This window comes from Enterobacter cloacae complex sp. S2, from assembly GCF_015159675.1.
Taxonomy (GTDB): Bacteria; Pseudomonadota; Gammaproteobacteria; order Enterobacterales; family Enterobacteriaceae; genus Enterobacter; species Enterobacter intestinihominis.
The window spans coordinates 1-92,173 of sequence record NZ_JADDTS010000026.1; the positions used below are offsets into that span (position 1 = coordinate 1).

Here is a 92,173-nt window from a genome sequence, read left to right on the forward strand (position 1 = left end):
GTGATCACATATTAAAATAATGTTAATTTTTACCGGGCATGATTCGTGCCCGGTAAAATTAAAATACTATTTGCGGGTGGCATACCAGCAAAGTAATGATCCGGCGCAAACCATTAATGCCCCTTGCCAGAATGAGAATGAAAGCGGAGAGCTCAGCATAATAGCCGCCAGCGCGGCAGAGAGTACCGGGGTGAAGTAGGAGACGGCCGCAAGCACCGTGACGTTACCGTGGAGGATCCCAATGTTCCAGGCGGCGTAGCCAAAGCCAAGGGCAACACCACACATCAACAGTTTCACGACTACCGGCACGCTGAATACCATTTCGGGCTGATCGCTGACGGCATATTTGACCCACAGGCTCAGGGCGGTCAGCAGGACGAAAAGAGTAATGCCATTTTGCCCTCTGGCATACCTGCTGGTGACGGTGCAGTAGGCGGCCCAGATAAAGGCACCGGCAAATGCCAGCCCGTAGCTCAGCGGGCTGGAAACGATGTTTTGCATGATGTCGTGAACGTGCAGCCCGTTTTCGCCGCCTAAGACCCAGCCCACGCCCAACAGGGAGATCGCTAAGCCGGGGATCACCCACAGGGTGGATTTTTGTCCGTTGAACAAAATGGCGAACACAATCGTCAGGCTTGGCCAGAGATAATTGACCATGCCCACCTCAATTGCCTGCGAGCGCGTCGCGGCAAAGCCAAGCGACAGGGCAAGGCACATTTCATAGCTGACAAACAGGACGCTGCCCGCAATGAGATAGCCTTTCGAAAACCGTTTAATATCAGGGAAACCTACCGTCGCCAGACACAATAATCCGCTGACGGTGTAGATCATCGCTGCGCCCCCCACCGGGCCAAGTCCCTCACTGACGCTGCGGATGAGACCCACCATGGTGCTCCACAGCAGTATGGCCACCAGGCCAATCAGCGTTGCTCTTTTTCTGTCCATTACCCTGCCAGTCTCATAAAAATCAAAGGGTAAACTTATAGCATCTAACCCATTCACCAGGCGAATTTTCTGTTTCGCGGTTAACCCGAAAGGAGTAATAAATCATACCGGCGGTGACTATTAAGGGGGCGAAGTTCGGCGACCTTGATTTGACGCAAAAAAAACAGGGGCTTTGCTGTTAGTTTGCGGCGCGAAGTCTTATCAGATAACGAGGACAGCAATGGACGTCAGCCGCAGACAATTTTTTAAAATCTGCGCGGGCGGTATGGCCGGAACAACAGCCGCAATGCTGGGATTCGCTCCCAAAATGGCGCTGGCTCAGGCACGCAACTATAAACTGCTGCGCGCGAAAGAGATCCGTAACACCTGCACATACTGCTCCGTGGGTTGTGGGCTATTAATGTATAGCCTGGGTGATGGCGCGAAGAACGCCAAAGAAGCGATTTATCATATTGAAGGGGACCCGGACCATCCGGTGAGCCGCGGGGCGCTTTGCCCGAAAGGGGCGGGGCTGCTGGACTACGTCCACAGTGAAAACCGTCTGCGCTATCCGGAATATCGTGCGCCGGGCTCTGATAAATGGCAGCGCATCTCCTGGGACGAGGCCTTCTCACGTATTGCAAAACTGATGAAAGCGGATCGCGACGCCAACTTTATTGAAAAGAACGAGCAGGGCGTTACGGTAAACCGCTGGACCTCCACCGGGATGCTGTGTGCGTCTGCGGCAAGTAATGAGACCGGCATGCTGACGCAAAAATTTGTGCGCTCCCTCGGCATGCTGGCGGTTGATAACCAGGCGCGCGTCTGACACGGACCAACGGTAGCAAGTCTTGCTCCAACATTTGGTCGCGGTGCGATGACCAACCACTGGGTTGATATCAAAAACGCAAACGTCGTGGTGGTGATGGGCGGTAACGCCGCTGAAGCCCATCCGGTGGGATTCCGCTGGGCGATGGAAGCGAAAAACAACAACGATGCGACGCTGATTGTCGTCGATCCACGCTTTACGCGTACGGCATCGGCGGCTGATATTTATGCGCCGATCCGCTCCGGTACGGATATTACGTTCCTTTCCGGCGTGCTGTTGTACCTGATCGAAAACAATAAGATTAACGCGGAATACGTTAAGCATTACACCAATGCCGGCCTGCTGGTGCGGGAAGATTTCGCCTTCGAAGATGGCCTGTTCAGCGGCTATGACGCAGAGAAACGTCAGTACGATAAATCGTCCTGGAACTATCAATTCGACGAAAACGGCTACGCGAAACGCGATGAGACCCTGACCGATCCGCGCTGCGTGTGGAACTTGCTGAAACAGCATGTTTCCCGTTATACGCCAGACGTGGTGGAAAACATCTGCGGTACGCCGAAAGCAGACTTCCTGAAAGTATGTGAAGTGCTGGCCTCCACCAGTGCCGCCGACAGAACAACCACCTTCCTGTACGCGCTGGGCTGGACGCAGCATACCGTGGGCGCGCAGAACATCCGTACCATGGCGATGATCCAGCTGCTGCTCGGCAACATGGGGATGGCCGGTGGCGGCGTGAACGCCCTGCGCGGACACTCCAACATTCAGGGCTTAACCGATCTCGGCCTGCTGTCGACCAGCCTGCCGGGTTACCTGACCCTGCCGTCGGAGAAGCAGACCGACTGGCAAAGCTGGCTTGACGCCAACACGCCAAAAGCGACGCGTCCGGACCAGGTGAACTACTGGAGTAACTATCCGAAGTTTGCCGTCAGTCTGATGAAATCGTTCTACGGCGATGCGGCGCAGAAAGAGAATGACTGGGGCTTTGAGTGGTTGCCGAAATGGGATCAGGCTTACGATGTCATCAAGTATTTCAACATGATGGATAAGGGCGACGTCACGGGGTATATCTGCCAGGGCTTTAACCCGGTGGCGTCATTCCCGGATAAAAACAAAGTCGTTCGCAGCCTGAGCAAGCTGAAGTACATGGTGGTTATCGATCCGCTGGTCACCGAAACGTCTACGTTCTGGCAGAACCACGGCGAGTCTAACGATGTCGATCCGGCATCCATTCAGACCGAGGTGTTCCGACTGCCATCGACCTGCTTTGCGGAAGAGGACGGTTCTATTGCCAACTCTGGCCGCTGGCTACAGTGGCACTGGAAAGGTCAGGATGCGCCGGGTGAAGCGCTTAATGACGGCGAAATTCTGGCCGGGATTTACCATCGTCTGCGCGAAATGTACCGCACCGAAGGCGGCAAAGGCGCTGAGCCGCTGCTGAAGATGAGCTGGAACTACAAGCAGCCGGATCATCCTGAGTCTGAAGAGGTGGCAAAAGAGAACAACGGCGTGGCGCTGGCCGATCTGTACGATGCCAACGGCAATCTGGTGGCGAAGAAAGGCCAGTTGCTCAATAGCTTCGCGCTGTTGCGTGACGACGGCACCACGGCCTCGTCATGCTGGATCTACACCGGCAGCTGGACGGAGCAGGGTAACCAGATGGCCAACCGTGATAACGCCGATCCGTCAGGCCTGGGCAACACGCTGGGCTGGGCATGGGCGTGGCCGTTGAACCGCCGCGTACTGTACAACCGTGCCTCGGCAGACGTGAACGGTAAGCCGTGGGATCCGAAACGCATGCTGATCGAGTGGAACGGCACGAAGTGGACGGGGAACGATATCCCGGACTTCAGCACCGCCGCGCCGGGCAGCAACACCGGGCCGTTTATCATGCAGCCGGAAGGGTTGGGACGTCTGTTTGCCATCGACAAGCTGGCGGAAGGGCCGTTCCCGGAACATTACGAGCCGATGGAAACGCCGCTCGGCACTAACCCGCTGCACCCGAACGTAGTTTCCAGCCCGGTAGTGCGTATCTATGAAGATGACGTGCTGCGTTTAGGTAAAAAGGACAAGTTCCCGTATGTCGGAACTACCTACCGCCTGACTGAGCATTTCCATACCTGGACCAAACATGCGCGGCTTAACGCCATCGCGCAGCCGGAACAGTTTGTGGAGATAAGCGAAACGCTGGCGAAGGCGAAAGGCATTGCCAATGGCGATCGCGTGACGGTGAGCAGCAAGCGCGGCTTTATTCGCGCGGTAGCGGTGGTCACCCGTCGTCTGCAAAGTCTGAACGTACACGGCCAGCAGGTAGAAACCGTCGGCATCCCGCTGCACTGGGGCTTTGAAGGGGTGGCGCAGAAAGGCTACATCGCCAATACCCTGACGCCAAACGTCGGCGATTCCAACTCGCAAACGCCGGAGTATAAAGCGTTTCTGGTCAACATCGAGAAAGCGTAAGGAGCGATTAAATGGCGATGGAAACACAAGACATTATTAAACGCTCCGCGACCAACCCGATAACGCCCGCGCCTCGCGCGCGGGACTACAAGGCAGAAGTCGCCAAGCTGATCGATGTCTCCTCCTGCGTGGGCTGTAAGGCCTGCCAGGTGGCCTGCTCGGAGTGGAACGATATCCGCGACGAGGTGGGGCACTGCGTTGGCGTTTACGATAACCCGGCTGATCTGAGCGCCAAGTCCTGGACGGTGATGCGCTTTAGCGAAACCGACCAGAACGGCAAGCTGGAGTGGCTAATCCGTAAAGACGGCTGTATGCACTGTGAAGATCCGGGCTGCCTGAAGGCATGCCCGTCTGCGGGTGCAATTATTCAGTACGCCAACGGGATCGTCGACTTCCAGCAGGATAACTGTATCGGCTGCGGCTACTGCATCGCAGGCTGTCCGTTTAATATCCCGCGCCTCAATAAAGAAGATAACCGGGTCTATAAATGCACGCTGTGTGTCGATCGCGTCAGCGTCGGACAGGAGCCTGCCTGCGTGAAGACCTGTCCTACCGGGGCTATCCACTTCGGCACCAAAAAAGAGATGCTGGAAGTGGCGCAGCAGCGGGTGGATAAGCTCAAAGCGCGCGGCTATGACAAGGCCGGGATTTATAACCCGCAGGGCGTGGGCGGTACGCACGTCATGTATGTTCTGCACCACAATGACCAGCCGGAGCTGTATCACAATCTGCCGAAGGATCCGGCGATCGATACCTCAATCAACCTCTGGAAAGGGGCGCTTAAGCCGCTCTCAGCGGCGGGCTTTATCGCCACCTTTGCCGGGCTGATTTATCACTACATCGGTATCGGGCCGAATAAAGAGGTGGATGACGACGAGGAGGAGCATCATGAGTAAGTCGAAAATGATAGTGCGCACAAAATTTGTCGATCGCGCCTGTCACTGGACGGTGGTCATCTGCTTCTTCCTGGTGGCGGTATCCGGCATTTCGTTCTTCTTCCCGACGCTACAGTGGCTAACGGAAACCTTCGGGACACCGCAGATGGGGCGCATTCTGCATCCGTTCTTCGGCGTACTGATTTTCGTGGTGCTGATGTTTATGTTTGTACGTTTCGTTCATCACAACATCCCTGACAAGCAGGATATTCCGTGGCTAAAAGGGATTGTTGAGGTTCTGAAAGGCAACGAGCATAAAGTCGCGAAGGTGGGCAAATATAACGCCGGGCAGAAGATGATGTTCTGGACCATCATGAGCATGATTTTTGTGCTGCTGGTGACCGGGGTGATCATCTGGCGTCCGTATTTTGCGCACTATTTCCCGATTCAGGTAGTGCGCTACGCGCTGTTGATCCACGCGACCTCGGCCATTATTCTGATCCACGCCATTCTGATCCATATGTATATGGCATTCTGGGTGAAAGGGTCGATTAAAGGCATGATTGAAGGGAAGGTGAGCCGCCGCTGGGCGCAGAAGCACCATCCGCGCTGGTACCGCGACATTGAGCGTCTTGAAGCGCAAAAAGAGAGTTCGGAAGGGTTGAAGTAAACCTCGCGCCGTCGGCATTGTCCGGCGGCGCTGCGCTTGCGCGGCTTTTAGCTACGTATTGGTAATTAACGCATCAATTCCTGCAAGAACACTGCTTCTTGCACTGCGCAGATTACATACATAATCCTTATTATTAAGTTTTTTTGTCTCCACGTGTGTGATGTTGGCTGTATTAAGAAAATATGTCTGGAATTCAAGGTTCACCAGTGGCGTTGCAGCGTTTGAATATCCTCTTAAATGATTGTGATAGCTTAACGGGACAATAAGTCTCGTTGATAAGTCGTCATAATTATCGTGCTGAATAATCATAAAATAGGGTTGATATTCACACGTTCTGTTTGATGGATTGCGGTAAACGTCAAACTGAAAACACATCAAAGCCCTCCGAAATAAGGGTCATCCGATAATAGCCCAGCTTTGGCCGTTAATTCATTCATTGATTTAATAAATCCTTGATCCTGTTGACGCTGCCGCTTGAGCTCTCCTACTGTAGAGAGTGGGCGAGGTCTATTCCCCGTAGGGCGCTCTGTCGTAGCACATCTTTCTGTGCGGTTCGGTTTCATGTTTTCTCCTTTGTTGGTGCGGTCATTATCAACCGCAGCCAACAAAAAACAATACTGTTTCCCCTGGTAATCTACATTATGCGAGCCGTCTTCCAGTAATATCAAAACCGCTCTGCAATATACCGGAAGGGATATTTTGTTGGCTTCACTTTGCCGATCTTGCGTTTCGGTAAATCCACCTTGTCAACGTGAATTTCTTTATAGGGGATCTGTGAAAGCAGATGCGAAATAATATTCAACCGAACCCGTTTTTTATCTTCTGAGCGCGCCACAAACCACGGCGCCCAGGCGGTGTCGGTCGCTTTAAACATCGCATCACGGGCGAGGGTATATTCATCCCACAGATTGAAAGATTTTATGTCCATTGGAGACAGCTTCCAGATCTTGCGACCATCATTAATGCGATCGCGCAGGCGGCGTTCCTGCTCTTTTGGCGTTACTTCAAGCCAGTATTTCAACAATATGATACCGGCATCGACCATCGCTTTTTCCATTACCGGCGTTCCATCAAGAAATTTTTCGGCCTGCTCTTCGGTACAGAAACCCATTACTCTTTCCACGCCTGCGCGGTTGTACCAGCTCCGGTCAAAAATGACGATTTCACCGGCAGAGGGCAGATGGGGAACGTAACGCTGAAAATAGAGCTGACTTTTCTCTTTATCTGTGGGGGCCGGTAACGCAACAACGCGAAACACCCGGGGGCTGACGCGTTCGGTGATGGCTTTGATGGCGCCGCCTTTACCCGCGCCGTCTCGCCCTTCAAAAACAATACAGACCTTTAACCCTTTGGCGACCACCCATTGCTGGAGCTTAACCAGTTCAACATGGAGGCGGCGAAGCTCTTGCTCGTACGCTTTGGTTTTGAGCGGCGCGTTTTTAACGACATCATCAACAACACGGGTTTTCTTCTTACTGACCATGGCGGGGCTCCCTATGGGTCCGGTCGCGGGATCGAGGCCGTACTAAGCGTGTAATCGGCCTGAATGAATGGATTAATGTGTCAGAAAGCTGATTTGAACTGGTTCACCATACAAGTTTAATCAATAATGCACGCTGCGTATTTTTTAACAGTGGTCGCGGTATGAAAAAAACAATTTTTTCGTTAGCACTGGCTACCTTTGGCCTGGGGATGGCTGAATTTGGCATCATGGGCGTGCTGACAGAACTGGCTCATGATACGGGCATTTCGATTCCCTCCGCCGGAAATATGATTTCGTTTTACGCTTTTGGCGTAGTGATCGGCGCGCCGATTGTGGCGCTGTTTTCCAGTAAATTTTCGCTGAAAACAACGCTGCTGTTTCTGGTGGCGATGTGCGTCGTCGGTAACGCGCTCTTTACCTTCTCTGACACCTACATAGGGCTGGCGACGGGGCGCTTAATCTCTGGTTTCCCGCATGGCGCGATTTTCGGTGTGGGGGCGATAATCCTGTCAAAAATTGCGCCACCGGGTAAGGTGACGGTTGCTGTAGCAGGGATGATTGCCGGGATGACCGTTGCCAATTTGCTTGGCGTCCCGCTCGGGACGTGGCTGGGACATGAATTTAACTGGCGTTACACCTTCTTTTTGATTGCCGTCTTTGATGCGCTGGTGATCCTCTCTGTTCTGCTGTGGGTGCCAGACATTCACGACACGACAACCACCCGGCTGACAGAACAATTCCACTTCCTGAAAAAACCGGAACCGTGGCTAATTTTTGCCGCAACGATGTTTGGCAATGCCGGGGTGTTTGCCTGGTTTAGCTTCGTGAAGCCGTTTATGGTCAACGTGTCAGGCTTTTCCGAGGGCGTCATGACCGCGATCATGATGCTGATGGGGCTGGGCATGGTGCTGGGTAATGTCTTCAGCGGCAAGCTGTCGTCGCGCTTTAGCCCGCTGCGCATTGCTGCCACCACCGACATGGTGATTGTGGCTTCGCTGCTGTTACTGTTCGCGTTTGGCGAGCTTAAAACAGCTTCACTGGTAATGGGGTTCGTCTGCTGCGCCGGGCTGTTTGCGCTCTCTGCGCCGCTGCAAATACTGCTGCTGCAAAATGCGAAAGGCGGCGAGATGCTGGGCGCCGCAGGCGGGCAAATGGCGTTTAACCTCGGCAGCGCAATAGGCGCGTATTTCGGTGGAATGATGATTACGCTCGGCTTTAGCTGGAGCTATGTCACGCTTCCGGCAGCGATCTTATCCTTCTCAGCAATGACCTCTCTGTTGATGTACGGTTTTTTATGTGCCAAAAAGCGTCAGGCCAACGCAGGAGCGCTGGCCTGATTTCACGCTTTGCCCGCTGGTCGCGGGCACAGGAGGGGACTACACGAATTTCGCCAGCGGGTCAGCGGCGGCAAATGCGACTGCTTTGTCTGCTGCTGGCGGGTAAATCAGTTCGTTGGTGATGGCGACTTTGATCTTTTTGCCTTCCTCGCGCACGGATTTAACACGCTGTTCCCAGCCCTCGGTGTACACCGCGCCCCAGCCACCCAGATCCAGACAGGTGACGTAATTCACTTGACGGTAAGGGTACGGCTCCAGATTTAACAGGCTGGCAGCTGCGTTATGTCCGGCGAATTTCCCCAGCTGGATCGCGTGCTGGCAGGTCATCAGTGCCGTGTTGCCCGCATCGTCCGTTTTGGCGTGCGCCATATCACCCGTCGCGTAAACCTCCGGATGCGCAGGGACCTGCAACGTGTCGGTGACGATAAGGCGTCCCTGAGTGTCGCGTTCCCCGTCAATTTGCAGGCTGAGGGGGTTAGCTTCTACCCCTGCCGTCCACACTACAGTCGCGCTGGCAATGCGCTCTCCATTTTTCAGCGTCACGCCGCTGGCATCAATAGCTTCAATTTCACTGTTTAAACGCCATTCAACATCCAGCGCGTTGCTTGCTTCTTCAATGGTGTTACGCAGCGCCTCGCTGTAACGCCCGCCAATAGTTGCACCTCTTTCAACTACGATTACTTTAGTCTTTGTATCGGCGCCGAAGCGGGTGCGAAGACGAGCAGGGAGTTCCGTTGCCAGCTCAATGCCGGTAAAACCGCCTCCACACACGACCACGGTATTGCGTTCTGGGGTGGAGGGGCGCGAAACAAGAGAATCAAGATGTTGCTCGAACAACCTGGCGGAGTCGAATTGGTCGATATCAAATGCGTATTCAGTCAGACCGGCAATCGGCGGACGTTTAGTCTGGCTACCGGTTGCGAGGATCAGACGTTCCCAGTTGACTTCGGCAATGGCGCCGTTTGAATCGCGATACAAAACGGTTTTAGATGAGGTATCAATACGTTGTGCTTCGCCCGAAATAAAGGCAATACCCAGCTCAACAAACAGTTCGGTCAGTGGCGCGACCATCGTCGACACGTTCTCTTCATAAAAACGTGGACGAACGCGCAGTTCCGGCACCGGGGCCAGCACGGCAATGCTGAGGCTATTATTACCTTCCAGAGCAGAAAGACGCGCGGCGCTGACCGCAGCCCACATACCGGAAAACCCACTACCCACAATTAAAATCTGCTTTTTCATACTCGATCCTTTTGTTCGTCAGGCTGTGTGTCTGACATAACTGCCACTATACTTGTCGGAGTTAACTGCGACAACTTCTTTCTGAGTTAAAATTCGTTATAATGCAGCGAACAATAACCCGGAGTGAGCCATGGCGTTTTACAGTTCTGGTGTGGAATATGGCATTCATAGCCTGATGTGTATGGTGGATGCAAAAGGCAATGAGCGTGAGATGAGCGTCCGGGAGATGGCGGCCTTGCAGGGCGTACCGTACGACTATCTTGGGAAGATTTTCACTCGTTTGTCACGCGCGGGGCTGGTTATCAGCACTGAAGGCAAGGGGGGAGGATTCCGGCTGGCGCGTCCGGCAGAGCTGATCAGCGTGCTGGACGTGGCGCACGTCATCGACGGCGATAAGAATATGTTCGAATGTCGGGAAGTGCGTCAGCGCCTGGCGGTATTTGATGAAACGCCACCGGCCTGGGTCTGTGACGGACCGTGCGGGGTGCGATCGGTTATGGACAGCGCGCAGCAGCGGATGGAAGAGGAGTTAGGACGCCATACCATCCTGGATCTGGCGCGGAAGATGTATCGAAAAGCGCCGGACACGTTCCAGATCGAGGTTCAGGAGTGGATTTCCGATCGCCGTTCGTCTACGTGACAGGCCGGGCAGGACAAACCCGCTACCCGGCCACCGCGGTTAAGAACGTAAATCAATCACCATACGGCCACGGATCTGGCCCTGTTCCATCTCTTTAAAGATGGCGTTGATATCTTCCAGTGGGCGCATCGTGACTTTCGGAACCACCTTACCTTCAGCCGCAAACTGGAAGGCTTCGAGCAGATCCTGACGAGTACCCACCAGAGAGCCCACCACCTGAATCCCATCCAGGACCAGACGTGGAATATCCAGGCTCATCGCTTCCGGCGGCAGGCCAACAGCCACCACGCGGCCTCCGGCGCGAACCGCGTCAACGGCAGAGTTGAAGGCCGCTTTCGCCACCGCCGTCACCACTGCCGCATGTGCGCCGCCGGTTTTCTCCTGAATCACTTTTGCCGCATCTTCACTGCGGGAGTTCACGGTTAAGTCTGCGCCCATGCTGGCAGCGAGCTTCAACTGCTCGTCATTCACGTCAATGGCGATAACTTTCGCATTAAAGACATTTTTGGCGTATTGCAGTGCGAGGTTGCCCAGACCGCCCAGGCCATAGATCGCAATCCACTGGCCGGGTTTGATCTCAGAGACTTTTACCGCTTTGTAGGTGGTGACACCGGCGCAGGTGATGCTGCTGGCCGCCGCAGAGTCCAGCCCCTCCGGGACTTTAACCGCGTAATCCGCGGTCACGATGCACTCTTCCGCCATGCCGCCGTCGACGGAGTAACCCGCGTTTTTTACGTCACGGCACAGAGTTTCGTTGCCGGTATTACAATATTCACAGTGGCCACAGCCTTCGAAGAACCACGCCACGCTTGCACGATCGCCAACTTTCAGTGACGTGACGCCCGGACCAATCTCTTTGACAATACCAATCCCTTCATGGCCGAGGATCACCCCGGTCTTGTCGCCAAAATCGCCATTTTTAACATGGAGATCGGTATGGCAAACGCCACAGCACTCCATCTTCAGCAGCGCTTCACCATGTTTGAGCGCGCGTAAGGTTTTCTCTGTAACGTTAACCTGATGATCCTGAGTGACAACAGCAGCCTTCATGTGTTTCTCCTTTTACTAATGAGTATCTGCATAGCAGGTGTAATACCCATTAAGGATTAATACTTTGGCGCTGTAATGCAAGGCAACCGCAACATAATGTCATCAATTAATTCAGTTTCAGATTAAGAATACGGTGATCCTCTAATAATCAGTAGGGGAAAACGCTAACGTAAAAAACCCGGCGTAATGACCGCCGGGTACAGATTTATAGTTGGGCTTCTATCTCCTCAATCTCTCTTCGCCATTGCGCCTGCAACTGCGGTTTTTGGTGTTTTGGCTTGCGCGCCAAATCCTCTTCCAGCAGCATTTCCAGGGCAACCAGGCGTTCGAGCAGATCGTCAGACGCTGAAGGTGGTGCCTTCGATGCGGTCTTCGACGCCTCAGGCACCACCGGACCGGTGCTCGCACGCAGGCGCTCAAACACCGCCTCCGCATCGTGCCATTCGCTAAGCCTGCCGTCCTCAATCAGCCAGTAGCGGTTACAACTCTGGCTAATTAACTGACGATCGTGGCTCACCAGCAGCACTCCGCCTTCAAACTGTTGCAGTGTTTCCGCCAGCGCCTCTTTGCCTTCCATGTCCAGGTGGTTGGTTGGCTCATCCAGCATCAGAAGGCTATAGCGAGCAAGCGTCAGGCCGATGAACAGCAGGCGCGAACGTTCCCCACCGCTCAGCGTACTGACTTTTTGTCCGTGACGCGCCCACGGGAACCCGGCACTGATGAGGGCCATTTTACGGGTCTGCGGATCTGGCGCGAAAGGCTCCAGCGCGTCAAAGATTGTTGCCTCCTCCGAAAGCTGATTCAGCGTCTGATCGTAATAGCCTGGCGACACGCGAGGATGAAGTTTCAGGCCAGTCTCTGAAGGTTCACCTGAGAAATGCCGCCAGATAAGCTTCATCAGTGATGATTTGCCGCAGCCATTACGCCCGACGATAGCCACGCGATCGCCACTTCTAAGCCGCGCAATGTCGACGTGAAACAGCTCAGACAGGCCAGGCTCAGGCGCTACGCTTAGGTTTTCCATCTCCAGTAGCCGGTCTGCCCGCAGGGCGTCACCGCGCAGGGTTAATGTCCACGGACTGCCTGCGGTGAGCTCTGTCTGACTCTCCTTAAGCCGTTCGACCTGCTTTTCCATCTGTTTGGCTTTGCGGGCCAGATCTTCGTTATCGTAGACCTTGCCCCAGGTGGCCAGCCGTCTGGCACTGGCGGTTACGCGATCAATCTCCTTTTGCTCCGCCTTATGCCGCAGCGCATCACTTTCGTCTTTGGCTACCAGCGCCTGACGCGCGGCGGTGCAGGGAAGGGCGAAGTAGTGCAACATCTTATCGCGCAGGATCCAGCTGCCGTTGGTGACGGCATCCAATAGTTGCCTGTCGTGTGAGACCAGCACAAAGCTGCCGGACCAGTTCTGTAAAAACTGTTCCAGCCAGAGCAGGGTCGGCAAATCGAGGTGGTTACTCGGTTCGTCCAGCAGTAACAGATCTGGATCGCCGATCAGCGCCCGCGCCAGCAGGAGACGCGTGTGCTGCCCGCCGCTCAGCGTTGCCGACGTTAAGGCCATGTCCTGCGGTGTAAAGCCCATACCCGCCAGCAGCGTTTCAGCTTTCCAGTGCAGACTCTCGCGTTCAGTCGCGGGCAGTTGCGCCAGCACGGCATCCAGCATGGTCAGGGGATAAATGGCTTCTGGCAGGTGTTGCTCAACGCGCGCCATCAGACAGTATCCGGCCAATGCGACGGTTCCGGCAGCAGGGGAGTCTGTGCCGTCCAACACCTTCAGCAACGTACTTTTGCCGCAGCCGTTGTCGCCCAGCAGGCCAATGCGGTCGCCTTTTTTCAGCGTAAAGGAGAGGGAGTCGAACAGCGTGCCAAACGCCGTATCAACACGTAAAGATTGTGCAGTGAGTAAAGTGCTCATTGTTGCTTACCCAAGAGTTACAGGCATGTTTATGCCTCGTCAAACATCGCTGACGATAACTCAGTAAGCCCGAGAGAAGGGATTTCAGGGGTTGGTGTCTTCGCTCAAGCGGAAGTTATCGCAGCACGATACCGATAACGCTTGAGCTGGTGCGATCACCAAATGTATGTGAAACATTGAAAATTTCACAGTACAGCATAATTGGCCTCCTTATAAGTTAAGTGATTATTAGTAACCATCACTATACAACATTTTCATAGAATGAACATACTACTGCGGCAAAAAGCGATATCTTCGGTTGCGGATACAGAACTAAGCGCGTGATGTGATAAAAGGAAGGGCAGCGTCGCTGCCCAGAATCATCTTTTTCGTATAAGCAAATACAGGGATAGCGTGATTACAGACGCAATGAATATGGCCATGCCGAAGAAAACATACAAAACAAAATCCATTATCCTTTCGTCGCCATATATTCCAAAAAGCTCCACAAAATCGTACTGCGTTTCTGGTGGAACAATCTTGTAGAGTGTAAACATTGATAGAAACACGGCTATACACCACAACAACACAAGGAATGCCGCCTTCATTAATAGACCTGCACAACGCCATGTGCAATCATGTAGTTTCCCAATTGCTGCCCTCCAGTTCGAAGTAAGGCTGATGCCAGAATCTTAAAATCGCTCTGACTATAAAGTGTAATACAACCCTTACTTATGCCAGATGGCCCGATAGGGTGTAACCGGAATTCACCTCGCCTTACGCCTTTCACAAAAGTCTCATCATTTATCAATCCGTCATCGCGATATAATGCAAACCATTCGTTCCGATTCGAACCGGTGAAAAATGCGTTAACACTATCCTTAGTTTGAGTATACCAACCCCCTAATCCACGTAAAAGTATGTAATAGCGACCAGGCGGGAGTGGGCCGATATCAGGTATATTTGCGCTTTCTGCACGGTTCGTCGCGTCACCATTCCCTGAAAATGCAGGAAAAAAGCCAACTCCGGGCACAGACAAAGTAGCGTACGTACCTCCGTTGAGGTGGAAAAAGCACTGTAGGAGATTCATGATCTGTCATTCCAGGAATCAGCAAAGATGATATTACCGTCACAGTGTCGCCATGTGATCTTCTCGTAACGGAGGGAAATATTTTCTAAATGATTATGTTTTTCCATTGCTGGATTTTTTACGTCATGCATCACCGGGCATATTGAGACCACTTTAACGTTCTCAAGGAACATGTTGAAGTATTCGACCTCTTGACCAGCATCATTGATTTTGTACCACTTAAACTCGGCACTTTTTAGCGTTTGGCCTTTTGCTACAGCCTTGTATAAGTAAGGGCTGGAACTGTCGAACTCCTTTTCAAAAACCAGAGCGCTATGCATGCGCGTACCCGTGATTTTTCCTGTCATATTATCTGTCGGTAGATGCAGTCCATGACCGAATCCTAATACTTCAATACTGCCCTCGCGATATTGCACATCAACCGCGCCTTTGATATCTGCGCCGCCGTCATCTTTCAGCCATAGATATGCTGGGATTGCCATTTCAAAACTCCTTTTTCAATAAATGAATTTAGTGATGCAAAACGTTACTAAACTCTTAAGAAAAACTATTTGTTAGGCAAGAAGTGTTATGTAAAATTTATATATTTTAAAAGGATATAGATTTTTGATTAGGTATGCATTTTTCAAATGATCGATCCTGCTGCATTTTTAAAGCCAAATTATCATGAGTGACTTTCAACAAAGCATTTATAGGCAGGATTAAGGGAATTAGAGGAAAAAGGGAGAAGGGACTTCACGTTCCCTCTCCCTTGTGAAGAGAGGGAACGTTCAAAACTCCGATTTAAATCGAAGTACGACGATAGCTACGGTATTCCGGCATCCAGAAGTTATCATCAATCGCCTGCTGCAACGCATCGGCAGAGGTTTTCACCGCGACGCCTTGCTGCTGCGCCATTTTGCCTACCGCGAAGGCAATTGCGCGGGACACTTTGTGAATGTCTTTCAGCTCCGGCAGTACCAGGCCTTCACCGTTATTCACCAGCGGAGAGTGACCTGCCAGCGTTTCGCTCGCGGACATCAGCATTTCGTCGGTGATGCGGGACGCGCCGGAGGCGATAACTCCCAGACCAATACCCGGGAAGATATAGGAGTTATTGCACTGCGCGATGGGGTAGAGTTTGTCCTTCCACACCACCGGATCAAACGGACTGCCGGTTGCGACCAGTGCCTTACCTTCGGTCCAGGCGATGATGTCCTGCGGCGTTGCCTCCACGCGTGAAGTCGGGTTAGACAGCGGCATCACGATAGGGCGTTCGCAGTGCTTGTGCATCTCGCGAATAATCTCTTCCGTGAAGAGGCCGGTCTGCCCGGACACGCCGATCAGAATGTCCGGCTTCACGTTGCGCACCACGTCAAGAAGCGAGAGCACTTCGTTATCCGTATCCCAGTTTTTCAGGTTTTCGCGCTTCTGCACCAGTTTGGTCTGGAACGGGAGTAAGTTTGGCATGCCGTCGGTCAGCAGGCCAAAACGATCCACCATAAAGACGCGGGAGCGGGCCAGCTCTTCGCTTAAGCCTTCGCGCTGGGTCTGGGCAATAATTTGCTCGGCGATGCCGCAGCCCGCGGAGCCTGCACCCAGGAAGACAATTTTCTGATAGCTGAGCTGGCTGCCTGCCGCACGGCTCGCAGCAATCAGCGTACCGACGGTCACTGCCGCAGTGCCCTGAATGTCATCGTTGAACGAGCAGATCTCATCGCGGTAGCGGTTCAGCAGCGGCATGGCGTTTTTCTGTGCGAAGTCTTCGAACTGCAACAGCACGTCAGGCCAGCGGTGCTTCACGGCCTGGATGAAATCATCCACAAACTGATAGTACTCGTCGTCGGTAATGCGCGGGTGACGCCAGCCCATGTACAGCGGATCGTTCAACAGTTGCTGGTTATTGGTCCCCACGTCAAGTACCACCGGCAGGGTGTAGGCCGGGCTGATCCCGCCGCAGGCGGTATACAGCGAGAGCTTACCGATGGGGATCCCCATCCCGCCAATGCCCTGGTCACCGAGGCCCAGAATACGTTCGCCATCGGTCACCACGATCACCTTGATGTTGTGGTTAGGCACGTTTTGCAGAATGTCATCCATGTTGTGACGGTTCTGATAAGAGATGAACACACCGCGGGAACGACGGTAGATCTCTGAGAAGCGTTCACACGCCGCGCCGACGGTGGGGGTATAAATGACGGGCATCATCTCTTCAAGATGGTTCTGCACGAGGCGGTAGAAGAGGGTTTCGTTGGTGTCCTGAATATTACGCAGGTAGATGTGTTTATCGATTTCGGTTTTAAAGCCCTGATACTGGATCCAGGCACGTTCTGCCTGTTCTTCAATGGTCTCAACCACTTCAGGCAGCAGGCCCAGCAGGTTAAAGCTGCTGCGCTCTTCCATGCTAAAGGCGCTGCCTTTGTTCAGAAGGGGGAACTCCAGTAAAACCGGACCGGCGTAAGGAATATAAAGGGAACGATGTTTTTTCAGTTTGTTGTCCATGTCACTCACTCTTTTTAAGAAGATCCGTCCCTGACACTGCTGTTTGTCATCTTTCTGGCCTGTGCTACGGGGTGCGGTCGGGCGGTATTATAAAGGAGCTGAATATTAATTACCGCAACACATAAACAAAAACACCATCGGGATTACCGATGGTGTTGTGAATATCGTGCCGGAACTTACTTGCCGGAAGGGCGTTTTCTGCCGGTAGCGTGGGTAACCTGCGTTTCGCTCCCCTCCTCAATAACCACTTTACGCTGGTTAGAGAGCTTGTAGTTCAGTCCCAGAATATGGCGTGCCTGACGGTTCGATTTCATGTTAACTCCTCAATCCTGTTGATAGTTTTAAGGACAAGCTTGCTTACGCAAACGAAATGTAACCCCTTAGGTTGCAGATCCAGCTTAGCAGGTTTTTACAGAGGTGCGTTTCGCCCACTAACCACATAGTTGATGGTTTGCTGGTAGATGTCACTGAGGATGTCATTGTCCGTGGCTTCCACCCACTTGGTCAGTTCCATCAAAATGTCATCTTCAGTAACAACACCGTGCTCGGCGTGAAGACCTTGTGCGATCGCGTTAACAAGTTCCGGTTGTGCTGCTGTGGTATGTGCCGGGTAATAAGTAAACATGCTGCCTCCGTGTCGTTGTCTGTTTAATGTTACGGCGTGCAAAATCGTAATTCACATTCAGATTGGCAAATATTTTTGCCGTTGTGGTTCAGATTCGTCCTGGAATTAAAAATAACATCTCCCGTAGCACAGAAATAAAACTCAGGGTTTCCAGCGGCGTAAATTCGTGGTTTTTTCATAAGGCATGGGCGTCGGCCAGGAGATCAATTCCACAATGCTGCCCCAGGGGGTTTGACCATAGCAGAAAGCATTGCCTTCACCTTGCTCATCCGGAAAGCTAAGCGGCTTCGGCGCGGTGAACATCTCGCCGCCGGCGGCGGTGAAAGCCGCGATGGCACTATCAAAATCATCAACATAAACAGCAAAATGCTGAAGGCCAAAGTCGCTGGCGCGAGCGGGCATTCCCTGTTCAGGGCCATGCATTTCGAAAAGTTCTATGCCGGGTCCGTGCGGCATAACAAGCATGCGAATGGCATGAATTTTAGTGCCGGGAAATAATTTTAAGGTGTGCTGCTGGGCGGGCTGATCGATATTATCGGTTTCTGCATCGACAGAATGATATAAAACCTGTGCGCCGAAAGCGCGTTCAAAAAATAGGGTGGCTTTTTCAATGTCGGGCACCGTAATACCGATATGGTCAATACCCCTTACTGATGATGTCATAGTAAACTCCTGCTATAAAAAATTTAAATATAGCAGGAGATAATCAGCTTATTACCACTTCATTTCGCCGGTATTCACTTTGGCACTCAGTTCCAGCGAACTTTCTTCCGCAAGGTTCGGCCACTGTTTTTTCATCGCGATGATGACGTCGGTAGACGCTTTATGCGTCCTGAGGGCCTGTTCAAACTGCTGTAGATAGCGACGGGTAAAGTCGATAGCGCCGGTACCCGCTGGCGGTGTCCCAAGGTAGTGGCCCGGAATAACGCGTTCGGGCTTAAGGGCAGCCATGCTATCCAGCGTCTGCTGCCACTGTTTACGGCTTTCCGGCGTTTGGGTATCCGCCGTCCAGACGTGAATGCCCCATGAGACGCCCGTGCCGCCGAGGATGGTTTTGGCGGATGGGATCCAGACGTACGCCGCATAGCTTTCAGGCTCTTCAATGCTTACTCTCTCACCGTCAATCATAAAGGTGGTTGAGGCAAGCACTTGCGGCACGTAGAGCTGCGTCGGCGCGCCATCTTTCATCTGTGGCCCCCAGAAGGCGAGCTTCGCGTCTTTTGTGGCCCTGATATGGTCCACCACCTGTTGCGTGGCGACAACTTTGGCATTAGGGAAGGCTTTCATCAGCGGTTGCAGGCCGAAATAGAAATCCGGATCGCCGGAAGTGATCACGATTTTGTTCAGCGTTTTACCGCTGTGGCGAATTTTTTCTACCAGCGCTTCGCCATCTTTCACGCTGAACTGGGCGTCAAACAGTACCGCCTCTTTCGGGCCAGATACCAGCGTGGAAGAAACGGCAAAAATGCCTTTTTCCTGCGGGTTATACGTATCAACGGTCAACTGCGCGGCAAAGACGGCCGGAGTGAAAAGGGTTGTCAGCAAAGCAAGGCGGGCGATAGTCATGGTCATGTCTCTGTTCTTCAGGAAAGTCTCTATTGTACGGATCTCTTCATTTGCCAGAATTCCTGAAACAGGAGATGCTTAGTTTCGTAGATCGAGCAAATGGAGGTCAAAATGGATCGCGTTATTGCCGCCCAGGTGTACAACCGCATCTGTGAGCTGGGGAGTTTAAGCGCGGCGGCGCGGGCGCTGGGGATCTCCCGTCCAATGGTGAGCCGTTATCTGGAGCAGATGGAGAAGTGGGCCGGGGCGCGGCTGGTTAACCGCTCCACCCGCAAGCTGACGCTGACGGCGGCGGGGGAGAAAGTCCTGCAAAAGACGCGCACGCTATCGCAAATTTCTCAGGAAATTGAAGATCAGTCAGTGAAGGATTTACCCTCAGGAACGCTTCGCGTCGCCTGCGCGCATTTTACCGCGATGCAGATTATCGCTCCGGTGCTGCCCGATCTGTTGCAGCGTTACCCTCAACTGCGCATTGAGCTGGATGTTAACAACCATCCGGTGAGCCTGGTGGGCGAGCGAATTGACGTGGCGATCCGCATTACCGATAACCCCGAACCGGGTATGATCGCTCGCCGGTTGGGAGAGTGTCGGTCCGTGCTTTGCGCCTCGCCGCACTACCTTGCAAGCCGGGGCGTTCCAGAGGAGCTGGAAGACTTAGCCCGGCACAACTGCCTGCATTACAGCTTTTTTGCCGGTCAGTCGTGGCGTTTTTTTACGCCGGCAGGGGAGCCGGTCACGACGGCGGTCAGCGGCAATCTCAGCGCCAGCATCTCATCTCTGCTGATGGAGGCGGCGATAAATCACTGTGGTATTGCCATGCTGCCCGAGCGCGAGGCCGACGCGGCGCTACGGCAGGGAAGCCTGGTGCCGGTGCTCAGCGCCTATACGCCAAAACCGATCGGCATTTTTGGTATTTATCAGTCGCGAGACTATCAGCCTGCGGCGCAGCGTGTGTTCCTCGACGCGCTGGCAAACCACCTTGCCACGCGATCGGACTAGTCTGTCTTCCCTGCAAAATAGATTATGCGTCCTATACTTATCCCTTTGTAAGCCAAAAGGAGAACAAGCATGACGATTCATAAGCACGGTTCAGCACACTGGTCTGGCGACATCAAACGCGGCAAAGGGACGGTATCGACCGAAAGTGGCGTCCTTAACCAGCAACCTTACGGCTTTAACACCCGCTTCGAGGGCGAGAAAGGGACTAACCCGGAAGAGCTGATTGGCGCAGCGCACGCGGCCTGTTTCTCTATGGCCCTGTCGCTAATGCTGGGCGAAGCGGGTTATACCGCCGATTCCATCGATACCACGGCGGATGTCTCGCTGGATAAAACCGACAGCGGTTTTGCCATCAGCAAAGTCGCGCTGCAAAGCAAGGTGACGGTACCGGGTATCGATCCGCAGCAGTTCGACGGCATTATCCAGAAAGCCAAGGCCGGTTGCCCGGTCTCGCAGCTGTTGAAAGCGGAAATCACGCTGGATTACAAACTGAACTGATATCGGGCCGGGCGCATGCCCGGCTCATTTTTAACGGTTACGCCAGCAGCGCACGCTTCGGCTTGCGGAAGAGGGCTGGAGCTGTTGCGGCTGTTCACATCCCTGCGTCGCCAGCGAACAGCGGTCGCGGAAATAGCACCCAACGGGCAGGTGGCGATTACCCGGAAGATCGGTTTTTCGCAACGCCAGATCCTCATCCAGCGGTTCTCCGGTCCGGGGAACGGAGTCAAGCAGCAGCTGCGTATAAGGATGGCGCGGCTGTCCCAGCACCTGGTCCGCCGGACCCAGTTCCACGATTTGCCCCAGATACATTACCGCCACCCGGTCGCTCATGTGCCGGACCACCGAGACGTTGTGCGAGATCAGCACGTAGGTCAGATTTCGCTGCTGTTGCAGGGCAACCAGCAAATTGAGGATCTGTGCCTGGACGGAAATATCCAGCGCGCTGGTGGGTTCATCCAGCACGATGATGTCCGGATCCGAAGAGAGCGCCCGGGCAATAGCGATGCGCTGGCGCTGTCCGCCCGAAAACGCATGCGGCAGGCGGTCAAGATATTCCGCTCGAATCCCAACCTGCTGCGCCAGCGTTTCAGCCAACTGACGACGCTCCCGTTCGCCGCGACGTTGCTGTATCCACACCGGCTCGGTGATGGTGCGCCAGACGGGTAAACGCGGATCGAGGGACGAGAGCGGGTCCTGAAATACCATCTGCATACCACCCGCTGCATTCGCGCGCTGACAGGCACCGGTACTCGGTTTGAGCATGCCCATCAGCAGCTGCGCCAGCGTGCTCTTTCCACAGCCGGATTCCCCCACAACGCCCAGCGTTTCGCCGCGATGGATCCGGAGATCCATGCCGTTAAGGGCGTGTACCTGTTCCGTCACGCGCCCCAGCCAGTTTTTGCGCGCAGGAAAATTCACATGCACGCTATCCAGTTCCAGCAGTACCTCAGACATGGCGTCTCTCCTGTTGTGGGTACCAGCAGGCAGCCTGCTGGCCTTCTGCGCCCGTGGAAATTAAGCGCGGCGTTTCGCTGCATTTCGCCCCGGCAGCAAAACAGCGTTCGCGAAAAGCACATCCGCGCGGGAGGTGGCTGAGGTTAGGTACCGTGCCGGGAATGGCCGGGAGGATCTCGCGCGGTTCACCATTTTCCGGGGCACACCGCAGCAGGCCAATCGAATAGGGGTGCACAGGATGGTGGATCAAGGTCTGCGTGCTGCCGCTTTCGATCACGCTGCCCGCGTACATAACGTACATCCGGTCACAAAGCTGCGACACCACCGCCATATCGTGACTGATAAACAGCACCGACGTTCCGCTGGCGCGCGCTTTATGTTTCAGCAGACGCAGCACCTGAAGCTGGACGGTCACATCCAGCGCGGTAGTGGGTTCATCAGCGATGATCAGCTCCGGCTCGCAGGAGAAGGCAAGGGCGATCATTACCCGCTGGCGCATACCGCCGGAAAGCTCAAACGGATAGCGATCCATTACCTGCGCCGCATCCGGGATTTGCATCTCGCCCAGCAGGGAGATCGCCTTCTGCCGCGCGTCGCGGCGGGAAAGCGACTGATGCTGGCGGATCACCTCCACCATCTGCCTGCCAATCCGGCGCGTGGGGTTAAGCGCCGTCATCGGCTCCTGAAAAATCATCGCCACCCTGGCGCCGCGCCACTGACGAAGCTGTTTTTCCGACGCGTTCAGCACATCTTCCCCGAGCAGCGTGACACGGCCATGGTGAACATGGTAACTGCCTTCCGGCAGCAGGCGCATCGCCAGCATCGCGGTGACCGATTTTCCCGAGCCGGATTCGCCCACCACGCCGACAATTTCACCCCGGCCAATCTCCAGCGAGACGTGGTTGAGCGCGTGGACGTCACCGCGAAAAATGGGGAAGCTCAGGTGCAAATCTTCAATCGATAATACGGAATCACTCATGACTGCTTCCCTCCTGATTTGGGATCCAGCAGGTCGCGAAGACCATCGCCAAACAGATTAAAGCCAACCGCCGTGATCAGAATTGCCGCCCCCGGAAACGCGCAGTACCACCACTGGTCAAGCACGTAGTTACGCCCCACGGCCACCATTGCCCCCCATTCGGCGGTCGGCTGCTGCGCGCCTAATCCAATAAAGCCCAGCGTGGCGGCCATCAGAATGGCGCTGCCGATATCCAGCGACGCTTGTACGATCAGCGGCGGCAGGGCGTTACGCAGGATATGCCAGCTGATCAGGTGCCAGCGCGATGCGCCAAAGGTGCGGGCGGCCAGCACGTAGGTGAACTGGCGCACCACCAGCGTTTGCCCGCGTGCCAGCCGCACGTAAAACGGAATGCGTACAATCGCAATCGCCAGCATCGCGTTAAACAGGCTTGGGCCGAGCGCGGCGGCCAGGGCCATCGTCAGCACCAGCGAGGGGATGGAGAGCATAATGTCCATGATGCGCATAATGATGGCGTCGCCGCGCCCGCCAAGTACGCCGGACAAACAGCCGAGCAGCGAACCGATGCCGCCCGCAATCACCACCACCGCCAGCCCCGCTGTGATGGACTGCTGGCTGCCCACCAGCACGCGGCTGAACAGATCCCGGCCCACCTCATCGGTGCCAAACCAGTGCTGGGCTGACGGTGCCTGCAAGCGCGCGGTCAGATCCAGCGCGTTCGGATCGTGCGGGACTATCCACGGCGAGACCACCATCATCAGCAGCATCACGATCATAATGACCCCGCCGATCAGCGTGAGCGGGCTTTTGCGTAACATCCAGAACAGCTTTGCCCAGTTGATGCGCTGTTTAGCGGTGCTGACAGGGACGGGCGTTTCCTGAGTTAACATCATTCGGCACCTCCGCGCCCGATTCGCGGGTCGATCCACAGGTACAGCAGATCCACCACCAGATTAACGAAGACATAGGCCAGCGATACCACGACCGCGAAGCCCATGACGGAAGGGAAATCCAGCGCCTGAATGGAGGTCACCACCCAGGCCCCCATTCCCGGCCAGGCAAACACGGTTTCGGTAAGCACCGCCCCGTACAGCAGATCGCCCAGCGCCAGCCCGAGCACGGTAATGGAGGGGATCATGGCGTTGGGTAAGGCGTAGCGCAGGACGATGTACCAGCCCGGCAACCCGCTCGCGCGGGCGGTACGAATATAATCCTCGCTCAGTTGCTCCAGCATCGCGGAACGTACCTGACGCGCCACAATACCCAGATGCACAAAGGCCAGGGTCAGGGAGGGTAAAATCAGGTGCTGCAGGGCGTTGAAAAACACCTCGCCGTTGCCTTCCAGCAGAGCGTCCAGCAGATAAAAACCGGTAACGTGGGCGGGAGGATCGAGCCAGTCGTCCAGCCTGCCGCCGCCGGGCAGAATTTGCAGTTGCCCGTAGAACAGAACGATAACTCCCAGTCCCAGCCAGAAGGCAGGCGTCGAGATGCCCGTCATCGCCATCAGTCGCACCAGGTGATCCAGCCAGCGGTTACGGTACACCGCCGATAAAATGCCCAGCGGCACGCCAATCACCAGCGCCAGCAGCAGGGAGCAAAAGGCAAGCTCCAGCGTGGCGGGGAAAAAAGCTTTCAAATCTTCCGCAACGGGGCGACCGGTGCGAATAGACGTGCCCAGATCGCCATGTGCCAGCGCCTCAACGTAGCGGCCAAACTGAATATAGAGTGGTTGATCCAGCCCCAGTTGCTGGCGGATGCCCTGCACGATTTCATCGCTGGCGCGATCACCGGCCAGCAGGCGGGCCGGATCGCCGGGGATCAGGTGTGAAATAATAAAAGTAATAATACAGACACCGGCCACCACCAGGATTAACCCCCAGCAGCGCTGGCGCACAATGCTCCAGAACGTCATACACTTCCCCCCGGCGTGGGCCGTTACTTACTCATGGTGGCGATGTTAAAGACCTGCTCAAGCATCGGATTAAAGGTTAAGCCTTTGACCTCTTTGTTCATCGCCAGCTGGTAGTTCTTCTGGAACAGATAAACGTAAGCCGCCTCGTCAATCACCACTTTCTGCGCCTGCTGGTAATCTTTGGTGCGTTCCGCCTGAACGGTGGTTTTCAGTGCCGCCTGCAACAGCGCATCGACCTCTTTGTTCTCATAGAATGAGCGGTTCCCCGGCAGCCCTTTTTTGTCCGATTCGAACCAGTAGTTCATGAACATGTACGGGTCAGCGAAGTCCGGGCTCCAGTTACCAATCGCAATGTCATAATCACCTTTGCCGACGCGGTCGCGCATGGTGGCGTTCGCCAGTTTCTCGAGCTTGACGTTAATCCCCAGCTTGCCCAGGCTCGCCTGCGTGGAGAGGGCGATAGGCTCCCAGTTCGGGTCGTTATCGGAGTAGAGGAACGTCAGGCTGGCAGGTTTATCTTTGACTTTCTCCAGCGCCGCTTTGGCTTTGGCCTCGTCAAAGCTGTACTGCATGGCGTTCGCATCGAAGCCCCACATGCCCTCCGGGATCGGGCCGCGCATCTGCTTGCCGTTCCCGCTGAGAATGCCTTCCACCATCCCCTGGTAATCGGTCGCCCAGGAGACCGCGCGGCGCAAATCCACCTGATTCATCGGAGGCTTACTGTTGTTCAGATAGAGGTAGGTCACCCGCAGGGACGGGTATTCCGCCACGGCCACTTTGCCTTCCTGCTTCAGAGCAGCAAGCTGATCCACCGGCAGGGCGTCGGCGATATCCAGATCGCCACGGGAAAGTTGCAGGCGACGCGAGGCGCTTTCACCGATAATCTTCACCGAGACGCGCCTGAAGTGCGGCTTTTCACCTGGCCAGTGTGGGTTGGGCACCATCACCAGCTGTTGACCTTTCCGCCAGCTTTTCAGCATAAACGGTCCGGAACCCGCGGTGTTTTGCGCCAGGAAACCGCGTGCGTCGTCGGCGGCATTGGCCTTCAGCACCGCCGGGTTGACGATCGACGCGCCGTCATTGGCCAGCGTGTAGAGGAACGGGGCAAACGGCTGGCTGAGGGTGAATTTCACCGTATGCTCATCCACCGCCTCCACTTTCAAATCTTTCGGGAACGCTTCGGAAGGTCCCTGGTTGATTTTAAGCAGACGTTCAAACGACAGCTTGACCGCTTCGGCGGTCACCGGCGTGCCGTCGGAGAATTTTGCATTATCTGCCAGGGTGAACGTCCACACTTTCTGGTCGTCTGACGCCTTCCAGCCCGTCGACAGATCACCTTCCACCTCCGTGGTGCCAGGCTTGTATTTCACCAGACGCTGGTACGAGGGGTAGGTCACCGTCCAGTCGTTGTTATCGATAGTGACCGCCGGATCCAGCGTTTGCGGATCGGCAGCTTTCCCTATCACCAGCATATCTTTTGGCACCGCCGCCAGCGCGGGAAGGGTGCTCAGGGCGAGCGTAGCGGCAATCAGGGTAGTAAGCAGCGTTGTTTTCATGGCCGGGCTCCAGAATTACAGTGAGTGTGTGGTTGGATAACAGGCGAACTGGTCATCTAACAGCGGATAGCTGGCGGCGTTCGGCAGCTCGAAATGCCACCACTCGCTGCTGATGCCCACAAAACCGCCGCCGTACATAACGGCGTTCAGGAGCAGACGATTTCGCTGCGCCTCGGGCGGAACGGAAGGGTGCCAGGCATGAGAACGGTCGTGCATTTCGTCAAACCCGGCGCCCATATCCAGCACGTTGTCGTGTTCATCCATCAGCGTGACGTCAATGGCAGTGCCCCGGCTGTGGTTCGAGCCAATCGCGACATCCACCACGTATTCCGGATTGGGGCAGGCATCCCAGAGTTGCGCCTGTGCCTGCTGCGGGCGATAGGCGTCGTAGACCACCAGCTTCAGACCGGCCAGCGCGGCGATACTGATCGATTTCGCCAGCGCGGTGGCGGCATCAGTGTGCAGCAGGCACGCGGCGTGCTGATAGATCGGGCGGCCGGTAATGTTATCGGCGGTCGAGTATTTCAGATCGATATGCAGCGTAGGAAAAGTTTTCGCCACATCAATCAGTTGACTCTCTTCAGGCATAGCTCCGCTCCTTTAGCGTTCAAATTGACCAAATTCTTGTTGTAGTTGTCGGTTGATTGCCAGACGTTCCGGCAGCGCTTCCCCCAGCGCCTCCACGACGCCCGACAGCAGCAGGTTGAACAGACAGCTCACCGGCGCCAGCGAGTCCCAGAAATGGCCGGTATCGGTCTTCACCTGGAGTAAATCAATCGGGTAATCCCGCGCCCACGGGCACCAGATATCGGTGATCAGCGCCATCGCCAGGCCTTTTTCGCTCGCCACGCGGCAGTACTGGCGGGCAATGGCGGAGTAGGCGCGGGTATCGGTCAGCACGATATACGGGTTAGCAAAGCCGGAGTTAAGCGACTCCACCCAGCTACCGGAGAGCCCTTCGGAATAGCTTACCCGCGGGCGCAGATACTCCAGATGGCTGAAGAACGCATTGGCGATCCCGCGCGTGGACTGGATCCCAAGCACGAAGACGGCGTCGGCATGGGAAAGTTGCTGGACCACCTGCCTGAACGTTTCACTTTGCGCCAGCTGATAAACATGGGCAATGGCATCCACCTCCAGCGACAGGGAGTGCTGAAGGCGATCCGACAGCGGCTGTTGCTGTTTCCAGGAGTCCAGACGCTCGTTAATGCCCCAGGGCTGATGGGGATCGCGCAGGCTTTTTTTGGCGTCATCAAGGTTGCGATAGCCCAGCTTGCGCAGAAAGCGTCCGACGGTGATCCCGCTGGTGGCCGTGGCCAGCGCCACGCTCTCAGCCGTTTCAAAGGGGATCTGCCCGACGTGCGCCAGCATCCAGCTTGCCACCCGCTTTTCGCTCGGGGTGAGCTGGCTAAAGGTCGCTTCGATACGGCTCAACACCTCTGGTTTGGTCGTCATACCGCCTCGCTGTTAACTGGCTGTCAAATGCCGGGTTTCTGTTATCAGATTAACAATGCAGGACGCGTGCCATGTTCACATTGCGGCGAAAACGCGCTGTGCAGCAAAGTTAATGCAATATTTGTTTAACAGATGCTCAACATTTGTGCAGCGTAGTTCACTTTTGGTGCAGTGTCCGGCCTGAGCGGTATCTATTTGGTGAATACGACAGCCTCTTCACATTTTTTGGTAAGATGAAAGATCTGTGGATAAGAGAGGGAGCCTTACATGGCGAATTTGCCCTGGCGGGTCAGCGTGCGCCTGATGGCTCTCGCAAAAAAAATAGCGATGGTCATCGGGATCATTGTGCTCGTTCTGCTGGCGGTGCGGGTTTATCTTTCGCAGCAGGGGCCGGCCCTGCATCACTGGCATACATGGCGGGCTGACGAAATGTCCGTGCAGGAGATGGATAACGCGACCTTCGTAGCCTATGTCGCGCGGGAAAACGCCATCTTCACCGCTCTTGATGCTGAGGTGACGGCGAAAGTCACCCCCGCAGAGCGCACGCCGCTGAACCGCTATTACCGTCAGAGCCTGGTGTGGCCAGGACACTTTACTCCGGATGCAAACCGGTCGTTTGTGCTGATGCCTGCCGGAAAGCCGCGCGGGGCGGTAGTGTTGTTGCACGGTCTGACGGATTCGCCCTACAGCGTCAGGCGTCTGGCTGTGAATTATCAAAAGCACGGCTTTGTGGCCGTAGTGCCTCGTTTGCCCGGACATGGCACGGCGCCGGGCGCGTTGACAGACGTTGACTGGGAGGCGTGGCTGGCAGCTACGCGCCTTGCGGTTCGTGAAGCAACACGCCTGACGGGGAACGATCTCCCCCTGCACCTGGTGGGCTATTCCAACGGCGGTGCGCTGGCGATGAAATACGCCCTCGATGCCCTTGATGCGCCTGAACTGCGTAAACCTCAGCAGATCGTGTTGCTCTCACCGATGATTGGCGTCACGGCGTTTGCGCGCTTTGCCGGATTCGCCGGGCTACCGGCTATGTTACCGGCGTTTGCCAAAGCCGCGTGGCTCAACATTTCGCCGGAATATAATCCTTATAAATACAATTCGTTCCCGGTGAATGCGGCACGTCAGTCCTGGCTGCTTACCCGGGCGCTGCATGAGCAGATAAACCGCGATGTTCATGATCACAAACTAACGCAGCTCCCGCCGGTACTGGCGTTTCAGTCGGTCATGGATTCAACGGTCAGTACCCGCGCCGTAGTCAGCGGGCTGTTTGACCAGCTTCCGGCAAATGGCAGCGAACTGGTGGTATTTGACATCAACCAGGCCGGGAGTTTCCGTCCACTGTTCAGGCCATCATCCTGGACGGCGGTGGCTGACCTGCTGCCCGAGGCGAAAAGACGTTACAGTGTCACAATCGTGACCAATGCCAGCCCTGACAGGTTTGATATGGTGGCAAAGACAACGCCTGTGGGCAGCACCCGGGAAACGGTGACGCCGCTGTCGGTCTCGTATCCGCAGGAGGTTTATTCCCTGTCGCATATTGCCATTCCGTTCCCGCCTGAAGACGATCTGTATGGCCGCCATCCTGAGGTGAAAAACCGCTATGGAATCAGTCTCGGGACGATAGCCCTGTGGGGAGAAACATCGGTTCTGAGTGTCGGCAAAGATGCGCTGATGCGCGTGACGTCGAATCCGTTCTACGACTATATGCAGACGCGGATCGACAGCCGTATCGGGGAGAATTAAGCCCGACGTGGAATAGATTAGGTCACACCGGGGAACTGTGTTAAACAATACCGTTCAGGCGTATACCCCATACCGGACCCCGTTTCTGTGCTGACAACTCTCATTTATCGAAGCCAGCTGAGCTTAACCTGCACCTCCGCAGCGTTAAGCGCGCTGGTTGAAAAGGCCAGGATCCGTAATACGGAGCAGGGCATCTCAGGCATTCTTCTCTCCAGTGGACATGACGTTCTGCAAATTCTCGAAGGCACGGAACAGAACGTCGTCGCGCTTTTTAACACCATCCGTGCGGACAACCGGCATACCGGCGTGGTGGAGCTGATGCGCGATTACGGTCCGCGCCGACGTTTCGAAGACGTGGGAATGCTGCTGTTTAACATGGACGTTCAGACCCCGAAAGCGGTTCTGGCATCGGTTCTGCATTACAGCAAGCTGGAAAGCTATCTGACTTCTGAGGATCGGGTCTTCAAATTTATTCAGACCTTTATCACCGGCAAAACCGCTATCCCACCCGCTTCGGACTATGAGCCTGATAAATGGACGCTTTCGCGAGAGCGCGCGCCGTTTGGTAAAGGGTTAGGTCTGCTGGCGGGACAGCCCTGCCAGTTTGCGCTGCAACCCATTGTCGAGCCGTCCGAAGGCAAAATCAGTTCTCTCGAAGCGCTTATACGCGGAAACGACGGCGGCAGCCCGGAGCATTTCTTCCATAGTCTCGATCGTGAACAGATTTACGAAGTCGACCTGCAAACCAAAGCCTGGACCTTTGCGCTGGCGCAAAAGCTCGGCATCGGCAGCCACAAACTGGCGGTGAACCTGCTGCCAATGTCGCTGGTTAACGTGCCGGGCGCGGTAGAGTTCCTGGTAACGCAGATCAAAAAGCACAATCTACAGCCAGAGCAGGTGATCATTGAAGTCACTGAGAACGAGATGATCTCTGGCTTCAACCAGTTTAACAGCGCCATTAAACAGCTGCGCGCGGAAGGGGTTGGGCTGGCGATAGATGATTTTGGTTCCGGCTATGCTGGTCTTTCACTGCTCACGCGGTTCCAGCCGGATAAGCTCAAAATCGACAGAGAGATCGTCAGCGATATCCACCTGAGCGGGCCCAAGCAGGCGATTGTGAAGTCGATAATCAGCTGCTGCACCGATCTGGAGATTACGCTGGTCGCAGAAGGCATTGAGAAGATAGAAGAGTGGTGCTGGCTTGAATCCGCCGGTATTCGCCGCTTCCAGGGCTTTTTGTTCGCCCGCCCGCAGCTCAATGGCGTGGGTGATATTCACTGGCCCCATCGGGTGGGTTAAGCAAATTGTCCCTCGCCATATTTCCCCGACACCCTGCCTGTGCTTAAATAGCTAAACCGGTTTAACATGATTTAGCTAAGAAGGTGATATGGAGACGATCTGGGTACTTGGCGATGCAGTGGTGGATCTGTTGCCCGACGGAGAGGGCAAACTGCTGCAATGTCCGGGCGGCGCACCGGCCAACGTTGCGGTAGGGGTAGCGCGTCTGGGAGGCAGAAGCGCCTTTATAGGCCGGGTGGGCGACGACCCCTTCGGGCGCTTTATGCAAAAAACGCTTGCGGATGAGCAGGTTAATACAGAATGGCTGAGACGGGATCCGCGGCATCGCACCTCCACGGTGGTGGTGGATCTCGATGACGACGGGGAACGTTCATTTACCTTTATGGTTCGCCCGAGTGCTGATCTGTTCCTCGACGCCGCCGATCTCCCGCCATTCCGCGCCGGGGAGTGGCTGCACGTCTGCTCTATCGCGCTTAGCGCCGAACCCAGCCGTTCCGCGACGTTTCAGGCGATGGCCGCTATCAGACAGGCGGGCGGTTTCGTCAGCTTTGACCCCAATATCCGCGCCGATCTCTGGTACGATGAAGTCGAGCTGCGCCAGTGCCTTGAGCGGGCATTAGCCTGTGCAGATGTGGTGAAAATCTCGGTGGAAGAGCTGGCGTTCTTGACCGGAAATTCGCAGGTCCATGAGGGGCTGGCGGAGCTAATGCGCACCTGTCCGGCCAGGCTGGTGCTGGTGACGCAGGGAAAAGAGGGCGTGACCGCCTGGCAGGGAGGCGCGTTGACGCACTATCCTGCATCACCCGTGGAATGCATTGATACCACCGGTGCGGGGGATGCTTTCGTCGCCGGGCTGCTGTTCGGTCTGGCATGTCATGGCCAGGCCCGTCTCTCAGAGGTCATCACGTTAGCACAGCGCTGCGGAGCGCTGGCGACAACCGCAAAAGGGGCAATGACCGCGCTGCCTTATCATCACGAACTGTAATTCACGTCGCCAGGCCTCCGGTCGGGGGCCTGAATTGTAGCCTCGATCACACTTACTAAAACGGTTTAGCAAAAAACGTTGCCGATTCAAAATTTAACGGTTTAGTATCACTCGCCTAAACCGGTTTAGCAATTTAGCACTTTTACCGATAGTTATTAGGGATGCGACAAAATGTATAAAAAACGCAGACTTGCCGTGATGATAGGCATGCTGGCCGGCAGTACCTCTGTTTTTGCCCAGACGGATATGACCCGTATCGAAGCGCGCCTGGCAGCGCTGGAGCAGCGTTTGCAGGAGGCGGAAACCCGTGCGCAGGTTGCTGAAAAACGCGCCACGGCAGCGGAACAGAAAACGCAGCAACTGGTGGCTGCGCAGCAGGAAGCGCAAACCTCCACACAGGCGGTGGCGCAACGTACCACTGCGCTGGAAGAGAAAGCCGATCGGACAGGCGGTTTTGAGTTTCACGGTTACGCCCGTTCCGGGCTGCTGATGAACGACGCGGCCTCCAGCAGCAAAAGCGGTCCTTATCTGACACCCGCCGGGGAAACGGGTGGGGCCATCGGGCGTCTGGGGAACGAAGCGGATACCTACGTTGAGCTGAATGTTGAGCACAAACAGACGCTGGAAAATGGCGCGACGACGCGTTTTAAGGCGATGCTGGCCGACGGTCAGAAAACCTATAACGACTGGTCGGCAGACAGCAGCGACCTGAACATTCGTCAGGCCTTTGCCGAGCTGGGCAATTTGCCGGACGTTACCGGTGCGCTGAAAGGCAGCACCTTCTGGGCGGGTAAGCGTTTTGACCGCGACAACTTCGACATTCACTGGCTGGATTCCGACGTGGTATTTCTCGCCGGGACCGGCGGCGGCGTCTACGACGTGAAGTGGAACGATACGCTGCGCAGTAACTTCTCCCTTTATGGCCGTAATTTCGGCAGCGAAGAGGAGATCGACAACAACGTCCAGAACTACATCTTAAGCATGAACCACTTCGCCGGGCCGGTGCAGTTGATGGTCAGCGGCTTACGGGCAAAAGATAATGACGACCGTAAGGATAGCAACGGCGATCTGATTAAAACCGACGCGGCGAATAACGGGGTGCATGCGTTGGTGGGTCTGCATAACGAGAGCTTCTACGGCCTGCGGGAAGGTTCCGCCAAAACGGCGCTGCTTTACGGCCACGGTCTGGGGGCCGAGGTGAAAAGCATTGGTGCAGACGGCGCATTGCTGTCAGAAGCCGATACCTGGCGTTTTGCAAGTTACGGTGTCACGCCGCTGGGCGGTGGCTGGCACATTGCGCCCGCCGTACTGGCGCAAAGCAGTAAGGACCGCTACGTGAAGGGCGACAGCTATGAGTGGGTCACGCTCAATACGCGTCTGATAAAAGAGGTGACCCAGAATTTCGCCCTCGCGTTCGAGGGCAGCTATCAGTACATGGATTTAAACCCGGAAGGCTGCAAGGATCGCAATGCGGTTAACGGTAGCTTCTACAAGCTGACCTTTGCCCCGACGTTAAAGGCGGGCAAGATTGGCGATTTCTTCAGCCGTCCGGAGCTGCGCCTGTTCGCCACCTGGATGGACTGGAGCAGCAAGCTGGATAACTACGCCAGCGATGACGCCTTTGGCAGCAGCGGCTTCAACGCGGGTGGGGAATGGAACTTTGGGGTGCAGATGGAAACCTGGTTTTAACCCTTCACGCTCCCGCATTGCGGGGGCGTTTCGAACATCATAAAAAGAGGTCAGGAAGAGGTATCTATGGATTTTAATCATATTGCGCGCGAGCTGATTCCGCTGCTCGGTGGCAAAGAGAACATTGCCAGCGCGGCACATTGCGCCACGCGCCTTCGTCTGGTGCTGGTCGATGATGCGCTTGCCGACCAGCAGGCTATCGGCAAGGTTGAAGGCGTGAAAGGCTGTTTTCGAAATGCCGGGCAGATGCAGGTGATCTTCGGCACAGGGGTGGTGAATAAGGTTTACACCGCGTTTATTCAGGCGGCAGGGATTAGCGAGTCCAGTAAATCGGAAGCGGCGGATATTGCAGCCCGCAAGCTTAACCCGTTCCAGCGCATCGCGCGTCTGCTCTCCAACATCTTCGTGCCGATTATTCCGGCGATCGTGGCCTCGGGTCTGCTGATGGGCCTGCTCGGGATGGTTAAAACCTACGGCTGGGTTAATCCGGATAACGCGCTCTATATCATGCTGGATATGTGCAGCTCGGCGGCGTTTATTATTCTGCCGATCCTGATTGGCTTCACCGCCGCGCGGGAGTTTGGCGGCAACCCGTATCTGGGCGCAACGCTCGGCGGCATCCTGACTCATCCGGCGCTGACCAACGCCTGGGGCGTAGCGTCCGGCTTCCACACCATGAACTTATTCGGTCTTGAAATCGCCATGATTGGCTATCAGGGAACCGTCTTCCCGGTACTGCTGGCGGTGTGGTTTATGAGCATTGTGGAAAAACAGCTTCGCCGGGCGATCCCGGATGCGTTAGATCTGATCCTGACGCCGTTCCTGACCGTCATTATCTCCGGCTTTATCGCGCTGTTGATTATTGGCCCGGCGGGACGCGCGCTGGGCGACGGGATCTCCTTTATTCTTAGCACCCTGATTGCCCACGCGGGCTGGCTGGCCGGGCTGTTGTTTGGTGGGCTCTATTCGGTGATTGTCATTACCGGCATTCACCACAGCTTCCACGCTATTGAGGCCGGACTGCTGGGTAACCCGTCGATTGGCGTGAACTTCCTGCTGCCGATCTGGGCGATGGCGAACGTGGCGCAGGGCGGGGCATGTCTGGCGGTGTGGTTCAAAACTCGTGATGCCAAAATCAAAGCCATTACCTTACCGTCGGCGTTTTCCGCGATGCTGGGCATCACCGAAGCGGCAATTTTTGGCATCAACCTGCGTTTCGTGAAGCCGTTTATCGCGGCCCTGATCGGTGGCGCAGCGGGCGGGGCCTGGGTAGTGTCGGTGCATGTCTACATGACCGCCGTTGGGCTGACGGCGCTTCCCGGTATGGCGATCGTTCAGGCCAGCTCGCTGCTCAACTATATTATCGGCATGGTGATTGCCTTTGGCGTGGCGTTCACCGTCTCTCTGCTGCTGAAATATAAGACGGACTCTGAATAATGACCTTACCTTCCCGCTGGCCTGCCGTGTTGCAGGCCGTTATGCAAGGCCAGCCGCGTGCGCTGGCGGACAGCCACTATCCGCAGTGGCATCCTGCGCCGGTGACGGGGCTGATGAACGATCCGAACGGCTTTATCTGGTTTGCCGGACGTTACCATCTGTTTTATCAGTGGAACCCGCTGGGCTGCGATCATCGCTACAAGTGCTGGGGACACTGGAGCTCAGCAGATCTGGTGCACTGGCAGCACGAGCCAATGGCGCTGATGCCTGACGAAGAGTATGACCGCAATGGCTGTTACTCCGGCAGCGCCGTGGATAACAACGGCGTGCTGACCCTGTGCTATACCGGCAACGTTAAGTTTGACGATGGCGGCCGCACCGCCTGGCAGTGTCTGGCGGTGCAAAATGACGACGGCACGTTTGCCAAACTGGGACCGGTGTTGCCCCTGCCGGACGGGTATACCGGGCACGTCCGCGACCCGAAAGTGTGGCGCCATGACGGGCAGTGGTACATGGTGCTCGGGGCGCAGGATCAGCATAAGCGCGGCAAGGTGCTGCTGTTTACGTCAGCCGATTTGCACACCTGGGCGTCCTGCGGCGAAATCGCCGGTCACGGCGTCAATGGACTCACGGACGCGGGCTATATGTGGGAGTGCCCGGATCTGTTTGCGCTTGATGGCACACACGTCTTGATCTGCTGCCCACAGGGGCTGGCGCGCGAACCGCATCGCTATCTCAACACCTATCCGGCCGTCTGGATGAGTGGGGCATTTGATTATCAAACGCCTGCATTTGCGCACGGCGAATTGCATGAGCTTGATGCCGGTTTCGAATTTTACGCGCCGCAAACCACGGTGGCAGAAGACGGCCGCCGCATCCTCATCGGCTGGATGGGCGTGCCGGACGGCGAAGAGATGCTCCAGCCTACACGGGTCCACGGCTGGATCCACCAGATGACCTGTCCGCGCGAGCTGCGCTACCGCGACGGTAAGCTCTGGCAAACGCCGGTCCGTGAGCTGGAAACGCTGCGCGAGGATGAACATCACTGGCAGGGACGCGCCAGCGATGCCCCGGTGCTGGAGGGAACGCGTCTTGAGTTCGAACTGAGCGCATCGTGCGTAAAAGTGGATTTTGCCGGCGCGTTGCGGCTGATTATGGATGATGCGGGGATCCATCTGGAACGCGCCAGCCTGGAAACCGGAGAGACGTTGACCCGCTACTGGCAGGGCTCTGTTCATCATTTACGCGTGCTGTGTGACCGTTCCAGCGTCGAAATTTTCATCAATCACGGTGAAGGCGTCATGAGCAGCCGCTATTTTCCTGACCATCCGGCCCAGGTTCGCTTCGAAGGTGCGTCCGACATCACATTACGCTACTGGTCGCTGCGCAGCTGCATGATAGAATAGGGGTTTTGACAGCCGGATCTAAGTCGTTGTGAGAAAAACAAAACGCGTCACCATTAAAGATATCGCGGAGCTGGCGGGGGTATCAAAAGCCACCGCCAGTCTGGTTCTGAACGGCCGCAGCAAAGAGCTTCGGGTGGCGGAGGAGACACGCGAGCGTGTGCTGGCGATTGCCAAAGAACATCATTATCAGCCCAGTATTCACGCCCGTTCGCTGCGGGACAACCGCAGCCACACCATTGGTCTGGTGGTGCCGGAAATCACCAACTACGGGTTTGCCGTTTTTTCTCATGAGCTGGAGACCCTCTGCCGCGAGGCGGGTGTTCAGCTGCTGATCTCCTGTAGCGATGAAAATCCGGGCCAGGAGACGGTGGTGGTCAATAACATGGTGGCCCGCCAGGTGGACGGGCTGATTGTCGCCTCCAGCATGCTCAACGACGCGGATTATCAAAAGCTGAGCGAGCAGTTGCCCGTTGTGCTCTTTGACCGTCATATGAACGACAGTTCTCTGCCGCTGGTCCTCACCGATTCAATTACCCCGACCGCCACGCTGGTGGCCGACATTGCGCGCCAGCATCCGGATGAGTTCTACTTCCTCGGCGGCCAGCCGCGGCTTTCCCCGACGCGTGACCGTCTGGAAGGGTTTAAGCAGGGGCTGCGTGACGCTGGCGTCGAGCTACGTCCGGAGTGGATTATTCATGGTAATTACCATCCGAGCTCCGGCTACGAAATGTTTGCCGAACTTTGCGCGCGCCTGGGCCGCCCGCCAAAAGCCCTTTTTACCGCCGCCTGCGGTCTGCTGGAAGGGGTGTTGCGCTATATGGGGCAACATAATCTGCTGCAAAGCGATATGCGTCTGGCCAGCTTTGACGATCACTATCTCTATGATTCTCTGACCATTCCTGTCGATACCGTTCGTCAGGATAACCGCCAGCTCGCCTGGCACTGCTTTGATCTGATTGGCAAACTGATTGAAGGGGAAACGCCGGAGCCGATCCAGCGTAAACTGGATGCCACACTGCAACGGCGATACAAGGCCGTGGAGTGACAGGGTAACGTCTGACGGATATATCAATAACTTTAATTAATTAAAGATCGGATTCAGCCGATAACCAAAGGGAAATTAAATCCCTGAGGTGTGTTATGTCGTTGAAAAAATCATCCCTGATTATCCTGTTTTCCCTGCTTTTTTTCTTTGTGGCCAGCACCATCACCAGCGTTGGGCTCATCATTAAAAGTAATACTTCGCTGGATAATGTGAACAAAGAAATTCAGGTGGTCCTGTCCATTATTGATCCCATTAACCATAGCCGAACCCTGCGCGTCAGGGTTATGGAGTATGTAAAAATGGTGGAAGCGGGGGACGCCACCGACTCGTCTGCGAAACTGGCCTCGGTTAAAGAGGCGCTGACCAAAGCCGATAGTGCATTTTCGGCGTTTATGGCCTCGCCGCGTTTGCAGGACGAAGCCCCGCTGGTCACTGCCTACCAGGAGGCGTGGCAAAACTACCGTAACCAGGGACTGGCACCACTGATTGCCGCTGCCGCCGCTCACGATGTGTCGCGGTTCAACGCTCTTATTCCCGTGGTGTCTCAACTCGATCGCCAATATGAAATTGTGCTCGATCAGGTTCTCTCCGTTCACCAGAAGTACGCCAAAACGCTGAACGAGGATGCGAGCCATAATTTTGTGTCGGGTCTGGTTATTATCGCCTGCATTGCGGTGCTGTTCGTGGTGGTGATTTTCGCCGTCAGCCTGCTGATGAAACGCGTGGTCTTTGCGCCAGTGAACCTGGCGCGCGAGCACTGTCGACAGATTGCGGCCGGGAAGCTGGACGTACCGGTACCGATCAAGCGTGATTCCGGGAATGAAATCGATCACCTGATGTCCTCGATGGAGCAGATGCGCCAGGCGCTGCTCTCCACCATTTCTCAGGTGCGCGATGCCAGCCACACCGTAACGCATGCGGCGCAGGAAATTGCCTCCGGCAATATCGACCTGGCCTCCCGTACCGAGCAACAGGCTTCTGCCCTGACCCAGACGGCCGCCAGCATGGAAGAGCTGAGCGCGACGGTGGCGAATAACACCGATAACGTGTTCCAGGCCGGTAAGCTGGTGCAGGATGCCGTGAAAAATGCCCATACCGGTGAAGCGGTAACCCGTGAAGTCATCGAAACGATGAATACTATCGCGTCCAATTCGAAGCGTATTGAGGACATCACCAGCGTCATCAACAGTATTGCTTTCCAGACTAATATTCTGGCGCTGAACGCGGCCGTTGAAGCGGCGCGTGCCGGTACGCAGGGGCGAGGATTTGCCGTGGTGGCAAGTGAAGTGCGCACCCTGGCCCAGAAAAGCGCGGTGGCGGCGAAGGATATCGAAAGCCTTATCGCCCAGTCTGTTTCCAGCGTGAAAAACGGTGCGGAACTTGTGAATCGTTCGGGAGAGGTGATTGATTCTATTATCAGCTCTGTGAATAAAGTGCATACGCTGATGGAACAGATTTCGGTTGCCTCAGAAGAGCAGAGCCGTGGAATTGGTCAGGTTGGGCAGGCCGTAACGGAAATGGACGGTGTGACCCAGCAGAACGCGGCGCTGGTACAGCAATCCGCCGCAGCCGCGGCCTCGCTGGAGGAGCAGGCGCAGCAGCTGTCGCAGAGTATTTCGAGTTTTCGTCTGCCGGCAATTGCGTGATTAAATGAGGAAGGCTCCTGTTGGAGCCTTTTTAATGTCTGCATTCAGCCGCTGCACAATCTCCTTCAGCCATTACTGTTATCCGTACAAAGCCGCTATCACATAAATTTTATCTTTCCCCGGCAATATTTCTGTTCCTCATCCGTCTACCTCATCAGAGACCATAATCATTCAACATAAACGAGGTACACATGAGAAATTTTGATATGCACGGAAAAGGTCACGGGCGTGGTTTGGGCCGCCATCGTATGTACAAGGGCATCGTGATAGGCGCAGTCCTGTTCGTGGTGCTTGGCCTGCTGGTCATGTCCCTGTGGAACGCGTTGCTCCCGGCCATCCTGGGGGTTAAAGCCATTGGCTTCTGGCAGGCGCTGGGGATCCTGCTGCTGAGCCGCATTCTTTTCGGTGGGCTGGGTTTTCGCCCAGGCATGTTCGGTGCACACCGCCGTATGCACGCACAATGGATGAATATGACCCCCGAACAACGTGAAGCCTTCATTCAGCAGCGTCGGGCGGGATTTGGGCGTCATGGTCATTGCCGGTGGCACGATGACCGGGATGAGAAGCGAGATGATAACGCTGCGAAAGCGCCGGAAGCCGAGTGAGCGATATGAAAGCCGGTGAGGCGGGGGAATCATTACTGATCTCGGCACTCAATGCCTGCCGCGCACGGCTAAAAGCCTTCATTCGCGGACGGACTGCGGTTCGTGATGATGTCGATGATATTCTTCAGGAAGTGACCTGGCAGTTGATGAAAGTGGAACAACCGGTGGAGAACGTCGCCGCCTGGCTATTTCGCGCCGCGCGAAATGAGATGATCGACCGGGCGCGAAAAAAGCATGAGGTTTCACTGCCGGGGTACCTGACGGCAGATGACGAGGACTTTCCGGAGCTGGAGATTGCTGAAACGTTATTCGGCGTACCGCAAACCCCGGAGGAGGAGTATCTCAACATCCTGCTGTGGGAAGAGTTAGGGCAAGCCCTGTCGGAACTGCCGCCACCACAGCGCGAGGTGTTTGAAAAAACGGAATTTGAAGGATACACCATGAAGGCGCTGGCGGAGGAAACGGGCGACAGCGTGCAGGCGTTATTATCCCGCAAACACAAAGCTGTGCGATTTTTGCGTAGTCGCCTCAAGGATATTTATGAAGCGTTGACAGGGCAATAAAGTTCGACCACTCTGAAAAACAATATCTTAGAGGGGTCGTTATGCTTCAACTGTTAGCAAAGAAAAAGATGCTGTTACTCTCTGCTCTGCTGTTTTCAGGGCTGGTCAGGGCAGAGGAGTCGCTTCCGGATGTGGTAAAGCACTTCAGTGAGCAGCAGGATATCAAAATCATTAAGAAAATTGATGCCCCCGGCGGCGCGCCAGCGTGGCTGGGGCAGTATCAGGACATGGGCGTGACGCTCTTTCTGACCCCTGACGGAAAGCACGTGGTGTCTGGCTATCTGTATGATGAGAAGGGAACCAACCTCAGCGAGGCCTTTTTCCAGAAAGAGATCTACGCCCCGATGGGCCGCGAGATGTGGAAAAAGCTCAATGCGGCTCATCCGCTGAAAGAGGGCGCGGAGAGCGCCCCGCGCAAAGTCTTTGTTTTTGCCGACCCGTTCTGCCCGTACTGCAAGCAGTTCTGGGCTGAAGCGCAGCCGTGGGTGAAGGCCGGCAAGGTCCAGCTCAATACGCTGCTGGTTGCGTTTCTTAACCCGAACAGCGGGCGTAACGCCTCCGCGATCCTGAATGCCAAAGATCCGGTGTCGGCCTGGAAAGAGTACGAGCTGTCCGGCGGTAAAAAGCTGCCTAAACCTGAAGGGGCGGCTTCACGGGAAACCGTTGAGATCCTGCAAAATCACCAGACGCTTATGGACAGTCTCGGCGCAAATGCCACACCGGCTATTTATTACCTGAATGAGCAAAACGAACTGCAGCAGGTCGTGGGCATGCCAGACGCAAAACAGCTTGAGGCGATGTTCGGGCCGAAGCCGTAAAAAGAAAGGCAGAAACGCCTTGTTTCTGCCTTTTTTCAGTCAACTACCCCAGCGCCCCCGGAGGTAATTTACGGCTTCCTGCGTCTGCGGCTGGTTAAGATAGTCTTCACGGAACAGGATGGTGCCTTTTACGTCTGGCAGTGAATCGTTGAGGTCGAGCTGTTTTTTCAGCTCCGGTACGCCGCCGTTCACCGTCCAGTCCGGTTCGTTTCTGGAAGGCGCGCCCACTTTGTAGAACGCGATCCCGATATACAGGCGGGTATGGGTCGGTTTCACCACGTCAGCCCACCATTTTGTCAGCACATCGTATCGTGCCGCGTCGCGGGCGAAGGGCCAGTAGATCTGCGGCGCAATGTAATCCAGTAAACCCTGCTGTACCCATTTTCGCGTGTCAGCGTAGGATTCATCGTAGGCTGCGGCACCGCGCGTGTCCGATCCTGCCGGGTCGAAGGAGCGGTTGCGCCATACACCCGCCGGGCTGACGCCAAATTCAACCTCAGGCTTTGCCTGCTTGATCGCCCTTGATACCTGCACAATCAGCTGCTGCGTATTGTGCCGACGCCAGTCAGCTTTCGACGCAAATCCCTCGCCGTAGCGCCTGAAGGTCCAGGCATCGTTCAGGGTTGAGCCCGGCGTCTCGGTGTAAAAATAGTCATCGAACTGAACGCCGTCGACAGGGTAGCGATTCACCACTTCCATCACCACTTGGGTTATCCAGTCCCGCACCTCGGGAATGCCCGGGTCGAGAACAAAACGATCCCCCGAGGTGCGGATCCACTCCGGATGCTGGACATAGACGCTGGAGGGATGAAGCGACGAGGTACGGTTAAGCGCGGCGATGGTCGAGGGCTTCGTGTTGGTGGAGACGCGGTAAGGGTTGAACCAGGCGTGAACCTTCATCCCGCGCTTGTGCGCTTCATCCAGCATAAACTGGAGCGGATCGTAACCGGGGTCTTCCCCGATAGTCCCGGTCAGGGTATCTGACCATGGCAGTATTTCAGAGGCCCACAGCGCCGTACTGTCCGGTTTTACCTGAAAGAAGACGGTGTTGATCCCAAGCTTTTTCAGCTTATCGAGCTTGTCCGTCAGCGCCTTCTGTTGCTGGGCGATACGCTGGTCCGCGCTGCGGCCATTCACTGATGACACGGGGGGCCAGTCGAGACGGGAGACGGTCGCCAGCCAGATCCCGCGCATGGGTTCGTTAGTCTGCTGTACAGGTTTCGCCTGCGGCAGCGGGGTAACGAGTGATTTGGGTGGTTTGGAAGTGCAACTTACCAGTAAAAGCGCGCAGCCAAGCAGCGCGCCAGTCCGTTTTACGTGTCGCATCATTTGCGTGTTAGCTCCTGGGTGTCCGGCCATCCGTCCAGGGATTAAACGCCGGTTCGTCCTGTTCCTCGTTACCGTCATCGTGAAGGGAGTCGAGGTAGAGGGCTTCAACTTCCGCCCGCGCCCATGGGGTCCGGCGCAGGAACTTCAGACTCGATTTAACACTCGGGTCCTTGCGAAAACAGTTGATTTTGATTCGGTTGCCCAGTTCATTCCAGCCATATCGTGCAACCAGCGCGTTAACCTGCATTTCAAGCGTTACGCCATGCAAAGGATCGTTGGAAATATGTGCTGTCATAGGCGTCCGGTAGTCTCATTTTTTATGGGGATGTGATAAACGCTCAAAGGTTACAAGAAAGCAGGGGACGCGGCAATTTCAGCGTGAGGTTCTTCACCCGTAAAGGGTGAAGAGGATTTCCGGTTAATACTATTTTTTAAACAGTTCAGGTGCCCACGGCGTCGGGTCTACCTCCATAAAGGGTGCACGCTCAAAGCGGGACTTCAGCGCCCAGGGCACCGTACAGTCGAAAATCGTTTTGCAGGTGATCCCGTTGCCACGAATGGAGGGACTGTAGTCCGGCGCCTGAGACGGATCGAGCTGGTGACCGCGGATCCCCGGCAGATGGGTGATGCTGACATCGCCCTGCATACGGGTCGTCATCGCCCACAAAATGTCGTCGCTGTCAAAAATATCCACGTCTTCGTCGACGAGAATAATGTTCTTAAGCTCGGAATAGGTGGCTAACGCGATGAGGGCCGCCTGACCCTGACGCCCTTCGTCAGAAGGCTGGCGTTTTTTAACCTGCAATACCCCAAGGAATTTGCCCCCGCCAGCGGTATGCGCATAGACGTTTTGCAGGAAACCGGGGATGGCTTCTTCCACCGCATTCCGGATGCTGGCCTCCGTTGGCAAACCGGCCAGCGTGGTGTGCTCTTCGCCCGGTCCTACCAGGGTTTGCAGGATCGCCTGATGACGCATCGTGACGGCCTTCACTTTGATTACCGGTAAGGAGGGGTTAGCCTCCCCGCAGTAGCCGGGAAATTCCGGCATCGCGTGCCCGGTGTGGGTATGCTGATCTTCTTCTACGCGCACGCCCGGCAGCAGTTCACCTTCGATAATAATTTCCGCACGCGCAATCGCTTTTTCATTTACGGCCACACCCTGCACCAGCTCGACGGGAGCCTGACGTAACGCGCCGGCGACACCCAGCTCGTTGTAGCCGAAGGGCGTGGTAGGGGCTTCGAAACAAGCGCCAATATAGATAGCGGGATCGAGACCCATATTGATCGTGACCGGCAAGGGTTTGCCCGCCTCTTCGGCTTTCTTACGGAACACTTCAATATGGCGGCCCGCGGCAAGGAACATGGAGAGCTCATCGCGCTCCTGAACGCAAAGACGGTGAATAGTGACATCGGTCAGCGAGGGCGTCTTCCGGATCGCTTGCCAGCACCAGCCCCAGACAGAAGAACGGACCGGCATCTATCGGCGTGTTGGTCGGTGCCGGAAGCAATTTACGCAGATCGAAGTCCGGATCGTCGGCATAAAACACCTGCTCCTGACACGGCGCCTGGGCCGCCGGGACGACAACGGGAGCAATCGGGTTTTTCACCGCCTGGCCGACATGTTTTGCCAGTTCAGAGGGCTCGCAGCCCAACAGGAGCGCCGCCCGCTCGCGGCTGGCGTGCATACCGACCAGAATACGGGAGTCGGGATACCCCTTAATAGCGTTAAACATCATGGCCGGGCCGATGCGCGTCGGACGTTTTACCGTGCCGCCAGCACCAATGTGCCGGTACACACCCGCCAGCTCCGCGTCAGGATCGACCGGATGGCTGGTTTCAAGGTATTGACCTTCATGGCGTTTAAGCAGTTCGATAGCACTTCTGAGATCGTTGATGTGGTTTTCCATATTTTCCCCCTCGGATGATTGCATCCATTCTTAACCGGACGAAGAAGGCTATCAATTGCATCATTCATGCTATTTTAATATGAATTTTATTATCAATAATGAAGGCACAGTATGCAGTTTCGACTGATGCGCAATTTTATCGTGGTGGCGGAAGAGCTTCACATGCATCGTGCGGCGGAGCGCCTTAACATGGCGCAACCGGCACTAAGCCAGCAAATCAAAACGCTTGAAGATCGTCTGGGGGTAGTGCTCTTTAGCCGGGCGAATCGTCGCCTGACGCTGACGCCAGCCGGTGAGGCGTTTCTCAGTAAAGCCAGAGTGGCGATTTTTATGACCGATCAGGCGATTCTGGATGCCAGACAGACGGCCAGAGGGGAACAGGGCGTGCTGAATCTCGGATGCGTTTCAAGCGCGATATTCGACAGTAAGCTGCCCGACGCGCTGCGGCTTTTACATGAGAAATGGCCAGCCATCAGCCTTTCCATGATGACGGGAAACGTGCAAACCCTTTATACCGGCGTGCAAAGCAACCAGCTGGATGTGGCCATTATTCGTGCCCCGTTACCGCTGCTGCCTGACGATCTTCAAAGTCGTCCTTTCACAACGGAAAAAGCCGTGCTGGCCTTACCTCGTCAACACAGTCTGGCGGGCTCCGCCGCGCTGACGCTTGCGTCGGTGAAAGAGGAGAAGTGGATCGCCCTGCGCGACCCGGAGGGGATGGGGCTGGAGCAATATTTCTATGATGCCTGCCACAGCGCTGGCATACAGCCTGACGTTGTGCAAAACGCCACCGATGTCCCCACGGTGATAAGCCTTGTCTCGGCAGGGTTTGGTATCGCCATGCTGCCAGCTTCAGCGAAGGCGATATGCGTACAAAACGTCGTCTTTGTGGATATTCTTGACCGACTCCGGGAGAGCGAGCTGACGCTGGTTTGCCACCGGATTATTCGCTCTGAGGTGCTGAAAAAATTGCTGAGTATCCTCGATCATACCTGACGTCCGGCGGCCTGAAGAAGCTGTTCACGTAGCCAGCGATTAGCCGGATCCTGACTGTTTTTCGGGTGCCAGTACATACCGATGACGATCGGCGGGAGATCCAGCGGCGGCGGAAAAATATCAAGCGTTTGCGTAAAGCGTAGCAACATGCGCCTGGGTAGGGTGCAGAGTAAATCGGTACCGGCAACAATCGCAGGCGCCATCGCATAGCTTTGCGTCGACATCACCACGTTACGCTGGTGGCCAAGCCCCGCCAGATGCTGATCGACAAAGCCCGCGAACGGGTCGCCCTCGGATGAAACCACCAGGTGTGAAAGACTACAATAGCTTTCCAGATCCACCGGCCCCGTACCGCGCGGATGGCCTTTCCGCTGGGCTGTGGCATATTCATCGTCAAACAGTTTGCGTCTGACCCATGCATCGTGCGCCCCCGCGTTAACGCCGATATAAATATCCACATCGCCATTTTCCATCTGCGCTGACAGCAGCTGGGTTTCCGGGAGCGCAAAACGCAGGCGGATACCTGGTGCCGCACTGCTAATCTGATTCTGCAACTCTGCCCCCAGCATTAGCGCCGGGTTTTCGTGCAGGGCAATAACAAAGGTGCGGTTGCTGTTCTGCGCGTTGAACGTGGTGGGTTCAAGCATCGCCGCTATGCCCTGCAAAACCGTCGCGACCTGCGGCCTTAACGCTTCGGCGCGCGGCGTCGGTAACACCCCACGTCCGTGTGGGGAAGGGACAAACAGCGGCTCACCAAACAACACGCGCAGGCGTGCCAGGCGGGCAGACATTGCTGGCTGGCTGATGCCCAGCCGCGCGGCCGCATGGGTGATATTCTGGTCCCTGAGTAACGCATCCAGCGTCAGGATCAGGTCCATATCCATATCGGAGGGGGACATCTTATTTTGCGTCACGGTTGGTATAGGTCACCGGGACCCACGCGTAGCCTTCCCGCTCACCTTTCGTCACATAGCCGATCCCGGGGAAAGGCAGATGTGGCGCCGCAATCAGATCTTTGTTTTTCACAAACTCAGCGAAAGCAGCGTTGCGCACCCGGGCGGCGCCGTCCTGATCCTCATCGTAAGCAATCGTCACGTTGGGCTGCGGGAACTGAACCGCGGCGACGTGGATGATGTCGCCGACAAAGGTAATTTTTTCACCTTTGCTCTCCAGCGTGTAAAACGCGGAACCTGGGGTATGGCCCGGGTGAACCGTACCGCTGATGCCCGGCAGAAGCTGTTCGGTGCCTGAGAAAGTCTTCACTTTTCCGGCATCCAGATAAGGCTTTAATGTCTTGTGCGCGACATCGAAGTAGTTCTGGTCATAGCCAGACTTTTTCTGGTTCTCGTCGTTAAAGAAGAAATCGATATCCGGTTTGCCGACATAGACCTGCGCGTGGGTAAACACGCGCTGACCGTCTTTGACCAGACCACCGGCGTGATCGGAGTGCGCATGGGTGATTAGAACATCGGTAATATCTTCGGGTTTGATGCCCTGGGTCGCCAGGCTTTCAATCAGCCGCCCGCCTTTGCCGGGGCCAAAGAGCTGACCGGAACCGGTATCCACCAGGATTTTGTGACCGGGCAAAGCGATATAAAACGCGTTAATCGATGCTTCCACCGGATTGGCCTGGAAGTTTTTGGCCAGTAACGCATCGGTATTTTCCGCCGTCGTCCGGCGCAGTAAGGCGTGAAGATCCTGCGGCACGCTGCCGTCCGTAAAGGCGGTGATAATCGTGTCGCCAACCTGAACGCTGTAGCCGCCAGCCTGCTGTTTCACCACATGCTGCGGAACGCTGGCCACCGCGTGGATCGCTGGAAAGAATAAAACTGAACCGGTCAACAGGGTTGATATCGCAAGTTTTTTCACAGTAAACATGATGGGCTCCTTAATAGTAAGTTCATCATAGTTCAACTGCGATTTTTGAGAACAGCAGGGGAGTGAATGTGACCTATCCATGAAATGGATAGGTCTGAGAGGATGCTTTACAGCACGCCGGTACCGCCATCAGAGCACCACACTTGCCCGGAAGCGTATGAGCAGGAATCGGAGGCAAAAAGCACATACAGCGGTGCGATTTCAACCGGCTGGCCCGGTCGGCCCAGGGGCGTATCTTCCCCGAACTTCTGAACTTTGGACTGCGGCTGACCGCCGCTGGACTGAAGAGGCGTCCAGTATGGACCTGGCGCGACGGCATTTACCCGAATGCCACGCGGCCCAAGCTGCTGGGCCAGAGACTTGGTAAAGGCCACGTTACAGGCTTTGGTCTGCGCATAGTCCACCAGGATCGCGCTCGGTTTAAACGCCTGAACGGAAGTGGTGTTGATGATCACGGCACCTTCCTGCAAATGGCGCAGCGCAGCTTTGGTGATCCAGAAGGGGGCATAGACGTTGGTCTTAAACGTCGCGTCAAAATCTGCCGTGGTGAGATCGTCGATAGATTCACAGTACTGCTGGCGTCCGGCGTTATTCACCAGGATATCCAGGCCGCCCAGTTCGGCAACGGCTTTTTCCACCAGCGTGTCGCAGAAGGACTCCACGCGAATGTCGCCGGGAATGGCGACCGCTTTACGGCCTTCGGCCTGAATCAGCGCAATGACCGATGCCGCATCGGACTCCTCTTCCGGCAGATAGCCAATAGCGACATCTGCACCTTCACGGGCATAGGCGATGGCTACCGCGCGACCAATGCCGGAATCACCGCCGGTAATCAGCGCTTTTTTTCCTGCCAGTTTTCCTGACCCGATATAACTTGTTTCACCATGATCCGGTATTGGCTTCATTTCCGATGCCAGCCCGGGAGCCCTTTGCGGTTGTTCTGCAAACGGTGGACGAGGGTAATGCAGCGTGTGATTATTTCCTGTAGACATACCGGCCTCCTTAATAGTGAATTCCAAGATTAGTCGTTAATTAAACGTAAGCGGGCAAAATTGACAAATTCAGACAAATCTATATTCCAGTGGCGGATATAAAATATTTTCTCAAGCCAGCATGTAATACCAGAAAAGGGCGACCTCATCTTTTTCCGGCAGGGCGTTGTAAAGGTAACGATCGTAACCGCCCAGAATAAACCCATAGTGACGATAGAACAGACAGGCAGAAACATTAACGTTCTGCGTCTCCAGCCGTAAACCGGGCGCATTAAGGCTTCGCGCCCAGACGTGGGTGGCGGACATCAGCTTGTGCGCCGCGCCCGTTCGGCGTTTTGAACGCTCCACGGCAATGTAATCCACCGAAATAAATTTATTCCAGTTGCAGGACGCGGTAATAAAACCGGCGATTTCACCGTCATCCGTTTCGGCGATAAGAAATATTGAATCGGGATTAACGCAATGATTTTCCAGCGTCTGGAGATCCAGTTCATAGGTTTTATGATAAGGATCGGTTAGCGCCTCGATATGCAAATCACCATTGAGAAAAGGTTCTCTGGCAATCTCATCGACCGTAAAAGAAAAATCACAACATTCAAGACGGGCGAGGTCGGTGCTTAATCCTTTTCGAATATGCATAGTATTCCTTAAGTGGGAGTTATAAATAGATAATAGACGAAGCGGCATACTCTGCTGGCATAACACTCTGTTCATCCTGGTCTAAGCTTGTATTTCGTTCCGCGTAAAATGTGGTCATTCGAGGACAATGAATGGAATTCAGAACATGTCGCAGGCACTGGGGTGCTGAGTTTATTTCCGATGACGTTGTACGTTTTCGCGTCTGGGCAGAAGGGCAGAAAGATCTCACGTTGCGTTTAACCGACACCGACATTCCGATGGCGGCGGTGGGCGACGGCTGGTTTCAGGTTGACGTGCCCGGCGTCAGACACGGTACGCCGTATCAGTTTGTTTTACAGGATGGAATGGCGGTGCCGGATCCGGCCTCGCGCGCGCAACAGGCTGACGTCAACGGCCCGTCGGTGGTAATCGACCCGCGTCACAACCTGCCCGCACAGCGGGAATGGCAAGGGCGGCCATGGGAAGAGACGGTGATCTACGAGATGCATATCGGCACCTTCACCGGGGAAGGAACCTTCAGGGCGGCCATCGATAAATTGCCTTATCTGGCCGAACTGGGTATTACGCAACTGGAAGTGATGCCCGTGTCCCAGTTCGGGGGCGCGCGCGGATGGGGGTATGATGGCGTACTGCTGTATGCCCCGCACTCAGCTTATGGCACACCGGATGATTTTCATGCCTTCATCGATGCCGCCCACGCGCTCGGGCTTTCCGTGGTGCTGGATATTGTACTCAACCACTTTGGCCCGGAAGGGAACTACCTGCCGTTGCTCTCGCCGGCGTTTTTCCATCAGGATCGTATGACCCCGTGGGGCAACGGTATAGCCTATGAGGTTGAAGCCGTCCGGCAATACATCGCTGAGGCGCCGTTATTCTGGCTCTCGGAGTATCATCTTGACGGTCTGCGCTTCGACGCCATCGACCAGATCCATGACGACGCTGAGACCCATATTCTTCCCGAGATAGCGCAACGGATCCGCGACGCCTTTCCGGATCGGCATATCCATCTGACCACCGAAGACAGTCGCAACGTGATTTTCCTGCACCCGCGCGATGAACATGGTCAGACACCGCTTTTCACCGCCGAATGGAATGATGATTTTCACAACGCCGCGCATGTCTTCGCGACCGGGGAATCACACGCCTATTATCAGGATTTTGCCTTTGAGCCGGAGAAAAAGCTGGCGCGGGCGCTGGCAGAGGGCTTTGTCTACCAGGGGGAAATCTCGCTTCAGACCGGGAAATCGCGCGGGGTAGAGTGTCGCGAGCAACCACCGCAGTTTTTTGTCGATTTTATTCAGAATCACGACCAGGTCGGCAACCGTGCCCAGGGGGAGAGGCTTATCTCTCTGGCTGGGGCGGAGAAAACGCGCGTGCTGTTCGCGGCGCTGCTCCTGTCGCCACATATCCCGCTGCTGTTTATGGGTGAGGAGTACGGCGAAACGCATCCGTTCCTCTTTTTCACCGACTTCCACGGCGACCTGGCGAAAGCCGTGCGGGAGGGTCGCGCGAAAGAATTTACCGGCCATGCCGGGCACGATGAAACCGTACCGGATCCCAATGACGTAAATACCTTTATGCGGTCGAAGCTTGACTGGAACAAGGCAGACACAGAGGAAGGCAGGGCGTGGCTGCACGTTACGCGCGAACTGATTGCGCTGCGTCAACGCTTTATCGTCCCGTTACTGAAACAGCGGGGCGCCGTGGAGGGTAACGTCCTGCAAACGGCGCTCGGCATGGTTGCCGTGAGCTGGCGTTTTCCGTCCGGTACGCTGTCGCTGGCGCTGAATATCGGCAAAAAGCCCCTCGCCTTAGCGGACCTGCCCGGAAAAACGCTCTTTAGCTGGCCGGAGGCAGTCGAAAACCTGCCGCCGAACAGCATTGTTGTTCGCTTTGCTGATGGAGAAGCAGCGCTATGATCCCTTCCTCTACTTACCGAATTCAGTTTCGCAACGGCATGACCTTCGATCGCGTGGTAGACCTGATTCCGTATATGAAAGACCTCGGAATTAGCCATCTTTACGCGTCGCCTGTTTTCACCGCAACCACGGATTCCACCCACGGCTATGACGTGACCGCCCCCAACGAAATCGACCCGGCGATTGGCGGGCGGGAAGGGTTTGACCGCATGGCGGCAGCGCTGAAACAGGCGGGGATGGGGCTGATTCTGGATATCGTTCCTAACCATATGTCGACCTCGCTGGAAAACCGCTGGTGGCGCGATGTTATCGAGCACGGTCGGCAGAGCCGCTATGCGGCATATTTTGATATCGACTGGTCCCGACCCCTGACGATGCCGTTTCTTGGCGACACCTTTGAAGCCGAGCTGGAGCGGGGGGCTATCACCCTGAAACGTGACAGTGTCACCGACAGCGCGGCGTTGGTTTACTATGATACCGCCTATCCGCTTAATCCCGGCACGTATGCCGAAGGCAAGAGCATCGCTGAGATCCACGAGGCGCAAAGCTGGCGGCTGATGTCCTGGCGGGAAGCGCCGAAACAGCTTTCATGGCGGCGCTTTTTTGAAATCACCGGGCTGGTCGGCGTGCGGGTAGAGGATGAGGCGGTATTCGCAGACACGCACCGCCTGATCCTTGAGCTTGTCCACGCCGGGGTTGTCGACGGCCTGCGCATTGACCATGTGGACGGGCTTGCCGATCCGCTGGGCTATTTGCAGCGACTACGTGCGGCGACCGGACCGGATTGCTACATCACGGTAGAGAAGATCCTCGCCAAAGGGGAACAGCTTCCTCCGGAGTGGCCTATCTCAGGTACTACGGGCTATGAGTTTATCGCCTCCCTGGCGGAAGTGCTGGTGGATGATACCAACCTCTCGCGGCTGGAGACGCTCTACGACGAGACACTGGGTACGACCGTTGACAGGCAGGCAGAACTTCGCAACGCCAAAGGACTGATGACCGATCGTAATTTTGAAGGTGAATTTACCACGCTGCTCAAAATAGCCAGCGAGCTGGCCGGGCATAACGGTGCCGAAGTGGAGCATGAGGATATCCGCCATGCCTTGCGCGAGCTGCTTATCGCGTTTCCGGTGTATCGCACCTACGGCACCGCACAGGGGCTGACGTCACCGGATGTGGCGCTGCTCAGCCGCGTGGTCGCCAGCGTCAACACCTCTGAACTCGCTCTGAGCCTTATCGTGCGTATTCTTACCGGCGATCTGCCGGCGCATGACCACGCACTGGCCTCGCTTTTCCGCACCCGTTTTCAGCAACTGACCGGGCCGCTGATGGCGAAATCGGTAGAGGATACGCTGTTCTTCCGCCATAACCTGGAGCTGGCCCTGAACGAAGTCGGCGCCGACCCGACGCCGCGCGCGTTTTCACTTTCCCGTTTTCATCAGGAGATGCGCATTCGACTTGCCCGCCAGCCCGATGCGCTGCTGGGAACTTCCACCCACGACACCAAACGCGGCGAGGATGCACGAGCTCGTTTGTATACGCTTACGGAAGCGCCAGATCTGTGGGGAGAAAATCTGGCGCGCTGGCGGCAGATGAACCAGACGCAGGTCCGATTCCTCAACGACGGCACCGCGCCGAACGCCGCCGACACCTGGATGATCTTCCAGGCTCTGGCGGGCGTCTGGCCAGCAACCCTGTCGCCTGAAGATCGTGATGGCCTTAAGTCACTGGAAGAGCGTTTCCTCGGCTTTATCGAGAAAGCCCTGCGCGAGGCCAAGCAGCGTACCGACTGGATCGACAGCAACGAAGGTTACGAGAGCGTGGTCCTGGACTACGTGCGCCATCTGCTTTCCCCGGATAACACCCTGTTCCTGCGTGATTTCAGTGCCGCTCTCCAGCCGTTTATTCGGGCTGGGTTAATGAACAGCCTGAGCCAGACGGTGATCAAACTGACTGCGCCTGGCGTACCGGACATCTACCAGGGCAGCGAGGGGCTTAACTTCAGCCTCGTCGACCCGGATAACCGCCGCGAACCGGATTTCGCCGCACTGGCGGAAAACCTCAGCGTAGCGGATGGCACCGTTTTTAACGATGCGCAACGCTGGCGAGACGGCAGCGTGAAGCAGTACGTCACCGCCACGCTGTTACGGCTTCGGCCACATTACCCCGCGCTTTTCCGCTACGGCGACTGGCTGCCGCTGAAGGTAACCGGCGAGCGGGAGGAGAATCTGATCGTTTATGCCCGCATCAAAGATGACGAGGCGCTGATCGTCGCCGTGCCGCGCCTGGTGTTTGACGTCACCGATAATGCGATGCTGTGGGCCAATACTACCGTGGCCATACCCCAGGCGCTGGCCGGGAAGCACTACCGGGATCTGTTTACCGGTGAGCGTCGCCTTCTGCCAGAGACGCTGGATTTAACGTCTGAAAAGGGATGTTTGTTGGTTCTGCTTACCTGCGAATAATTGAGGAGAACAAAAATGCCAAAGGATACAACGTTTGAAATTCGGGCCGGTCATGGCCAGCAGTTGGGCGCAAATTATGACGGGAAAGGGGTGAACTTCGCCCTGTTTTCCGCCCACGCGGAGCGGGTGGAGCTGTGTCTGTTTGATCCTTCGGGAAAAACAGAAATCGCCCGTTTGGAACTGCCGGAATATACCCATGAGGTCTGGCACGGCTATGTGCCGGACCTGAAACCGGGGGCGCTGTATGGCTACCGCGTTTACGGCCCCTACGATCCGGAGAACGGTCACCGCTTCAACCCCAATAAGCTGCTTATTGACCCCTATGCCCGTGAACTGGTAGGTGAAATTGAGTGGAACGATGCCCACTTCGGCTATGAGATGGGACACGACGAGCTGGATCTCAGTTTTGACACGCGAGACAGCGCGCCGTTTACGCCCAAATGTAAGGTCATCGACCCCAATGCCGTTGACTGGCAGGACTCACGCCGGCCCGATATCCCGTGGCCGCATACCGTGGTCTATGAAAGCCACGTAAAAGGCTTTACCCAGCTTAACCCGGCTATTCCGCCTGAACTGCGCGGTACGTTTGAGGGGATGGGGCATAAAGCCTCGGTGGAGTACATCAAAAGCCTCGGCATTACCTCGGTCGAGCTGCTGCCGGTTCACTGGTTCCCGGACGATCAGCACCTGCTCGATCGCGGCCTGAAAAACTTCTGGGGCTATAACTCGCTCGGTTTCTTTGCGCCAGCGTCCCGCTATTACGGCCCGGCGGGGATCCAGGGTTTCCGCGACATGGTGCGTGCTTATCATGACGCGGGCATCGAGGTGATCCTCGACGTGGTCTATAACCACACGGCGGAGGGCAACGAGCTGGGGCCAACCCTGTCGTTTAAGGGGATTGATAACTTCTGCTATTACCGCACCATGCCGGATCAGCACCGGTATTACATTAATGACACTGGCACCGGGAACACCGTAAACACCTCGCACCCGCGCGTGTTGCAGATGGTCATGGACTCCCTGCGTTACTGGGCGGAATCGATGCAGATTGACGGTTTCCGCTTTGACCTCGGAACCATTCTCGGACGCGAGCCGGAGGGATTTGACCCGCGCGGCGGCTTCTTTGATGCCGTGACCCAGGATCCGGTGCTGTCGAAGCTGAAGCTTATCGGTGAACCGTGGGATATCGGCCCAGGGGGATATCAGGTGGGGGGCTTCCCGCCAGGCTGGGGCGAGTGGAACGATAAATACCGCGACACGGTACGTGAATACTGGAAGGGAGATAACGTTTCTAACGATTTTGCCGCCCGTCTGTTAGGGTCCGGTGATTTGTACGATCTGCGCGGACGTCGTCCGTGGGCCAGCGTCAATTTTATCACCGCGCATGACGGCTTTACGCTGAACGACCTGGTATCTTACAACGAGAAGCATAACGCCGATAACGGGGAAGATAATAACGACGGACATAACGATAACCGGTCGTATAACTACGGTGAAGAAGGGCCGACGGAGAATCCGGATATTATCGCCACCCGCGAGCGGCAAAAGCGCAACTTCCTCACCACGCTCTTCTTCTCCCACGGCACGCCGATGCTGCTGGCAGGTGATGAGTTTGGCCGGACGCAAAAGGGCAATAATAACGGCTATTGCCAGGACAGCGAGATCTCCTGGATAAACTGGGAAGGACTCTCTGAAAACGACGAGAAGCTGCGCGACTTTACCCGTCGGTTGATTGCTCTGCGCGCTGAGCAGCCGCTGCTGCGCCGTGAAAACTGGCGCGACGGGCTTGAGATCCGCTGGTTTAACGCCGGTGGCGGACCGCAGCAGTCGGAACAGTGGGACGAGGGTTCCACCCTTGGTCTTGCCATCAGCCGTCCGGATCTTGAGCAGGAAGAGGGCATCTGGCACGACGTGCTGATGCTGTTTAACCCGTTTGAAGGCACGGTGCCATTCCAGATCCCGCAGTTTGGCGAAGGGGGCTGGGTGCTGGAGCTTTCGACGGCGGATGATGCCCCCACAGGGGAAATCATCACGGAATCCGTCGATTATGAACTGGCCGGGCGGAGCATAACGCTTTTCCGCCGTCCTTAAAGCGAGGCCGCCGCGCGTGCGGCGGTATCATACAGGGAGGAGATCGCGCGGAGTAACTGCGCGGTCTCACCAATCAACGCGCCTGGAATGCCGCTTTCCGCATGAATGTTGATCAGGCAGGCTTCCCGTACCTCCCGGTACTTCATGCACAGCGCTTTGCCTTCCTCCGTCGTCGAGAAAAAGAGCTCTTTCCCCGCTTTTTCACTGGTGACGTAACCCGCCTTTACCAGCTTTTTCAGCGCATACGTCACCACGTGGGTATCTTCCACGTTCAGCACAAAGCAGATGTCGGCCAGCTTTTTCTTGCGGTTGCGGTGGTTTACGTGGTGCAGAAGCGAGACGTCGAAAGCGCCCATATCCGGTTCCCCTGCTGCGGTCATGCAGCGCACCATCCATTTGTTAAACGCATTGCTGGTCATGATCAACGCGTATTCCAGCTCCGACAGTTCGGCACACCGCTCTGAGACGAGATGGCGGGAGGAGACGATACGCCCGTCCGCAATGTCGTCGTGGTTTAACGCTGTTTTCGTTTTCTTTGTCGTCATACCGATCCTTTCTCCAGAATGTAAACCCGTCGATAAAATAAGAACATTTTATTGATAAATTGTTTACATGTTTTTGACGTTCAGATATAGCTTTTTAGTGCAGGTTCTGTGGAGCCTGACGCAAAACACAACATCGCGCGCCGTAATGCACCGGCTTCGCTCTGCTGCGAAGTATAAAAAATAGCCGTCGGCGCGCAACGCTCACTTTGGATAGGGTAACGTTTATGGACAGTTCTACACTGTTGCCACTTATCGGGATTCCGGTGGTGGTTATTGGTTTTGCACTGCGTTTCAACCCGCTGCTGGTTGTCGTGGTGGCGGGGCTGGCAACGGGCCTGCTGGTTGGCATGGATTTCGGTATGCTGCTGGAAACCTTTGGCGAAAAGTTCGTGAATAGCCGATCGCTCGCCACTTTCATTCTGATCCTGCCGGTGATTGGCCTGCTGGAGTATTACGGGCTGAAAGAGCGCGCCCAGGCCTGGGTCGCGAAGATCGCCAGCGCCACCTCGGCGCGTATCCTGATGCTCTACTTTGTTGCCCGCGAAGGGACGGCTGCGCTGGGCCTGATGTCGCTTGGCGGCCACGCACAAACGGTGCGTCCTCTGCTGGCGCCGATGGCCGAAGGGGCGGCCCTGAATGAATACGGCGAACTGCCGCAGACTATCCGCGACAAAATCAAAGCCCATGCCGCCGCGTGTGACAATATCGCGGTTTTCTTTGGGGAAGATATCTTTATCGCCTTTGGCGCGGTACTGCTGATTGATGCGTTCCTGAAAGAGAACGGGATCGAGGGGATCGAACCGCTGCATATCGGCCTGTGGGCCATTCCGACCGCTATTGCGGCACTGATCATCCATATGACGCGTCTGCTGCGCCTCGACGCCAGCATTCGTCGCGACGTGATGGCCTGGAGAGCAGAGCAGGGTACGCAGGAGATCGCACCATGATGACCTTTATCACCATTAACCGCGTGTACTACCTGATCGGCTTTGTCGTGATGCTGCTGGTTGTGATGACCCTTCGCGATCGCGCTAACCCGAAACGCTATACCACCGCGCTGTTCTGGTTTCTGTTTGGCGGGATCTTCCTGTTTGGCGATCTGATGGTGCAGGAGCTGGGTAAGTCGCTGGCGTATCGCATTATTGGCGGCGCCGTTATCGTGATTGCGCTACTGGCCGGTTTCGGGCTGGTCGGGAAGGGGCATTATAAAATGTCCACCGAGGAGGAGCGGGTTGCCTCATCACACCGGCTGAAAAACTGGCTATTCTTGCCCGCGCTGATGATCCCGGTGGTGACGGTCATCGGGACGCTGTTTCTGAAAGGCGTGTCGATTGGCGGTGTCTATCTGCTCGACCAGAAGCAGCTTACGCTGGCGGCGCTGTGCGTGGCCTGTGTGGCGGCTATCCTCACCGGCTGGTGGCTGACAAAAGGTACGCCGCTGCATGCGGTTCGTCAGTCGCGTCGGCTGGTCGATACCATTGGCTGGGCGGTGATCCTGCCGCAGATGCTCGCCATGCTCGGCGGGGTGTTTGTGGTGGCGAATACCGGCGAATCGGTACAAAAGGTGGTCAGCCTGTTTGTGAACCCGGACAGCCGCTTCATGCTGGTGGTCATTTATTGCGTGGGGATGGCGCTGTTTACCATGATTATGGGCAACGCCTTCGCTGCCTTCCCGGTGTTAAGCGCCGGTATCGCTCTGCCATTCCTGATTAACGTCCATCACGGTAACCCGGCACCATTGCTGGCTATCGGCATGTACGCAGGCTATTGCGGCACGCTGATGACACCGATGGCCGCCAACTTCAACATCGTGCCCGCCGCGCTGCTGGAGCTAAAAGACAAATATCAGGTTATCAAGATCCAGATCCCGACCGCGTTAACCTTGCTGGTGGTGAACGTGTTCTTAATGTATTTCCTCGTGTTTCGCTAAGGAGCTGCAATGGAATTAACGCAACATCAGGCTGACGCCTTCGCCAGAATGCCGTTGACCTATTTACGTCAGGAATACCCGAACCACATTATGCATCTGCTCAACGATGACGGCGACGTTCTGCCGCCTCGCGAGCTGCACCCGATCTTTTACGGCTGTTTTGACTGGCACTCTGCGGTGCACGGCTACTGGCTGCTGCTGCGCTGCCTGCGTCTCTGGCCCGAACTGCCGTGTCGGGAAGAGATCATCACTTTCTTCGAAGAACACCTGACCGACGAGAAGGTGGCGAAGGAGTTGGCCTATTTTACCGCGCCGTTCCGCGCGTCGTTTGAGCGACCTTATGGCTACGGCTGGCTGCTGGCGCTGGCGCAGGAGCTGAAACAATCGTCACTGCCGCAGGCGGAGCGCTGGTACCAGACGCTGCAACCGTTAACGCGGGATATTCGCCAGCGGCTGGTGGATTACCTCAGCAAGCTTACCTATCCGATCCGCGTCGGGACGCACTACAACACGGCGTTTGCGCTCGCTCTGGGGCTGGATTATGCCCGGGCGGTGAACGATGACACGCTTGAGCGCGCCATCCTGGACGCGGCAACGCGGTTTTACTTCGCGGACACGCATTATCCTGCGCATTATGAGCCGGGTGGCGACGAGTATATCTCCGGAGCGCTGACCGAGGCCCTGCTGATGAGTAAGGTGGTGGAGGATTTCCCGGCCTGGTTCGATGCGTTTCTGCCTGAAGTGGGCGCCGTTTCTGCGCTCATGAACCCGGCTGAGGTGAGCGATCGCACCGACCCGAAAATCGCGCATCTGGACGGTCTCAACCTCAGCCGTGCCTGGTGTATGAAGCACATTGCCCGCGCCCTGCCGGAAAATCATCACGCCCGGAAGCCATTACGCGATGCCGTTGCGCGCCATCTCTCGGCGAGCGTGGAGCATGTTGTCGGCAGTCACTACAGCGGCGGGCACTGGCTGGCGAGTTTTGCGCTGCTGGCACTGGAGTAGCGCTTAGTTGTATATCAGACTAAATGTTGCCAGGCTGTCTGCCAGCCCCGCGGTGGCCTGGGTTTCGGTGCGCACATATTGTGCGTCGTAATCCAGGGAAAACGCGGTCTGCCGGGCAGCGTTGGCAAAAGGTTCGACACCGGTGCTGTTGAGAGGAACGGTTGTACCTCTGGCGGCACCGTAGTTATCGCCATACAGAATGCGGATCCCCACGCCGGTAGCGGCGCTCTCCTGTTGACTTAGCGCCAGCACATCGTGATTCTGCGCGTCTTTTTCAGTCGGACCAAAGAACCCGATCTTCACCGCTGCCGTTTGGGATGCGTCACAGACCAGAGGGATGATGAAGCGGTGTTTATCCCCATCCATTCCTTTGTTGAGATCGCTTACGCTACTTTGTCCCATATTGACGGTGATGTTGTTATCCGAGATATAACAGCTCGATTTATGCACTTTCAGGTCGGCGGCAGCGACTTCCACCGTCACGCCAGCTTCAGATATCACCGCGCCGTTAGCATCCTCCAGAATCAGCGTTCCTGCGCGAATTTGCCCGCTGTTCGGCTGTTCATAGACAATCTCCTGCGCGGTTTTATAAAACACGACGAAGAACTGGGTCGCCATTTGCGAGGGATCGTTTGTGCTGCAAATCGCAACGCTGTCATCCCCCGAGGCGATGTAATGCACGGGTTCGGCTGCACAGTGCGTGGTTTCGCGAATGCCCACCGCAAACCCGACGCCGGGAATATCTGGCACGTCATAAACGGAGGCCGGGGCGCCCGTACCGTTCGGCGCCACGCCGCTGACGGGCGCTACGGTTAAGGCGTTATTGGCCACAAAGCGCATCGTTACCGGGCCGGTTCCCTCAGGACAGTTATAAAACGAGCGGTTTTCCTGGCCCAGGATAGCGCCTGAAAGCATCGACCCCGGAGGGATCGAGGGGTTATCAGTGATCGAGTAGTTTTGAAAGTTAATGACCGCATCGCCCATGGTCGGCGGGCAGGTCTGAGACGCCCTTGCCGTAGCGTGAATCAGCAAAAAAGCGAGCATCAGGAGATTGATTAAACGGTTGATATTGTTCACAGGTATCTCAGTAAGTTATTGGCACTGAAGGTTCATAAGCGTGACCGGAGTGCGGCCAGCGGTATCCGGAAGGCGTAATGGGGCGCTACAGCGCATATCCTGGCCTTTCTGCCGCCAGCTGGCATGCAAGGTTCCGCGTAGCGGCACGCCGCTGAGATAGACCTGTCCTGCTTCGCCAACGATGCCGACGCTTGATTTCGCAGACGTCCCGTTCGAGACATACGCGCTGGCGCCAAATGGAAGCGGGCGCCCGTGTGCCGTAAGGGTGATGAGCGTTCTGATGCCCACGTGGGTATGGTAATTCGCCAGGACGACCGCGCCGCTGGTCGGCACAATCGTTCTGCTGTTCTGGTCCAGATCGACATTTTCTGCCAGCGTTTCGGTATCCAGCGAAATGGTGTTTTTGTGATACGCCGATAAGGTTGGCATCACGGCATAACCTCGGGAGTCGGTGTGAACATTGGTCGCCCCTTCAACCTGAACGTCCGACGCCTCTTCAGCGCGGATCAGCGCCAGGGTATCCCCAAGGCTTTGGCTCAACGTCACCCCATACTGTGTTGCCACAATGCCGCCTGCCGCGCCGTAGTTCACGCGGTTGCTATAGCGATCGTGGCTGTACCCGAGACTGGCGCTGCCATAACCGCCGTGATAAGCCAGCGCAAGGTTGCTGTTCGCGGTATTGGCCTGGTTGTCGAAGCCCTGCTGGAGGTTATAGTTCAGGCGATCGTGGGCCAGCGCCGTACCATACAGCGAAACCTGCCGGGTAGTATGGCCATCAAGGTTATTGTTGAGGCTGTAGCTGGTTGTTGCGCCGGGTAACCAGCGGCTGAGTGGGACGCTGATGCTAAGGTTTATCGCCCGTTCGTTGTCGCTATCATCAGCGCTTGAGCGGGTGAGATAATACCCAACACTCAACGACACCCCTTTGTAGTTAGCGTAATAGCCAAGATGGACGGTTTGATCGACCGCCGAGGCGTTCCAGTAATCCTGACGGTAAAAGGATGCGCTGATATTGCCCAGCGCACCGAGATCCTGCGTCAAACTGAACTGTGTGCGGTTACGCCGGTTATGCACGTGCTGGTCTGGATCGCTGTCATCATTTGCTTCACTGAAACTGTAAAAGTCATGCGTCGTGTAATGGCTGGTCGAAAGGGTGAGCGACGTGTTCGTTTCAGCGAGATTTTTTTGGTACTGAGCGCGTATTTGCTGCCCGAGGGCCAGCCTGTCATCACTGAGGTGTGCTTTCGCCGCAACGGTGTCCACACCCAGTGCTCCAAACCGGCCAAAATCTTTACCTAATCCCAGCGCGAGAGCCTGATAGTGGCCGGAAAGCTCCGCTCCGCCGTACAGCGTCAGGCTAGAAGACAATCCGTAAAAGGCGGAGGCCTGAACAAACGGCGGGGTGTCGCCCTCGGCGTCAGGGCTGTTATACCGTCCGGCGCTGGCGCTGAATTTCAGTCGTTTCTCCCGTAGCATGAAGGCCACCGAGGAGTAGGGTTGGGTGAACGTGCGTTCGCTGCCGTCACTTTCATGGACCGTGATCTCAAGATCGCCGCTTTGTGAAGTGGGGAAGAGATCGCTAATGACAAATGCGCCAGGCGCAACATAGGTTTCATAGATGGTGTATCCGTGCTGGCGAACGCTGACGCGGGCATTGCTGTGAGCGACCCCGCGGATCGTGGGCGCGAAACCGCGCTGGCTGTCCGGCAGCATATTCTCATCCGAGGCAAGCTGAAGCCCCGTAAACTGAAAACTGTCAAAAACCTCGCCAGACGTGTAGGCATTCCCTATTGTTAACGCGCTCTTCAGCGGCGTAATGGCCCGCTGGAGGGATGTTCCCTGAGACTGCCAGTGATGGGTATTACCATATTCAAACGTGGCGTAATTGCGTAAACGCCACGCCCCCAGGTTGATACCGGATCGCAGGCTCAGATAGCTGCTGTTGTCATGAATATTGTCGATGTTGGTTGTCGAGCCCGTAAGATTGTAATCGACAAAAGCAGCGGGGATGCCGTCGTCCCACTGTTCGGGAGGAATATAATCGGCACTTTTTTGCAACATGGCTGCCTGCGGAATGCTGAAAACCAGCCGATGATGGGTGAAGTCAAAATGCGTCGACGCATCGGGAATATATTTGCCGATGTCCGTAAATGTCTCCTCGTCATGCAGCGCATCGAACGAAGAGAAGGCCGCGATGTTTATCCCAAGTCTCTTGAGGTACGCCAGGTTGAAGACCGGTGAGAGCGTTCCCCCCGTATCAACGAATGCAATTTCGCGCTCATCCCGCTGCGTCTGGTTAACAACAACCGCGACACGATAACGTCCCGGCTGCTGACCGCCTTGTCGGGAAAAATAGCTTAAGTCGCTAGCCTGCTGCTGATCTGCTGTGATCTCCAGCGCCTGAGGATCGAAGTACTCATCGGCCTGTGCCCGGCGCACATGAATGCCAGACGTGACCGCACCCGCAAGCATCGCGAGCGTATAAATGCGGGGTAAATTGCGTGGGCCGAGAGAATGCATGTGCGGTCGTTGGCTACATTCGCCAAAGGCGTGTTGTCACAGCGTCAGGATTGCGTGGCGACTCTCGTCAGCCCGCCGTAATCGTTGATCGCCTGCCAGCGAATGGTCCCCGAGCAGGGAATGTGCCATTGACGATCGGAGAAGGGGTCAATCATTCCCGGCATTTCAACGTCGGTGTTCCCAACGCTGACCTTGTAAAACGATACAAACCAGGGCGAGGGGTTGTGTGCGCTAAGCGTATTATTACGACAGTTAAATTTTAATTTTTTGTAGGCAAGTTCGGCATTGCCTTTCAACCCTGTGGGACGGAAAAATAACTTGAATTTTGACTTCACGTTAATCTGCAATTTGTTGCTGTTTGCTTTTTTGCTCGGGGCAATATTTTTGATGTTAAGCCAAAAAACAGATTCCCGGTCAGTGGGTAATGGCGTTCCAAGATAATTGATGCGCAGCGAGTTTTTCTGTTCCGCATCTAAACGAAATAACGTAGGCGTCACGATAAAGGGCGGCGCGGTTTTATTCTTACTGTCAATATTTTCAATCCACGACTGAATAAGATAAGGGGTTTCTTTTTCCATATTGGTAATGGAGAATGCCACTTCTCTTTGCCCCTCAAGGTAAACAACACGCGTACCGCCCATCACAACCCCCGCGTGTGCTGACAGACTCATGCCGAGCGAATAAAAGAACAGGGCCGCGGTGAGTTTCTTCATTTTCAGATCCCCGTAGAGGTAAAAGATAAGCAGAGAAAGCTCTGCTTATCATCAGTCGATCAGTTATAAACCATCAGGAAATTGGCATCTGCGTCGGCTTCTCCGGTGCTGACGACATCGGTGGTGGCATTATAATTGGCGTAGAAATTGAGTGTTTTTGAATCTTCCCCTTCGGCAAGGTCGATACTCTGAGAAATATCACCAATTTTAATCTGCGTGTTACGGTCGCTTTCATAGAGTTTAACGGCAACGCCAGTCGCCGTATTGCCATCGCTGTCCACGGAAGAATTTAAACCCAGCAGGGTATTATCATTCGCATCTTTGTTACCATCAAACAACACGGCAACGGTTTTAACGGAATCCGGGCAACCTTCAACTGAGATCTGGAAAGGCGTGCGCGTGGTCTCTTTTTGGGTGGCAAAGTAGCTTGCAGCCCAGGTGCCTAATTCAACGGTTTGCCCTGCTGAGTCGGTGGTGATATTACAGGATGCATCGGTAATCTTACCGGTAAAATGGACTACGCCGCCCGTGCCCTGAGTCCCCGCATCGTTCTCTGGGTTGGTATTAATATTATTGTCGCTGTCACCAGAAGGAAGGCCCGCCAGCGCACTGCCACTTGCCATCATCAGGCCACAAAGGGTTAATGCGATTATGTTTTTTTTGTTGATCATGCCTATTGTTCTCATTCGCTCAAATATGTCAGTCTGGATATGCTGCTAGCAACACTGCCGGTGGCGTTATTGCTCAGAAAAAACAGCGCGAATGCTAACAAAATGCCAATTCAGGCCATAACAAAAGGTTGTCTAAAATTAAATTACTTTATTTTACGAAACTCCGTAACTTTCTTGTAACCTTACTTCGGGTTTGCTGATGTCGTTTATTGATGTTGCGAATCTAATTCCTGCCTGAGGGTTTATATTTGCCTTGTCACAAACGGTGCATTATTCATTGTGAGCTCAGGGGAGCTACTTTGTTATTGTCTCGTCCTAGCAGGAATAAAAATGAAGATATTTATTATTTCTATTGGGATATCAACGAATGAAACTGACTAAAATTGGTGCGACGCTTATTCTGACTTTCTGTGGCGCGAGCGCGGCGACGGCTTCTAACACTATCACATTTAATGGAACGGTGCTCGATCAGGGTTGTGATATTGCCGTTGATGGCGGCACGGCAAATGCGACCGTTGATCTGGGCTCAACGGCGGCAACCGACCTCGCTACAAAAGGCGACCTTGGCGCGCCAAAACAGTTTGTGTTCGACCTGAATAACTGCCCAACCAGCACGACTGCAAATATTGTCTTCTCAGGCCCTGTTGATGCTGTTGCAGCCGATCCATCCTATTTTGCAAACACTGCTACGCTGGGTGCGGCAACCAACGTGGCCGTTCAGCTCAAGCAGGGCGGCTCAAATGGTACCATCGTCAAAAATAATGCAGATAACGATCCTATTACTTTCACCGATGGCACAGCGAGTCAAACCTATACCGCGCAGATGATTGCCACCGGGCAGGCCGTTGCCGGCGATGTTAACGCTGTTATTACCTATAACGTCCGTTATAACTGATTCCGCAGGAGGGGAAACCCTCCTTTTTAGTTTGTGAGTGCATTATGAAACCCATCGCCGCTGTTATTTTTTGCGTGGCCAGCGCCGCCAGCCTGAACGCGTCCGCCAGTATTGTTACCGGGAGTACGCGGGTTATTTTTGACGGCTCCCGCCAGGCCGCCTCTTTGTCCGTTGAAAACTCTGACAAGGTTACTAACCTGGTACAGTCGTGGATTAGCCCGGCTAAAGGCAGCCCGTTAAAAAAAGAAAATATGATTATTACGCCACCGCTATTCCGTCTGGAAGCCGGGAAAAAAGCGTCAATTCGTATTGTGCGTTCAGGTTTACCTGTTCCGGAAGATCGTGAATCGCTGTTATGGCTGAACGTGAAAGGGATCCCCGCTACCGACGGTAGTGAAGGTAAAAATACGATGCAAATTGCAATCAACTCAAAGATTAAGCTGATCTACCGTCCGGCAGCATTACAGGGGCAGACGCCAGAATCCAGTGCGGAAAAGCTTAAGTGGAACCTGACCGCGAAGGGTTTACAGGTCAATAACCCGACACCTTTTTATATGAACTTCTCACGAATTGAAATTAATCACCAGGCGTTAAGCGGACAGTATTTTGTCGCGCCATTCTCCACGTTGAGTATTTCTGAAGGTGTTATGTCACCTCACGGCAAAGTAACCTGGTCGCTTATTAATGATTATGGCGTGAAAGGCCCGGACAAAGTCACCTCATATTAATCGACACCGTAAGTCTCCCGCACGGATACAGGGTTACAATGGAAAAAGTGAAACAAACCTACGTCCTTTCTTTAGGGCTCGGGCTCAGTGTTGTCTTTAGTTCTTTCAGCGCACGTGCGCAGGAACATTTCAACCCTCATCTTTTGGAAACAGACAGCGCAGAAGTGCCAGCAATGGATCTCAGTCTGTTTGCCAAAGATGAGGTGCCGCCCGGGGACTATAACGTCGACATTTTTATCAACGGCAATCTGGTAGACAGTAAAACCCTCTCTTTTCGACGGTTGAAAAGTGCCCCTACGTCAGACCGCACGGGGGCATGCTTAAACGTCACTCAGCTGAAAGCCTGGAACGTTCGTGTCGATAACTATTTTGGCGAACAGGAAAAAGCCAGCGAATGTGTGGATCTGTATACCATCCCCGGCGCGGACGAAAAAATCGATCTGGCGCAGCAGCGTTTCGACCTGATCCTGCCGCAGGTTGCTTTATTTAACACCGCAAGGGGTTATGTTTCACCGGAGCGCTGGGATGAAGGGATCACGGCGGGTTTACTTAATTACAGCGTCTCAGGTCAACAGGATCTGCATCAACGCAACGGCACCGACAGCAGTAATCAGTTTCTTAGCCTGCAACCGGGGCTGAACGTAGGCGCCTGGCGCTTTCGCAACTATTCCACCTATACCCATTCCGAATCCGAAAATGACTGGGATTCCGTGTATACCTACGCCTCACGGGATATTAAATCTCTTAAAAGCCAGCTGGTGCTGGGACAAGGAACCACGCGCGGCGGCATTTTTGATAGCGTCGGTTTCACCGGGGTGCAGATGTACTCGGATAACGATATGAAGCCGGACAGCATGCAAGGCTTCGCCCCTGTAATACGCGGTATAGCCCGCAGCAATGCCGAAGTGACGGTATACCAGAACGGTCACAGCATTTATAAGGCTACCGTGCCGCCGGGGCCGTTTGAATTCAGCGATATGTATCCGACCGGCAGCTCCGGCGATCTGCAGGTGGTGATCAAAGAGTCCGACGGTACGCAAAGTAGCTTTATTGTGCCTTACGCCACGCTGCCGGTATTGCAACGTGAAGGTCAGGTGCAGTATGGCCTGGTGGCGGGCAAAACCCGTCAGGACGGGTCGGGTTCACGTGCAGAGGATTTTAACTTTATTCAGGGATCAGCGGCCTGGGGCGTCGGAAAAGGGATCACGCTTTACGGCGGCTATATTCAGGCGGAAGACAATTATTCCAACCTGATTGCTGGAACCGGTTTTAATATGGGCAGCGCCGGAGCGCTCTCATTTGATATTTCCCAGTCGTGGGCGGATATCCCGCAGCCGGACAACATGCGACAACAGGAACACCATAGCGGCCAGTCGTATCGCGTGCGCTACAGTAAGACGCTTCAGCAGACCAACACCGATATTGCCGTCGCCGGTTATAAATTTTCAACCCGGGGTTATCTTTCGTTTCAGGACTTCCTCAATGACTGGGATCCGGGCAATAGCACTATTGATAATGGCCGGGAGCGAAACCGTTTTGATGTGACAATCTCACAGACGTTGCCTTTCGGCACCCTGTCACTGAGCATGTACGACGCCTCTTACTGGAACAGTGAACATGCGGACTCCATGAACCTGGGCTTCAGCAGCACGCTTGGACCGGTGTCGTACTCGCTGAACTATGCCCACTCTAAAAACGTCAATGGCGGTTACAATAACGATTCCGATAACTACGACGACGATAACGTCTTCTCGCTTAACCTGAGCGTACCGTTCAGCGCCTTCAGCCACAGTGAAGCGGCCCGGTCTGTTTCGGCTAACTATTCGATGAACAGTAGTAAAAACGGCGATACCACGCACAACATCGGAATTTCCGGTACCGCGATGCAGGAAAACCAGCTGAACTGGCAGGTTTCAGAAGGCTATAACGCCGATTCTGAAGCTACTAACGGCAATGTCACTGTGGGTTATCAAAGTACTTATGCCGATATGTCCGCAGGCTATAGCTACGACGATTACAGCCGACGAGTGAATTACAGCCTGCGCGGGGGCATGGTGCTGCATCGCGACGGTATCACCCTGGCGCGTCAGCTGAACGATAGCGTAGCGCTGGTTGAAACACCGGGTGTTTCCGGTATGCCGATCAACGGGCAGACGAACGTTCATACCGATTATTTCGGTAACGCCATTGTGCCGTACGTTCGTCCGTATCACAGCAATTCGATCTCACTCAACACAGTGGATGCCAGCGATACTTCTGCGGCCATTGATAACATCGCCAAAACCGTGGTGCCGACCAAAGGGGCGGTAGTACGCGTGAAGTACAACACCTGGATTGGACAAAAGGCGATGATGACGCTGACCTACAACGGTAAACCGGTGCCGTTTGGCGCAGTAGTAACACAAACCAGCGGCGAGTCGGATGACACGCGCAGCAGTATTGTTGGCGACGGCGGGGAAGTGTATCTCGTCGGGCTCGCCGGGAAAGGGCGGTTAATTGTTAAGTGGGGGGAGACGGCGAACAAGCAGTGCGCCGTTGATTACACACTTGCCGGCGCTAAAACAGAGGCCGATATTTTATTCATCAACGGGGTTTGCCATCCCGTATCGGGAGCAAATTAATGTCACGCTTCATTATTCTCCGTTCCGGCCTTAAATCGCTCATCGGCCCGGGAATGGTATTCATGCTGAGCGTGTCGCCGGCAATGGCGTACACCGATCGCAATGATATTGAGTTCCATGTCACCGGAAACATTATTGATGGCTCATGTAACGTCACCAAACCGGAGGCAGTCGACCTCGGGAAATATTACTGGAAAGACTTTGCCGTAGCGGGGGGGAACACAGGAAATGTGCCAGTGACCATCGCGTTTGACAGCTGCACCGCAGGGTTAAGCCAGGCAACGGTTACCTTTACAGGCGCACCTTACGCTGAAGATCCGGCTTATGCTTCTGTCATTTACGCCAATCAGGTGGCGGCAGATGCAGGCGGCGCGACCGATGTCGGCCTTCAGTTGTTTATCCGTGATCACGAACATCCCATCAGCGGTGTCGCGCTGGCCAACGGCGTGAGCTACCCGGTTGCGCTCGAAAACCAAACCGGCGCGATGACTTTTACTGCCCGAATGTATACCCCACATGGGACCCCAACACCGGGTGCATTCAGCAGTGCGATTACATTGAATGTTGTTTATAACTGAGCTTAAGTGAGCAGACTAATTTCATGTCAAAATATTTATATTATCTGGTGTTATTGCTGGGGACAGTCCCACTATTAAGTCATGCAGCCTGTAACCGGGATAACGGCGATGATGTTACCGTTACGACGATCCCATTACCCTCGAAACTGTTGGTCAGTGCGAAAAATTATACCTTTGGCGAAGTGTTATACGATTCCGGATATATCAGCGGGACGGATGGGGATGTCACGATTAAAAACTGTAGCAGGGATTATTACGTAGGATTTCATTATAACCCGACTCATTTAGCATCGGCGTCGCCGGTAGGAGATAATATCTACCCGACCACGATACCGGGTATCGGCATTAAGACCTACACGCTTAACCAGGCCGGTCCGTATGATTATGAACGTGCGGTTGATAACTCATGGCAGTCCGGCGATGGCGAGAGCAGCCATACGCTGGCGGGCTCGGCCTATCGTGTGCAGTTGATTGCGACGGGGGGTACAATCCCGAGCGGTAATCTGGCCCTTGAGAGCGGCAAACTGGCGACGGTGGAATTTCGTGAAGGGCAGAGCAGTTCGGATAACGGTGATAATGCGTCAGAAGTCTATTTGTCAAATACGCAGATAGAAGTCTATGCGATGGGATGCTCAGCATCCGTTTCTTCCCTGCTGTTTAATATGGGCGATGTGGATACCTCTGCGTTTGATAATCTTAAGATGGTGGAAGGACCCGAACAGGATGTTGGTCTGAGCTGTCAGCCAGGTACCAACGTGACCATGACCATCAACGGGCCGCTTGCCGAGGGCGACAATGATAATGGCTCAGTGATTGCCTTAGACCAGACTGAATCGGGTACAACGGCGACCGGTGTGGGGGTCGTGATATCAGCCTATCAACCGGCGCTACGCAGTTTTACCTACTGGGCCATTGGTCAGGAGGTACAAGCTTTTAATTCCAGTCGTGTAAAAGCCGCATCACAAGGCAGTGGGCTTGGTGCCGATGGTACCGCGATTTCTGATATCGGCTCCGCAACCACCTATAGCGATCCGGCAAATACAGGCGGGGCCGGAGAGTCTGAAACCTTACGTTTTAAAGCGTGGTATTACAAAACCAGTGACGTTGTCACGCCAGGGCAAGCAAATGCCACTGGGACAATCACCCTTAAATATAATTGATACCTTTGATCATGACAGGGGGTAGCGCTGCGGTTTATTTTTGTACACCTCTGCGCTACCGTTATGTGTTTCTGTCGTGTACATTTCCTCTGCGACCCTATTTATTCGGTGGAACTGACAATGATTACTAAACGGTCTGAGCCACGCTTTTCAGTCATTCTGTTAATTTTTGTGTGTCTTGTAGGATTATATTCTTTTAACGGTCACCTTAAGCCTCACGCCGGACAAAAAGGGGTTGCATGTATTTCTTACAAGCGGATCCTGCGTGAATCACCGTTACTGGCACAGGAAAAAAAGCAGAACGAAATACTTCTCGCATTAGCTAAAAAATCCGCGCTTGAAGTTGAGAAAAAATATTACGCTCTGCCAGAACCCTTGCGCCGTGAAATGAAAGCGATCGATGATATGAGTAAAAACACGCAACTGCGGGCAGAGCAGGGTCGCCTGCGGCATATAAGCCAGCGAGTCATATCTGATACCGTTGAAAAATACAGAATAGATCATCACTATTCGGTCGTTTTCAATAAAGATAGCGCCTCTACAGTGGATTATGGTCACGACATCAGTAATGAAATCATTAATGAATTACAGCATGTAAAAGTGGTGTACGGGCCGCGCCCTAATTTTGAAGATGCGACCCGGGAGCTTTTGCTCGCTCAACCTGTTTCCGCAGGATGAGTGATTTTACGCAGTCGGCTCGCGCTGACGATGACCGCTACCGCAGAAGCCGCCGCAGCGATCCACAGTGCAGCATGAATTGCTCTCTCATTTGTCGCCAGCAGTACGCCCACAGCGGCGGCCCCCAGACACTGCCCGAACGTGCGCATAATGGATAACACACCGGATGCATAGCTCGCATAGTCACGACTAACGTTTGAGAGCATTTCCCGGTTATTGGGACTCTGAAAGCAGCCAAATCCCATCCCGCAAACCAGGTTTCGCAGGCAGATATCCCACATCGAAGGGCTGGCGGGTAACGTTGCCAGCAGAATCAAACCGACGACAAAAATCGTCAGCCCCAGGGTTGAAATCACCGGGGCTGAAATCGTGTCCGCCCACCGGCCTGCATGCGGCGCAATCAGCACGATCCCGAGCGGCCACGGCGTAAATAGCAGGGCAGAAATCACCGGACTGTAGCCGTATTCGCTCTGAAACAGGAAGGGTAGCGCAATAAAGGTGATACCCTGGCTGACAAAAGCAATCATCGACGTTAAGGCCGCGAGGGTAAAACGTTCATTTTTAAATATGGCTGGCGGCAGTAAGGGGTTATCCGTGCGGCGGATCTGCCAGATAAAAGCCATGCCGCTCAGCGCAGCGAGAACCGTCCAGCAAAGACTACCTGTGTGATACGTAGCATCCTGGAGGCTGTTCGCCGCCACGATCGTCGAACCCAACAGCAGCGCCGACAATATGGCGCCCAGGGTGTCAAAGGGCGCTTGCTTTCGAACCGCATCCCGCGGCAGCGATTTGACCGCCAGCAGCAAGGCGAGGGTGCCGGGAAGAACGTTTATCGCAAAAAGCCATTGCCAGCTCAGGGTGTGAAGGATCGCACCGCCCAATACCGGGCCGATAGCGGAGCTGGAGGCGATGAGCAGGGCGTGCAAACCCAGAATGCGGCCAAGCAATCGTCCGGGAAATACGGACCGCAGTATCGCGGGAGCAATACTCAGCGTCGCTGCGCCGCCGATCCCCTGAAGCACGCGCATACCGATAAGCACTTCGGGCGTTTTCGCCAGCGCGCAACCCAGCGATGTCAGGGTAAAGGTCGTCAGGCCTGCCAGAAATACGGGGCGATAACCCAGGCGGGCCGCAAGCGCCGCGAATATCGCCAGCGTCATTGCAGCCGCCAGCAGATACCCGTTGGCGAACCAGACGGCATAACTGGCTGGCACCTGCATCTCCTGAGCCATGGAGGGCAGGGCAATGTTGATCATGGTGCCATCAAACACGCCCATTAACGTGGTGGTCATTATCGCGGCCATCACCCGTGCGCGCGTCGGGCCAGGCAGTCCATCGTCCCCGGGTTGGCTGGAAAAAAGCATCATCTTGTTGTCCTTAGAGAAGAGTGTGTGGATGACAAAACTATAAAGATGGCTTTTGCAGGGCGGAAGGCGCACCATTTACACTTTATCGTTGCATGAAACGCCTTATCTGAATATGCAGGGAGGAAGGAGATGTCCGAACCCGATTTTAATTTGTTGATAGCACTCGACATATTGCTGAGCGAAGCGAGCGTGGCAGGCGCGGCACGTCGTCTGAACCTCAGCACCTCGGCAATGAGCCGGACATTAAGCAGGTTACGCGACGTCACTGGCGACCCGATTCTGGTGCGCGCCGGACGTAACATGGTACTGACCCCGTGGGCCGAAGCGACCCGGAACCGTGCCAGGCGTGCAGTGCACGAGGCCAGGGCGGTATTACAGCCCTCAACTGAAACGTTCAGCGCGCGAAGTCTGGCGCGACTTTTTACCATCAGGGCAAACGATGGTTTTGTGGTGGCGTTTGGGCCTGCGCTTATAGCGGCTGTGGCCGACGCCGCGCCGGACGTCTGTATACGCTTTGCGCCTAAGCCGGAAAAAACATCGCGCTATCTTCGGGAAGGGCTGGTTGATCTGGAGATTGGCGTCCAGAGTAATATGGGGCCTGAAATACGGCTTCAACGACTGTTTGAGGATCGGTTTGTGGGCGTCGTGCGTAAGGGGCATCCGCTGGCTAAGCAGGCAGAAATAGGGGTGAAGGATTATGTCGCCTGGGGCCATGTGGTAGCGTCACCCGAGGGTGCACTGCACGGATCCGTTGACGATGCGCTGGCCGAACTCGGAACAAAACGTAAAATCGCGAGCGTCGTACCGGGATTTCCGACGGCGCTGTCCGTGGCGGTGGCATCGGATCTTATCGCCATGATACCCGCGCTCTATTTACTCAATCAGCAGGTAACGGACCAGGTACAGGTTTTCGAGCTGCCGTTCAAAAGCCGTCTAATTACGGTATCACAGATGTGGCACCCAAGAATGGAACGCGATCCCGCGCACCGCTGGCTGAGAGAGCAAATTCTTGCGATATGCAGAGTGAAGAAGTCAGACATGATTAAGGGACCTGTATAGCGATTGCTATACGCGCCGCTTATGCTATGCTTGTAAAGCAATTGCTATACAAGAGGTATACCCATGAAATCAGATGTTCAACTCAATCTTAGAGCCAAAGAATCCCAGCGGGCGCTTATCGATGCCGCCGCAGAGATCCTCCATAAATCACGTACTGACTTCATTCTGGAGATGGCCTGTCAGGCAGCCGAAAATGTGATCCTCGATCGGCGTGTATTCAATTTTAACGATGAACAGTATGCAGAGTTCATTGATATGCTTGATGCCCCGGTCGCCGACGATCCTGCCATAGAAAAACTGCTGGCAAGGAAACCTCAGTGGGACGTGTAACCCCCCCAGAGCCCTTATCCAGCGTCCATCAACTGGCGGAGTTCGTCAGTGGAGAGGCCGTGCTTGACGAATGGTTAAAACAAAGAGGTCTGAAAAACCAGGCGCTTGGCGCAGCGCGAACGTTTGTCGTTTGTAAAACGGGCACAAAGCAGGTCGCGGGATTTTACTCTCTGGCTACCGGCAGCGTTAACCATACGGAAGCGACAGGTAATTTGCGGCGTAACATGCCGGATCCCATTCCCGTGATTATTCTTGCCCGTCTGGCTGTCGATGTCTCAATACGCGGAAATGGGTTGGGAGCCGATTTACTCCAGGATGCGGTTTTACGCTGTTATCGGGTAGCAGAGAATATTGGGGTGCGGGCGATCATGGTTCATGCACTCACTGAGGACGCCAAAGCGTTTTATATCCACCATGGTTTTAAAGCATCGCAGACTCAGGAACGGACACTGTTTCTCAGGCTTCCGCAGTAGCGAGAAAGGGAAGGGGTAAACCATAACCTTCATCGTCAGTTTAGGCAACCGACTGATTCATCGGTAAGCTCCTGAAAGAGAGGAACTCATGAACTAAAGAATAAACTCACCGAATTTAACATAATATACATTATGCGCACTACGGTGCAGGGGCTCAATGATAATGTCTATTTGTGGCTCATTTAGGAATGTCCAGGCTATAGTTCTCAGACCTGTATGCCTAGTCAACAACTCACTTTTCCTGATGAGGAGTTTTCTGTGGTTATACATGACACCGGGATGTTCACCGTGAAAGAAATCAACCGCCTCAAAATCCTTCAGGATGTCATCGACCGCAACCTGCGTCCTGGTCAGGCAGCCGAAATGCTCGGTATCACGCCGCGCCATTGCAGCCGTCTGCTGAAACGTTATCGTCAGTCCGGGCCACTGGGCATGAATAACCAGAGTCGTGGCCGCACCGGAAATCGCCTGCTTCCCGCATCATTGACTGATCAGGCCCTGAATATCATCCGTGAACGCTATGCCGATTTTGGCCCCACACTGGCGCGGGAAAAGCTCGCTGAAAATCACGGTATTGTTCTTGGTAAGGAAACGCTCAGACGGCTTATGATAAAAACCGGGCTCTGGGTTCCCCGCAAGAAACGTGCGCCAAAAATTCAGCAGCCACGCTATCGCCGGGCTTGCTGCGGCGAACTGATCCAGATTGATGGTTGCGACCATCACTGGTTCGAGAACCGTGCGCCTGCCTGTACTGCCCTGGTCTACGTTGATGCTGCGACGAGCCGCCTGATGCAACTCCGTTTCGTGAAATCGGAATCGACTTTCACCTATTTTGAAGCCACGCGGGGCTATCTGGAGAAGCATGGCAAACCCCTGGCGCTGTACAGCGATAAAGCCAGCGTCTTCAGAATCAACAATAAAAACGCTACCGGTGGCGATGGTTATACCCAGTTTGGCCGTGCGATGCACGAACTGAACATCCAGACTATCTGCGCCAATACCAGCTCAGCCAAAGGCCGTGTGGAACGGGCCCATCTGACGCTTCAGGATCGCCTGGTAAAGGAGCTCCGGCTCAGGGGCATTTCCTCAGTGGATGCAGCCAATGATTTTGCTGATGAGTTTATGACCGATTACAACCGGCGCTTTGGCAAAGCACCCCGGCATGACTTTGATGTTCACCGGCCACTTGAAACTGATGATGATCTGACCACATTTTTCACATGGCGGGAACCGCGCCGTGTTTCAAAATCCCTGACAGTGCAGTATGACAAAGTGCTCTATCTCATTGCAGACAGTGAGTTAAGCCGGAGGGCTATCGGAAAATATATTGAGGTCTGGCATTACCCGGATGGACATAAAGAACTCCGCCTTAACGGCGCTGTTCTTCCCTACTCCACCTATGATCGACTCCAGGAAATCGACCAGGGCGCTATCGTGGACAACAAACGCCTCGGGCGGACACTTGAATTTATCAAGCTTGTTCAGGATAAACGCGATAATAACCGTTCGCAGGCACTCCCTGCCGGAGATGGCCCCTCGCGGAGACGGAGAAAACCAACGGAGAATAAATCCCAGCGTTCGCTTAACGGTGACGATATGCTTGAAGCATTGAAGATACTGCAATCACGTTCTGAGGAGATTTTTGGGACAAAAAAATGAGCTGAATACTATGGCAGACATCTGCACGGGCCATAGAATGCAGAATAATCCTTCAGCGTGTGCTGTGGCGTCGGGAAAGACTTGATCGGAACTGCCGCACACCTGCACATCCGGCTATCAGGCGTATTTCGGGCATGTGCTCCGGGGACGAAGGCTCTTTGTAACGGCCAGGTGGATAAGCTTGGCCGTTCACTGCTTCCCGGGTCAGGCGATTCTGAGCAGAAATGGAATTATACTGGCGGCTCATACCGCAGCGTTTCAACAATCATGGAGAGCGCAGGCAACATCTGACGTTCCCCCGGATAATAAATATAAAAACCCGGTCGTTCTGCCCACCATTCAGGCAGGATCGGCAGAAGTTTTCCGGAATCCAGCCATGGCTGGCTGAGTATCTCCGGTAAAAAGGCAATTCCGTAACCCGCCAGCGCCGCATCCATTGCAGCATAATATGAATTAAAGACCAGATGGCCCGCAGGCCGGAAAATCTGCCCGGTTTCATTTTCCTTCAGTATCCATGGCGTTGTGCTTCCCCCAGGCGTAAAGCGGGTATTAATACAGGAATACTGAGCCAAATCACCGGGTGAAGGCGGCAGTCCTTTATCCTGAACATAACCAGGAGAGGCAACTGCTGAATAACGTAAATCCGGGCTGATACGCACAGATGCCATATTTTTGCCCAGCGAATCACCGTCCCTGATACCGGCATCAAATCTCTCCGTAATAATATCGGTCAGTGCTGCATCAAGAGAGAGTTCAAGCCTGACGTCCGGATAATGGCGCAGCGTTTCGCTGAGGCGTGGCCATACAAAAGTCTTATAGGCAAAATCTGAGACCGTCATTCTCACCGTGCCCGCAATGGTGTGGCTCAAATCCCTGATGGAGGTCAGCTCACTGGCAATCGTATCCAGCCTGGGCGACACGCGTTCCAGCAACCTTTTACCGGCCTCCGTCGGCGAAACGCTGCGTGTGGTTCTTATCAACAGACGCAGCCCGATCCGCTCTTCCAGATTGCGAATGGTATGGCTTAATGCTGATTGCGAAACGCCAAGCTCAGCGGCCGCTCTGGTAAAACTTCTGTGCCGGGCGATGGTAATAAATGCGATAAGATCCCGGAATATTTCGCCTGACATGGTTCGTCACCTGTTCTCTGGAGAAAATCTGTTTAATAACATGAAGTGGTTATCCACTGCTCTGGTTTTAAGGGCTGACAGTGACGTCCGGTTCAGTCATTCGCATGAAAGCGGAGAGCCTCCACCATCAGGCTCATGGCTCTGGAATGCTGTCGCCGGTTTGGGTAGTAAAGGTGCAGCCCTGGCCAGAGAGGGCACCACTCCTGGAGCACAGAAACCAGTTCTCCGCTGTCAAGCAATGGCTGTACCATATCCAGCGGGAGATAAGCCAGACCGAAACCCCGTCTGACTGCCTCCAGTATGTCGTAAACGTTATTACATATTACCGGCCCGTTGATTTTGACGCTGAACTCACGATTGCCTTCAATAAACTCCCAGTCATACAACCCACCGTATGTGGACATACGTAAACGAACCCCGCTGTGCTGGCTCAGTTCGGTCGGATGTTGCGGGATCGGGTGGCGCGTAAAATACTCTGCTGAACCAACAACCGCATTCTTAACATCTGCACTGATACGAACGGAAATCATATCCTGGGCCAGATCGGCCCCAAACCGGACACCGGCATCATATCCCCGGGCCGCAATATCAACGCTTTCATACTCGCTGATAAGCTCAACGGTAATGTCCGGATACTGTTTCAGAAAAGGGGTTAACCGGGGCCACAGAACCGAGCGTATCACGTAGTCAATGGCGGTAATGCGCAGCGTACCGGTAGGTTTGTCGCGTAAGTCATTGAGCGATTCCAGCTCATTCGTGATCTGCTCAAACTCCGGTACCAGACGATCGACGAGATGCTGACCCGCCATCGCGAGCGCAACACTTCGTGTACTGCGCAGTACAAGACGCACTCCCAGCCGTTCTTCAAGCCCGCGTATGCTTGCGCTGAGAGCAGGTTGTGTGACTCCCAGCTGAGCCGCTGCACGAGTAAAACTGCCCGTCTGGGCAACTGCAATGAGTGCGATTAATTCACTGAACCCTTCTCTTGCCATCTTCCTCTCTCACCGGCTGTGTGTCCCTCCGGACGACGACAGTGTCTCCAGATTATGTGGATAAGATATCACGGTCATTAATGAATTTCATTTATGAATGCAAGAAACGAGGCTGGGTGGTTAACTGAGCCCGTGTCATGTACATTATTAACCACTGGCTACTCTTCAATAAAGTTTTTATCTGTCTGCCACGAGATTATATCACCATTGATATTCTCCGGCTGGCTATGGACGCCTGAAAAAATAAAGTCGAGTGTGTTTGAATATATTCCATGTGGTTCAGGTTGCGTTTTCAATTTATACAGTAGCTACTGTCAATCATCATCAATGAGGTAATGCTATGTCCTTAATTAAGGTGTCTCTTTTGTGTGCTTCACTGCTGGCGGCAGGCTCTGTTATAGCTGCTCAAAAAATTCCTTCAACTGTTGCAGAGGGTGTCAATGTTTTGGGGTCGCAAAAAGTGACATTTAAAAATGGCGACATCATCATGGTGGGCAATTTATATTTCCCGTCTGATTATGACAGCGCCAGAAAATATCCGGCGATTGTAGTCTCTCATCCCTGGGGCGGCGTGAAGGAACAGACGTCCGGGCTTTACGCACAGCAGCTGGCAAAGCGTGGATTTATTACGCTGGCTTACGATGCGTCGCATTATGGAGAAAGCGGTGGGTTGCCGCGTGACCTGGAAAATCCGTCCGATCGCGTACAGGATATCCGCAGCGCCATAGGCTATCTTGCCAGTCTGCCGCAGGTTGATGCCAGCCGCATTGGTACTCTGGGGATCTGTGCCGGTGGAGGCTATACGCTGCACGAAGCGCAGAATGATTTACGCGTCAGGGCTGTTGCCGGTGTCGTCACCTACGACATTGGCGATGCGACCCGCAATGGTATTGAAGGCCTGCCGGTTACGGCAAGCGACAGAACGAAGTTAATGCAAAGCGTGGATGAACAACTGAACAAAGAGGCCAGCGGTGCGCCGGTGCTGGTTCAGCAGTTACTGCCTTCCCGGGATACGTTAAATGCCAGTACGCCTAACTTTGTCCGGGAGGCGACCGATTATTACCTGACACCGAGAGGCGCGCATCCGAATGCCCATAACCGTTATGTCGTCACGAGCCCCGGACTCCATATGGCCTACTATCCACTGGAGCATATGGATTTGATTTCCCCCCGTCCGGTGCTGTTAATTGCCGGAGAAAAAGCTGAAACAAGAAAATTCAGCCAGCAGGCCTATGACAGAGCGAAAGAGCCGAAGGAGCTGGTTATTATTCCTGGTGCTTCACATTTTGATTTATATGACAAGCCACAATTTGTTAACCCTGCCTTAAATAAACTGGCAGAGTTCTTTAGCAAAAACCTTTAATCATAACCTCACGCAGGTATATGTGAACAAGCAGAATAAAGGCCTGAATTAGGCGGATGGTCATTCTGCTGACTTAATATTAAGAGGAAAAAATTATGAATCTTTCACTGAATAATAAAGTTGCGCTGGTTACCGGTGCCGCATCCGGTATTGGCTTTGCAACTGCACGTGCTTATGCCGAGGCGGGCGCTGCCGTTGTGTTAGCGGATATTAATTCTGAGCTGGTAAATAAAGCCGCAAATGATTTGATTTCCCGTGGTTTTGAAGCTAAATCGTTTACCTGCAATGCGGCAAACCTTGATGAAGTCGAAGCGATGGTTCAGTTCACTGTTTCCACTTACGGCCGTCTGGATATCGCTTTTAATAATGCCGGTGTCCAGAATAAACTTGTTGAAATCGCGGACGCCACCGTGGAGGACTTTGATCGCGTTAATGCCGTGAACCTCCGGGGCGTGTGGGGATGTATGAAGTATGAGCTTCAGCAGATGCGCAAGCAGGAGAGTGGTGTTATCGTTAACTGTTCTTCTATCGGCGGAATTGTGGGCGGCGCAGAACGTGCGAACTACCACGCCGCGAAGCACGGTGTGCTGGGCCTGACCAAGAGTGCAGCACTTGAATATGCCAGCCGGAACATCCGTGTGAATGCAGTTTGCCCGGGTCTTATCTGGACGCCAATGGTCGATGCGATGGTCGCATCGGGTCAGAAGGAAGCCCTGGAAGCCATGGTGAAAGCCGTTCCGTTGCAGCGTCATGGTAATCCGGAAGAAATCGCCGATGCGGTCCTCTGGTTGTCCAGTGATGCGTCGTCCTACGTAACAGGTCAGTCAATTTCGATTGATGGTGGCCTGACCATGCGCTAAGCATGGATGCCCTGATTATTACCCTTTGTTTGTTTTTCCTCATTGAAACACTGCCCTGTTTATCAGGGCTTTTTCAACTTTTCTCATAAAACTGCGTGTGCGGTCATCCTTCCCTTTTAAGCCCTTACCCTTCAAAGGGATTATTGCCGTAACCTTACTACTAAACGCAACAAACCTTCGCTTTCATAACTCTCCTGCATTAATCGGGGCACTAAGCAGACTTTTCAACATATAGACATTTCTAACGAGCCAGTGATTAGACAATTCCAGTGAGCTTTGACATAGATTGAATACGAGTAAATCCAGCCAGTTCAGACCCATCCTTGTTCTGCTCATTCCGCGCATCATGTACCTCTGTTCTGTGCCATCAACGTTCATAACTGTCGTTACGGTCTTGCGTGATCTCCACGGCAGTCACCTGTACATCCTTAAAGCGCAGCCCATCCACACCAGAAATTTTCCCGAACTCTGACGCGTCAATCAAAATCCCCTCCAGCGTTAACCCAACCACAGGACGCTCCGGATATCCCTCGATGAAAAATGCCCGCGAAAAGCATTTGCTGTCTGATCGACGCGCCGTCATATTTTTAATCGTCAGTCCGCTCACCGCAGTAAGACCGGCTTCGCCCTCAACACCTTCAGCCAGTTTGCGCCAGTGTTCTGGTTTATCAGATAAATTGCTCTGGTCGCCATAGCTATACTGCGGAAACCAGTTCAGCTGGATCAGCACCGGAAAACGCACGTCCGTAAGCCGTAGATTTTGTACGGTGATATCACGGATAAATCCGCCCCGGTTGCGAGCAGATTTAATGCGAAACCCGACACCCGTTCCGTTAAACGCGTTATCTTCTATCAGGACGCGTTCAATGCCACCTGAAGTTTCACTCCCCAGTGTGATCCCGGATCCCTTATTCAGCGTACATCCTCGAATCACTATATCCCGCGCGGCACGAGCTTTTTGCGCCGCTTCGCGTCCTCGTCCTGATTTGATGCAGATATTGTCGTCATTGCAGGACACAATGCAGCGTTCAATCCGCACCTGTTCGCAGGAGTCGACGTCAATCCCGTCGGTGCTCGGCCCCGCAGAATTGCTGATTTGCACGCCCTCAATCGCGATATGGCGCGAATAACAGAGGTGCATGTTCCAGAATCCGGACTCCCGACTGGTAAAATCACGCAGCAGAATGCTCTGGCTTTCAAAGACCAGGATATTGCGCGGGCGCTGACAGTCATAATCAACAACCCAGCGCAATCCTCTTGCGCTGTAATCGCCGACCATGCCGCTGCGCTCGTCATCGCCCCAGTAGCGTTGCCACCAAATTGCACCCTGCCCGTCTATCGTGCCTGTACCGGTAATGCTGACGTTTTCACAATCGATGATATTAATAATGCCTGCCGGCCAGCGCATATCAATGCCGGCCACCCGGGTATTTATCAGGGGATAATCAGCCAGATCCTGGCTTCCAACGAGCTGTGCGCCAGCGTCCAGGCGAAGTGAAACACCGCTTTTCAGAAACAACGCTCCGGTTAGAAAACGGCCTTGCGGAATAACGATGACATCGTTCTGTTGAGCACTATTTATGGCCTGCTGAATGGCGGATGTTGCCAGGCGTTGCGCGGTTGGGTCCGCGCCATACGCCAGAATGGAGATCGCTTTCATGGCTTTTCCTTAAACAGATGAAAGCCTTAGTCTAGGAATCTGCGTGATGGATAACCTTTGTCTGTTTGACAGCCACGCAGTCAGGCTGGCAAAAAAGCGGATATTTACTGGCTGGCGATCACCGCAACGCCCTTTTCTTTCATGGCGCTCATCCAGCGTTCATCCGTTGTGTTTTCAACAACCAGCGTATTCACCAGCGACAGGTCGCCAATCACGAACGCCGAGGCCGTGTTGATCTTTTCCGGTGAGGCCAGTACTACCGTTTCCGCCGCTCTGCCGGAAAATGCACGTTTGATGCACGCTTCTTCATAATCTCCGGTGGTCAGCCCGGCCTCAGGATGCACGCCGGTGACACCCATGAAAAACAGATCCGCATGAATATTATTGATGCCTTCAATTGCGGCCGCGCCGACCGTGACGATGGAGTGTTTATACAAACGACCACCAATCAGGATCACCTCTATGCACGGATGGTTGACCAGCCCCAATGCAATACCCGGGCTGTGCGTCACCACGGTTACCCGCAAATCTGGCGGCAAGAAGGTAATAAGTTCTGAGGTGGTCGTCCCGCCATCAATGATCACCACCTGCCCCGGTGAAATGAGCTGCGCGCCCCGACGTGCCACGCGTTTTTTTGCATCCATTTTAACGGACTGACGCTCGGCAAAAGGCGCAATCGCTGAAGATGCCGGAAGCGCGCCGCCGTGGACACGCTGCAAACGCCCTTCTGCCGCCAGTTCACGTAGATCCCGGCGGATAGTGTCCTCAGACACCGAGAAAAAGAGGCTGAGCGCAGTTGACTGGACCTGGCCTTCCGCCTCCAGCTTTTCCAGAATCAACTGTTTACGCTGACTTGTGAGCATGAATTATTCCTGATGTTGCACGATAATTATTGTAATTACACGAAAATGCTGTTTATGATGCATACTCTACGAGAGGAGAGCCAAACGTGCAATCAAAACGTGCAGATATACGCATCATCAACAGCGAAACGTTGTCCGACAACTGGTATAACCTGAAAAAATACACTTTTGACCTCCAGCGCAGCGATGGTGACTGGCAGCGGCAAGAGCGTGAAGTGTATGACCGCGGGAATGGCGCGACGATCCTGCTCTATAATCGCGACAGCAAAACAGTCATTCTTACACGTCAGTTTCGTTTCCCTGTGTTTATCAATGGTCACGAAGAGGATCTCATTGAGGCGGCTGCCGGGTTGCTCGATAAACTTGACCCGGAAAGCCGGATTAAGGCCGAAGCGGAAGAGGAAACCGGGTATAAGGTGACGCGCGTAGAGAAAATTTTTGAGGCCTATATGAGCCCGGGCTCCGTTACCGAAAAACTCTACTTCTATCTGGCGGAATATCACCCGCAGGATCGGACCAGCGCGGGCGGCGGCGTTAAAGCAGAGGGGGAAGATATCGACGTGCTGGAAATGACGCTGGACGACGCGCTTCGTGGCATCGAGAATGGCCAGATCGTCGACGGTAAAACCATCATGCTGCTTTATCACGTGGCCCTGAAAGGCATTTTATAATATCACGTTTATCCGGATACCTGCCCCTGCGCAGGTATTTGCCTGTGCTATTCTTGCTGAACACCTCAACATGGAGATGCGAAAATGGCCGACTGGGATCCTTCTCTATATCTACAATACAGCGCAGAACGCACACGTCCCGCCGCTGAGTTACTGGCCCGGGTGCCGCTTGCTGACATAACCTCTGGCGTGGATTTGGGCTGCGGGCCAGGCAACAGCACCGCGCTGCTGAAACAACGCTGGCCTTCAGCGCAGATAGCCGGTGTGGATAACTCCCCGGCGATGCTGGAGGAAGCCCGACAGGCCATGCCAGACTGCCACTTTGTTGAATCGGATATCCGTCACTACAAACCTGACCAGCCTCTCAGCCTGATCTACGCCAACGCTTCCCTGCAATGGATCCCGGACCATTACCACCTTCTGCCGCATCTGGTTTCACTGCTCCAGTTAAACGGCGTGCTGGCGATACAAATGCCTGACAACTGGCTTGAGCCGACGCACGCCCTGATGCGTGAAGTTGCCTGGGAACAGGGCTACCCCGATCGTGGCCGCGAGCAGCTGCCGGGTATTCATGCCTACTATGATATTCTGACGGACGCGGGATGCGACGTGGATATCTGGCGCACCACCTACTTTCATCAGATGAGCTCTCATCAGGCGATTATTGACTGGGTCAGCGCGACGGGGTTACGGCCGTGGCTACAGGATCTCAACGAGAGCGAGCAGCAAAACTTTCTGAAACGCTACCTCGAGCTGCTGGAAGAGCAGTATCCGCTCCAGGAGAACGGGCAGATACTGCTGGCTTTTCCGCGCCTGTTTATGGTTGCTCAGCGGGTTCCGTAAGCCGAATCAGGAACGCGCTTCCTTGAGCAAATGCTGAATTACAGCCTCCTGCTTGTCGTAGTTGCCTTCGCCAAACGAGGTGTAACGCAGTTGCCCTTTCGCATCGAAATAGTAATGTGCTGGCCAGTACTGATTACCGAACGCGCTCCAGATTTTGTAGTTATTATCCGTCACTACGCGGTACGGCAACTGCCATTCGTTGACCGCGTTTTTCACCGATGATAACGGCTTTTCCCAGGGGTATTCAGGGGTGTGGACGCCAATCACCACCAGACCTTGTGACTCATATTTCTTCGCCCAGTCTCGAACATGCGGAAGGGTATGCTGGCAGTTGATACAGTCCCAGGTCCAGAAATCGATAAGCACAACTTTCCCCCGCAAGGCCTTAGACGTGACAGGGTCACCGTTTACCCAGCCCGTACCGCCGCTTAATGTCGGTAGCTGGCTGCTCGGCATTGCGTCAGCGATCGGTCGCAGTTTCACCTGCGTGGAGGTTGGTTGCGCAAGGCTCAAGAGAGCGTTTTCCAGCTGGTCGGTAATACCGCTGGCGCCTTTCAGGACCGACGTCATTCCTGAGGCGTTGAAAGCCACGGCGGCTAACATCATCACCCCTGCGCCCTGACGCAGACGCTCCATCAATGCGGATTTGGCTCTCAGAGGGGTTATCAGCTTACGTCCCCCCGCGACAAGCAGCCCCAGCATCAACGCGCACCCACTGCCGTAAGCGGCTAACAGCGCTCCGGTTGCGATGGCCGAGTGGCCAGTAATGTTAATGCCGAAGATCGCCCCGAGAATCGGTCCTGCACAGGGGGACCACAGAAGTCCAACGGCCAGCCCTGCCAGAAAAGCCGAAAACATGCCGTGTCGCTGAACGCTGTGGGTGTAAAGAACGTTCCCCGCGCTGACCGCCGGGCTGGCAATGCGCTGAGCGAACTGCGGGAAGATCAGGGCCAGGGCGGCAATGCTCAGTACCAGCAGCGCAATCCAGCGACCGATAACGGTGGCGTCAGCGATCCAGTCACTGGCAACCGTTACTACCATCGCCACAAACGTGAACATCACTATCATTCCCGCCAGAAGCGCCAGAATGTGTTTGCGCTGCCCCTGAAAGCCGGCGAACAGCAGAGGAATAACGGGAAGCGTGCACGGGCTGAGCAGGCTAATCATGCCGCCTAAAAAAGCGATTATCAGAAACATAACGACCTCACGATACAGTTGCTGCGAAGGTGCAGTGAGGTCATTTCACCCTGCGAATGTGTTCAGGCCGTGTGCAAAAAACTGAATTTTGTCTGCCTTCGTATCCGCACGGCGCGCAGATACACAGGCGTACAATTAAACGCGCGGAAGAGTCACGCTTACGGCCAGCCCGCCCTCTGCCCGGTTTGCAAGATGCAATTTCCCGTCAAGCTGGGCGGTGAGCTGCGCGGCAATGGCGAGGCCTAACCCGGTGCCGCCCGTTTCACGGTTGCGCGACGTTTCAACCCGGTAGAACGGCTGTAACACCGCCCCCAGTTCTGCCTCCGGGATGCCGGGGCCGTTATCCATAATGCGGATCGCTACCTGCCTTTCATCTTCATCAATCTCTATTACCGCGCTATGGCCAAACTTGAGCGCATTATCCAGCAGATTGGTCATTACCCGGCGCAATGCCTGGGGGCGGGTGACGATCGGCAGACGTGTACTGCGTGCATGAAACTGCACGTTTTTACCAATGTCCTGATAATCACTGGCGATGCTGTTAACCCACGCGTTCAGCTCCAGCTTAAGCGTGGTCTCTTTCAGTGATTCTGATGACCGGGCATAGGCAATACCTTCTCGTACCAGGCGCGACATATTATCCAGGTCGCTCAACAACTTATCGTGGAGCTCGGGCTGATCCGCCATTTCGACCCGCAGCTTCATACGCGTGATGGGCGTCTGAAGATCGTGAGAAATGGACGCCAGAATCTGCGCACGTTCACGCAGATAAGTTTGTATCCGCGACTGCATCTCATTAAAAGCCTGCGCCGCCTGTCGCACCTCAACCGGACCTTTTTCAGTCATAGGAGAATGGGCCGCAGGATCGAGGGAATCAACCGCGCGCGTGAATTGCAGGAAAGGCCGGACAACCTGGCGCACGGCAATCCAGGAGCAGAGCGCGACAAGTAACAACTGAAGAACCAGCACCACGGGTAACCAGCTGGCGACTGGCGGCATGCGCGGGATCAGATCGATAGTGAGCGGTGCGCCGTCGCGGAGCGTCAGATGGGCCTGAATGTGGGAAACAGGCCCCGGCACTGCCGTAAACTGGAGCGGATATTGAACTGAAAGCGTCTCTTTCAGGGTGCGAATCGCATCCCGCGAGCGCTTGTCCGTTGGCGCAGCGCCTGCCTCGCCGGGACCAAGGATATAACGATAATTACCGCGACCGAGCCGTTCCAGCCACTCTGGCCGCTCTTTGGCCGGAAGCCGGTCGAGAATGGCCACGCTGGTCGCCACGTCATTCTCAAGATTGCCCAGCATAACCGTGCGCGCGCTGTGCATTCGCTCAACCATGACCAGCGTCAGGCTGAGCGCGTTAGCCAGCAAGAGTCCAAGCAGCACAATGATCAGCAGCCGGGCCAGTAAGGTGCGGGGCCACAGCGTCATTCATTGACCTCGACGATGGTCACCGGCATAGTAAAAACGTAGCCTTCGCTGCGAACGGTTTTAATGTAGGCTGGCGAGCGGGCATCTTCATTCAGGCGCTGTCGCACGCGGCTCACCAGGAGATCAATCGAACGCTCAAACAGCTCGGCATCACGTCCCTGCGTCAGGTTCAGCAGTTGATCGCGGGTCAGCACCCGTTGAGGATGATCGAGAAATACACGCAGAAGGCGATATTCCGCCCCGCTGAGCGCCACAACCATCCCCTCGTTATCAATCAGATGACGCGCCACGGTATCCAGCTGCCATTCACCGAACACCACCAGGCGCCCTGCCTCGGTCACCTGAAGATTAGGCGGCATAGTACGAAAACGGCGCAGGATAGTTTTGATACGCGCCAGCAGTTCGCGGGCCACAAACGGTTTCACCACGTAATCGTCGGCGCCCATCTCCAGCCCCAGGATCCGGTCCGTGTCCTCGTTGCGCGCGGTGAGCATCAGGATCGGCAGATCCTTATGCCTGCTGCTGCGCAGCTGCCGACACAGCGTCAGGCCATCATCGCCGGGCATCATCACGTCCAGCACCACCAGGTCGATATGCTGTTTGTCGAGCACTGCGCGCATCTCTTTTCCGTTCGCCGCGCCAGAGGCGTGGTAGCCGGATTTCACGAGGTAATCGACAATCAGTTCACGAATATCCCTGTCGTCATCGACGACAAGGATGTGATCAATATGCTCCACCGCAGGCTCCTGATTAAGAGGTAACGGATTGAAAATAGCACATATCAGAGCTTATCCGCGTCGACAACGGCGTTAACAAAGTCCTGCGGATCTTCCTGCGGCGGGTTGTGGCCAACCGTTGCGCCGAAAGTACGGTGCTCATATTTTCCGGTGAATTTCCCCGCATAGGCGGCGGGTGCAGGATGTGGTGCCCCGTTGTTACCGCCCTCGATGGTGATGGTCGGCACCGTAATGTTCGGCAGCGTAGCCAGCTTTTGTTCGTAGGCGTCATATTTCTGCTCACCCTTCTCCAGCCCCAGACGCCAGCGGTAATTACTGAGCGTGACGGCAACGTGGTCCGGATTATCGAGGGACCTGGCGCTCGCATTGAAGGTGGCATCGCTGAATTTCCAGTCAGGCGAAGCCTGGGACCAAATCAACCGGGCAAAATCGTGCGTATTTTTAGCATAGCCTTCCGCACCGCGCGGCGTGGCGAAATAGAACTGATACCACCACTGAACCTCTGCCTTCGGCGGTAAAGGCTGTTTGCCAATCGCCTGGCTGCTGATCAGGTAGCCACTTACCGAGACCAGCGATTTCACTCGATCCGGCCAGAGCGCCGCAACGATATCCGCCGTACGCGCCCCCCAGTCATAACCGGCAAACACCGCCTGTTTGATATTCAGGGCGTCCATCAGGTAGACGATGTCTTTCGCCATTGCCGAAGGCTGGCCGTTTCGCGGCGTTTTATCAGAAATAAAGCGCGTGGTGCCGTACCCGCGCAGGGATGGCACAATGACACGATACCCCTTCGCGGCCAGCGCGGGGGCAACTTCCGCGTAGCTGTGAATATCGTACGGCCAGCCATGCAGCAGGATCACTGGTTGCCCGTCTTTCGGCCCGATATCGACATAACCGACGTTCAGATCGCCGGCGTTAATTTGTTTTACCTGGTTAAAAGCCGACGAGTAATCCTTACCCATCGCTTCTGCCTGACAGGACATTAAGGTGCCAAGCGAAACGGTCAATGCGACTGCTGAATATGCGAGTTTGTTAAACATGATGTTATCTCCGGGTGAGTTCAGTTGACGGAGATATAACACCATGGGTTTGTATAGGGGATGTGTGCGGAGGCGGTTTTATTGCATACCTGTGTATGTATCACAGAGGCAGATACAGTGTGATACAAACCCAAGTATTAAACGACTAAAGCGAGATTCGGTACCGGACGTAATCGTCGGCTTCACCATAGTGATCATACAGCTTACGCGCCGGATTGTTCATGCGGGTTACCCAGTAGAGTTTTGACCACCCTTCCCGCTTGCCTTCATCGATCAGGGCGTCGATAAGCGCTTTACCCGCCCCTGCGCCACGTTCGGCAGCGTCAACAAATAGATCTTCCAGATAGGGGTAAGTTTGGATATCGAAAATTATGTACGTTAAGGTTAATTTTTTGCCATCAGGTCATTAGTATATTCACAAACAGACTCGCCATTATTGACTGTATGCTGGAGATTCAGCTCCGTTAAGTAGCCGTCTGCCAGATACAAAACCCGGTCTGCAGAGGCTATGGTTTCCGGGCGATGGGCTATCAGCAGAACAGGAAGCCCCAGTTGACGTAAGGTCTGGCTTATCCGGATTTCACTCTCAACATCAAGGTGGCTGGTCGCTTCATCCAGTAACAGGAATCCCGGTTTCTTGTACAACGCCCTTGCCAGCAGAATGCGTTGTTTTTGTCCTCCGGAAAGCCCTCCGCCGGTTTCACCAATCAGCGTCTGATACCCCATCGGCATTGCCATAACATCGCTGTCGATAAGTGCCAGTCTTGCGCACTGGATCATTCGTTCATAATTTCGGTCATCACTGAAAAAAATAATGTTATCTGCTACAGAACCTTTGAAAAGATGGTCATCCTGCAGTACGGTACCGATACGCTGACGAACCTGAAAATAATCCGGATGCGTATGCAATATGCCAAATGCCCTGATCCTGCCCTCATCAGGGATGTGGATCCCAAGAATAAGCTTCACCAGTGTCGTTTTCCCGCATCCGGATTTACCTGTAATGGCAACGACTTCTCCGGGATTGAGTGTCAGCGACACCCCGCCGATTATCGGATTTTCCCCTCCCTTGTGGCTGAAGATGATGTGCTCAAGTACTAGAGGAGCATGAGCATATTCATCCATCTCCCTGCGGGATACAGAAGGAATGTGCGAAGCGTTGTTATGCTCACGAAAAGGCTGTTGCTGAAGGCCTTCTGTCGGGGTCAGTACGATATCAGCCAGACGTTCGTTGTAAACATCAAGCATACGCCAGGAAAAAAACTTATCAGTCAGACTACTGATACTGGATGAGAAACGCGTCTGATAGGATAAATAAGCAACTAGCATGCCGACGGTGAAGGTTCCATTCAATACCTCCCCGGCGCCTTTCCACAAAATGATTGCCGATACCACGCTGCCGGCAAGGGTGTGAGCAATGTCATAGCACATCAGCAGACGGCTCTGACGCAACTGCGTATTTCTGCGGGCAACGTTGAGATTCAGCCAGGCGGCCTCACGATGTGCCGTCACACCGTTAATTCTCAGGCTGAGGATCCCGTTGAGTGTTTCAAGAAAATGCCCGGACTCCTTGGCACCTGCATCCCAGGCATCTTCTGCCGACTGTCGAAGGGACGGATACCACAGTGCCCTCAACACACCATAGAAAATGGCTGCAAGTACGGCGATCAATGTCATTTCAGGACTGTACAGCAGCATCATGCAAAGCGCAGTCACCACGAGCAACACATCCAGAATACCTTCCAGCACTTGCGTAGTCAGCGCCTGCTGGATGGTATCTACCGCCTCAAAACGAGCATTAATACTCCCCTTACTGCGTGCATCAAACCAGGCCAGAGGAAGATGGACCAGATGATGGAAAACCCGTGCTGTCCACTGCATGTTAAAATTGACGGACAGTGTAATACTCGCCCACTGGCGGGCCAGTGACAGCAGCATCTGGGTCAGTGACATCAGCAGAAGCGCAATAATAATGACGGTCAACAAACTCTGGTCGGCAGCCACCAGGACTTCATCAATCACCAGCTGGTTGAGAAGCGGGCTTCCCAGTGTCAGGATTTCGAGTGCCACGGCAAAAACGATAATTCGCGACATTGCCGACAACAGACCCGGTGTTTTACCTGTCAGTTGGCGCAGATGGATTTTTTTCCTTTCATCCCGAGCGGTAAAATCACTGGCTGGCATTAGCTCCAGCGCGACGCCGGTGAAATGTTTTCCAGCATCCTGTAGGGAGAGCGTTACTTTTCCCTTTTCCGGATCATGAATAACCAGCCTGCTTCCGCGAACTTTATGTAGCACAACAAAATGATTCATGTTCCAGTGGAGAATACACGGGAGAGAAAGGGATCTTAGGTCCTCAAGCTCCAGCCGAACTGCCCGGCTGGATAATCCGATACCGGCCGCACATTCAGTCAGTCTCTGCAGGGTCATCCCTTGTGAGCTGATACTGAAACGTTCGCGCAGTGTGGGTAAGTCTGTTTGCAGACCATGCCAGCAGGCCATCATGACCAGGCATGCCAGACCACATTCCGCTGACTCTGTCTGTCGGGTGAGAGGAAGCTGTTTTCTCCCGGTCCATTTGAGTGTATCCATCACAGCTTTCCTTTCAGGCTCCAGAGCGGCTCAGTCAGCCACTCCCACAAATTGCGGGTATCCAGGCTGACATCCCCCTCAAGAACCATGCCGGGGCGCAGGGCTTCCTGTTTCCCATAAGCCAGAATAAAAGTATTTTCAGGTTCAACGATGACGCGGTAATGACCTTCATTCTCCTTCCAGGTCACAGGAGATACGGAGAATAAATCAGAAGATGTCAGCGTTGTATGGCTTATTTCACGGATAGTCCCGTACTGCACACCAAACTTCTGATAGGGGAAGGCAGAGAACCGCAGGGCAACACGCTGCCCCGCCTGAATAAAGCCAGCATTCTGACTGGTAGCATAGAGTTCTATCTGCAAACGGGCATTGTCGGGAATGAGGGTCATGACAGGTTCAGATGCCCTGACAGACTGTCCCTGTCTGACCAGCACGGCAGCAACGGTTCCGGATACCGGTGAAGTCAGCGTGAAATTTTCCTTACCTGCCAGTTCGTCCTGCTGTTGCCTGATCACCTGCAACTGCCTGTCCATTTCAGCCTTCCGGCTTTCACCCTGAACGATGAGATGGTCAAGGTCGTCTTTAGCAGCCTCCATCGCGGTGTGCAGTTGCAGAAGCCCCTGACGCTGATCCTCAACGTTTTGCTGTGACGTTGAAACGTCAATCTGCTTCTGCTGGTATTCGATATCTGATACGTAATGCGTATCAGCAAGTTTCTTATAGCGCTCCATAACAGACACGGCCAGCGCAGCCTGATGCACGGCAAGTGACAGACGCTTTTCTGCACTTTTAACCTGAGGTTTCAGGGAAACTATTCGCTGTTGTATGGCATGCTGCTGCTGACTGTTGTCACGCAATTCCAGGGTCTGTTGAGAAGTCAGCATTGTAAACTGAGTTTGTAGGGAAAGTCTTATAGCAGCGAGTGTACCTGCCCCCTGTTCGTTGAAATGTTCACCGCTGATATGATAAAGAGTCTCACCGGCAATAATGTGTTGACCTTCTGAGGCGGTCAATTTGGTTACGTAGCCAGCATATTGAGGAGTGATTTTTACCAGCCCGGATGAGGGCATAACGATTCCGGAAAGGTGAGCCTTACGTGTATAGCTACCATAAAGAATAAAGAGTATCAGGCACAGAAATATGAATAACGTTGTGAGTGCGCTTACTGATAAACCGAATGACGCAGGTAAGACAATCTCACCATAATCAGAATCTGTTTGATGATTTAAAGCCTCTTCCCTGAAGATATTCATATCCCAAATACCCTTCAAAAATTTAACGACAAAACAAAAGCATTCATGCACGAATGAATTATAATAGGATAAAAAAGCCCTCTACTTCTTATTCTAACTATTAATAGCAATGTTGACACCAAAAAAAGAATGGATTGATCTAAAATGTTATAATACTGTCCATGCATTAGACAAAAAGACAATGAAGTCAATATACATGGGATAATATACTTTTTATTAAAAATTGAGTGGAAAACACCGAAGATACAGCCCCTGTATATAATCTCCTCATAATATGGGACTACGAAGGTGGCTATTATAAATGCTATAAAACTAATATGGGAAGGTCCATAATGATATAAATTATCCCTGTAAAGATAAACATTATACTGAACCAGCAAAATGACAAACAACACAACAATAGATAATTTTATTGAAGTTAAATCTCTACTTGGGCGTAATTTAAAACCATCCAACTTCCTTAAGTAAAAAATATACAAGAAAATTGCAATTGAAAATTCCGCAATAAACAATAAGAAAAATGACACATCGAGAGTAAGATAGCGGAGGGTTATGGAT

Annotated in this window: 83 protein-coding genes and 1 pseudogene; 39 read left to right on the forward strand and 45 right to left on the reverse strand. The window is 54.5% G+C overall.

Annotation, left to right across the window (positions count from 1 at the left end; all coding sequences use genetic code 11):
* Positions 1–66: 66 nt before the first annotated feature.
* Entirely contained in the window at positions 67–945 is an 879-nt protein-coding gene (gene yddG, locus IPZ49_RS13305; protein WP_045308154.1) for an aromatic amino acid DMT transporter YddG, read from the reverse strand.
* Positions 946–1,165: 220 nt separating this feature from the next.
* On the opposite strand from yddG, the gene fdnG reads away from it, so the two are divergent.
* The 3 genes from fdnG to fdnI are packed head-to-tail and all read left to right on the forward strand — an operon-like array spanning position 1,166 to position 5,758.
* Positions 1,166–4,213 (forward strand): formate dehydrogenase-N subunit alpha, encoded by a 3,048-nt coding sequence (gene fdnG, locus IPZ49_RS13310; RefSeq protein ID WP_114138713.1) that lies wholly within the window; start codon positions 1,166–1,168, stop codon positions 4,211–4,213.
* Positions 4,214–4,224: 11 nt separating this feature from the next.
* A complete protein-coding gene (gene fdxH / locus IPZ49_RS13315; protein ID WP_003857048.1) occupies positions 4,225–5,109 on the forward strand; it encodes a formate dehydrogenase subunit beta in 885 nt (294 codons plus the stop codon).
* The gene (gene fdnI, locus IPZ49_RS13320; protein WP_023300174.1) at positions 5,102–5,758 is read left to right on the forward strand and encodes a formate dehydrogenase-N subunit gamma; all 657 of its coding nucleotides are present in this window, start codon (positions 5,102–5,104) and stop codon (positions 5,756–5,758) included. Before fdxH ends, fdnI begins: the two co-directional genes overlap by 8 nt.
* Positions 5,759–5,809: 51 nt before the next feature.
* Here the strand turns inward: fdnI and IPZ49_RS13325 are convergent, their stop codons facing one another.
* Positions 5,810–6,133, reverse strand: a complete 324-nt coding sequence (locus IPZ49_RS13325; RefSeq protein ID WP_074143077.1) for a CcdB family protein — start codon at positions 6,131–6,133, stop codon at positions 5,810–5,812.
* Between the two features lie 289 nt (positions 6,134–6,422).
* Positions 6,423–7,241 carry a polyphosphate kinase 2 gene (gene ppk2, locus IPZ49_RS13330; protein ID WP_032671172.1) on the reverse strand — a complete coding sequence of 273 codons (819 nt, stop codon included), beginning with the start codon at positions 7,239–7,241 and terminating at the stop codon, positions 6,423–6,425.
* Between the two features lie 161 nt (positions 7,242–7,402).
* Here ppk2 and araJ point away from each other — a divergent pair, with 161 nt between their 5' ends.
* Positions 7,403–8,578 carry an MFS transporter AraJ gene (araJ, locus tag IPZ49_RS13335; RefSeq protein WP_063145869.1) on the forward strand — a complete coding sequence of 392 codons (1,176 nt, stop codon included), beginning with the start codon at positions 7,403–7,405 and terminating at the stop codon, positions 8,576–8,578.
* Positions 8,579–8,617: 39 nt separating this feature from the next.
* Here the strand turns inward: araJ and IPZ49_RS13340 are convergent, their stop codons facing one another.
* Positions 8,618–9,820 carry an NAD(P)/FAD-dependent oxidoreductase gene (locus IPZ49_RS13340; RefSeq protein ID WP_063145870.1) on the reverse strand — a complete coding sequence of 401 codons (1,203 nt, stop codon included), beginning with the start codon at positions 9,818–9,820 and terminating at the stop codon, positions 8,618–8,620.
* Between the two features lie 130 nt (positions 9,821–9,950).
* Between IPZ49_RS13340 and IPZ49_RS13345 the strand changes: the two genes are divergently transcribed.
* On the forward strand, positions 9,951–10,460 hold the full coding sequence (locus IPZ49_RS13345) for an Rrf2 family transcriptional regulator (protein ID WP_063145871.1): 510 nt from the start codon (positions 9,951–9,953) through the stop codon (positions 10,458–10,460).
* A gap of 39 nt (positions 10,461–10,499) precedes the next feature.
* Here IPZ49_RS13345 and adhP read toward each other — a convergent pair whose 3' ends face one another.
* From adhP to IPZ49_RS13390, 9 genes are all read right to left on the reverse strand, one after another.
* Positions 10,500–11,510 (reverse strand): alcohol dehydrogenase AdhP, encoded by a 1,011-nt coding sequence (gene adhP, locus IPZ49_RS13350; RefSeq protein ID WP_023306254.1) that lies wholly within the window; start codon positions 11,508–11,510, stop codon positions 10,500–10,502.
* A gap of 205 nt (positions 11,511–11,715) precedes the next feature.
* Positions 11,716–13,425, reverse strand: coding sequence for an ABC-F family ATP-binding cassette domain-containing protein (locus IPZ49_RS13355; protein WP_063145872.1), 1,710 nt, complete (start codon positions 13,423–13,425; stop codon positions 11,716–11,718).
* A 586-nt stretch (positions 13,426–14,011) separates the two neighbouring features.
* Positions 14,012–14,494 (reverse strand): DUF2778 domain-containing protein, encoded by a 483-nt coding sequence (locus IPZ49_RS13360; RefSeq protein ID WP_022648196.1) that lies wholly within the window; start codon positions 14,492–14,494, stop codon positions 14,012–14,014.
* On the reverse strand, positions 14,491–14,976 hold the full coding sequence (locus IPZ49_RS13365) for an Hcp family type VI secretion system effector (RefSeq protein WP_032624212.1): 486 nt from the start codon (positions 14,974–14,976) through the stop codon (positions 14,491–14,493). Before IPZ49_RS13365 ends, IPZ49_RS13360 begins: the two co-directional genes overlap by 4 nt.
* A gap of 301 nt (positions 14,977–15,277) precedes the next feature.
* Entirely contained in the window at positions 15,278–16,975 is a 1,698-nt protein-coding gene (locus tag IPZ49_RS13370) for an NAD-dependent malic enzyme (protein ID WP_022648194.1), read from the reverse strand.
* A 176-nt stretch (positions 16,976–17,151) separates the two neighbouring features.
* Positions 17,152–17,289 carry a stationary-phase-induced ribosome-associated protein gene (sra, locus tag IPZ49_RS13375; RefSeq protein WP_023300167.1) on the reverse strand — a complete coding sequence of 46 codons (138 nt, stop codon included), beginning with the start codon at positions 17,287–17,289 and terminating at the stop codon, positions 17,152–17,154.
* 95 nt (positions 17,290–17,384) lie between these two features.
* Positions 17,385–17,600 (reverse strand): biofilm-dependent modulation protein, encoded by a 216-nt coding sequence (gene bdm, locus IPZ49_RS13380; protein ID WP_022648192.1) that lies wholly within the window; start codon positions 17,598–17,600, stop codon positions 17,385–17,387.
* Between the two features lie 141 nt (positions 17,601–17,741).
* Complete coding sequence (locus IPZ49_RS13385) at positions 17,742–18,263, reverse strand: VOC family protein (RefSeq protein WP_023306248.1); 522 nt, start codon at positions 18,261–18,263, stop codon at positions 17,742–17,744.
* A 51-nt stretch (positions 18,264–18,314) separates the two neighbouring features.
* Complete coding sequence (locus IPZ49_RS13390) at positions 18,315–19,166, reverse strand: Vmh family MBL fold metallo-hydrolase (protein WP_063146201.1); 852 nt, start codon at positions 19,164–19,166, stop codon at positions 18,315–18,317.
* A gap of 111 nt (positions 19,167–19,277) precedes the next feature.
* Between IPZ49_RS13390 and IPZ49_RS13395 the strand changes: the two genes are divergently transcribed.
* Both IPZ49_RS13395 and IPZ49_RS13400 read left to right on the forward strand, forming a co-directional pair.
* Complete coding sequence (locus tag IPZ49_RS13395; RefSeq protein WP_074143093.1) at positions 19,278–20,165, forward strand: LysR family transcriptional regulator; 888 nt, start codon at positions 19,278–19,280, stop codon at positions 20,163–20,165.
* Between the two features lie 69 nt (positions 20,166–20,234).
* Positions 20,235–20,663, forward strand: coding sequence for an OsmC family protein (locus IPZ49_RS13400; protein WP_003857069.1), 429 nt, complete (start codon positions 20,235–20,237; stop codon positions 20,661–20,663).
* A 30-nt stretch (positions 20,664–20,693) separates the two neighbouring features.
* Here the strand turns inward: IPZ49_RS13400 and IPZ49_RS13405 are convergent, their stop codons facing one another.
* The 7 genes from IPZ49_RS13405 to IPZ49_RS13435 are packed head-to-tail and all read right to left on the reverse strand — an operon-like array spanning position 20,694 to position 27,522.
* Positions 20,694–21,620, reverse strand: coding sequence for an ABC transporter ATP-binding protein (locus IPZ49_RS13405; RefSeq protein WP_058646568.1), 927 nt, complete (start codon positions 21,618–21,620; stop codon positions 20,694–20,696).
* Positions 21,613–22,599 (reverse strand): ABC transporter ATP-binding protein, encoded by a 987-nt coding sequence (locus IPZ49_RS13410; protein WP_022648186.1) that lies wholly within the window; start codon positions 22,597–22,599, stop codon positions 21,613–21,615. The genes IPZ49_RS13405 and IPZ49_RS13410 overlap by 8 nt, the downstream gene beginning before the upstream one ends.
* The gene (gene ddpC, locus IPZ49_RS13415; RefSeq protein WP_022648185.1) at positions 22,596–23,492 is read right to left on the reverse strand and encodes a D,D-dipeptide ABC transporter permease; all 897 of its coding nucleotides are present in this window, start codon (positions 23,490–23,492) and stop codon (positions 22,596–22,598) included. The genes IPZ49_RS13410 and ddpC overlap by 4 nt, the downstream gene beginning before the upstream one ends.
* Entirely contained in the window at positions 23,489–24,511 is a 1,023-nt protein-coding gene (locus IPZ49_RS13420; protein WP_063145874.1) for an ABC transporter permease, read from the reverse strand. The genes ddpC and IPZ49_RS13420 overlap by 4 nt, the downstream gene beginning before the upstream one ends.
* A gap of 23 nt (positions 24,512–24,534) precedes the next feature.
* Positions 24,535–26,067, reverse strand: coding sequence for an ABC transporter substrate-binding protein (locus tag IPZ49_RS13425; protein WP_063145875.1), 1,533 nt, complete (start codon positions 26,065–26,067; stop codon positions 24,535–24,537).
* 15 nt (positions 26,068–26,082) lie between these two features.
* Positions 26,083–26,655 carry a D-alanyl-D-alanine dipeptidase gene (gene ddpX, locus IPZ49_RS13430; RefSeq protein ID WP_063145876.1) on the reverse strand — a complete coding sequence of 191 codons (573 nt, stop codon included), beginning with the start codon at positions 26,653–26,655 and terminating at the stop codon, positions 26,083–26,085.
* A 12-nt stretch (positions 26,656–26,667) separates the two neighbouring features.
* The gene (locus IPZ49_RS13435; protein ID WP_023300159.1) at positions 26,668–27,522 is read right to left on the reverse strand and encodes a MurR/RpiR family transcriptional regulator; all 855 of its coding nucleotides are present in this window, start codon (positions 27,520–27,522) and stop codon (positions 26,668–26,670) included.
* A 267-nt stretch (positions 27,523–27,789) separates the two neighbouring features.
* Between IPZ49_RS13435 and IPZ49_RS13440 the strand changes: the two genes are divergently transcribed.
* The 11 genes from IPZ49_RS13440 to dsbG all read left to right on the forward strand — a co-directional run bounded on the left by IPZ49_RS13440 (position 27,790) and on the right by dsbG (position 40,758).
* Positions 27,790–29,265: a carboxylesterase gene (locus IPZ49_RS13440; RefSeq protein WP_063145877.1), complete on the forward strand. Its 1,476-nt coding sequence runs from the start codon at positions 27,790–27,792 to the stop codon at positions 29,263–29,265.
* A gap of 87 nt (positions 29,266–29,352) precedes the next feature.
* Positions 29,353–30,564, forward strand: coding sequence for a diguanylate phosphodiesterase (locus IPZ49_RS13445; protein ID WP_063928890.1), 1,212 nt, complete (start codon positions 29,353–29,355; stop codon positions 30,562–30,564).
* 88 nt (positions 30,565–30,652) lie between these two features.
* Complete coding sequence (locus IPZ49_RS13450) at positions 30,653–31,549, forward strand: aminoimidazole riboside kinase (protein WP_063145879.1); 897 nt, start codon at positions 30,653–30,655, stop codon at positions 31,547–31,549.
* 171 nt (positions 31,550–31,720) lie between these two features.
* Positions 31,721–33,238 (forward strand): carbohydrate porin, encoded by a 1,518-nt coding sequence (locus IPZ49_RS13455; protein WP_063145880.1) that lies wholly within the window; start codon positions 31,721–31,723, stop codon positions 33,236–33,238.
* A 66-nt stretch (positions 33,239–33,304) separates the two neighbouring features.
* Positions 33,305–34,675 (forward strand): sucrose-specific PTS transporter subunit IIBC, encoded by a 1,371-nt coding sequence (locus tag IPZ49_RS13460; protein ID WP_063145881.1) that lies wholly within the window; start codon positions 33,305–33,307, stop codon positions 34,673–34,675.
* Positions 34,675–36,081, forward strand: a complete 1,407-nt coding sequence (locus tag IPZ49_RS13465; protein ID WP_063145882.1) for a sucrose-6-phosphate hydrolase — start codon at positions 34,675–34,677, stop codon at positions 36,079–36,081. Before IPZ49_RS13460 ends, IPZ49_RS13465 begins: the two co-directional genes overlap by 1 nt.
* 28 nt (positions 36,082–36,109) lie before the next feature.
* Complete coding sequence (locus IPZ49_RS13470; RefSeq protein ID WP_017693400.1) at positions 36,110–37,126, forward strand: LacI family DNA-binding transcriptional regulator; 1,017 nt, start codon at positions 36,110–36,112, stop codon at positions 37,124–37,126.
* Positions 37,127–37,221: 95 nt separating this feature from the next.
* Positions 37,222–38,772 (forward strand): methyl-accepting chemotaxis protein, encoded by a 1,551-nt coding sequence (locus IPZ49_RS13475; RefSeq protein WP_063145883.1) that lies wholly within the window; start codon positions 37,222–37,224, stop codon positions 38,770–38,772.
* Between the two features lie 191 nt (positions 38,773–38,963).
* The gene (locus IPZ49_RS13480; RefSeq protein WP_045622692.1) at positions 38,964–39,377 is read left to right on the forward strand and encodes a hypothetical protein; all 414 of its coding nucleotides are present in this window, start codon (positions 38,964–38,966) and stop codon (positions 39,375–39,377) included.
* 5 nt (positions 39,378–39,382) lie between these two features.
* Positions 39,383–39,940, forward strand: a complete 558-nt coding sequence (locus tag IPZ49_RS13485; RefSeq protein ID WP_179954854.1) for an RNA polymerase sigma factor — start codon at positions 39,383–39,385, stop codon at positions 39,938–39,940.
* Positions 39,941–39,981: 41 nt separating this feature from the next.
* Complete coding sequence (gene dsbG, locus IPZ49_RS13490; protein WP_022648169.1) at positions 39,982–40,758, forward strand: thiol:disulfide interchange protein DsbG; 777 nt, start codon at positions 39,982–39,984, stop codon at positions 40,756–40,758.
* Positions 40,759–40,797: 39 nt separating this feature from the next.
* On the opposite strand, the gene IPZ49_RS13495 is transcribed toward dsbG, so the two are convergent.
* The 3 genes and pseudogenes from IPZ49_RS13495 to IPZ49_RS13505 all read right to left on the reverse strand — a co-directional run bounded on the left by IPZ49_RS13495 (position 40,798) and on the right by IPZ49_RS13505 (position 43,994).
* A complete protein-coding gene (locus tag IPZ49_RS13495; RefSeq protein WP_022648168.1) occupies positions 40,798–42,087 on the reverse strand; it encodes a glycoside hydrolase family 10 protein in 1,290 nt (429 codons plus the stop codon).
* Between the two features lie 7 nt (positions 42,088–42,094).
* A complete protein-coding gene (locus IPZ49_RS13500) occupies positions 42,095–42,382 on the reverse strand; it encodes a VF530 family DNA-binding protein (protein ID WP_023300148.1) in 288 nt (95 codons plus the stop codon).
* A 129-nt stretch (positions 42,383–42,511) separates the two neighbouring features.
* Positions 42,512–43,994 (reverse strand): annotated as a pseudogene (locus tag IPZ49_RS13505) (UbiD family decarboxylase).
* Between the two features lie 111 nt (positions 43,995–44,105).
* On the opposite strand from IPZ49_RS13505, the gene IPZ49_RS13510 reads away from it, so the two are divergent.
* Complete coding sequence (locus IPZ49_RS13510) at positions 44,106–44,990, forward strand: LysR substrate-binding domain-containing protein (RefSeq protein WP_045308132.1); 885 nt, start codon at positions 44,106–44,108, stop codon at positions 44,988–44,990.
* On the opposite strand, the gene IPZ49_RS13515 is transcribed toward IPZ49_RS13510, so the two are convergent.
* The 4 genes from IPZ49_RS13515 to IPZ49_RS13530 all read right to left on the reverse strand — a co-directional run bounded on the left by IPZ49_RS13515 (position 44,981) and on the right by IPZ49_RS13530 (position 48,499).
* Entirely contained in the window at positions 44,981–45,889 is a 909-nt protein-coding gene (locus tag IPZ49_RS13515; protein WP_045622684.1) for a LysR family transcriptional regulator, read from the reverse strand. The genes IPZ49_RS13510 and IPZ49_RS13515 overlap by 10 nt on opposite strands.
* Before the next feature lies 1 nt (position 45,890).
* Entirely contained in the window at positions 45,891–46,868 is a 978-nt protein-coding gene (locus IPZ49_RS13520; protein ID WP_046621492.1) for an MBL fold metallo-hydrolase, read from the reverse strand.
* 107 nt (positions 46,869–46,975) lie between these two features.
* The gene (locus tag IPZ49_RS13525) at positions 46,976–47,860 is read right to left on the reverse strand and encodes an SDR family oxidoreductase (RefSeq protein ID WP_022648162.1); all 885 of its coding nucleotides are present in this window, start codon (positions 47,858–47,860) and stop codon (positions 46,976–46,978) included.
* Positions 47,861–47,971: 111 nt separating this feature from the next.
* On the reverse strand, positions 47,972–48,499 hold the full coding sequence (locus IPZ49_RS13530; protein ID WP_022648161.1) for a GNAT family N-acetyltransferase: 528 nt from the start codon (positions 48,497–48,499) through the stop codon (positions 47,972–47,974).
* A 131-nt stretch (positions 48,500–48,630) separates the two neighbouring features.
* Here IPZ49_RS13530 and treZ point away from each other — a divergent pair, with 131 nt between their 5' ends.
* Genes treZ through glgX form a run of 3 tightly spaced genes read left to right on the forward strand, consistent with a single transcriptional unit; the run spans position 48,631 to position 54,974 of the window.
* Positions 48,631–50,418, forward strand: a complete 1,788-nt coding sequence (gene treZ / locus IPZ49_RS13535) for a malto-oligosyltrehalose trehalohydrolase (RefSeq protein WP_063145885.1) — start codon at positions 48,631–48,633, stop codon at positions 50,416–50,418.
* The gene (gene treY, locus IPZ49_RS13540; RefSeq protein ID WP_046621496.1) at positions 50,415–52,883 is read left to right on the forward strand and encodes a malto-oligosyltrehalose synthase; all 2,469 of its coding nucleotides are present in this window, start codon (positions 50,415–50,417) and stop codon (positions 52,881–52,883) included. Before treZ ends, treY begins: the two co-directional genes overlap by 4 nt.
* Before the next feature lie 15 nt (positions 52,884–52,898).
* Entirely contained in the window at positions 52,899–54,974 is a 2,076-nt protein-coding gene (gene glgX, locus IPZ49_RS13545) for a glycogen debranching protein GlgX (RefSeq protein WP_063145886.1), read from the forward strand.
* Here glgX and IPZ49_RS13550 read toward each other — a convergent pair.
* The gene (locus IPZ49_RS13550) at positions 54,971–55,519 is read right to left on the reverse strand and encodes a winged helix DNA-binding protein (RefSeq protein WP_063145887.1); all 549 of its coding nucleotides are present in this window, start codon (positions 55,517–55,519) and stop codon (positions 54,971–54,973) included. The genes glgX and IPZ49_RS13550 overlap by 4 nt on opposite strands.
* 224 nt (positions 55,520–55,743) lie before the next feature.
* Here IPZ49_RS13550 and IPZ49_RS13555 point away from each other — a divergent pair, with 224 nt between their 5' ends.
* From IPZ49_RS13555 to IPZ49_RS13565, 3 genes are read left to right on the forward strand one after another with little or no spacing between them, the layout of a single operon-like run.
* A complete protein-coding gene (locus IPZ49_RS13555) occupies positions 55,744–56,466 on the forward strand; it encodes a DUF969 domain-containing protein (protein WP_022648156.1) in 723 nt (240 codons plus the stop codon).
* Complete coding sequence (locus IPZ49_RS13560) at positions 56,463–57,449, forward strand: DUF979 domain-containing protein (RefSeq protein ID WP_038416071.1); 987 nt, start codon at positions 56,463–56,465, stop codon at positions 57,447–57,449. Before IPZ49_RS13555 ends, IPZ49_RS13560 begins: the two co-directional genes overlap by 4 nt.
* 9 nt (positions 57,450–57,458) lie before the next feature.
* Complete coding sequence (locus tag IPZ49_RS13565) at positions 57,459–58,454, forward strand: DUF2891 domain-containing protein (protein ID WP_193762847.1); 996 nt, start codon at positions 57,459–57,461, stop codon at positions 58,452–58,454.
* Positions 58,455–58,457: 3 nt separating this feature from the next.
* On the opposite strand, the gene IPZ49_RS23415 is transcribed toward IPZ49_RS13565, so the two are convergent.
* From IPZ49_RS23415 to IPZ49_RS13585, 4 genes are read right to left on the reverse strand one after another with little or no spacing between them, the layout of a single operon-like run.
* Positions 58,458–59,531, reverse strand: coding sequence for a fimbrial protein (locus IPZ49_RS23415; RefSeq protein ID WP_022648153.1), 1,074 nt, complete (start codon positions 59,529–59,531; stop codon positions 58,458–58,460).
* Positions 59,532–59,546: 15 nt separating this feature from the next.
* The gene (locus tag IPZ49_RS13575; RefSeq protein ID WP_223863106.1) at positions 59,547–62,051 is read right to left on the reverse strand and encodes a fimbria/pilus outer membrane usher protein; all 2,505 of its coding nucleotides are present in this window, start codon (positions 62,049–62,051) and stop codon (positions 59,547–59,549) included.
* A gap of 44 nt (positions 62,052–62,095) precedes the next feature.
* Positions 62,096–62,764, reverse strand: coding sequence for a molecular chaperone (locus IPZ49_RS13580; protein ID WP_063145889.1), 669 nt, complete (start codon positions 62,762–62,764; stop codon positions 62,096–62,098).
* Positions 62,765–62,823: 59 nt separating this feature from the next.
* Entirely contained in the window at positions 62,824–63,435 is a 612-nt protein-coding gene (locus IPZ49_RS13585; RefSeq protein WP_063145890.1) for a fimbrial protein, read from the reverse strand.
* 367 nt (positions 63,436–63,802) lie between these two features.
* On the opposite strand from IPZ49_RS13585, the gene IPZ49_RS13590 reads away from it, so the two are divergent.
* The 6 genes from IPZ49_RS13590 to IPZ49_RS13615 all read left to right on the forward strand — a co-directional run bounded on the left by IPZ49_RS13590 (position 63,803) and on the right by IPZ49_RS13615 (position 70,095).
* Positions 63,803–64,330 carry a fimbrial protein gene (locus IPZ49_RS13590; protein WP_022648149.1) on the forward strand — a complete coding sequence of 176 codons (528 nt, stop codon included), beginning with the start codon at positions 63,803–63,805 and terminating at the stop codon, positions 64,328–64,330.
* 44 nt (positions 64,331–64,374) lie between these two features.
* On the forward strand, positions 64,375–65,058 hold the full coding sequence (locus tag IPZ49_RS13595; RefSeq protein ID WP_022648148.1) for a fimbria/pilus periplasmic chaperone: 684 nt from the start codon (positions 64,375–64,377) through the stop codon (positions 65,056–65,058).
* Between the two features lie 38 nt (positions 65,059–65,096).
* Positions 65,097–67,679: a fimbria/pilus outer membrane usher protein gene (locus IPZ49_RS13600; RefSeq protein WP_063145891.1), complete on the forward strand. Its 2,583-nt coding sequence runs from the start codon at positions 65,097–65,099 to the stop codon at positions 67,677–67,679.
* Positions 67,679–68,257: a fimbrial protein gene (locus IPZ49_RS13605; protein WP_022648146.1), complete on the forward strand. Its 579-nt coding sequence runs from the start codon at positions 67,679–67,681 to the stop codon at positions 68,255–68,257. The genes IPZ49_RS13600 and IPZ49_RS13605 overlap by 1 nt, the downstream gene beginning before the upstream one ends.
* Before the next feature lie 23 nt (positions 68,258–68,280).
* Positions 68,281–69,417: a type 1 fimbrial protein gene (locus tag IPZ49_RS13610; protein ID WP_063145892.1), complete on the forward strand. Its 1,137-nt coding sequence runs from the start codon at positions 68,281–68,283 to the stop codon at positions 69,415–69,417.
* Positions 69,418–69,537: 120 nt separating this feature from the next.
* The gene (locus IPZ49_RS13615) at positions 69,538–70,095 is read left to right on the forward strand and encodes an OmpH family outer membrane protein (protein WP_045622668.1); all 558 of its coding nucleotides are present in this window, start codon (positions 69,538–69,540) and stop codon (positions 70,093–70,095) included.
* Here the strand turns inward: IPZ49_RS13615 and IPZ49_RS13620 are convergent.
* Positions 70,074–71,462, reverse strand: a complete 1,389-nt coding sequence (locus tag IPZ49_RS13620) for an MFS transporter (RefSeq protein ID WP_063145893.1) — start codon at positions 71,460–71,462, stop codon at positions 70,074–70,076. The genes IPZ49_RS13615 and IPZ49_RS13620 overlap by 22 nt on opposite strands.
* Before the next feature lie 129 nt (positions 71,463–71,591).
* Between IPZ49_RS13620 and IPZ49_RS13625 the strand changes: the two genes are divergently transcribed.
* The 4 genes from IPZ49_RS13625 to IPZ49_RS13640 all read left to right on the forward strand — a co-directional run bounded on the left by IPZ49_RS13625 (position 71,592) and on the right by IPZ49_RS13640 (position 74,983).
* Positions 71,592–72,521 (forward strand): LysR family transcriptional regulator, encoded by a 930-nt coding sequence (locus IPZ49_RS13625; protein ID WP_063145894.1) that lies wholly within the window; start codon positions 71,592–71,594, stop codon positions 72,519–72,521.
* A 63-nt stretch (positions 72,522–72,584) separates the two neighbouring features.
* Entirely contained in the window at positions 72,585–72,851 is a 267-nt protein-coding gene (locus IPZ49_RS13630; protein ID WP_003857131.1) for a DUF1778 domain-containing protein, read from the forward strand.
* A complete protein-coding gene (locus IPZ49_RS13635) occupies positions 72,839–73,324 on the forward strand; it encodes a GNAT family N-acetyltransferase (RefSeq protein WP_063139083.1) in 486 nt (161 codons plus the stop codon). The genes IPZ49_RS13630 and IPZ49_RS13635 overlap by 13 nt, the downstream gene beginning before the upstream one ends.
* Positions 73,325–73,603: 279 nt before the next feature.
* Positions 73,604–74,983 (forward strand): ISNCY family transposase, encoded by a 1,380-nt coding sequence (locus tag IPZ49_RS13640; protein ID WP_227754097.1) that lies wholly within the window; start codon positions 73,604–73,606, stop codon positions 74,981–74,983.
* Between the two features lie 230 nt (positions 74,984–75,213).
* Here the strand turns inward: IPZ49_RS13640 and IPZ49_RS13645 are convergent, their stop codons facing one another.
* Positions 75,214–76,113, reverse strand: a complete 900-nt coding sequence (locus IPZ49_RS13645; RefSeq protein ID WP_063145896.1) for a LysR family transcriptional regulator — start codon at positions 76,111–76,113, stop codon at positions 75,214–75,216.
* 92 nt (positions 76,114–76,205) lie between these two features.
* Positions 76,206–77,105, reverse strand: coding sequence for a LysR family transcriptional regulator (locus tag IPZ49_RS13650; protein ID WP_063145897.1), 900 nt, complete (start codon positions 77,103–77,105; stop codon positions 76,206–76,208).
* A gap of 340 nt (positions 77,106–77,445) precedes the next feature.
* On the opposite strand from IPZ49_RS13650, the gene IPZ49_RS13655 reads away from it, so the two are divergent.
* Positions 77,446–78,468: an alpha/beta hydrolase gene (locus IPZ49_RS13655; protein ID WP_063145898.1), complete on the forward strand. Its 1,023-nt coding sequence runs from the start codon at positions 77,446–77,448 to the stop codon at positions 78,466–78,468.
* Positions 78,469–78,563: 95 nt separating this feature from the next.
* On the forward strand, positions 78,564–79,328 hold the full coding sequence (locus IPZ49_RS13660; RefSeq protein ID WP_063145899.1) for an SDR family NAD(P)-dependent oxidoreductase: 765 nt from the start codon (positions 78,564–78,566) through the stop codon (positions 79,326–79,328).
* A gap of 367 nt (positions 79,329–79,695) precedes the next feature.
* On the opposite strand, the gene IPZ49_RS13665 is transcribed toward IPZ49_RS13660, so the two are convergent.
* Together IPZ49_RS13665 and IPZ49_RS13670 are read right to left on the reverse strand one after the other, a co-directional pair.
* Positions 79,696–80,988, reverse strand: a complete 1,293-nt coding sequence (locus IPZ49_RS13665; RefSeq protein WP_063145900.1) for a glycoside hydrolase family 28 protein — start codon at positions 80,986–80,988, stop codon at positions 79,696–79,698.
* Between the two features lie 104 nt (positions 80,989–81,092).
* On the reverse strand, positions 81,093–81,851 hold the full coding sequence (locus IPZ49_RS13670; protein WP_063145901.1) for a DeoR/GlpR family DNA-binding transcription regulator: 759 nt from the start codon (positions 81,849–81,851) through the stop codon (positions 81,093–81,095).
* 86 nt (positions 81,852–81,937) lie between these two features.
* On the opposite strand from IPZ49_RS13670, the gene IPZ49_RS13675 reads away from it, so the two are divergent.
* Complete coding sequence (locus IPZ49_RS13675; protein WP_063145902.1) at positions 81,938–82,522, forward strand: NUDIX domain-containing protein; 585 nt, start codon at positions 81,938–81,940, stop codon at positions 82,520–82,522.
* 84 nt (positions 82,523–82,606) lie between these two features.
* On the forward strand, positions 82,607–83,365 hold the full coding sequence (gene tam, locus IPZ49_RS13680) for a trans-aconitate 2-methyltransferase (RefSeq protein ID WP_063145903.1): 759 nt from the start codon (positions 82,607–82,609) through the stop codon (positions 83,363–83,365).
* A gap of 6 nt (positions 83,366–83,371) precedes the next feature.
* Here the strand turns inward: tam and IPZ49_RS13685 are convergent, their stop codons facing one another.
* From IPZ49_RS13685 to IPZ49_RS13720, 8 genes are all read right to left on the reverse strand, one after another.
* Complete coding sequence (locus IPZ49_RS13685) at positions 83,372–84,562, reverse strand: cytochrome c biogenesis protein/redoxin (protein WP_063145904.1); 1,191 nt, start codon at positions 84,560–84,562, stop codon at positions 83,372–83,374.
* 135 nt (positions 84,563–84,697) lie between these two features.
* The gene (locus tag IPZ49_RS13690; protein ID WP_032624255.1) at positions 84,698–85,993 is read right to left on the reverse strand and encodes an ATP-binding protein; all 1,296 of its coding nucleotides are present in this window, start codon (positions 85,991–85,993) and stop codon (positions 84,698–84,700) included.
* Positions 85,990–86,730 (reverse strand): response regulator, encoded by a 741-nt coding sequence (locus IPZ49_RS13695; RefSeq protein ID WP_063145905.1) that lies wholly within the window; start codon positions 86,728–86,730, stop codon positions 85,990–85,992. Before IPZ49_RS13695 ends, IPZ49_RS13690 begins: the two co-directional genes overlap by 4 nt.
* Positions 86,731–86,774: 44 nt before the next feature.
* The gene (locus IPZ49_RS13700) at positions 86,775–87,770 is read right to left on the reverse strand and encodes an alpha/beta fold hydrolase (protein ID WP_063145906.1); all 996 of its coding nucleotides are present in this window, start codon (positions 87,768–87,770) and stop codon (positions 86,775–86,777) included.
* A 145-nt stretch (positions 87,771–87,915) separates the two neighbouring features.
* A complete protein-coding gene (locus tag IPZ49_RS13705; protein WP_257393663.1) occupies positions 87,916–88,143 on the reverse strand; it encodes an N-acetyltransferase in 228 nt (75 codons plus the stop codon).
* Between the two features lie 11 nt (positions 88,144–88,154).
* The gene (locus IPZ49_RS13710; RefSeq protein WP_063932769.1) at positions 88,155–90,362 is read right to left on the reverse strand and encodes a peptidase domain-containing ABC transporter; all 2,208 of its coding nucleotides are present in this window, start codon (positions 90,360–90,362) and stop codon (positions 88,155–88,157) included.
* Positions 90,362–91,615 (reverse strand): HlyD family secretion protein, encoded by a 1,254-nt coding sequence (locus IPZ49_RS13715; RefSeq protein ID WP_063145908.1) that lies wholly within the window; start codon positions 91,613–91,615, stop codon positions 90,362–90,364. The genes IPZ49_RS13710 and IPZ49_RS13715 overlap by 1 nt, the downstream gene beginning before the upstream one ends.
* Positions 91,616–91,629: 14 nt before the next feature.
* Positions 91,630–92,142, reverse strand: a complete 513-nt coding sequence (locus IPZ49_RS13720; RefSeq protein ID WP_309233090.1) for a CPBP family intramembrane glutamic endopeptidase — start codon at positions 92,140–92,142, stop codon at positions 91,630–91,632.
* Positions 92,143–92,173 lie beyond the last annotated feature (31 nt).

Bases quoted from the DNA above. Each gene is read 5' to 3' on its own strand.
- IPZ49_RS13495 (WP_022648168.1), bottom strand. From the start codon at position 42,087: ATGATGCGACACGTAAAACGGACTGGCGCGCTGCTTGGCTGCGCGCTT.
- IPZ49_RS13360 (WP_022648196.1), bottom strand. From the start codon at position 14,494: ATGAATCTCCTACAGTGCTTTTTCCACCTCAACGGAGGTACGTACGCT.
- IPZ49_RS13520 (WP_046621492.1), bottom strand. From the start codon at position 46,868: ATGTTTACTGTGAAAAAACTTGCGATATCAACCCTGTTGACCGGTTCA.
- dsbG (WP_022648169.1), top strand. From the start codon at position 39,982: ATGCTTCAACTGTTAGCAAAGAAAAAGATGCTGTTACTCTCTGCTCTG.
- IPZ49_RS13660 (WP_063145899.1), top strand. From the start codon at position 78,564: ATGAATCTTTCACTGAATAATAAAGTTGCGCTGGTTACCGGTGCCGCA.
- IPZ49_RS13500 (WP_023300148.1), bottom strand. From the start codon at position 42,382: ATGACAGCACATATTTCCAACGATCCTTTGCATGGCGTAACGCTTGAA.
- IPZ49_RS13325 (WP_074143077.1), bottom strand. From the start codon at position 6,133: ATGTGTTTTCAGTTTGACGTTTACCGCAATCCATCAAACAGAACGTGT.
- IPZ49_RS13710 (WP_063932769.1), bottom strand. From the start codon at position 90,362: ATGGATACACTCAAATGGACCGGGAGAAAACAGCTTCCTCTCACCCGA.
- IPZ49_RS13620 (WP_063145893.1), bottom strand. From the start codon at position 71,462: ATGATGCTTTTTTCCAGCCAACCCGGGGACGATGGACTGCCTGGCCCG.
- IPZ49_RS13715 (WP_063145908.1), bottom strand. From the start codon at position 91,615: ATGAATATCTTCAGGGAAGAGGCTTTAAATCATCAAACAGATTCTGAT.
- IPZ49_RS13625 (WP_063145894.1), top strand. From the start codon at position 71,592: ATGTCCGAACCCGATTTTAATTTGTTGATAGCACTCGACATATTGCTG.
- IPZ49_RS13370 (WP_022648194.1), bottom strand. From the start codon at position 16,975: ATGGACAACAAACTGAAAAAACATCGTTCCCTTTATATTCCTTACGCC.
- IPZ49_RS13630 (WP_003857131.1), top strand. From the start codon at position 72,585: ATGAAATCAGATGTTCAACTCAATCTTAGAGCCAAAGAATCCCAGCGG.
- IPZ49_RS13510 (WP_045308132.1), top strand. From the start codon at position 44,106: ATGCAGTTTCGACTGATGCGCAATTTTATCGTGGTGGCGGAAGAGCTT.
- IPZ49_RS13560 (WP_038416071.1), top strand. From the start codon at position 56,463: ATGATGACCTTTATCACCATTAACCGCGTGTACTACCTGATCGGCTTT.
- IPZ49_RS13655 (WP_063145898.1), top strand. From the start codon at position 77,446: ATGTCCTTAATTAAGGTGTCTCTTTTGTGTGCTTCACTGCTGGCGGCA.
- IPZ49_RS13410 (WP_022648186.1), bottom strand. From the start codon at position 22,599: ATGAGTGATTCCGTATTATCGATTGAAGATTTGCACCTGAGCTTCCCC.
- IPZ49_RS13365 (WP_032624212.1), bottom strand. From the start codon at position 14,976: ATGGCAATCCCAGCATATCTATGGCTGAAAGATGACGGCGGCGCAGAT.
- tam (WP_063145903.1), top strand. From the start codon at position 82,607: ATGGCCGACTGGGATCCTTCTCTATATCTACAATACAGCGCAGAACGC.
- IPZ49_RS13345 (WP_063145871.1), top strand. From the start codon at position 9,951: ATGGCGTTTTACAGTTCTGGTGTGGAATATGGCATTCATAGCCTGATG.
- sra (WP_023300167.1), bottom strand. From the start codon at position 17,289: ATGAAATCGAACCGTCAGGCACGCCATATTCTGGGACTGAACTACAAG.
- IPZ49_RS13530 (WP_022648161.1), bottom strand. From the start codon at position 48,499: ATGCATATTCGAAAAGGATTAAGCACCGACCTCGCCCGTCTTGAATGT.
- IPZ49_RS13590 (WP_022648149.1), top strand. From the start codon at position 63,803: ATGAAACTGACTAAAATTGGTGCGACGCTTATTCTGACTTTCTGTGGC.
- IPZ49_RS13340 (WP_063145870.1), bottom strand. From the start codon at position 9,820: ATGAAAAAGCAGATTTTAATTGTGGGTAGTGGGTTTTCCGGTATGTGG.
- bdm (WP_022648192.1), bottom strand. From the start codon at position 17,600: ATGTTTACTTATTACCCGGCACATACCACAGCAGCACAACCGGAACTT.
- IPZ49_RS13475 (WP_063145883.1), top strand. From the start codon at position 37,222: ATGTCGTTGAAAAAATCATCCCTGATTATCCTGTTTTCCCTGCTTTTT.
- IPZ49_RS13450 (WP_063145879.1), top strand. From the start codon at position 30,653: ATGGAGACGATCTGGGTACTTGGCGATGCAGTGGTGGATCTGTTGCCC.
- IPZ49_RS13440 (WP_063145877.1), top strand. From the start codon at position 27,790: ATGGCGAATTTGCCCTGGCGGGTCAGCGTGCGCCTGATGGCTCTCGCA.
- IPZ49_RS13485 (WP_179954854.1), top strand. From the start codon at position 39,383: ATGAAAGCCGGTGAGGCGGGGGAATCATTACTGATCTCGGCACTCAAT.
- IPZ49_RS13405 (WP_058646568.1), bottom strand. From the start codon at position 21,620: ATGTCTGAGGTACTGCTGGAACTGGATAGCGTGCATGTGAATTTTCCT.
- IPZ49_RS13465 (WP_063145882.1), top strand. From the start codon at position 34,675: ATGACCTTACCTTCCCGCTGGCCTGCCGTGTTGCAGGCCGTTATGCAA.
- IPZ49_RS13390 (WP_063146201.1), bottom strand. From the start codon at position 19,166: ATGACTATCGCCCGCCTTGCTTTGCTGACAACCCTTTTCACTCCGGCC.
- IPZ49_RS13355 (WP_063145872.1), bottom strand. From the start codon at position 13,425: ATGAGCACTTTACTCACTGCACAATCTTTACGTGTTGATACGGCGTTT.
- IPZ49_RS13585 (WP_063145890.1), bottom strand. From the start codon at position 63,435: ATGATCAACAAAAAAAACATAATCGCATTAACCCTTTGTGGCCTGATG.
- treY (WP_046621496.1), top strand. From the start codon at position 50,415: ATGATCCCTTCCTCTACTTACCGAATTCAGTTTCGCAACGGCATGACC.
- IPZ49_RS13670 (WP_063145901.1), bottom strand. From the start codon at position 81,851: ATGCTCACAAGTCAGCGTAAACAGTTGATTCTGGAAAAGCTGGAGGCG.
- IPZ49_RS13480 (WP_045622692.1), top strand. From the start codon at position 38,964: ATGAGAAATTTTGATATGCACGGAAAAGGTCACGGGCGTGGTTTGGGC.
- ddpC (WP_022648185.1), bottom strand. From the start codon at position 23,492: ATGATGTTAACTCAGGAAACGCCCGTCCCTGTCAGCACCGCTAAACAG.
- IPZ49_RS13600 (WP_063145891.1), top strand. From the start codon at position 65,097: ATGGAAAAAGTGAAACAAACCTACGTCCTTTCTTTAGGGCTCGGGCTC.
- IPZ49_RS13400 (WP_003857069.1), top strand. From the start codon at position 20,235: ATGACGATTCATAAGCACGGTTCAGCACACTGGTCTGGCGACATCAAA.
- IPZ49_RS13580 (WP_063145889.1), bottom strand. From the start codon at position 62,764: ATGAAGAAACTCACCGCGGCCCTGTTCTTTTATTCGCTCGGCATGAGT.
- araJ (WP_063145869.1), top strand. From the start codon at position 7,403: ATGAAAAAAACAATTTTTTCGTTAGCACTGGCTACCTTTGGCCTGGGG.
- IPZ49_RS13550 (WP_063145887.1), bottom strand. From the start codon at position 55,519: ATGACGACAAAGAAAACGAAAACAGCGTTAAACCACGACGACATTGCG.
- IPZ49_RS13425 (WP_063145875.1), bottom strand. From the start codon at position 26,067: ATGAAAACAACGCTGCTTACTACCCTGATTGCCGCTACGCTCGCCCTG.
- IPZ49_RS13420 (WP_063145874.1), bottom strand. From the start codon at position 24,511: ATGACGTTCTGGAGCATTGTGCGCCAGCGCTGCTGGGGGTTAATCCTG.
- IPZ49_RS13515 (WP_045622684.1), bottom strand. From the start codon at position 45,889: ATGTCCCCCTCCGATATGGATATGGACCTGATCCTGACGCTGGATGCG.
- IPZ49_RS13575 (WP_223863106.1), bottom strand. From the start codon at position 62,051: ATGCATTCTCTCGGCCCACGCAATTTACCCCGCATTTATACGCTCGCG.
- IPZ49_RS13700 (WP_063145906.1), bottom strand. From the start codon at position 87,770: ATGTTTAACAAACTCGCATATTCAGCAGTCGCATTGACCGTTTCGCTT.
- fdnI (WP_023300174.1), top strand. From the start codon at position 5,102: ATGAGTAAGTCGAAAATGATAGTGCGCACAAAATTTGTCGATCGCGCC.
- fdxH (WP_003857048.1), top strand. From the start codon at position 4,225: ATGGCGATGGAAACACAAGACATTATTAAACGCTCCGCGACCAACCCG.
- IPZ49_RS13640 (WP_227754097.1), top strand. From the start codon at position 73,604: ATGTTCACCGTGAAAGAAATCAACCGCCTCAAAATCCTTCAGGATGTC.
- IPZ49_RS13385 (WP_023306248.1), bottom strand. From the start codon at position 18,263: ATGACATCATCAGTAAGGGGTATTGACCATATCGGTATTACGGTGCCC.
- IPZ49_RS13395 (WP_074143093.1), top strand. From the start codon at position 19,278: ATGGATCGCGTTATTGCCGCCCAGGTGTACAACCGCATCTGTGAGCTG.
- IPZ49_RS13435 (WP_023300159.1), bottom strand. From the start codon at position 27,522: ATGACGACCAAACCAGAGGTGTTGAGCCGTATCGAAGCGACCTTTAGC.
- IPZ49_RS13605 (WP_022648146.1), top strand. From the start codon at position 67,679: ATGTCACGCTTCATTATTCTCCGTTCCGGCCTTAAATCGCTCATCGGC.
- IPZ49_RS13690 (WP_032624255.1), bottom strand. From the start codon at position 85,993: ATGACGCTGTGGCCCCGCACCTTACTGGCCCGGCTGCTGATCATTGTG.
- yddG (WP_045308154.1), bottom strand. From the start codon at position 945: ATGGACAGAAAAAGAGCAACGCTGATTGGCCTGGTGGCCATACTGCTG.
- IPZ49_RS13525 (WP_022648162.1), bottom strand. From the start codon at position 47,860: ATGTCTACAGGAAATAATCACACGCTGCATTACCCTCGTCCACCGTTT.
- IPZ49_RS13555 (WP_022648156.1), top strand. From the start codon at position 55,744: ATGGACAGTTCTACACTGTTGCCACTTATCGGGATTCCGGTGGTGGTT.
- IPZ49_RS13685 (WP_063145904.1), bottom strand. From the start codon at position 84,562: ATGTTTCTGATAATCGCTTTTTTAGGCGGCATGATTAGCCTGCTCAGC.
- IPZ49_RS13460 (WP_063145881.1), top strand. From the start codon at position 33,305: ATGGATTTTAATCATATTGCGCGCGAGCTGATTCCGCTGCTCGGTGGC.
- IPZ49_RS13665 (WP_063145900.1), bottom strand. From the start codon at position 80,988: ATGAAAGCGATCTCCATTCTGGCGTATGGCGCGGACCCAACCGCGCAA.
- IPZ49_RS13645 (WP_063145896.1), bottom strand. From the start codon at position 76,113: ATGTCAGGCGAAATATTCCGGGATCTTATCGCATTTATTACCATCGCC.
- ppk2 (WP_032671172.1), bottom strand. From the start codon at position 7,241: ATGGTCAGTAAGAAGAAAACCCGTGTTGTTGATGATGTCGTTAAAAAC.
- IPZ49_RS13650 (WP_063145897.1), bottom strand. From the start codon at position 77,105: ATGGCAAGAGAAGGGTTCAGTGAATTAATCGCACTCATTGCAGTTGCC.
- adhP (WP_023306254.1), bottom strand. From the start codon at position 11,510: ATGAAGGCTGCTGTTGTCACTCAGGATCATCAGGTTAACGTTACAGAG.
- IPZ49_RS13610 (WP_063145892.1), top strand. From the start codon at position 68,281: ATGTCAAAATATTTATATTATCTGGTGTTATTGCTGGGGACAGTCCCA.
- ddpX (WP_063145876.1), bottom strand. From the start codon at position 26,655: ATGCCTGAAGAGAGTCAACTGATTGATGTGGCGAAAACTTTTCCTACG.
- IPZ49_RS13595 (WP_022648148.1), top strand. From the start codon at position 64,375: ATGAAACCCATCGCCGCTGTTATTTTTTGCGTGGCCAGCGCCGCCAGC.
- treZ (WP_063145885.1), top strand. From the start codon at position 48,631: ATGGAATTCAGAACATGTCGCAGGCACTGGGGTGCTGAGTTTATTTCC.
- glgX (WP_063145886.1), top strand. From the start codon at position 52,899: ATGCCAAAGGATACAACGTTTGAAATTCGGGCCGGTCATGGCCAGCAG.
- IPZ49_RS13455 (WP_063145880.1), top strand. From the start codon at position 31,721: ATGTATAAAAAACGCAGACTTGCCGTGATGATAGGCATGCTGGCCGGC.
- IPZ49_RS13615 (WP_045622668.1), top strand. From the start codon at position 69,538: ATGATTACTAAACGGTCTGAGCCACGCTTTTCAGTCATTCTGTTAATT.
- IPZ49_RS13565 (WP_193762847.1), top strand. From the start codon at position 57,459: ATGGAATTAACGCAACATCAGGCTGACGCCTTCGCCAGAATGCCGTTG.